Raw genomic sequence first — 115,343 nt, 5'->3', positions numbered from 1 at the left:
GAATTCATAGTAAGAGTAAAGAAAAAATAGAAAATTGGTGTGAAAATATTAGAAAATTAGGAATTGAAATATTTGATTGTGACCATCAAAAAAGTGAGTTTAGAAGAGTTTAAACTCATTTAATTAGATTAGCATAAAAATAGGATTTTTATTTAAATAGAAGTTATTTTATCATTTTGCTTTATAGTTAGATATAACTTTAAGACGCTGCTCTTTAAACTTTGGAAGACCAAATTTAATTATTCATTCAATGGTTGATAAGTTCTAATATCATAAATACTTTTTAAATCATCTTTATCAAATATATTTTAGAAATAAATAGCTCTATCAAGAATAAATTTTTTAGCAGTTTTCCCCATTCCTGAACTATCAGCTAAATCAACAGAAATACCAAAGATGCTACTAATTTCTTCTTTTATTTCATTTATTCTACTTCCATTTTCTTGGACTAATATAACTAAAAATTATTCAACAGGCACATTATAATCCCCAATCCTAAACCCCTCATCTTTTGGATATTTAAATAAATTATAATCATTCCATACTTTTATACAAAATTTATTGCCTTTTTCATATTCACTTTTTGCGAAACTATTTGCTCTTCCAAAATTTGGAAAAACACCTGTTCCACTTGCGTACATATAGGCAATATAACAGTTTGCTTCGTACTCTTTTTGTTTTGAAGCTAGTTTGAAATAGTGTAGGGCTTTTTCGTAATCTTTTGATACGATTTCTCCTAATAAAAAGAATCGTCCAATCATCAGTTGGGCTTTTGCGTGATTTTGATTTGCTGCATCTACAAAAGTGTTATAAGCTTTTTTTTCATCGAAAAATATTGTTTTATTTGAAAGATAAAGTTTTGCCAAAATATATGTAGATTCAGCATTTCCTAAATCAGAAGCTTTTTTTAGAAGTTCTTGAGCTTTATTTATATTTTTTGCAATTCCATCACCTTTTAGATAAATAAGCGCCAATTCATGCATTGCTTGAGGATTATTTTGCTCTACTAATTCTTTATATGCACCAAGAGCTTTTAAACTTCCTTGAACTTTTTGAATAGCATTTGCTTCTTCAAAAGTCATGGCATTTAAAAAACTTCCTAGAATAAATAGAAAAAGTAGAGTTTTTTTCACACTATTTCTTTTTTTATAAATGGACTTAGTGTTGTTGTGATTTCGTATGTGATAGTATCGTGTAATTTTGCCAATACATGAACATCATCAAAAATACAAACATCCTCATCTTTTGTGTTTAGTGAAAGATTATCCATAGAAACACGACCTAAAACTTTATAACCTTTTGGTGTTGTGTAAGCTGTTCTTTCATTTAATCTTAAAAATCCATCTCCATAACCTAAATCATAAGTAGAAACAGTCATATCTTCACTTGCAGTGAATGTTCCACCATAACCAACACTTTGTCCTTTTTTTAACTCTCGTGTTGCTAATCTTGAAGCCCAAAGTGACATAACTGGTTTTAAAACTGGAAAATCAAAAACTCCTGCATTATCTAAATATCCATAAGTTGCAATTCCAACTCTTGCAAAATCTTCGTCAAAATCAGTGGTTCTAAAAAGTGCTGCTGAGTTACAAGAATGGAATGCGGGGATTGCTAAAGAAAGTTTTTCACATATTGTTTTCACATTCTCTTTTACCCCTTTAAATACGGACTTCTGCCAGTAAAAGTCAGTTGTTAATTCATCTGAGTTTTTATGATGTGTAAATACACCCGTGATTTTAATATTTTTTTCTAAAAGCCCTAAAATAGCCGTTTCTAACTCTTCTGGCATTACACCATTTCGGTGCATTCCCGTATCTACCTTGATATGAACATTTATATTTTCAGGTAAGTTTTTTATAGCATCAAGGCTATTTAAAGCTATGTGAAAAGTATGTGAATAAGTGTGAATATCTTTTTGTGCAAGGATTAAAATATCATCAAATAATTTCTCAATTACTAACGCTTCTTCTATTGATTTCACTACTGCTTTTTTGATTCCAAATTCACTTGCCATTGTTGCAATTTCTAAAAGTCCATGCCCATAAGCGTTATCTTTTAGAACAACAGCGACCTTTTCAACAGAACCTGTTTGTTTTGAAATAACACCAAAATTGTAAAGTAAATTTTCTTTATTTAATAAAATTTTTGCCAAAATTAATCCTTTGGATTTGTAAAATAATTTAATATAGTCATTGCATCTTTTTCATTTAAAACATTTTTTAATTCATCAAAAGTTGCATTTCTGATTTTCTCAAATTCTCCAAAATATAAAAGAAGTTTTTTGATTTTTGCTTCTCCTATTCCTTTGATTTGTAATAATGAAATCTGTTTATCTTCTGCTCTTTTTTGTTTCTTATGAAAATTGATTACAAACCTATGAGCTTCATCTCTTTGTCTTTGCACAAATTGTAATCTTTTATCGCTTGTTGATAATTTAAAATTTTTAAATTCACCACTTTTCTTATCTTTATAGTGAATAATATCTTTTGCTGCACCTTTTGCTCTATGAGCTTTTGCGTCGATTTTCTCTTTTGCAACCGCAATTATATCAAGATTTACTCCAACTGATAACACAATATCATAGGCTAATTTTAGAAGAGTTTCACCACCATCAATTATCCATAAATCAGGTGCTGGATTTTTCTCAAAACTCTCAACTCTTCTAATTAACATCTCTCTCATTTGAGAATATTCATCTTTTGATTCAAGATTATAATGTCTAAAAGATTTTTTATCAAAAGCATTTAACTCTTCACTCCAAACAACCATAGCTCCTACAGTTGCTTGTCCCATCATATGTGAGTTATCATAACTTTCAACTCTATATGGAAGAGTTTGAAGTGTAAATAAATCTTTTAACTCTTCATAAATACTTGTTTGGTTTTTACTTGAATCAATTCGTAAAAGTTCATCACAATTGCTAAGAGCGATTTGAACAATATCTTTTTTCTTATCTTTTTTTGGATTTATAATTTTGATTTTTTTATTAAATTTTATTTGTAAAAATTCTTCTAAATCAGAAGTATCAGATAGTTCAATTCCCACTAAAATCTCTTTTGGTAAAAGTGGAATTTCATTATCATAGTAGTTGATAATTGCTCTTTTATAAGCTTCTTGGAAATCAAATTCAAACTCTTCATCAAAGTTATCAACTTTTAAAAAGTCATGGCTTGAAGATGTGATTTTTCCATCTCTTATGAACATTCGAACAATTACAGCTTTTTTGTTTGAAGCTGTTATTGCAAAAATATCTATATCTTCGTTTGTTGTTAAATCAATTCCTGATTTTATTTGAGATTTTTCTATAGTTTTTATTCTATCTCGTATCATCATTGCATCTTCAAATCTAAAATCATTTGAATATTGCAACATTCTTTCATTTAGTTTTGAGATTAATTTTGTTTTATTATAGATATATTCTAAAGCATTTTCTACTATTTTTGCGTACTCTTCTTTTGATATTTTATTTTCACATGGAGCAAAACATTTTTTTATTTGATGGAATAAACAAGCAGTTTTTCCTTTTATGCAAGATTTTTTTTGCACCAATGGAACTATTTCATAAATGCTATCAAGCATATCTTTTGCACCCGTTGAATATGGTCCAAAATATTTGATATTTTTGCCTTTATGAATTTTTCTTGTGATTTCAAGTCGTGGAAAATCTTCACCATAATCAATGACAATATAAGGATAAGTTTTGTCATCACGAAGTAAAATATTGTATTTTGGTTTTAGCTGTTTGATTAAAGAGTTTTCCAAAATCAAAGCATCATGCTCACTTGGAACAACAATCCATTCTAAACTTTCAACTTCGCTAATCATTTTATAAATTCTTGCACCTAATTTATCAGCAGGAAGAAGTTTTGGAGTAAATTTAAAATACGATTTAACTCTATTTTTTAGAATTTTTGCTTTTCCAATATAAAGTAAATGACCATTTTTATCAAAGTATTGATAAACGCCTGCATCATCGGGAAGTTGTTTGAGTTTGTCTAGTAGATTCATTAGGGAATAATACCCGAAAGAGGTTAAATATCTCTTTTAAATATTTGCTTCAAACCAAAGTTTACAGAAACTATCATAAATAATTTTGTAATGTTTTAGTTTTATTTTGTGATAACTTTTTTTAGTTTTAAAATAGCTATTTAAAACTACTTTTTCTTGATTTTTGTTTAGTTTAAACTCCATACAAATAGAAGCCAAATCAAAAAAACAATCATTAACTCCTGCATATTCCCAATCAATAATTTTCAAGCTCATTTCGTTAAAAATTATATTTTTAGGGTTTAAATCATGATGTGTTAATGCAAAATTGTATTTGTATTTTTTTAGTATTTGCAAACTTTTATAACAATTTTTTATTAATTTTTTACTTTTCTTATTTGTAAGTTTTTGCGAATAATTTTTTAAATCCAAAAGTAAATCATAAGGTTTTTCTTTTATTTTAAATTTATGAAATATTTTTACTTTTAAAACCAATTCTTTTAATTCAAAATCTGATAATTTAGTTTTATGAATACCTTTTTCATACTCATAAATCATAAATTTAGCATTTAAAAAAATAGGTTTTGAAGCTATGTTTTTTTTGTAAGCTTTTTTTTGAATTTTATACTCAAATTCACGGCTTATATTTACACTTTCATTTGATTTAAAAACTCTTATTACATAAGAATTTTCGATAGTTTTTAGAAGATAAGATATATTATTAAAACCTTGATTTTTTAATAACTCAAGGCTTAATAACTCTTCTTTAAAAATATTATATTTTTTTAATTCTTTAATTGTCAAAACTTAAATACTCTTTTTTCCATTGTTTATACGCAATCATTGCAAGAAGTGTGTATATTAAAAATAATACAGCTGTTAAATAAAAACCTTTATGAATATAAATATAAATTGAAATAGCATCAATTACAACCCAATAAAGCCAGTTTTCTAATACTTTTTTTGTAAGCATATAAGTAGCAAATACAGCAAATACAGTTGTAAAAGTATCTAAATATGCAAAATCAGCACTTGTATAATTTGCCATAAAATAACCCAAACATAAAGAGATAAATATTAAAATAAATATGATTTTTATATTTGTGAAAAAACTATAACTAGTTATTCCCAACTCTTTTTCTATTTTTTCACTATTTCCATATTTCCACGAATACCAACCATAAACAGCCATTATTAAATAAAAGATATTTAAAACACTATCCATTAAAAGCGAAGCATCAAAAAATAAAATACTATAAATTAATGTACTAAAAAATGCAGCACCCCAACACCAAAGATTTTGTTTAATGGCAAGTAATAAATAACTAACTGATAAAAAAACAGCTAACATTTCCCAAGAAGTCATATAAGATATTGCTTCTTGGATATTATTTGTAAAATTTTCTATTATAGTTCCTTTATTTTAGAAGTTTTTTTATGTCATCTTCTATTGATTCAGGTGTAGTTGTTGATGCATATCTATTTACAATATTTCCATCTTTATCAACTAAAAACTTAGTAAAATTCCATTTTATGGCTTCTGTTCCTAAAATACCTTTTTGATTTGATTTTAAAAATTTATATAAAGGAGCTTCATTATCTCCATTTACATCTACTTTTGCGAACATATCAAATTTTACTTCATAAGTTAAAGAACAAAACTCTTTGATTTTTTCATTTGATTCAGGTTCTTGATTTGCAAACTGATTTGATGGAAATCCTAAAACCATAAAATCTTCATTTTTATATTTTTCAAAAAGATTTTCTAAACCCTCATATTGGCTTGTAAATCCACATTTGCTAGCAACATTTACAATCAAAAGAACTTTTCCTTTGTATTTTTGCATTGAAATTTCTTCACCATCTATTGTTTTTACATTAAAGTCATAAATACTCATTTTATTTTCCTTTGCAATTATTGAACTAAAAGTTAGTATCAAAGTTAATATTATTTTTGTAAACATATTTTTCCTTTATTCCATCAAATCTCTAATTCTTGATTCAAGTGTTTTTATAACATCTGTTAAGTCATTTATTCTTTTCATTTTTTCAGCATTTGTTTTTGTTAAAAGATCAAGTTCTTTTTTTGTAGCAGCTATTTCTAAATTAGCTTCTTTGTTTTTATCTGCGAGTATGTTTTTTTCTTGTTTTAAAATTGCAATTGTTCTTGTATATTCATCTGATTCTTTACTTTTTACAGTCATATGTCCTAGGTATTTTTCATCAACATTGTGCATTTGCAGTTCATAATGTTCTAGTTGTCTTTGTCTACTTAGTGTTTTTGCTTTTTGTTCTTCTAATTCTTCTTGTAATTTAGGAATATATGACTCTAATTGTTCAATTTTATCATTTAGTTCAACTATAAGCTTTTTATATGTAAACTCTTTTTTATTAAATTCTTGAATTGTTTTTATAACTTTTTTCTGAAATTCTCTCTTTTCATTATTTTCTTGAGTTGTAGAAAAACCAATAGTTATATACTCATCTTTGTGATGAGATTCTATTTTAAAAATTGTATTTTTTAAATAAAAAGTTTCTTTGTCTTTTGTGATAAATTTAGTATTTCCAGTCCAAATCTTACCTTTTTTCAAAATTTCCCATGTATCATCAATTGATTGTTTTGGAACATCAGGATGAAGAAGTTCGCTAAAATTAATATTTTTTAATTCATCAAGTGTATATTTTGAAGCAAGTAATAAGCTTTTATTTGCAAATGAAATAACACCATTTTCATCCATTTTATAAATTAATGCCACACTATCAACAGCATCTAAATATGTTTGAAGCTCTTTTTGTTTTTCTTGAAGTTCTGTTTCAAAATAGCTTTTTTCACAAACTTCAGTTATTTTTTTTACAAGAATTAATGTATCTATTGGTTTCATAATATAATTACTAACATTTAAATCAATAGCTTTTTGTAAATTATCAGATTCGCTTCTAGCAGTTGTAAAAATCAAAGGAATAACAGTATCTATTTCTCTAATCTTTTCTAACATTTCAAGACCATTCATAATTGGCATATTAATATCAGAAATGATTAAATCAATTTTTTCATTTGTAATTTTTGATTTTTCGTATTTTTCTAATCCCTCAAGACCATTTGATGCTAAAACAACCTCTTTAAAAAGTTTACTTAATATCTTAGCTAGTTTTTCTCTAGCTAACTCTTCATCTTCAATAAAAAGAACTCTTTGGTTTTTTAAGAAATCAGGTGTTAACATAATTTTTCCTTTTATTCGTAAGGAGTAACCGTTGGAGGAAACTCTTCAAAAGCTTTTTTTATAGCATTTATAATTGAGTTTTTGTATTTATGATTTTGCATAGGATTTGAAAATTGTAGATAATCAATAGCTCCTTGCTCAGTTTTTTCTTTTTTATAAACAAAAACCACTTTTTTGCCAAGTTTTACACTGTTTTCATATAAAAGTTTTGCATAATCGTTTATATATGGAAACTCTTTTTCTTTGATTTTATCTCCCCAGCAAAAGAATACAAATTTTCCACTTGGAATTAAATTTGCAGCATCTAAATACATTATTTCTCTATCAAATTGTGTAGTTTGAAAAGAATTGTAACTTTCTAAATCGTTATTAAATTTTTCTAATAACACTGGAATATCAATATTTCTCTCTATTAAATTAAATAAATTTCTTATTTCAACTATTTTTCCAGCACAATGTTCTCTCATGGCTTGTTTGAATATAGTGATATGATGTTCACCTTTTAATTCAATCATTTTTCCAAAATCTTCAAAATCTTGCTCAAGTAAATATTTGTTTGAATCAAACCCAACTGGAGTTACTAAAGGACTATATAAAATCACAGTTCCTATTATGTTTTTTTTTCTATCTTTTGTTGTTTTTATTTTTTCTTTAAACTCTTTAACTGTAATTTCTTCATCTTCTGCATTAAAATACATATAACTTTCAGTTAAAAAAATCTCTTCATATTTAGTTTCAATTGTTCCAAAATATTGCATTAAAATCCCTTATTTATTATTAAATATATATTATCAAATATTCCTAAATACCTTGCTTATATTAGTTTTTTGACTCTATTTTTTTTCAACCATTCATCTTGAAGTTCTTTGCTTTTTTTATTATCAGCTCGTTTGCTTATAAATCTTGATTTCACATAAGATGTGGTTTCATCATTTTCATTGTAAGTGTAAGATAGATTTAAATCAGCTAGTTGTATAACATCTTTTGCCCTTGTTGCTGCAACATAATAGATATTTAACTCTTCATTTATTCTTTGATATGAGAGTTTGTTTTTTGTGTTTGTTATCTCTTTTTTTGAGATAAAATCATCAGCCATAATTACTTGATTGTATTCCAAACCCTTTGATTTATGGGTTGTTGTAAAAATAATATCTGCTTGATTTTTATCACTTACTAAAAACTCTTTTATCTTTTTATTTATCTCAAAAATATTATCACCATAAGTATTTATGAACTTGATAATATTTAAATAATCTTGATTTTTTGTATCTTTTGCAAACTGTTCTAGCTCATTTATAGTTTCAAAATCTTTGATTTCATCTATTGTGATTTTGTCGTTTTTTTTCTGTTTTAGATAAAAAATAGAATAAACAGTTTGGTTCATAAATGAATAAGAGTTATAACCACCCTCAAAATAGACCTTTTTTTTATCATGGATAAAATAGACTAATTGCTGAATTAAGCCAAAAGTACTTCGTGCAATCACACAAAATTGTTTAGAAAAATCAATATGATTTTTTCCAATCAAAGTGCTTTTCTCTAAACCTGAAATTTTAAGAGGTTTTGAGGAGTTTATTTCATATAAACTGTTTAGATTATTTTGTAAAACTTTGGCAAAATTATCTCCAAATCTAAAACTTTGTGTTAAATCAAAAGATGGTAAATCAATTTTATTTAAGGCATTTGTAGCAAATCTAAAAGTATAAATTTGTTGAAAAGAATCTCCAACATAAATTCGTCTGCAACTTTGATTTTCAACAATTCCAATCATTACATCGCTAATATCCTGAGCTTCATCAACCAAAATCAAATCATAAGGAAGATTTGTCGATACTTTTTTATTTAGATAAAACATCTTTAAATAAAAATCGTGGGTTGCATCTATGATTTTATTTTTCATGGCGCTTAAAATTGTTTTTAGATGTTCAATAACTCTTGTTTCATTTTTACTTATTAGTTCTAGGATTTTTGCACCTAATTCTGATTGTTTTTTATATGAATCCAAAAGTTTTGAATCAAGCGCAATCAGTGAAGAGTTACAATAAAAATTTACTAAATCTTTTATCAAAGCCACATATTCAGGAATTGGATAATAGGCTTTTTGATTCACTGTAAGTTCATGAGTAGTTATTATATTTTCTATAACTTGATTTTTTAAATCATGGGCAAGATTGTAGTTGTAAGCTTCGATTTTATTATAGGCAAGTGAATGAATGGTGCTTACATGCATAAAAGGCAAATTATAAATTTTCAGTTTTTCTTGTAATGAAGTTTGTAAAGATTTATTATATGCAAGATACAAAATCTTTAAGTGGGAGTTTTTTTTCGCATATTCTAAAAGTGTTGTTGTTTTTCCACTTCCAGCAACGGCATTTATTTTAAATGAGAGTTTATCGCTATTGATTATTTTTTCTTGTTCTTTGGTTAATATCATTTTGCAATTGTAGCAATAAAGAATAAATTATCAATAAAAATCCTAGAAATTATTTTTCAATAAATTACTTAAATTTTATGATAGAATTATTATATAAAATATACAGGAGGAAATGAAATGAGTATAAGAAATAAAATTGTTGGAGCGTTTTTAATATTATTGATGTTATCAATATCATCAAGCGTATATGTTTCATACAATATATCAAATATAGAATCAAATGTAAAAGAGTTATCAGATGTAAATTTCTCTGGGATAACATTTCTTCTTGAAGCAGATAGAGATTCTTATCAGTCAAATGTAGCCTTAATTCAGATTATGAATTTGGATGATAATGAAAAAATTAATAAGCTAATTGACAAAGGTGTGAATGATAATATACTACAAATTTCTCAAAGATATGAGAAATTCAAAGCTAGATTAGGAACTAAATTATCAGCTAACAAGGATAAATTTAATGAATTTGAAAAAAATTATGCCTTAACAAAAGCCAATACTGAAAAGATTTTAACTTTAGTAAAAAATAAAGATGTTACAGAAGCTAAGAATTTTTATTTTACTACTTATCTAAAAGATTATGAAGCAATGAGAGAGTTGATTAATTATTTTACAGATGAAACTTATAAAGTTATTGATACTAATAAAAAAGATACAGGTGATTTAATTGAAGCTTCATTAACTATATTTTTGGTAATTTCAATATTGATAATTTTAATGACTATTATTTTTTCATTCGCACTTGGAAAAAACATAAATGATTCTATAAAAAAATTAGAAGATGGTCTTTTAGGATTCTTTGCTTTTTTAAATAAACAAACAAAAGATGTTTCTTTACTTGATACAAGTTCAAATGACGAAATTAGCAAAATTTCAGAAGTTGTAAATACTAATATTGAAAAAACAAGAAAATTAATTGGACAAGATGAACAATTAATTACAGATGTTAAAAAAGTTGTTGAAGTTGTAAAAACAGGTAATTTAAGTATTAAAGTAAATGCAAATACTGAAAATGAATCTTTAGAAGAACTAAAAATAATTTTTAATGAAATGTTAAATGTCGTAGCTCAAAAAGTTTCAACAGATATAAATAAAATTGAGGTTGCATTAATACAGTTCCAAAAGCTAAATTTTGCATATAGAATTCCAGAAGCAACAGGACAAACAGCAATTGGATTAAATGCTTTGGCAAAAGTTATAAGTGATATGTTAGTTTTAAATAAAACAAATGGTTTATCACTTCAAGATAGTGCTGATTATCTTTTATCAAATGTGGATAAATTAAGTCAAGCTTCAACACAAGCAGCCGCAAGTATTGAAGAAACAGCAGCAGCTTTAGAAGAAATTACGGGAAATATGGCAAGTAATACACAAAATGTAATACAAATGGTTTCTTATGCAAATGAACTTACAAATTCTGCAAATGAGGGACAAAAACTTGCAAGTGAAACAACTGTTTCAATGGATCAAATTAATACTCAAGTAAATGCGATAAATGAAGCAATTACGGTAATTGACCAAATAGCTTTCCAAACAAATATTCTTTCATTAAATGCAGCCGTAGAAGCAGCAACTGCTGGTGAAGCAGGGAAAGGATTTGCAGTTGTAGCAGCTGAAGTGCGAAATCTAGCTTCAAGAAGTGCAGATGCAGCTAAAGAGATAAAATCACTAGTTGAAAATGCTACAAATAAAGCAAATGATGGGAAAAATATAGCTGGTAAAATGATTGCTGGATATAGTGGATTAACTGAAAATATTGCTAAAACAATGGAATTAATAAAAGGTGTTGAAGTAGCTATAAAAGAGCAACAACAAGGAATAGAACAAATCAACAACGCAATTAATTCACTTGATCAACAAACACAAGCAAATGCTAATGTTGCTAGTCAAACTAAAGATATTGCAAATCAAACACAAAGTATCGCTTTAACTATTGTTTCTGATGCAGATGAAAAAGAGTTTGAGGGTAAACATAATGTTAAAGCAAAAAAATATGATGGACAAATTATTTCAAATCAAACAATAACTTCAAAACCACAAGCTAAAAAAACTGAACCAACAGTAAGCATAAAAAAAGAAGTTATAAAAGAAGCTAAAAGAGAAATAACAGCTAATACAAAAGATAATGATGAGTGGGAGAGTTTTTAAACTCTTCCTTCGTCCAAAGAAGTTAAACGAATAATCGTTTATCGTCAACTTTTTTAATATCTGAATAATTATCTAAATAATCAAGATAAGTAATCAGATATTTTCTACTTAAATCAAATCTTTCTTTAAAGTTTGGAATTCCTATAAATCCATCATTTTTTATGATTTCTCTCATAGCTTTTACGATTTTATTTAAACTTTCAAAATGAATAAATAAATTATGTTGTAGTCGTATTACTTGTTTTTTTGCGGTTAAAGATTTCAAAATATCATCACCTAATTTTCTATCTAAATCTAAATCATCATAAATATTATAAGGAGCAGTTGGGATTATATCTTCTTGTTTTAATCTTTTTAAAACAATATCTTCTAAATCTTTTGCAAAATCTTCTTTGATATTTGCATTTTTATATAAAGATACATCTTTTGTTAGAAAATTCTCAGCTTCAAGTTCATCTAAAGCACTTTGAATAAATGCAACACTTGCCCATTTTAATCGCAAAGCTATTGAAGTGTTTGAAAGTAGGGCATAAGCATTTTTTGTATAAATCTCTTTTATAAAATCTTTTACAAATTTTTTTGTAGAAAGAGGATAAATAACTAACTCTTTTTCATCTATAAAAACATCTTGCATTTTTTTTGCAAATTCTATTGCTTCACTATGAGAAAGTGCAAATCTTTGAGTTGATGAGATGATTCCTAGACCTTTTTTGTGCGCTTCAAGTAGCTCTTTATAAGCATTTGTAAAATCTTTTTTATCTAAAGCTTCTAATAAATTTCTTTTTTGATTTTTTTTCATTGGGTCAATAATTGGATTTAAAACAATTCCCCCACAAATCGTATCGTTTCCACTTCTTAGTAAGATTTTTTCACCAAAAATTGTATATAGATTTTCGCTTGCTTTTATTGTTGCAAAGCCCTCTTCAAGATTTGTAATACAATCAAAAAGCAATATTTTTACTTCTATTTTTTTCGCTCCAATAAATAAAGAATAGGTTTGATTGTGATTTAATTTTTTTGTTTTTAGACATTTAAAAGATATATCAATTCCATCAAATCCTCTAATATGACCTTTTTTTGTAATTAAATCACCTTTATTTATGTGAGAAATATTTACACCTTGCAGATTTAAAGCAGCTCGATTTGAGATATTTGCTTCAAGTGCATTTTGGTTATGAACTTGAATATTTTTTATTTTTGTCTCTTTTTGAGATTGACAAATATATAATTTTTCATTTAGTTCACATTTTTTTCCCAAAACAGTTCCTGTTACAACTGTTCCAATTCCTTTTGGTGAAAAAACTCTATCCACATAAAATCTAAAGAAATTCTCTTCTTGTTTTGTGCTACTGTTTATAGAAAAAAGTTGATTTTTTAGTTTTTCTACGGAAGTTTCATCATAAATAGATACACAACTTACAAATTTTATTTCAAAATCAAAAGTTGATAAAAACTCTAAAATCTCCTCTTTTTTTAAAATTAATTCATCATCTGTAATCAAATCTTTTTTTGTAAGTACTACAATTATCTCTTTTAAACCTAAAAGATTAATAATCTCAATATGCTCAACTGTTTGAGGTTTTATTCCCTCAGATGCACTAATTACAAGCATTACATAATCAAATCCAAAAGCTCCAGCAATCATATTTTTCACCAGTTTCTCATGTCCTGGAACATCAATAAAAGCGATATTTTGTTGACCTTTTGTCATATTAGAAAAAGATAAATCTATTGTTATTCCTCTTTCTTTTTCTTCATTTGTACTATCACCCTCAAAACCATTTAAAGCTTTGATTAGTGCTGTTTTTCCATGGTCAATATGACCTGCTGTTCCTATTATTATATTTGACATTAGTTAAAAACCTTATTGAAAATATCAGCTATTTTTTCTATTTCATTTTCTTGAATAGTTCTAAAATCAAGAAGAATTTTTTCATTTTCAATTCTTGTAATTAGATTGTTTTTTCTCAAAAGTTTTTCCAGTTGGTTTGCTTTATATTTTTCATCATTTATACAAAGTGCAATTGATGGTATTTTTTTATTTGGAGTTGTTCCACCACCAATTAAAGTTTGAGTTTTTATAACTTCACATTTACAAATATCTTTTATTTTTTCAAAAAGTGTATTTGCTTTTTGCTCTAAAGTTTCAAGAGAAATAAAAAGCATTTTTAAAGTTGGAATATCATTTAGTTCATTTTTTAAGTATGAATTTAGAGTATCTTCCAAAATACTAAGAGTTATTTTATCAACCCTTAACATTCGTAAAAGCTGATTTTTTTTGATTTTCTCAATTAACTCTTTTTTTCCAATTATAATTCCAGCTTGTACACTTCCCAAAAGTTTATCACCTGAAAAACTCAAAAGTGATGGATTATATTTCATAATTTCTAAAATAGATGGTTCTTTTTGAGATAAATTAAATGGCAAATCAATAATATGACCGCTTCCCATATCGTAATAATCAATCAAGTTGTTTTTAAAAGATATGTTTACAATCTCTTCAAAATCAACTTCACTTGTAAAGCCCTCAATAGAATAGTTTGATTTATGAACTTTCATAAGCATTGCAGTATTTTCACAAATTGCATCTTCATAATCTCTTGCATGAGTTTTATTTGTAGTTCCAATTTCTTTTAAAATAGCTCCACTTTGAGTCATAACTTCAGGAACTCTAAAACTTCCGCCAATTTCCACAAGTTCGCCACGGCTTACAATTACTTCTTTATTTTTTGCAAAAGTATTTAAAATCAAAAATACAGCACTTGCATTGTTATTTACTACAATTGCATCTTCACAACCTGTTAGATTTTGAAGAGTTTTTACAATATGTGAGTATCTTTCACCTCTTTTCCCTTCAATTAAATCATATTCAAGATTGTTGTAAGAAGTTGCTATTTCTATGGCTTTTTCTAAGCTTTTTTTGTTTATTAAACTTCTACCAAGATTGGTGTGGATTATGATTCCTGTGGCATTTATCACGGTTTGCAAAGATGGTGCTGTGATTGAGTCATATTCTTTTAGTACATTTGAAACTAAGATGTTTTCATCTATATTTTGGATTTTATTATTTAATATATCTTCTCTTAAATTTGCTATTACTTCTTTTGAAATTTTAGTAATTAAAGTTGTAGATAATCCCTCAAAAGTTTTGTTTGTGATAAACTTATCAACCTTTGGAATGGATTTTAGTAAAGACATTTTTACCCTTTCAGATGGTTTTAAAATTGTTTTATGTAATATTTGTTTCTTACAAGTGGGAGGTTAGTGTACCTGGTGGGCACCACAGGTTTCAACCCTGATTGACGGTTTATGTGTAATACGCCGTGGTAGGTTCGATTCCTACACCTTCTCGCCACTGTAAATCTAAATTATTATATCTCATCCACAATACTAAAAAGCTTAACTTAGGTAAAGTTTTTTTTACTAAATTCTAAATTTATTACCTTCTATTATCATTTTAGATACAATTAAACATACTAAATATAAGGATAAAAAATGAAAAATAAAATAATTTTAAGTATCGTTGCTTTTGGTTTAATTACTAGTTTAAATGCTTATGAACTAAATGGAGATTTAGGGGTTAAATGGACAGGTTTTAAACTGGCTTCTAAAGTTGGAGTTTCTGGAACTTTTAATAAAATTGATTTAGATATTAAAAAATCTGAAAATTTAAGTGATTTTTTAAAAAGTGCAAAAGTTAAAATAGATGCAACTTCTCTTGAGTCAAAAAATGAGGGAAGAAATATTAATATAGTTTCAACTTTATTTTCACTAACAACTGCAAAAACAATTGAAGGACAAATTTCAAGTGTTGATGAAGTAAATAAAAACTTAGTTTTAGATGTTGTTTTAAATAATGTTACAAAAAAAGTTCCTATGAAATATGAGATTATTGAAGGTAAAATTATTGCTTCTGGAGCAATTGATATGTTAGATTTTGATATGAAAAGCTCATATCTGGCTTTTACTGAAAAATGTGGAACACTTCATGAAAATAAATCTTATTCGGATGTAAATATAGAGTTTACACTTCCCTTCAAATAAATGAAATAGCCTTTTAAAAGGCTATTTTTTAGTACAAAATTTAAGGAAAAAAATGAAAAAAATAATTTTAGGATTAATAGTTTTAATTGTAGTAGTTGGTATAATAATTTTTGTTAATAAACCTCTATCTTCAAATGACTCAAATGGTTCAAAACAAAATGTTCAAAATAATAAAGAAAAACCTAAACAGGGATTTGAAACTTTACAAGAAAAAGCTAAAAAAGGTGATTCTAAAGCTCAGAATGAATTAGGAAATATGTATGCTAATGGTTCTATTTCAGATCCTTCAAATAAAGAAGCTTTAAAATTGTTTGAACAATCAGCAAATCAAGGATATGCAGAAGCTCAATATAATCTGGGAACTATGTATCAAAATGCTATTGGAGTAGATCAAGATTTAAGAAAAGCAGTTATGTATTATAAATTAGCTGCTAATCAAGGGCATAAAGAAGCAAAAGAGAATCTTGAAATATTATGTGAACAAGATTCTACTTTATGTAAATAATTTAGTGAATAATTATAGGCGTAATTCCTCTTGGAATTACTTGCCCTATAATACTTGCATATCCAAATGATAACTCTTCTATGTCTTTTATATATTCTTTAGCATCTTCTTCTTTCATGGCTATTAACAATCCACCAGAAGTTTGAGCATCACAAAGTAGGGCTTTGCAATAAATTGATAAATTATTCATATATGTAATTTTATCTTCAACATATTTCATATTTCTTTTTGTTCCACCTGGAATTACATCATCATTTGCTAAATCAATTGCTTCATAAACTATTGGAACACTATTGCATGAAATAGAAAATGAAACTAGTTCATTTATACATTCTAAAGCATGACCCATAAGTCCAAATCCTGTAATATCTGTACAAGAACTTACATCATATTTTCTCATAATTTTTGATGGTAAGAAGTTTAAACTAGCCATTATTTTTGCACAATCTTTAATACTATCTAAAGGCAATAAATCTCTTTTTATTGCTGTTGATAAAATTCCCATTCCCAAAGGTTTTGTTAAAACTAAAACATGACCAATTCTTGGTGTATTATTTCTAATGATTTTATCTGGATGAATCATCCCTGTAACTGATAAACCATAATACATTTCAGGGGATTCAATAGTGTGACCGCCTAATAAGACTCCACCACACTCTTTTATTTTTTCATTTCCACCCTTTAAAATCAATCCTAAAGCTTCTTTTGATATATTTTTCTTATCAAAGCCTACTATATTCATAGCCGTTTTTACATCAGCACCCATTGCAAACACATCACTAAGTGCATTTGCAGCTGCTATTTGTCCATAAATATATGGATCATCAACAACTGGCGTAATAAAATCAAGTGTTTGAACAATAGCTTGTGTTTCGTTTATTTGGTAAACACTAGCATCTTCACTTGTATCAAAACCTACTAAAATTCTTTCATCATTTGGTACTAAACCGCAAATAGTTTGTTTGAGATCACCCGGACCCATTTTTGCAGCTCAACCAGCAGCTTGAACGAATTTTGTTAGTTTATATTCATTATTCATAAAACTAATCCTTGCAATATTGCAATTTTTTTTGACTTTGATTATAACAATATTTTTATTAAATTGTAGATTAGATTAAGTAAATTATTTTTTACCTTTTAAGCATCTATTTATAAATCATATATTAATATTAATAAATATTAGTTCAAGACCATAGGTTATGGTTTGACATAAAGAGAGCTTTTACTCACTTTATCTCTTAATAGAACAAAAACTATTAGAGGTTAATTCCCATGCAAAGAAGAACATTTTTAAAAGGTTCAGCAATCCTATCATCTGCTGTTTTATTAGCTCCAAATTTTGCTTTTGCAAATGAAGAAAAAAATCCATTTGGTATTACTGCAAAACCTAGAAAATTCAGTATTTTAAATAACTATTCAATTAATCCAGCAAAAGAAATAACACAATTATGGATTCCTCTTCCAAAAGATGAAAGTTATCATAAGGTTGTATCTTTCTCATATAAAGGAAATTTTACTGAAGCAAAAGTTGTAAAAAATGATTATGATACAAGAGTTTTATATGTAAAATGGGATAAATCAGATAAAAAATCTGAATTAGAAGTTTCATTTGATGTGATTATGCAAGAAAGAACTACTGATTTCTCAAAAGCTACATCAAATATGAATTATCCTGAGGATATAAAAGTTTATTTAAAAGGAACAACTCATGTTCCTGTAACTTCTGGTTTACAAGAATATGCAAAAAATATCATAAAAGGGGCAATTACACCACTTGAAAAAGCACAAGTAATTTATGACTGGACGGTTACAACTATGTACAGAGATGAGAGCGTAAAAGGTTGTGGAATTGGTGATGCTAAAAAAGCTATTGAAGAAAAAATTTATGGAGGAAAATGTACAGATACTAGTTCAGTATTTGTTTGTTTATTAAGAAATGTAGGAATTCCATCAAGGGAAATTTTTGGTATTCGTGCTGGACAATCAAAAATTTCAAATGCTTGTGGAAAAGCTGATGAAAAAGGATTTGCAAATATAACAGGCGCGCAACATTGCAGAGCTGAGTTTTATATAGATGGATTAGGTTGGGTTCCAGCAGATCCAGCTGATGTTACAAAAGTAAGACTTTCAGAAAAATTAACAAATGAAGACCAAAAAATAAAAGATGTAAAAAAATATTTCTTTGGTTCATGGGAAATGAATTGGGTTGCATTTAATAGTGCAAGAGATTTTGTTTTAACTCCAAAACCAACTCAATTTCCTCTTAATATGTTAGGTTATCCTTATGCTGAGGTTGGTGAAGATGCTTTAGATTATTATGATACTAAAGCATTTTCATATACATATTCTTCACAAGAAAGATTATGAAAAAAGAAAGATTTGTGATAATAAGTGCAGTTACAACTGCACTTTTATCAACTCTTTGCTGTTTACCAGCATTTTTATTTATTTTTTTTGGCTTTTCAAGTGGAGTTTTGACATATTTTGCAACTTTGGAATATACAAGAATTCCTCTTGTTATTTTAACAATAATACTTTTTATTTTTGCATTTAAAAGTTTGAAGAAAAAGATTTCCTGCAAATGTGAAAGAAAAGAGATTTTTAAACAATATCTATTTTTTTTCATATTTTTTATTTTGATAATGGCTTTGCTTTTTTATCCTGAATTTTTGTCACTGTTTATGGAGTAGTTTATGAAAATATTTATTATATTTGTTTTATTTATTAGTTATTGTTTTGCTTCAACTATTTCAGTTATAAAAGTAGAGGCAATGCATTGTCCTTTATGTACAACGGCTGTTAAAAAAGCTATAAAAGAGTTAGATGGAATTGAAAAAGTAAGTGTAATATTAAATACAAAAGAAGTTACAGTTACATATAATGACAAAACAAATTTAAAAGATATTTTAACTGCAATTAAAACAACTTCTTATGAGGGTGTAGAGATTTCAACTATTAAATAAAAGGTAAAAACAGTTGGACTTAGAACAAATACAAGAAAAACTAATAAATGATTTTGATTTTGATAAGACTCTAGAAATTCTTACAAAATTAGGAGAAAATTATACTAAATATGATTTAATAGAAAATGCAAAAAATCTAATTAAAATGACATACACATCAAGAGAAATGGATGATGTATTTTTTTATGCAGCTTATTTAGTTGCTTCAAGAGCTTATATTGAAGGTAAAGAAGTTCATTATAGTTTAAATTTCTCAATAGATATTCAGTCAAATGTAGAGTTTGATTTAAAAGAAAACTTTAGTCATCGAGTTGTAAGTGAAAAAGAGTTTATTTTACGAGAAGAATTATCAAATCTATTGGAGTTAAACAAAACTTATTTTGAAGATAATAAAGATGATAAATTTGTAAAATCTAATATTTTAAAAATAGAAGAAATTTTAGAAATATTAGATTAATAATTGAGATATTTTAAGAAAAAATTATAAATTTTCCAAAGCCGATTCATTAAATCTATAAGTTTTATGTTGTACTTTTGTAAGGATATTTTTTTCTGCTAAATCTTTAAAAAGTTTTATTAAAGTTGGTTTTGAGATTGAGAAATTATCCATAATATCTGTATATGAAGCTGTAAAAAGATTTTGATTATCCAGATTATTGATTATATGTTTTATAATTTCTACTTGTTTCCCATCTGATATTGCTGAGATTGTTTTTATTACATTATTGTTTTTCTGAATCTCTTTTTTTTGAACAATTGGAAGTAAAATATCGTATAAACTATTTAAAAGTTCTTTGATATTTATAGGTTTTACTATGTAGTTTTCTACTTTTAATTTTATTGCATCAAGTAAATATTGAGTATCTGTATGAGCTGTTGTAACTATTGCTGGAGTATTTATATTTTTACTTTTTATGTATTTTAAGAAATCTATTCCATTTTCATCTTTTAATAAAATATCACAAATAATCACATCTATTCTTTTGTGTAATAAAATATCCAAAGCTTCACTTGAAGTTTTTGCCGTGTAAATATTGTTTACAAAATCTTCTAAAATACTTTTTGTATGTTTTAATAAATTTTCATCATCTTCAAGATATAAAACATTGAAATTTTGTAATATAGTTAAATCGTTATTTGTCATTCTTTTATCTCACTACTTTCATTTTGTAAAGGGATTTTTATTGTAAATAATGAACAATCAAATACTTTGTCATTTTTCATCTTATGAATGATATTTTTGCAAAATATTTCACCATTCATATGTTTTTCAATTATCTGTTTTGACATATAAAGCCCAATTCCCGTTCCTGCACTTTTATATTTTGTTGTGTAATAAGGCTCAAAAATCTTTGATAAAATTTCTTGTGGAATTCCGCCACCATTATCAAGAATATTTACAACAAGATGATTTTTAAACTTATTTACAATTATTTTTATCATTCTATCATTTTTGTCAACATTAGAACATAAAGCATCTTTTGAATTAGAAATAATATTTAAAAACACATGAGATAATTCATTGTAATAACTGTTTATTTCTACATCTTTTCTAACTTTTAATTTAACTTCAATATTTTCTTGAGTTAATAAATATTTTGATAACTCAATAGATCTTTCGATACAACTTTTTATACTAAATTCTATTTTAATTTTATTTGGAGAAAAGAAATTTCTAAAATCATCAAGTGTTGTTGACATATTATTTGCTAAAAGTAGGGCATCATTTACTTTCTCATCTATAAATTCAGGGGTTAATTTTCCTAAAGACATTTTTGTTTGGAAACTTTGAATAATCATAGTAATTGAGCCCAAAGGTTGTCTCCATTGATGAGCAATATTATTTAGCATTTCACCCAAAGAGGCAAATCTAGCTTGTTGGAACATGATAATATCTTTTTTTCTATTTTGTAAAACCTCTTTTGAAATCTTTTTTTCAAGAGAATTATTTAGGTTTTGAAGTTCTTTAGTTTTTTCATTTACTTTTTGTGCTAAAGAATTATGAAGTTTTTTAAAGTTGCCAATAATAAATAAAGACAAAATTACTGAAAACAAAAATACTATAAAAATCGAAATTATTGAAAAAATCATAATAGTATTAAAAATCCTATCAGTATTTCTTTTTTCATTAATTGCAAGTGATAAATCATAATTTATCAAACTTGTTAAATATATTGAAATAGCATTTATTTCAAGATTTAAATTTACAAAATAATCATCTGGTTTTATAAGAGTTATTTTATTAATTTCGTTTTTTATTAGCTCATTTTTTTTATCAATATTTTTTATTATAGAATCTTTTAAAGGTTTATTCTCATAATAATTTTCTTCTTTTATAATAGAATCTTTTACAAATGAAGTTAAAAATTCTCTATTTTGTAACTCAATTTCTTGTTTATATAAAATCCAATTTTTATCTATTATTTCTTGGGCTAATTGCAAAACTTCAATAGTTTGCGCATAATTAATCTGTTTTTTCTCGAAATCAAATAAAGTATCTTGAATATTTACTTTATAAGAATCTTTTACTTGTTCAAGTTGCATTAAACTTTTTGTTCTTTTATCAAATAAAGTATCAAAATCTTGTTTCATTGTAAAAATAGAAATTTGAGATAAAATAATTATACAAATCATTCCACCTGCGATTATAAAAACTAAAAAAGCTGTTTTATAGTTGAAATTTAAACTATCAAAATATAAAATTAATTTTCTTAATATATCTCTCATCTTTTAATCTCTACAAATTCATTGTTTTTGTACTCAAATAGAAAAGTTTTATTTAGAAGTTGTGAATTTTTATACTCTAACGGAATTCCTTCTAATAAATGTTCAGGTGTAGTTTTTAAAGTTGAAATAAGTTTTTCTCTTGTTATTTTTCCCTCTATTCTTGAAAGTGCGTTTACCAAAATTTTTGAAGATAAAAATGCTTCAAAAGATAAAAATCCAAAAGGTTCATCTGGAAAATATTTTCGCATAATAGTTTGATACTCTTTAACCGCTTTTATATTTAAATCAGAATAACTAGGAACTACTTGAGAAAAGATTATGTTTTGTGTTGTTGCATTTAGGTTTTTTAGCTCTTTTACCATTGAATTTGCATCACCAAAAGAGATATTACAAAATATTACATCTTTTAAATTCTCATTGTCTTTTGCTTTTTTTATAAATAAAGAGTTTGTTTTATAAGCACCAATCATAAAAATAACTTCAGGTTTTGCATCTTTTATTTCATTAAAAGCATGATTTATAGACAAAGTATTTCTTTTATAAGAACCCTCCGCTACTAATTTTAGATTTCTTTCTTTTAATAAATTTATTAAAGAGATGTAACCTTCTTCTCCATAATCATCATTTTGATAAAAAACAGCAATTTTATTTAGCTTTTTTTCTTCATTTAAATAGTTAATCAAAGTATCTATTTCTTGTTCATAAGAACCTCTAAAATTTATAAATTTTTGATTTTTATTGTTTCTTAAAAATGAAGCTCCTGAAAATGCAGAAAAAAACGGAACATTTTCATCATATAAAATAGGTAAAACTCTTTTTATTGTAGGAGTTCCAACAAAACCAAAAAGAGCAAATACTTTATTTTTAAAAAGTAATTTTTTTGTATTTTCAAGGGTTAGTTCAGGTTCATATTTATCATCATAAACTAAAAATTCTATTTTTCTATTTTTTATAAGATTATTTTCATTTGTATAATTGAAGTAAGCATTCACACCTTTTGATACAGATTCACCCCAAGATTTGATAATTCCTGTATTTGGTAAAGATGCTCCCACAACTATAGTTTTTTCTTCAAAAACTTCATCTTTAAAGTAGGTGTAAAAAATAATGAAAATAAGTATAAATATAAGTGATTTTTTTAACATAAAGAAGTGTACAAAAAAATTACAAAAAATACTTTTAAAAAGTAACACGATATAGTCAAATGGTAAAAAATATTTTAACTTTTAAGGTTCATTTAATTTTTAAACTTATAAAATAAAGTAAAATATTCTTTACCAAAAGGGCATAGTTTATGCAAGATTTTATTTATTATAATGCTTCAGGGCTAGATTTTCCCGTTAGTGAGCAAATATTTGTAACAACAAATATTGAAGATACTAAAAATAAGAATTTTTTGATTTCTAATACAACTGAAATCCCTAGTGAATTAACTGCACAAGAAATAGATTTTTATATTAAAAATTCACAAGATAACCTATCAAATAAAATTAAAAATGTTTCAAAACTTTATGAAATAGCTGCTACAAAATATGATTTAGCACTTGATATTCCTTTTTCAGCAGAAATTTCAAATAATGTTTTATTAATCACTCAAAATCAAGAACAATATGACAAATTTATATCAAATATAGAAGCAAAAGATTTTGAACTATTTTCAATAAATGAAGATATTATAAAATCAATTTCTGGGAATATCGGAGATTTACAAGTTATTGTAACTGATGAAAATGAAGATATTACTTTAAATGTTTCTCAAATAGTTTGGTTTGATGTAAAACAAACAGGAAAAGAAAGAAGTGGTGTTTTTGATACAAACTTATTAAATGTTGAAGATATTATCAAAGAATTAAAAGAAAATATCAATTCATATTCATATAAAAAATTCACAACTTATGATGCAGCTATTTGTCAATACAATGAAAGAAGAGTTGAAATTTGTAGTAAATGTGAAGAAGTTTGTCCAACAGTTGCAATTACAAAAGATGATAAAACTAAAACTTTAACTTTTTCTCAAATCGACTGTGATGGCTGTGGTGGCTGTGTTTCTGTTTGCCCAAGTGGAGCGCTTGATTATGCTCCAACAAATAGAGATTCTATTTTTGAAATGAGTAAATTTTATAAAGAAACTCATCCTTTGATAGTTCCTTCTAAAATGAATATGCAAAATTTGATGTTAAATTTAAAAGAAAATGTTTTACCTTTTGCAATTGAGGGTGAAAAGTTTTTAAGTGAAGTCTCTTTTTTAACACTACTTCAAATGTCAGGTTCTCAAGTAGTTTTTTATAGTGATGTTTTATCTAAAGGAACAAAAGAATCAATTAGAATTGTAAATGATATTTATCAAAGAAAATACCAAAAAGACGCAATTTTAGTAGCAATGGATAAAGAAGAATTAGAAGATGCACTAAATGAAGTATGTTTTATAGAAGATTCTTATTTTAACTTCAACCAAAATGACCTTAAAAAAAGAGAAGCTTTTTCTCAAAGATTACAAAAAATCGTGGGAACAGAAGATTTAGGTGTAGTTAAAACAGGTGAACATATTCATTATGGAAGAGTTTTAGTAAATGAAGCAAATTGTACTTTATGTTTAGCCTGTGTTGGAGCATGCAATGTTGATGCATTATTTGCAAATGAAAGTGACTTTACTCTTCGAGTTAATCCATCTTTATGTACAGCCTGTGGTTATTGTGAAGTTTCATGTCCAGAAGCTGATTGTTTAACAATTGTAAGAGATGAAATCGAGTTACAACCAACATGGTTTAAAGAAAATATTTTAGCAAAAGATACACTTTTTGCCTGTGTTGAGTGTGGTAAAGAGTTTGCCACAACAAAATCTATTGAAAAAATAGCAAATATGATGGGCTCAATTTTTGCCCTTTCAAGTGAAACTAAAAAAAGAACACTTTATTGCTGTGAAGATTGTAAACCAAAAATTATGATAAAACAAGGATTATTAGATGCATAATGTTGAAATAGACAAAGCAAGAGGTTTTTTATACAACATTTTATCTCTTTTATTTGTAGAAGAGAATGTAAAAAATAATACTGCAAAAATTATTGAATGTTTGGAAATTTTGTCAAATAATGCTTTTGATGATGAAGTTGCAATTGCTTCAAATGATATTTTAGAGTATCTAAAACAAAATGGTAATGAAAAATTGTATGTTGATTATCAAGATTTGTTTATTGTGCCTTTTGGAGAGTTCATTCATTTGAGTGCTTCTTGGTATCATGAACAAAGAGAAGGTGGTTATATGCAAATAAAAGTTAGAGATATTCTAGCTAAAACAAAAATTAGAAAAGATGAAAAATCTTTTAGCGCACCTGAGGATCATTATGGATTTATTTTTACTTTAAGTTCATATTTAATTGAACAACAAATTAATAATGAAATAAAAGAAGACTTACAAAAAGAGCTATTTAAAGAAGTGATAAATCCTTATTGTGAAGAATTATTTTATAAATTAATATCAAGTTCAAGTGTTGTTTATTCAAAAGTTGGATTAATTCTTGGAAATATTTGTAATCTTGAAAGAGCGTATTTAGAAGTTGCTAAACCTAAAAAATAGGCTTTAGAAATTAGAAAAAGGTCGCTCTAAAAACTCAATAGAGTTTTTAGAGGGGCTTTTTACCCAAATCTAAATAAGGAGTTATCATGGCTGATGAGTTAAGAAGAGACTTTATCAAAAGAGCCGGAATAGCAGCTACTGTTATTGCTGGTTCTGTCGTTGCAACAGCTGCAACAACACAAAGCCAATCTAGAGGTGCTGGAAATGACACAGGTAGTGGTGTTGTAACTGGTAGATCTAAGAAAAAAGAGATACTTTATAAAAAAACTGCCGCGTGGAATGAATTTTACGGCGCTGCAAAATAATAAAATAAAAGGAGGATAAAATGGAAATGCTTAAAAGCTTTGGAAGAAGAAGTTTCTTAAAAGTAGCTTCACTTGCAACTGCTGTAACAGCAACATCTGCCTTTGCCTCGACAGAAAAAGTTTTAAGAGATGCGACACAAGAAGAGATTAAAAATCCTTTTCCTGGTTCAAAATTAATTAAAACAATCTGTTCGCATTGTTCAGTTGGTTGTGGAGTTATTGCAGAAGTTTATAATGGTGTATGGGTGAGACAAGAAGTTGCTCAAGACCATCCTATAAGTCACGGTGGACATTGTTGTAAAGGTGCTGATATGATTGATAAAATCAGAGCAACTAACAGATTACAATATCCAATCGAAAAAGTAGCTGGAAAATGGAATAGAATTTCTTGGGATGATGCTATGAGTAAAGTTACTGATAAGTTATTAGCTCTTAGAGAAAAATACGGTCCTGATTCAGTACAATTTTTGGGTTCTGCAAAAGTAAGTAATGAGCAAGCTTATTACATTAGAAAATTTGCAGCTATGTTTGGAACAAACAACATAGATCACCAAGCTAGAATTTGACATAGTCCAACAGTTGCCGGTGTGGCAAATACATGGGGTTATGGAGCTATGACAAATCATCTAGGTGACATGCAAAACTCGAAAGCAATTATAATTATGGGATCAAACCCAGCGTCAAACCATCCAATTGCAATGCAGCATATATTAAAAGCTAAAGAGCAAAATGGTGCAAAAATTATAGTTGTAGATCCAAGATTTACAAAAACAGCTGCAAAAGCTGATATTTATTGCCGAATTAGACCAGGAACTGATATTGCATTTTTATATGGAATGATTAGACTAATTCGTGAAAATAAATGGTACGATGAATCATTTATTAAAGATAGAGTTTATGGAATGGACGATATATTTAAAGAGTGTGAGGAGTATACTCCTGAGCATGTTGAAGATATAACGGGATGTTCAAAAGAGCTATTAATTCAAGCAGCAACTGTGTTTGCAGAAGCAGATCCAGGTGCATTAATTTGGAATCAAGGTTGGACACAACATACAGTTGGTTCATCAAATACAAGACTTGGTTCAATTATGCAGTTAACTTTAGGAAATTTAGGGAAACCAGGTGGTGGATGTAATATTCTAAGAGGTCATGATAATGTTCAAGGTTCAACAGATATGGGATGTCTTGCTGATACTTTGCCAGGATATTATGGTTTAGCTGATGGTTCTTGGAAATATTTTGCAAAACAATGGAAAGTTGATTTTGATTGGTTAAAAGCAAGATTTAAAACTCCTGAAATGATGCAAAAAACAGGTAATAGTTTATCTTTATGGATTCATAGTGTACTAGAAGAATCAAATACTAAACATAATGCTGATGCTCCTTTAAAAGCATTAATTTGTATTGGAAATGGTATTTCAACAGTAACGCAAACACATAAAACAAAAGAAGCTTTAGATAAATTAGAATTAGTTGTATTTATTGATCCTTATGTAAATGATGCGGCTGTAATTACTACAAGAAATGACAATATGTTCTTATTACCAGCTGCTTCTCAAGTAGAAACTTCTGGAACAGTTGTAAATACTTCAAGATCAGCTCAATGGAGAACAAAAGTTGTTGAGCCATTATATGAAGCAAGAGCTGACCATGAAATTTTATTTGACTTTGCAAAAAGAATGGGATTCTATAATGAATTTGTTGCAGGTATGGGAAAAGGTGATAAATTCACTTGGCCAGAAGATGCTACAGATGAGATTGCAAGAGCTTTAAAAAGTATTGGAATGCAAGGTAGAACAGCTGAGAGAATTAAAAGACATACTGAAAATTGGCATTTATTTAATTCAACTTCTTTAAAAGGAAGAGGAGTTACTGAAAAAGAATATTATGGATTACCATGGCCTTGTTGGAGTGAATCACATCCTGGAAGCCCTGTTTTATATAATATTAATTTACCAGTATCTCAAGGTGGTATGGGATTCAGAACTAGATTTGGAACAGAGAGAAATGGTGTTAGTTTACTATCAGCAGAAGGAAGTGCGCCAAAAGGAAGTAGAATCAAAGGCGGTTATGATGAAATTACTGCTAAAAATATTGAAGAATTAGCAGGAATTACATTAAGTGAAGATGAGAAAAAATTACTTGATGGTAAAAACTGGAAAAATGATGACAGTGGACTTTTAGTTAAATATGCACTTGCTGCTGGACTTGCTCCTTATGGAAACGCAAGAGCTAGAACAAATGTGTGGGAATTCGTAGATCCCATTCCAAAACATAGAGAACCGTTACATTCATTCAGACCTGATTTAATTGCAAAATATCCTGCAATCAAAGATAAAGTTAATTTCTTTAGAGTTGATGTTAGATACGAAAGTGAGCAAAATGCTCAAGATTGGACAAAAGATTATCCAATCAATATTGTTTCAGGAAGAATCGTTGAACATATGGGAACAGGAACAGAAACTAGAGCATCAAAATATCTAGCTGAACTTTCAGGTGAAATGTATGGAGAATTACATCCAACATTAGCTGGAAAATTAGGGCTTAAAGATGATGAAATGATGTGGGTTTATGGAACTGGTGGTGGAAAAATCAAAATTAAATGTAAATATAGTTTAAGAGTAGATGAACATTCTGTATTCTTACCTCAAAACTTCTCAGGAATTTGGAGTGGAGAGCATTTAGGACATAGATACCCAGCTGGAACTCAACCTTATGGATTTGGTGAAAACTCAAATCAAGTTACAAGTTACGGTTACGATCAACAAACTTCTTGCCCAGAGACTAAATGTTCTTTGGTTAGAATTGAAAGAGCATAGGAGATTATCATGAGTCAAAATACTGTAGATTATTCAAGAATGAAATTTTATTGTGATGAGAACCTTTGTATTGATTGTAACGGTTGTGTTGTAGCTTGTAAAGAAGCTCACGAAGTTCCAGTTGGAGTTAATAGAAGAAAAGTAATCACAGTAAACGAAGGAATAGTTGGAAAAGAAATTTCTATTTCTATGGCTTGTATGCATTGTAGTGATGCACCTTGCCAACAAGTTTGCCCAACTGATTGTTTTTATATTAGAACAGATGGTATTGTTTTACATGATAAAGATAAATGTATTGGTTGTGGATATTGTTTATTTGCGTGTCCTTTTGGTGCCCCACAATTTCCAAAAAATGGCGCATTTGGTACAAAAGGTAAAATGGACAAATGTACTATGTGTGCTGGTGGTCCTGAAGAAACAAATTCTCATGAAGAGTTTCATAAATATGGGCAAAATAGAATTAGTGAAGGTAAAGTACCAATGTGTGCGTCAATGTGTTCAACTAAAGCTTTACTTGTTGGTGATGCCAATGAGGTTGCTTTAATTAAAACATATAGAGCGACATCACAAAGTAAAGGTATTGCAACTGAATCTTATGGATGGTAGGAATTAATTATGGAAAATAGCTCATTTTTTCAAAAAAATAAAGCGTATATACTTACACTTGTTGGGCTAGGATTAGTAGGATTTGTATTTGTTAAATTTTTTATGATTATGGATTGGGAGTACTTATTTAAGTACACAATCCATGCAATTACAACTGGAAAATTAGACGGAGTTTTAATTCCGGCTGATACCAATTATAAAGCTATGGTAAATGCGGCTTTTGGACCAAATTATGAAGCAATTGCACCTGAAATTATAAGAGCTAGTAATGAAAGACAACTATATATTTGGTGGGTTTTTGTTGCTGAAATTGTAATTTTTTGTGTAATGTATACATTTAATGGTAGACAAGAAGCTGTTATTACAAGACCAAATGATCAAGTGGAAGTATTTTCACTATTTCATAGAGCTGTAATTTGGTTAAATGTAATTATTATAATTGCTTTAATAATTACTGGATTTAACATAACATGGAGTTTAAGAAGTGAAGGTGGATTTATCCCTTTTATTCTTAGAGGAACACATGAATTTACAGGTTTACTTTGGTTTCCTATTTGGTTACTAATGACAATTATTGCCTTTAAAGATATTAAACTATTATCAAAAAATAGTTTGTTAAGAAAGATAATTTTGCCAGGAAAATATAAACCTATGAAAAGAGTTATTTTTATAGTGTTTGTTTTAATGGGTGCTGGATTATTAACAAGTGGATTTATTATTTGGTTTTTACATCCAGATGCATTTACAAATGCTCATGTTATTCAATTTAAAAGAGCATTACTTTATGTACATTTTGGTTCTAGTGTATTAATTATGTTTTTCTTAATGGATTTCGTTTATTCAACATTAGTTGCAGTAAAAGGAAATTTAAAAGGATTACTAACAGGTAAATATCCAAGAGAACATTTGGAACAATTAGCTCCTGATGTTTTAGCAGATATTGAAAATAAAAAAGGAAAAATGGCATGACAAGCCCTGTGAGAAGTGAAAACTTCTCCCTTTTTCAAGATAGTTTAGATGATTATACAAAAGAAATAATTATCGAAAAGTTCTATGAAAATGGGATAGAAGCAGTTGAAGATTATGTTATTAAAGAAGATAAAATTGAATTTTTCTTAAATGGAAAAAGATTTTTATCAGTTATGAGTATAGCCCAACATCAAGATGCACATCTTGTGGGATTTTTATTAAGTGAAGCTGTAATAAATAATTTTAGTGATATTGAATCAATAATTATTAGTGAAGATGGATTAAAAGTAGAAGTTATTGCAAATGTTAGTGATGAAGGATATGAAAATCTTTTTAAGGAAAAAACATTAACATCAGGATGCTGTATTGGAGTTACTGGAAATGCAGAAAAAGTTTTTGATTGTGCATTTATAAATACAGATTATAAAGTAAAAGCAAAAGATATTTTAGCAAATATGAAGTTATTTAATAACTCATCAAAACTTTTTGATAACACAGGATGTGTTCATAAAGCAGAATTAGTTTTAGAAGATGGTACAATTTTCATCGCTGAAGATATTGGAAGACACAATGCAATTGATAAAGTTATTGGACTTGCAAGTATGAATAAAAAAGATGTTAAAAAATCTGTTTTATATGCAACTGGAAGATTATCTATGGAAATGGTTGTAAAATGTGTAATGCATAAAATACCAATAGTTGTTTCAAAAGCAGCAGTTACTTTTCAAGGTATTAAATCAGCAAACGAACATGGAGTTACACTTGTAGGATTCGCAAGAGGTAATAAAATGAATGTATATACTCACTCAGGAAGAATAAATGTCTAGTATAGATGATAATAGTAGTATTGAATTGGATAATATTCAAAAAGAACTTTTGATGACAAACTTAGATGAAGAGGGGAAACTATCTTGTCTAAAAGCATTTAAAGTTGCAAGATTAATTGGTAAAGAACCAAAAGAAATGAGTTCAATTACTAAAAGTTTAGGTATTAAAATCACAAATTGTGAACTTGGAGTTTTTGGAAAATTAAAGTTTCAAGACCCTAATATTCAAGTTTATAATAAATTAAAACAAAATTATATGGGACATAAAACTTTAGAATGTAAAGTATTATGGGATGAAGCTGTAAATTCTACACTAAAAACAGTAGGTTCTACTGTAAAAAATTCTGATATTGAAGTTACCCATTGTCAACTTGGATGCTTTCGAGAAAAGAAAAATAAAAAGAATGATTAAACTAAATTATCTGCAATACTCAAAACTAAAAAATATAGAAATATCAAATGATTTTTCATTAAGTGCATTAATTCCAAATGATAAATTTGAAGCTTTAAATATAGAATATAAAAACCTATTTGGGTTTAATAAACTAAAAACAACTGCCTTTTCAAAAGAGGGATTTTTAGGACTTTTTTTAGAATTAAAAGGAAAAATTGCAATAAGTTATGGAGAATGTGAAGCACTAATTGAAGCTGGATTATTTTATGAAACTTTAGGTTTTGAAATAACTTGGATAAATTTAAATAAAGATGGAAAAGTAAATTTAAAGAAAATAGAAAATGAAAATATAGATTTTCTTTTTTTATCTTCTTATGTTATGGATACTTTCGTAAAAACTTCTATAAAAGAGATAAAAAAGCTAACCAATGCAAAAATAATTTCAAATGCAAGTGCTAATTTTGATAAAAATAGTGATGCTGTTTATTTTGATAATTATAAATTAACAGGTTTTAATCTTTCATGTGTTTTATTATTTAATGATGATATTTTTTCTTTGTTATCTATTGGACAAATAGATAGTTTAGCTGTAAAACTTTGTTTAGATGCTCTTAAAAATCAAAAATTTAACTATAAATTAAAAACAATTTTTTTAGAAAAATTAAAAGAAAAATTAAAAGAAGATATTTACTTTTTTGTAAACCCAAATGATACTTTGGAATACTCTTTACATTTTGGATTAAAAGGTATAAAAGCTAGAGAACTCATACGAACATTGGCCTTAAATGAAATATTTATTACAAATGGAGAGGGTTGTTCTTTGGGGCTTTCAAAACCATCAAGAATTATTCAAGTTATGGGATATGATGAGCTTACAAGCAGAAATTCTATAAGTTTTTCTTTTGTTGATGAGTTAAATGAAAAAGAGATAGAAAAAGTTGTAAATACTGTTTATTTAAAATATAAACAGATTAAAAGCTTAGGAAATTAAAAACTAATCCTTTTCAATATTTGAGAAAAAATAAGCAATTTGTTCTAATTGTTCATCCGTATAATCTTTTACATGTTCTTTCATCATAGTTCCAGTTTTTTTACCATTTTTATAATTCAATAGTATTTCATATAAACTATCTTTAGGCATACCTGCAAGTACAGGTGCAACTGATTGTGTTTCTTCGTTAATTCCATGACATGAAGTACATGAAACAGCTAACATTTCAGCTTCAATCTCATCATATTCTACAGCGTAAGAGAAGTTATATATACATAATAAAATTAATGCTATCTTTTTCATTTTTTCTCCAATGTTAACTTTGATTTTATAAATTCTTCCAATTATCAAGTAAATTAAAAAGTGCTTTATTTGCATCTTTTATATATTTGATATTTTCTTTAATAGTTATTATATCTTGAATAAATGGTGAATCAAATGATAAATAATTAGAATCAGCTTTTAAAATAGATTTTACAGATTCTTCGTTTGCTATAAGTTAAGTTCCCAAACAAATACCAAAAACTTTTTTACCATTTTTTTATGATTTTCTAAAAAATTCTAACTCTTTATAAATAAAATCAATATCATCATATAAGTAAATCATCAGCATATAAAGGGTTCGTTTTCATAACAGTCATATTCTTATTCTTTTACTGATACAATTACCAAAAAAATTGGAGTATTTCTATGAATAGAAAAATAGCAAATATTTTACATCTAAAAGTAGGAAGTGTAACTACTACAAAATTAAATAATAGTAAAAGAGATGAATTGATTTCTGGAATCAAAAAAAATCCAATTTCTTCTTCTTATCTTACAAAAACAGGTTTTAAAGATGACTTTCAAGCTGATTTACTTCATCATGGTGGAGAAAATAAAGCTTTATTTCTTTTTTCATCTCTAACTTATAAAAAAATTAACTCTTTTTATGATAATAAATTTGATATGAGCAAAACTGCATTTTTTGGAGAAAATCTTATATTATCTAATATTACAGAAGAAGATATTTGTATTGGAGATATTCTAAAAATAGGGCAAACAAAAGTACAAATAACACAACCAAGACAACCTTGTTGGAAATTAAGTGCAAATACAAATGAAAAAAATATGACAAATTTTATTTTTAATAATGGTTTGACAGGTTGGTATGCAAAAGTTTTACAAGAGGGGATGATAAGTCAAAATGATGAAGTTATTTTAGAAAAAAGAAGTTATCCAAATTTAACTATTAAAAAATTAAATCAAATCATAGTAAATCCAATGATTGAAGAAAAACTAACCCTTGAAGCTTTGGATTGTATTGAATTAGGAAGAGCTTTTTATAATTCACTAAAAAAAAGATATGAATTAAAAGATAAAGATGAGCAATTTTCTTATTATCATACTTAAGATATTTCTTTTCTCTCAATTTCCCATCTATAACCACTCATAGCTCCACTATTTGTGATAATTTTATGGCATGGAATTAGATATTCAATATGATTTTTTTTAATTGCACTTGCAATTGCTCGAACAGATTTTGGTTTATCCAAATAGTTTGCGATGTCTTGATAGGTTGCAACTATTCCATTTGGAAGATTTAAAAGAGCTTTCCAAACATTTACTTGAAGATTTGTTCCCTTTACAAAAAGAGAATATTTTTTATTTTTTACGAAGATATTTTCTAAATATTCATTTGCAGTAATTTCATCAAAATGCAAAGTTGCATTTTCCCAAAGTTCATTAAATCGGTTAAAAATTTCAGTTTTATTTTCATCAATAAACCCTAAATAACATATTCCTTTATCAGTAAATCCAATCAAAGCTTCACCAAAAGGAGTTTGTCCAAAACCGTATGTTATAAAAACATCTTTTCCTTTTTCTTTCCACTCTTTTGGTGTTACTCCAATTAAGTTTACAAAAAGTTCATGTAAACGGCTACTGCTGGATAATCCAATATCCAAACTACTATCTAGTATGGATTTGGATTCTTTTATATGTTCTTTTGCATAATTCAAAGTAACACTATGCAAAAATTGTTTTGGAGTAACGCCTACATATTCTTTAAAAACTCTTATAAAATGGTATTTACTCATACCTGTGTTTTTTGCAATTTCATCTATTGATGGATTTTCTTTGAAATTCTCATCAATATATTTTATTGCTTTTTCTATTTGTTTATAGTTGTTATTTAAAGTAGACATTTCCTCTCCAAATGATTAAAAATTCCTAGTAAGTCGATTTATTGTAAATCACAAAACCACTAGCCAATTCTTCTAGTTCTTTATTAATCTTAGCATGTAAAACTGTATCTTCAATATTATCTAATACATCACAAATTTTGTTTGCAATTATTTCAAACTCTTTTTCTTTCATTCCTCTAGCTGTTAATGCAGGACTTCCTATTCTAATACCTGAAGTTACAAATGGGCTTCTTGTTTCACCTGGAACTGTATTTTTATTTACAGTTATCCCTGCATTTCCTAAAGCTGCATCTGCATCTTTACCACTGAATGGTTTATTTAAAAAACTCACTAATACTAGATGATTATCTGTTCCACCTGAAACTAAATCATATCCTCTTTTAATTAACACATCAGCTAATACTTTTATATTTACTTTTACTTGTTTTGCGTAATCTTTCCATGCAGGATCTAAAATCTCTTTAAATGCTACTGCTTTTGCAGCTATTACATGAACAAGTGGTCCACCTTGAATTCCTGGGAAAATTGCACTATTGATTTTTTTAGCTATCTCTTCATCATTTGTCATAATCATCCCACCTCTTGGACCTCGTAAAGTCTTATGAGTAGTAGTTGTTACAACATGTGCATAAGGAAATGGACTCATATGCTCATTTGCAGCAACAAGTCCTGCAATATGAGCAATATCAGCAAATAAAATAGCACCAACGCTATCAGCTATTTCTCTGAATTTTTTAAAGTCAATTTCTCTTGCATATGCAGAAGCACCACAAACAATGATTTTAGGTTGACAAACTTTTGCAATTTCCATAACTTTATCATAATTGATTCTACCATCAAGTTCAACACCATAATAAAATGCAGAATAGTTTTTTCCAGAAAAAGATGGTTTAGAACCATGAGTTAAATGTCCACCATGAGATAAATCCATACCTAAGATTCTATCACCAGCATTTATAAGTGCAGCATAAACAGCACCATTAGCTTGAGAACCAGAATGAGGTTGAACATTAGCATAAGAACATCCAAAGATTTCACAAGCTCTATCTATTGCTAATTGCTCAACAGCATCAGCAAACTCACAACCACCATAATATCTTTTATAAGGATAACCCTCAGCATATTTGTTAGTAAAAACAGAACCCATAGCTTCCATAACAGCTGGACTTGTAAAGTTTTCACTTGCAATCATTTCTAAATGATTAGTTTGTCTTTTTAATTCATTCTCTATTATGTCAAATACTTCTTTATCTGCTTGTTCTAGCGTTGCGTTTGTTATATATCTCATCTTTGTATCCTTCATGTTTATTTTTAAAAGAATAACTTAATTATAAATATTAAACAATCCAAAAATTGCTATTTTAGAATAAAAATTAATCTTCTAACTCTTCATCATCTTCACTATTTTCTTGATTTCTCTCTTTTGGTTTTCTAAATTCAGCACGAGCAACCAGTTCTAAATAAAAACTTTCAAGATCTTCACTTGCTGCAATATCAATTGATTTTGTAATATCTACAAATCTAATTTCAGTAGCTTCTTCTTGTGTTTTACCAAATTTACAATCAAAATTCCAGTAATTACAATTTTCTGGTAATCTTTTTGTTCTTTCTCTTTTGATATATTTTCTTACATCATTTTTGATAGATTCAACTTGTCTATCTTTGTTTTTATTAGCAACTATTAGTTGGAATGTTTTTTTCATATTAATCCTTTGGCGCAATTATAGCAAAAAATCTCAATTTATTTAATGAATAAAATATATACACTTAATCATAAAATAAACAATCATAATTTGATATAATATTTACACATACAAAAAGAAAGAAGCTCGATGGAACACATTTTATTTACATTATTTTTGAGTATAACAATCTCTACAATTTTAAATATTTTTTTCAAAAAATTTAGAATTTCTCATATTATCGGCTATATAATAACAGGAACTTTGATTAGTTATTTTTTTAATTTTTCAAGTATAGATATTCACTCTTTAGACCTAATCGCAGAGTTTGGGATAGTGTTTTTGATGTTTACAATTGGTCTTGAAATGAGTTTTGATAAAATCAAAAAAATGAAAGAAATCCTTTTATTAAATGGTTTTTTACAAGTAAGTATTAGTGCTAGTTTGATTTATTTAGTCGCTTTTTTTGTTTTTTCTTTAAGTATTGAAGTTTCACTTATTGTTTCATTGGCTTTTTCTTTATCTTCAACTGCGATTGTTTTGACTTATTTAAAACAATCAAAAGATATTCATACACCTTATGGTGAGAAATCAACTGCAATTTTGATATTTCAAGATTTAGCGGTTATCCCTATTTTATTACTTATTACATTTTTAACAAATGATACCCTATCTATTAGTGAAGTTCTAACAAAAACTTTTGTTTCAGCTCTTATAATTATAGTTTTTATGTTTACAATTGGAAAAAAACTTATTTCTTGGCTTTTGAAATTTGCTTCAAATACCAGAATTGAAGAGTTGTTTTTAGGGTCTGTTTTATCAATCGTAATTGGAACCTCACTTTTAGCCCATGAAATGGGATTTACTTACTCTTTGGGAGCTTTTATAGCTGGTATGATTATTTCAGATACAAACTTTAGTGTAAAAGTTGAATCTGATATTGCAAGTTATAAAGATTTACTTTTAGGAGCTTTTTTCTTTTCAGTTGGGACAAAAATAGATGCTTTATATTTTTTGCATAATGTTCATATTATTTTAGGAATATTTATGGCAATCATGCTTATAAAAGCTTTGGTTATTTATGTAATTATTAGAAGAAAATCAGACAAAAGTACTGCTGTAAAATCAGCACTTGCACTTTGTCAAGTGGGAGAATTTTCTTTTGCTGTATTTGCATTAGCTTCAAGTAGCAATTTGTTAAGCCATGAAATGACTAGTTTTTTAATTTTGGTTTCTGTTTTATCAATGATTTTAACACCATTTATAGTAAATAATATTTATAAATTAGCTTCATATTTTGTCGTTGAGTTTTATGAATCAGATAAAATTACACCAATTGAAGTAAAAAATCATGTGGTTATTTGTGGTTTTTCAATTTTAGGAAGAGTAATTGCACATGATTTAAAGGAAAGAAAAATTCCTTTTGTAATTATTTCAGATGATTTAAGACATGTTATTTTGGGAAGAAAATTAGGATATATGGCATATTTTGGTCACTTAGATAAATTACCCGTTTTAGAGTCATTAAAAGTTGATGAGGCTTCAAGTATTATTATAACTGTGAGTGATACTCATATAAAAAGATTGATTTGTGAGGCAGTTTTAAAATTTCATGCTCAAGCAAATATAATATTAAAAATAGAATCATTAGAAGAAAAATCACAATTAAAAGATTTGAATATTAAAAAATTTGTTCACGCCCATTTTGAAGTAGGGCGATTGTTAGTTCAAGAAGCTTTAGTAAATTTAGAAAAGAAGTAAATTTTAATCTTCTTGTTCTTTAAGATTGTGTCCATGTTCATGTTCATCTAAATTTTGCATAATATAATCATAAATTCTTTGATACTCAGAATCAGGAGTTTTATTTTCTTCAATAACAGCTAAAATATTTTGAAGTTCAACCAAAAAAGATTCCATTTCTTGTATTGCCAACATATCATCTGGTGTTTGTGAATGTGTCTCTAAAAGTTTTGATAAATCTTCTAAATAATCTTCAACTTCTGGAATCATTACCGTTTCAACTAAATCTTTTAGTTTCTCTTTTATATCTAGCATTTGTTTCCTTTTTATTGATATTCTATTATATTACTTTATTTGATTAAATTACAAATGAAAATTCTAAAGATAATTTGTTACAATACAAAATGAAAACATTAATCACAATCCTTATTTTTACTTTTTATTCGTATGCTATTGAGATAAAACAAATGCCAATCGAATTTAGTCAAAATCGAATAGATTTAACAAAACAATATATAAAAAATTCCTATGGTTTGGATGTAAAAAATATAAATATTATTCCAAAAATAATAGTAATTCATCATACGGCATGTGATGATTTAAAAGACTCATTTAATAGATTAAATCCAGAAATCTTATTAACAGACAGAAAAGATATAACAAATGCTGGAAATCTAAATGTTTCAGCTCAATTTTTAGTAGATTTTGATGGAACAATATATTCTTTAATGCCAGAAACTTATATGGCAAGACATGTAATTGGCTTAAATCTTTCAAGTATTGGAATCGAAAATGTTGGTGGAAATAAAAAAGCGCTAACACTTGAGCAGTTAAAAGCAAATATAGAGTTAGTAAAATATTTAAAAGAAAAATATAAAACAATAGAGTATTTAATTGGACATTATGAATATCAAAATTTTGATAAGCATCCTTTGTTTTTAGAAAAAAATGCAAATTATAGAACAATTAAACATGACCCAAGTGCAGAATTTATGGAGAATTTACGAGATAATTTTCCTGATTTAAAATCTAATTAAAATAATGGTCTTTTAGATTTATAATTATTTCAAAAGCAATAAGTATAATAATAATCCACTCTAAAAATGATGAATATTTATGTTTTTGTTCATCACCCAAAACATGTAGAAGTTCTTGAATAATCTCAACTTTTTTATTTAGAACTTCAACTCTTGATTTTATATCTAAATATTTCACCATTTTCTCATATTGATTTTCATATTGTGGATATTCCCAAAAAAACTCAGGAGTATCGAGCAAATCGTAGTGTAGATTTATTTTAGTTTTTACTAAAAATAGCTCACCAATTTTTTTTGAAGTCTCTTTTTTTGTAAGTTTTATTTTTCCTGTTGTTGAAAGTTGTAAAGGAATATGTGAATTATTTTCGATTGTTGTTTGTACTTCTTCTTCAAATTGTTGTAGTTTTACATTTTGAGCTAATGCTTGAGAAATAGCAATTTTTGATGTAGTTGAGGAATCACTTAAATAAATAGTGTCAAGGTTTATTTTAAATTCATCATCAAAAAGATAATTAAATTCTTCAATTATAGGTTTTTTAAAACTATTAATTTGTAAATCTTTTATGAAATCAAGGAAAAATTTTATATTTTCAAATTCAATATTCCAACAAATAAAAACACCATATTTAAATAATATGATTTGTTCATCTTCTTTTATATTTATAATAATTGCATCTTTTATGATATTACATTTATATCGGTCTTCTATAATTTGAAATATATTGTTGTTGAATTTTTCACAAGTAAGATATGAGATTAGTTTTTTTGTTTGCATAATTTTTCCATAACTAAGTATTTGTAGTTATTATATAACAATAATGTTACTTATTAGAAACAAAAAAATCAAAAGCCTAGATTAAGGCTTTTGATTTTTGATAGAAGCTAGTTCTAAATATCTCATTATAATAGCTGAGATATAAGGAATACTTTGAATAAATATAGTTGCTGCAAATACATAAATTTCTACAATTCCTGTAAAGTTTGTAAAAATTAAAGCAAAAAATGCAATTAATAATAATATAGCTAAAATAGTTTCATATTTTACTGGATTATCACTTTTTTTAGCTTTTCCACCTTTTTGAGTTCGTTTAAATGGTAAACCATCTTTTACAAATCCGTCAAATACAGCTTTAAAAATAATAAGTTGTAAGCTCATAGAAGCAATAGAACTTAAAATTGTATCTTTTAATGTAGCTCTTACTTTCATTCTATACAAAATAAATGTATGTAAAATATTTACTAAGAAAGCTGTAATAATTGGAATCGTTAATGGAATTGTTGGAATTGTAACTCCAACAAAAATAATAACAGGAACCCAAATAATATTCATGACAGCCATTACAGGACCCATCGCATCACTTAACCAGAAAAACCAACCCGCAACAAATTTAGTTTTTTGTCTAGATTCAAGTTTTTTTGCAGATGGAGTAAATTCTCTCCAGTGTTTTTTAAGAATTTGAATAGCTCCATACGCCCATCTATGTCTTTGCGTTTTAAATGCTTCAAAAGTATCAGGAAGAAGTCCATATCCATATCTTCTATTTGTATAGTGAGCTATGTATCCAGCTTCAAATAGTCTAAGACCTAATTCACTATCTTCAACGATAGTATCAGTTCCCCAACCACCAACTTCCATCATAGAACTTAGTCTTACCATTACCATAGTTCCATGAACAACAATAGCATTTTCTTCATTTCTATCAATCATTCCAATATCAAAGAAACCTGCGTATTCTGCATTCATTGCTGCTTTCATTATAGATTCATCACCATCTCTATGATCTTGTGGAGCTTGAACGATTGCAACTTTAGGATCATCAAATAATGGAACTAAATCAACTAACCAAGGCGACTCAACAACATAATCCGCATCAATAACCGCAATAATTTCAGCATCTTTATTTGTTTGTTCTAATGCTGCATTTAAAGCACCTGCTTTAAATCCAGTACATGTAATATTCATAAATACAAATTTATCTCCAAGTTCTTTACATAACTCCTCGATTGGTTTCCAGTAAAATTCTTCTGGTGTATTATTTATAATAACTAGAACTTCATAATTTGGATATCTTAATTTTGCTAATGCTCTTAAAGTTTCAGCTAAAACATGTGGTTGCTCTTTATAAGCTGGAACATGAATAGAAACAAAAGGAATATTATCTGATTTTAAATCTAGTGGAACTAACCTAACAGGCGGAATTCCAATTGAACATTTAAATAACTCATTAGCTTTTGCAAGAGTAATTACAATAAGTGGAATCATTAAAAAGGTTCCCATCCCCCACATAACCCACATACCAAAATTCATGTAGTTAATAAATGGATATGTAATTGCCATAACAATACCAAAAGCCATACCTTGTGCTGCAATACCATAAGCTAATGCATGACTTAAATTTAATCTTTGGTTTCTTAGTCCAAATAATGTTAATAAAGCTCCAATAATAATTGCAGCAATCATTTGATAAAACCAATATTGATTTAGTTCAATATCTCCATTTAAATAGAATTTTAAAGATCTATCAGTAGTAAATATTCCCCAATATTGTCCAACATTACCCTCATCATAACCTTTCCATGGTTGATCAAAAGCTTCAACTATATTGTAAGACCAATTTCTCTCTTTTGCAAGATTTAAAAATCCTCTTATGGCAATAGCTTGATTTTTTAAACCAGGAACAGCACCGTTAAAATTATAACCATGACTTGGCCAACCAGTCTCCCCAATAGTTATTTTTTTATTTGGATACTGTTTTTCAACTAAAGTATATTTTTCGATAACAAATTCATTAAATCTATCAATAGGAATTTTTTCCCAATAAGGTAGAATATGAACCATAATAAAATCAACATGAGTTCCAATCTCAGGATATTTAACTAAACTATGCCAAACTTCCGCAGTTGTAATTGGTTTATTCGTAAATTCTCTCATGAAATCTAAATAAGCACCTAACTCAGTAGCATTTAAATCTGTTCTAAGTAAAGTTTCATTTCCAACTATTACATTATTAATACTATTAGGATATTTTTCTAAAAGCTTCACAGCTCTTTGTATTTCTAAGAAATTCTCTTCATAATCGCCACTTAACCAAAGACCTAAATCAACCATCATGTTAGTTTTAGAAGTTTCTTCTAAAATTACTTTAGCATCAGCTGCTGAATAAGTTCTTACTTTGTTGGTAAAATTTAACAAAATACCAATATCTTCTTCTATTTGTTTAGGTGATAATACTTTTTTATCATACCCCTCATACGGCGAATATGAAAGCGATTCAATTCTTTCCGATGCATCTTGCTTTAATGATATTCTATTGTCTTGTGTAATCCAAAAAAACACTTGAAATAGTCCAGCAAGTATAAGCCCTAAGATAATATATCTCAACACAGTTTCCTTTTTTTATAATTAATTGCGTAATATTACCATTTTTTGATAATTTTGATATAAAAATTACTAATATTGAGATAGTTATTTTGCTTTATGCTACATAATATTTGTTTTTTGTTAGTGAAGTTTACTTTTTGTAACAATTACTCCGTCATTATCAGCATAAATATAATCTCCATTATTAAAAGTAACTCCTTCAAAATTAAGTTCTATATCTCTTTGTGAGTCTGTTATTTCAAAGTTTCTAAGTGGACAAGTTCCAATTGCGTATAATCCAACATTAATATTTTTTGTTTCATCTATATCTCTTACATAACCATTTAAAATGATTGCTTTCCAGTTGTTATTTCTTGCAAATGCCATTAATTTATCTCCAACAACTCCAAAAAATTGTTGAGCATTATCAACAACTACAATTTTTCCTTTTCCACTTTCATCTCTTAACATTTCTAATAAACGCCAATTACTTTTATCAAGTTTAACCGTTACTATTTCTCCACTAAATTGTTTTAATCCACCATAATTTTTAAATTTTGCTGATAAAACTTGTATATTTTTATCTCTATTATCATCGCATAAATCTGCTGTTTGAATACTCATAATTGTTCCTTCTTTCCTAAATAAATAATACTCCTATAGTAATGAAATAAAATGTATAAAAAGTGTATAAATTAAATAAATATTAAAATAAAATATTAATTTTATTAAATAAGCTAAAAAGTAACAATATGATAATTATATGAAATATACTATAATCAAAAAAAAATATGTGAGAAAAAATGAAAAAATTTACCAATGAATCGATGTTAATGATAATTTCTTATTTAGAAGAAGAACTAAAAAATAAAGATGAGATTTTGTTTGAAGTACTAAATCCAGATGTTAATATTGATATTTATGCAGGAGAAATACTAAAGATTGAAAATCAAGAGTTTATTTATAGGTCTTATAAATCTTGGTGTGATTTGGCTGAATTATTATTTTGTAAGATGATAATTAGCTCAATAAACTCAACTACAATTATAATTAAATTACAAAAACTAAATAAAAATGATTCATTTCATAAAGATTTAAATGATGAAAAAAAAGAAAAATATGGTGAAAATTCAACTTTTTTTAGAATAAATAAAAATGAGGAACCAGCTTTTTTATATGCATACACAAATGCTTTGAAAAATGTGAAAATAGAAGAAAAATCAAATATTTTAAATTTAGGAATAAATAAAGCAGATGAGTTTGAAATAATAAAAGAAATAGTAAATGAAGATATTTTAAAACAGATGAATTTTGTAGGAATTGATTATTCATTAAGTGCTATTGATTTTGCCAAAAAAAGGTTTCCTTTTGAGAATTTTACTTTTTATAATCATGATATAAATAAATTAGATGAACTAAATTTAAAAAAATCAGACTTAATTATTTCTATTGGAACTCTTCAAAGTTCTTCGTTGAATTTTAAACTTTTATTTATGGAGCTAATTCAAAATTATTTAGAAGATAAAGGTTCTATAATTTTAGGTTTTCCAAATTGTAGATGGATAAATGGTGAAATGATTTATGGAGCAAAAGCTGCAAACTACTCATATAGTGAACAATCTGTTTTATATAAAGATGTTTATTTTTGTAAAAAATATCTTCAACAAAAGAAATATAGAGTTACTTTGACGGGGAAAAATTATCTTTTTTTAACAGCAACTTCTATTAAATAAAAAAAAATTTCATTAATAATGTTTTTTTTGTTACAATTAACATATTAAATAAAAGGAGTATATTATGCCATCAAAACATATTGAAGTAAAAACTTTTAAGTTAGCTCATTCAACAGATGATACCTTAAGAATCGAACATATAGAAAAACCTTATGGTGAATATAGCAGTCCAGTTGTAAGTATTGCTGTTTTTTCTCATGGAAAAACAAAAACTTCTGAAGTAGAAATCCCTTATGAAAATATAGAAGAATTTTTAAAAGCGTTAAATGAATCTATTGCTTTATGTGATTCAATTCCTAGAAACCCAATTCATGCAGAATTAAATTCAGAAATTGGCGGAGGAGCTTAAAGTTTATGTCTGTTGATTTATCTTCAAGGTCAAACTCAAAGAGTTTGACCTTAGTTTTTTCCGCTTTTTTAGTCTCATTAATAGCAACCTTTGGAAGTCTTTTTTTCTCAGAAATTATGAATTTTATTCCATGTTCATTATGTTGGTATCAAAGAATATTTATTTATCCTTTAGTTTTTATTTTTTTAATAAATTTACTATTTCCTGATGATAAAATGTTCAAATATGCTTTTCCTTTAGTAATTATTGGTTGGAGTATTTCGGTTTATCATAATTTATTAATGTTTAAAATAATTCCTGAAGAATTATCTCCTTGCGTTCAAGGGGTACCTTGTTCAGTTGATTATCTTAATTGGTTTGGATTTATAACAATTCCTTTGTTATCTTTTCTTGCTTATACTATCATTCTTATTTTATTAATAATTTTAAAAAAGGAAATAAATGCAAAATAAAAAATTAGTAGTAATATCTTCATTCGTTTTAGTTATTCTATTCTTAGGATTAACATATTTTTATAAAAATAGTCAAAATACTAAAGAAGCTTTAATAGTTTCATCAAGTGCTGTATCTTTAGTAAAAGAGCATTCAGTTTCATTTGGAGACAATAGAAAAAATATTTCTGTTGTTGAATTTTTAGATCCAGAGTGTGAATCTTGCGCTCTTTTTCATCCAATAATGAGAAGAGTGTATAAAGAACATTATTCAGATATAAAATTAGTTGTTAGATATTTAGCAAATCATAAAAATTCAAAATTTGCTGTAAAAATTCTTGAAGCATCAAGAGAACAAAATAAATATGAAGAAGTTTTAAGTGTTATTTTTGAAAAACAGCCACTTTGGGCGCAACATAATAATGAAAAACCAGAGTTATTATGGACATTTTTAGAACAAATTGATGGTTTAAATATTGATAAACTAAAAGAAGATATGAAAAATACAAAAATAGATGAGATTTTAGATATTGATGCAAAAGATGCAAGTGCCTTAAATGTAAAAGGAACACCAACAATTTTTGTTAATGACAAAAAGTTAGAAAGATTATCTGAAAAAGATTTATTTGATTTAGTTGAAGCTGAAGTTTATAAATAAAAGGAAAATTTGATGGATATTTTAATTGCACTTGTTTTAAGTGCCTTTTTTACAGTAATTTATATTTATTTTCGAAAAAATAAAACGATATTTATAAAACCAAAAGCTGTAAAAAAAGATGAATTAATCCAAAATTATAGAGTTGAGCTTTTAGAAATTTTAGAAAAATATGAAGATAATAAAGAATTACAATTTCAAGAAAGAATAAATTTTCTTAAAAGAGTAAATTCTGAGTTATCAATGAATATCTTTTTTGAAAAAGAAGAAGCTAGAAATTTAATACAAGAATTATCGAATTTAGGAAAATAATGAAAAAGAATTTTTTAATAGGTTTAGTGTTATTAGGATTTTTATTTAGTGGTTGTGATTCAAAATCACCTATTGATAGTAGTGTCGTTGCAAAAAAATCAGTACAAAATAATAAATATGAATTTGTTCCCCAATCATTTAATTTAACTACAACAAATGAAAAAAACATAAGTTTTAAAAGTACAGATAATGGCTTAGATTTTGATGAATTTAAAGGAAAAAAAGCTGTATTAATAGATGTTTTTGCGACTTGGTGTCCTCCTTGTATTGAAGAAATTCCTGTGCTTAAAGAAATAAAAGAAAAATATAAAGATAATTTTGAAATTGTTTCTATTTTATTTGAACAAGATAAAACAAAAGAAGAGATACTTGAGTTTATTGCAAAACATGGAATAAATTATCCAATTACAATTGGTGAAGAAAATTTTAGATTGGCAAAAGAATTAGGTGATGTAAAAAAAGTTCCTGAAATGTTTTTATTTTCTAAAGATGGAAAATTTGTAAAAAAATTTGTAGGGAAAATTCCAAAAGAAGAGATAGAAAAATATATTAAAATTGCAATTGAAAACTAATTTAAAATAGTTTCCAATTCACTTAAAGTATCTATAAAATAACTAGCTTTTGAAAAATCTTGTGTTATTGTAAATTCATTTTTTACAATAACACATTGGATTCCTGCTTTATAAGCAGAGCTTAAACCTCTTGTTGAATCTTCAATTACAATAGTTTCATCTTTATCTGCTTTAAACATTTCTAAGCCTTTTAAATAAGGTTCTGGATGTGGTTTTGCAAAATTATAATCTTCTTCAGAAAGAACAAAATCCATATAGTCAACAATTCCTAGATTTTTATGAATTATTTCAAAATCAACTCTTCTAGAAGTTGTTACTATTCCCATTTTATATTTTTTAGAGAGTTTTTCAAGTACTTCTTTAACTTGTGGTATTAAAATATTTTCAGTTCTTAAAAAGTTTTGATAATATTCATTTCTTTGATTTTTGGCTTTTTCAATCTCTTTTTGTGAAAAACCTTTTTCAAAAGCTTTTTGCCAAACAGTTGTTCCCTCACTCATAATTTTCATATACTCTTCAAACTCTAAAGAGATATTAAAATACTCTTGTAAAGCCATTATATTAGCTTTAAAATATAAAGGTTCAGTATGAACTAAAACGCCATCATTATCAAATAAAATATATTTTTTCATTAAATTTTTCCTAGATTTAAATTTTGCAGATTATTAATTGAATAAAAAAAGGGAAGCGTTATTAGCTTCCCTTTAGGTTTGTATATTTTAGGAGGAGAAATAAGTTAAATTAAATCTTAACATCGCAATTAAGCTCTAATCAACCTGTAAAGTAATTATAATCCCTATGTGTTAACCTTTGTTAAATAAAAGGTTAACACAATATAAATACGATTAAAAAACTCTTATTTTATCCATTTATCTTTTGGAGCTTTATATGTAGATATTTTTTCTATTAATTCATCTATATCATCAGAAACAATTAACATATCTACATAATCATTTTTGATAAATCCCTCTTTTTCACAATTTCTTAGAAACTCAATCAAATAGTTGTAATAACCATTTACATTAAAAAAAGCACATGGTTTTTTATGATAACCAATTTGTGCTGATGCAATAACATCAAAAATCTCTTCAAAAGTTCCATAACCTCCAGGAATTGCTATAAATGCATCTGAAAGTTCGGCCATTTTTTCTTTTCGTTGATTCATTGTATCAACTTTGTAGATTTTTGTAATATTTGTATTTTCAATCTCTTTTGAAACTAAATCGTGTGTTATTACACCTGTTACACTATTATTTAATTTTAATGATTCATTTGAAATAATTCCCATTAATCCTTGTAATGAACCACCATAAACTATTTTAAAATCTTTTTGCACTAATTTTTGTGCTAAAAGTTTTGTTGATTCTTCATAGATTTTATTATTTCCTAAAGAAGAACCACAATATATTGCTACATTCATTTCGTAATTTCCTTTAATTTTTCATATGGTTTTAACATTAATAATAATTTTGGTAAAAGCAATAAATCTGCTGATAATACACTTATCATGATAATACCCGTTAATAATCCAAAATAAATAGTTGGAACTAAATTTGATAACATCAAAATAGAAAAACCAATCACAATTATTATGGTTGTATAATACATAGCATGTCCAATTCCATGATGAGACCTTCTCATTGCATTTACATAATCTTTATCTATTTTAAATTCATCTTCAAATCTATGAATAAAGTGAATAGTATCATCAACAGCAATACCAATAGCAATTGCGGCAATGGTAATAGTCATAATATCCAAAGGAATATTTAACCAACCCATAATTCCAAAAAGAAGAAAAATTGGAGTAATATTTGAAACTAATGCAATAAAAACTATTTTTGATGATCTAAATAATACATAAAACATAATAGATAAAATGATAATAGATGCACCAAGCGTCGATATTTGTGAATTAAATAGGGATTGAAGCATATTATTATATAAAACCATTAGGTTTGATAATCTATATGTTGTCTCTTTATTTTTTATAATTTCTCTTAAATCAGTATTGATTTTTGTTAATAAAACATTTCTTCTTAAATCTGGATTTGAATCTATAATTCTCATAGTGATTCTAGCTTCATTTTTTTCAATATTTATATAAGGAGAAAGTATTAAGTTTTTATATTTAGGTGGTAATTGATTATATAATAAAGCTAAAGTTATACCATCTAATCTTTCATTTTTATTTAAAATTTCACCAACTTTTAAAAGTGTAGCCAATGATTGAACTTTCCCGATTTCAGGAATAGATTCTAAATAATCATGGATAGCCATAATCGTATCCATTTTATCTTGACTAAACCAATATTGTTTATCATCATTTTTTTCAATGTATTCATTTTCAAAATCAACATATTCATCTTGCTTTTCATTTTTACTTGTAGCTACTTTTTCATCATCTTTGAATTTAATAATAATATCAAGAGGACTTGTTCCTCCAAGATTTTCATCTATTACTTTCATTCCTTTGTAAATTTCAGTTGATGATTTAAAATAATTTATAAAACTATTTTCAACAAAAAGTCTTGAACTTCCAGTTATTGAAAATATAACACTAAGAATAGTTACAACTATTATTGTTTTTCCATAATTTTCAACAATATATGAACATTTTTGTGTAAAAGAAAAGTTTGTATTTTCCTTCTCAAATTCATCTTTTTTTCCAATAATCAATAAAATAATAGGAAAAATAATAAATGATAAAACTAATGAAATAATAATACCAATACTCATCATAAGACCTAAATTTATAACAGGTTCAATATTTGATAAAATTAAAGAAGCAAATCCTACAACGGTTGTAATAATCGCAAAAAAACAAGGTATTAGTTTTGATAAAACAGTGTTTATTACTAATTTATATTGACTTGCATTTTTATATCTAATATTTAATTCTCTATATCTTTCAATTAAATGTATAACAATTGACATAGTAATTATTAGTTGTAAAGCAATAAAATTTGAAGATATTACAGTAACTTCCCAACCAAATAATCCTAAAATACCACCCGTTGAAATAATAGATATAAAACAAATCAAAAGAGGGATTATAACCCATCTTATTCGTCTAAAGATATACCATAAAATAAACATGAATATTAAAACTAAACTAATACCATAAATAAGAAGGTCATTTTTAACAAAACTAATAGCATCACTTGCTATCATATTTACTCCACCTAGGAATATTTTTCCATTAGTTTCGTGATTTTTTATGATACTTCTTATATTTTCTATATTTTTAGCATCATTTTTTCTTATTAAATCTCTATGGTTTTTAAATTCAATAAGTGTATTTTTTAATTCATTTTTTTCTTCATTAGTAATAGTTTTATCTTTTTCTTTTGCTGATAAAGCATTTCTTTTTTCTAGAAGTTCAAAATATTTTGTATCATTTTTTAGATTTAAAATTAATGCAGTTGTCTTGAAATCGGCACTTACTAAAGCATTTTTGTATAAAGGAGATGTTAAAAACTCATTTTTAATAAGTTTTTTATCAAACTCTTTAGTTTCCATAGAATCAACACCTGCAACTAAATCAGAAATAGGTCTAATTGGAGATTGAAGTAGTGGAACTGTTAAAATAGAATCAACACCTTCAATATTTTCAACGCTTAAAAAATCTTTTGAAAGATTTCTTATAGTATCAAGACTTTGATCTGAAAGTAAATCTTCCTTTGGAGTAAAAGTTACAATTAAAAAGTTTGAATTGTTATATCTTTTATTAACTTCCCTAAAAAATTTTAAATCTTTGTCATCATCTAAAAGTAAAGTTTCAGCAGAAGCATCAACTTCCACTTTTGTAGAGTAATATCCAAGAATTGAGACAAATAAAGATAAAAGTAATAAAACAAGGATTGGATACTTTAAAATAAAAGTATCATATATTTTTTTCATCATTATTTTGTATTTGGATTTTCAAGTAAAACTAACATTTCATCAAAAGATTTCTCTTTTAATAATCCTGCAAATTGTTGTCTATATGTTTGAATAATACTAACTCCCACTAAATCAACGTCATAAATCAACCATTGTTCATTATTGTTTTTTGATTTGTTATAAAAGTTATAGTTTATTTTATAAGTACCTTCTTTTCCTAAAAGTTCAGTTTCTAGTTGTAATCTTGCATTTTTATATGGATTTAAACCCAGAATTTTCACTTTTTGGTCATTATATAATTCTAACTTTTCAATATATGAATTTTTTAATTTTGTTTCAAATATTTTTGTAAACTCTTTTTGTTTTGGTTCAGACAATGTATCCCAAGTCTCTTTTCCAAGAGCAATTCTCGCCATTAATTCATAATCAAAAACTTCATCAATTATTTTAATAATTTGTTCACCTTTTTTATTTGTTGGTAAATTTTTTTGTTCTAGGATTGTTAAAACATTATCAATTTTTTTTGTCATTGTATCTTGTATTTCATCTTGTTTTAAAGCATTTGCTGATGTAATAATAAAGCCAACTAATAATAAAATTTTAAATAAATTTTTTAATTTCATTTTTATTCCTCAATCTGTTTTTTTCTTGCTTGTGTATAAATATCTCTTAAAAATGGATATAAATCTAATGCATCTTTTTTTAAAGACTCATATTGTCCAAGTTTTAATGAGTTTGAATTAACTGCGTTAACTGCTTGAATAGCCATTTGTTGTTCAAAAGTATTTGGAATTTTATATTGCATATCTCCATCACCTGTTATCGTTAATGGGCTAACAAAAGCATCACCAACTAGTCCAGCAATATCTCTTAAATTTGATGGTCCTAAAAATGGTAATACAACATGAAATCCTTCACCAACTCCATAAAAACCTAAAGTTTGACCAAAATCTTCTTTATGTGCATCCATATGAAGTTCATTTGTTGCTGGATCTAAAAAACCTGCCAATCCCCAAAGTGTATTAACCAAAAATCTACCTAATTCTTCAGCAGAATTTTGAAATTTTAGTTGTAATAAATTATTGGTAAGCCTAACTGGAAACATAATATTTTCAAAAAAATTATTAATTCCTATTCGAATTGGCTCAGGTGTAACATAAGCATAACCTTTTGAAATAGGATTTAAAACATAGATAAAAGTTTTGTCATTAAAAGTAGTCATTATTCTATTATAACCACTTAATGGATCAAATATTTCTTCATTATTTGTTGAAAATTCAGAATCAAATTCATTGTCGAAATCATTATTATTAGTATCGTTGCTTTCATTTGCGAAACTAAAAGTTAATAGTAATAGTATAAAAATAAGATTTTTCAAATTAGCCCTTTTTTTTAATAACCCGTATTATATTCTAAATATATAGAAACAATGATTAAGTGTTAATTTACTTATTAAGTATTTATTACAAACTTGATATAATTGCGAAAATTTTGAAAAACAAAATGGAGTTATTATGGGTAGAGCCTTTGAATATAGAAAAGCTGCTAAGATGAAAAGATGGGGAAATATGTCAAGAATTTTCCCAAAATTAGCAAAAGCAATTGAAATGGCAGCAAAAGCAGGTGTTGCTGATCCTGAAATAAATTCAGCACTTAGAACAGCTATTTTAAATGCAAAAGCTGAAAACATGCCAAAAGCAAATATTGATGCTGCAATAAAAAGAGCATCGGGAAAAGATTCTGCAAATTTTGCTGAAGTTAATTTTGAGGGAAAAGGTCCTCATGGAGTTTTAATATTTGTGGAAACTGCAACAGATAATAATACAAGAACAGTTGCAAATGTAAAAATGTATTTCAATAAAACAAACGGACAATTAGTTCCTACGGGTTCTTTAGAGTTCTTTTTTGATAGAAAAGCAATTTTCGAATTTACAAAACCTGCAAATATGGAACTTGAAGAGTTAGAGTTAGAACTTATTGATGCTGGTCTTGAAGAGATTGATGAAGAAGACGGTTTAGTTTTAGCATATTCTAATTATACAGATTTTGGAAATATGAATCAAAAATTTGAAGAATTAGGAATTGAACTTACAAAAGCAGAATTAAAAAGAATTTCAAATAATCCTCAAGAGTTTAGTGAAGCTCAACAAGAAGATATTGGTAAACTAATAGAAAAGCTTGAAGATGATGATGATGTTCAAGCGGTTTATACAAATATAGCTTAAAACTTTTTTCTAAAATATAGGAATTTTCCTATATTTTATTTTTAAGATTTTGGTAATTTCTCAATTACTTTTTTAATATCACTTATCCTATTTGCAGAACTTGGATGCGTAGATAAAAAATCACTTTCATCTTTTTTACCTTCACTCATATTTTCCCAAAATTTCAGAGCTTCATTTACATTATATCCAGCTTGAGCCATTAGATAAATACCAATCTCATCAGCTTCACTTTCTTGCATTCTTCCATAAGGAAGCATTACTCCTACTTGACTTCCAATCCCATAAGTCTGATTAAATAGCCCTTGATATTGAGGAGCAGTTGTACCTAATGCAATATTGCCTACAACTAGAAGACCTTGTTGAACCATAGAAGCACTCATTTTTTCAGCACCATGACGAGCTAATGCGTGAGCTATTTCATGGGAAATCACGGTTGCTAGTTGGTCATCATTTTTTGCCATTTTTAAGATACCTGTATAAACTACAACTTTTCCACCAGGTAAACAAAATGCATTTACAGCCTCATCTTCTACAAGATTAAATTCCCATTGAAAATCACTTCTATTGGCGACTTTAGCTATTCTTGCACCAATTGTTTTTATTCTTGTAGCATCTTTAGTCCCAGTTATAATTTTTGATTGAGATAAAGATTCTTTATATGACTTCTCACCAAGTGCCATTTCATCTTTTTGTGACATAAATATCATTTGAGATCTATTTGTATATGGTGTTTTATAAGCGCAACCAACTATTATAATTATTGTAGTAATTGCTAGAAATATAGTTTTGTTTATTCTCATTTTTTTCCTTTGTTTATAAACTCTAAAATTGTTTGGAACAACTCTTCACTATCTTCATTATTAACAATTACATGATTTTTTGCTTCTATAATTTTTAGGCTTTTATATCTTGATTCTATATTTTCAAATATTTCATGAGCAGAACTTGAATTTACAACAGGGTCATCTTTTCCTTGGATAATTAAAATAGGTTTTTTTATTTTTGGAAGAATTTTTCTTATTTTTATCATCAATAAACTTAGCTGTTCTATTGAAGTTATGTAGTGTTTATTATAATTTACTTCCACATTCTCTGGAAAATTATCTACATATTCTTTTGTATATTTTTCACTATTAAAGGCTTTTACAATATCATTCCAAAATGATATAGCAGGAAGTAGTGTTTTCATTCTTAAATCATTTAAGTGAAGAGCTGCATTTATACAAACAACACTAACAAACTCTTTATAATCTTTTTTTGTACTTAAAAGAGCCAATAATCCACCTGTTGAAAAACCAATTATGTAAATTTTTTTATATTGCAAAGTTGCTATTATTATTGATCTTGAAACAGATTTATACCAATCTTGCCAAATTTTTTCTTTTAAATCTTCAGGAACTGTTCCATGCCCTGCTAATCTTGGTGTTTGAACATTAAAGGCATTTTGATTTAAAAATAAGGCAAGTTTTTCCATTTCTTTTGGACTTGAAGAAAATCCATGAATTGCAATTACACAACTATTTGAATTTGGATTATCAAAATATTTATGTTTTCCAATTTCTATTGGTTTTATGCATTTACGATTTTTAAATCTTTCATGTGAATCTTCAAACTCTTGATTTTCTTCAAATTTTAGAATATCTAAGAGTTTACTATTTATCTCATCTTCATTATATAAAACAAAACTTTTTACAAGATTTACCGCATCTTCTTGAATTAAAATCTCATTTAAAATAACTCTTAAAATATTTTTTAATCGTATAGTATGATGTGTGTAGTTATTTAGTAAAAGGTCTTTATTTATTGAATATCTATTACAATCAATTTCATTAACTTCTAAAATTTTATCATTTAATGCAACTTCTAAAATACTATTAAAAGCTTTGAACTTTTCATAAGAAATTAGATTAATTAAATCATCATTTATATCTTTATCATAAAAAAGTTTCATCTGTTTTATTTCAAAAAAAGTTATATAAATCAATCTTTTAAGATGTTCTATTTTTATCTCTTTTTTTGGGTATAAAAATAGTACTAAAATAAAAATATGATCAAAATTTATGCTTAAAGATTCATATATTTCATTCATAAAATTATGAGTCACTTCATATCTTAATGAATCTATTATTTTTTCTTGACCTAAATTTTTTTTATATAATTTTTCTAAAATTTTTTTTGTAGAAATAGGTTCTAAAATCCTAATTGTGATTTTTGAATTTAAGATTATATTACTTTCTATTTCTAGCTCTTCTTTGAAATTTTCATTCATTGGTTCAAAAAGCTTTGAAACCATATCAACTAAGAAATTTTTTCCTGTTCTCAGATTTGAATAACTTATATTTATAGGAACTATCATTGTTTCATTTTGATTTATGTCTTTACAATCACCAATAAAATATTTTTTACTAAATTCATCATAATTTTCCAGAGTTTTATCAAAGTATTTTTGTCTAAAATACTGAGAAGTCAAAGCAAAAACGGCACTTCCTGTATAAACTCTTTGACAAGCACCATTTATTTTTACACAATAATCATTATTGTCAATTTTTGAAATATCTTTTTCTTTTACCATAATTCCCTCAGGAAAAATCATCCAGTCTTTACAAGAAGTAATTAAATCGCCAATAATATGTTCATTTCTATTTAAAGAGTTTTTTCTCATGGCTCCTAAATTTTCCAAAAAAGTTCCTGCAAAACTTTTAAATAAAGAATCATCAGCTATAACACCAACTTTTTTGTTTGTTATATTGTATAAAGTGTAAGGAACTAACATAGCCTCAGCTCTTGTAAAATGATTTGCAACAAACAATTTAGGATTATTTTTAGGAAGATTCTCAATGCCTTCAATTTCAATATTTGCATTTAAAATCTTCTCTAAAAGACTTAAAACATAACCATTTATATTTATTAGTAAATCATTTTTCTTTATCATCTTTTTTCTTTATACTCATTTGCTTCAAAAGAATCTACGCTAATTACTTCTTGTTTTAAAGCATGAGCTTTTTTCATTTTTTCTATTTCTTCAAATGTTAAAATGTTTTTTTCTAAAAGTTCATTTGTCATATTTTCAAAACTATCTTTTTTGATAGATTCATTTTTGATAGATTCTTTTAGTTTTTTGAAACTTGTTTCACACTCTTTATTTTGTTTTACAGCTTCTTGAATTACATTTAATCTATCCTTTTCATTTGAAGATATAAATAGACTTGAAGTTAAACTTTTTAAATAATCTTGGTTATTTAGATTTTTTACTATTTTTGCATTTAATTTATCTTTTGCTTTTATTGAAAAAGGATTTATTTTTGCAAGAGGAAGTAAAAATCCTATAAAACCAATATTTGAAATAATTTCTTCTCTTGCTATTTGAATTTCATTAAAACAATAATTACAAATATAGTCAACTAAATTTTTATCTTGTTCATTTGGATTATTTTCAAACTCTCTTAAAGTTGCAGTTATCAAATAACAATTTGATAAAATATCTCCAAATCTAGCACTTATATTTTCTCTTTTTTTAAGACTTGGTCCTAAAATTACTAAAGCTAAATTTGTTAAAAGTGTAAATTCAGAACTTACCCAAGTTAGTTTTTGTTTATATCTTTTGAACTCACTTTTTTGAAAATTCAATTTTGCTCTTGTGAAATAATAAATCAAAGATTTACAAAATGCATTAAAAACTAAAGCTATATGAGCAAAAAAAGCCTTATCAAAACCTTTTACATTATTATTTTTTAAAGCAGTTATTTCTGTATAAATATATGGATGAGATTTGATTAATCCTTGTCCAAATTGCATTAAATTTCTAGTTAGAATATTTGCTCCCTCAACTGTAATAGAAATAGGAATTGCAAAATAAGCGTGGGCTAAAAGATTGTTTTCACCTCGGATAATCGCACTTCCTCCCATTACATCCATTGCATCATTTATTACAGTTTTGAATTTTTCTGTTGCATGGTATTTCATAATTGAGTTTATAACTCCTGGTTTTACACCATCATCAATAGCATCTAAGGTGTAATTTCTCGCACTATTTAACATATAAGAAAATGCTGCAATTTTTGCAATTTTTTCTTCAACTCCTTCAAAATAATTGATACTAAGTCCAAATTGCTCTCTAAGTTGAGAGTATGAAGCCACAACATTTAAAGCTAATTTACTTCCACCAAGACTTACACTAGGAAGTGAAATTCCACGACCAATTGATAAAGATTCAACAAGCATTTGCCAACCTTTTCCAATTCCATCTTTTTCACCAATAATATTTTGTATATCAATAACAACATCTTTTCCATAAAGTGGAGAGTTTATAAAAGGAATTCCAAGTGGGTCATGTCGTCTTGAATTATCTAAACCTTTAGTTTTTGAATCAATTACTGCAAAAGTAATTCCTAAATCTTCAATGTCTCCTAATAAATGTTCTGGGTCTTTTAAAACAAATGCAAGACCAATTAAAGTAGCAATATTTCCTAAAGTAATATATCTTTTTTCAAAGTTTAATTTGATTTTTAATTCACCTTTTTTATCTTTGAAAACTACGCCATTTGAAGTTATAGATGTGGCATCACTTCCCGCATTTGGTTCAGTTAAGCCAAAACAAGGAACTTGAATTCCATGAGCTAAATCACTTAAGTATTTATTTTTTTGAGCAAGGGTTCCATGTTTTAAAATAAGTTCAGCAGGTCCAAGTGAATTTGGTACCATTATAGTAATTGCCAAAACTTGTGATCTTGAAACAAGTTTTTCGATTACTCTTGAGTGAGCAGTTGCACTAAATCCCAATCCACCGTACTCTTTTGGAATAATCATTCCAAAAAACTTTTTATCTTTTATAAATTGCCAAACATCAGCTCTTAAATCTCTTTCTTGAAAGATTTCCCAATCAGTAGTCATCTCACAAAGTTGGTTTACTTCATTATCTAAAAAGTCTTGTTCTTCTTTTGTTAAAATGGTAACTTTTTGAGCATTGATTTCTTTGAAGTTTACTTGAGCTTTGAAAAAATCTGCTTCTACCCAATTTGTTCCAGCTTGAAGTGCAGCTTCTTCTGTTGCTGAAATTTTTGGCAATAAACCTTTTTTATTTATAAAGCTTACAAGTTTGCTAGAGATTAGTTCTAATCTTAAAGAAGGAATTAAAAATACAGCTCCAAGAACTATAAATATTGACCAAAAAATAACTTCCACATCACAAAATGCAAAAGAGAAAGCTCCTACTAAAACAAAATAACTGTAAAGAGGAAATGAAAAAAATCCAAAAACTAATATAAGAAATAATAAAACTAACGCTTCCATAATGCCTCTCCTGTTTTAAAATCTTCGTGTTCTTTAACTAATTTAATCAATAAATTAGATGGTGCAAATCTACTTCCATAATCTCTTTCGAATTTTCGTAAAGATTCTAAGATATTTTTTAATCCAACTTCATTTGCATAAGATAATAATCCACCTTTATATGCAGGAAATCCAGTTCCTGTAATTAATGCAAAATCAATGATTGAAGCTTCTGTTACGATATTTTCTTCAAGACATCTTGAAGCTTCATTAATCATAATATAAAGACATCTTTGAACTATTTCATCATCTTGAAAAATCTTATCATTATTTGATAGCATTGAAGTAACATGTTCATTTACATAATCATCTTTTCCATCATATTGATAAAAACCACCAGTTTCACTTTTTTTACCTAGATATTTTGCATCATACATTTTTTCAATTATTGGTGCAACGGGCATTCTATATCCGTACTCTTCATATAAAATTGAAGCAACTTTATATCCCACATCAATTCCAACTGTGTCAGCTAGTTTAAATGGACCCATAGGCATTCCAAACTCTTTTATTAAGTGATCAATATGTTCAATTTTCGAACCTTCACTTAAAATAAACGCAGCTTCATTTAAATAAGGAAGTAAAATTCTATTTACTATAAAACCAGCACAATCTTTTACTAAAATAGGAGTTTTTCCACAAGAAATAAGAAGTTCAAAAACTTTATTGATTGTATCTTTTGAAGTATGTTTTGATGGAATTACTTCAACAAGTGGCATCAAATTTACTGGATTAAAAAAGTGAACTCCTAAAAAATTCTCTTTATTTTTTAAATCAATTCCTAATTTTTCAATAGAAATAGAAGATGTATTTGTAGCAATAATTGCATTATCATTTAATACAGCTTCTAATTGTTTATAAGTTTGTTTTTTTGTTTCTTCGTCTTCAATAATAGCTTCAATAACAAGTTGAATATTTTTGAAACCATCAAATTTATCTGTATAAGAAATTGTATTTAATTTAAAATCCATTTCATTTTTAGTCATTTTTCTTGATTTTACTAGATATTCATAGATTTTTGAAACATCTTTTATTATTCTATGAGCTTGTAAAATATCTCTTAGTTTTATTCGAACATCTTTTAAATATTTTGAAAATAACCAAATAATACCTTTACCCATAACTCCATTTCCTAATACAGCAACATTAGAAATTGGATTTAGAGTTTTTTCATAATTTTTATTTAGTTTTTCAAAAAGAAAAAATAATTTTATTAAGTTTTTTGATTCTTTTGTAACTGCAAGATTTGAAAATTCTTGTGCTTCTATTTTTAAAGCAACATCTAATTCTTTATTTATTGTGTTTTTTATTACATCAAGGGCAATAAAAGGAGCTTTAAATTCAGGACTTATTTTATTTTCTAAATCTCTTAAAGTTTTAGCAAAAACAATTTCATTTAATGGTGGATAGTTTAAAAGATAAAAACTTTTTCTACTTCCAAGTGTTCCATTAATCGCTTTTTGTATAAAATCATTTAACATAAACTCTTTTTGAGCATTATCAAAAATAGCATCTGCAAGATTTATTTTATAAGCTTTTTTTGCATCAATTGCTTTTCCAGTTAAAATTAAATCAAGAGCATTTACAAGACCAATTAATTTTGGAGTTCTAAAAGTTCCTGCAAATCCTGGGAAAATTCCTAGTTTTATCTCTGGAAAAGCTAGTTTTGTTTTAGGATTTGTACTTACAACTCTATAATTACAAGCAAGAGCAAGTTCTAATCCACCACCCATACAAGCACCATTTATATATGCAATTGTTGGGATTTTAAGATTTTCAAGTTTGTTGAATATTTTGTGAACTTCCATTAAAGCATCATATACTTCTTCTGAATTTTTTAATTGTTCAATCTGCTTAATATCAGCACCTGCAATAAAAATATCTTTTTTTGCACTATCAATTAAAAGAGCTTTTATTGTGTGATCATTTTGTACTAAGTCTAGTTTTTCGTCAAACTCTTTTAAAATTTCAAAAGATAATTTATTAATTTTTTCATCTTTTAAATCAAAAGTTATAGTTGCTATATTTTCGTTAATTTCAAATTTTATATTATTTATTAAATTGCTCATATTATATCTCCAATAAAAAAGCAGCACCTTGTCCGCCACCAATACATAGTGTAGCTAATGCTTTGTTTTTGTTTCTTCTTTTTAACTCTTTAAGTGCTGTTAAAACAATTCGAGCTCCACTCATTCCAACTGGATGTCCAAGAGCAATTGCTCCACCATTTACATTTAAAATAGATTCATCAATTTCTCCAAGTGCAGGAGAATTAAAAGTTTTTTGACAAAAATCTTCTGATTTAAAAGCTTCAAGATTTGCAATGATTTGTGCTGCAAAAGCTTCATTCATTTCTATTAAATCAATATCTTTTAAAGAAATTCCAATTTTATCAAAAAGTTTTTTTGTGGCATAAATTGGTCCTAAACCCATTCTATGGGCATCAAGTCCCGCATAAGAATAATCACTTATAAATCCTATTGGCTCAAGATTTAATTCTTTTGCTTTTGATTCAGTACAAACAATCAAACTACAAGCTCCATCTGAAACTTGTGATGAATTCCCAGCAGTTACAGTTCCACCATCTTTTATAAAAATTGGATTTAATTTATTTAAACTTTCAATCGTTTGATTAAATCTTACTCCATCATCACTTGACATTGAAGCATTTTTTGTCATTATTGGATGGATTTCATCTTTAAAAATTCTATCTTCAATTGCTTTTTGAGCTTTTTTATGAGAATTTAAAGCATATTCATCTTGAGCTGCTCGACTTATTTTAAATTCATTCGCCAAGTTTTCAGCTGTAATTCCCATTATTTTTCCAGAAATAGGGTCAGTTAAACCAGAAAGTAATCCAATAGTAGGTTTTAAAAATCTTAATCTAAAAGTAGTTAGAATTTCTAATTTTTCAACTATTGATTTTGAATAGGTAAATTTTGTGATTAAATTTTTGAATTCATCATTATATAGTAGTGGAATATTACTCATCGATTCCATTCCTCCAACTAAATACAACTCCCCTTGATTTGAGTTTATTTTTTCAATGGCACTTGAAATTGACTGCATTCCAGAAGCGCAGTTTCTATGAACCGTATAAGCAGGAATTGATTGAGGAAATCCAGCACGAATAGCCATAACTCTTGCAATATTTGCAGCATTTGCAGGTTGGGCTACATTTCCCATAATTACTTCATCAAATTGTTTATAATCTAAATTATTTCGTAAAACCAACTCTTTTGTAATGATTGAGCCCAAAGTATCAGCACTTATATCATTTAATTTTCCATTTGCTTTTGCGATTGGGCTTCTAAGACCATCTATTACGGCTATTCTTTCTTTCACTTTTTAACTCCTAATACATACTATTTATAATATTTGCGTATTTTTCTTCAATTTTACTTCTACTAATTTTCATAGATGGGGTTAATTCACCTGTTTCTATGGAAATATTATTGGTTAAGATTTTGAATTTTACTATTTTTTCCCATTTATTTAAACTAGAATTCACACTATTTATATGGTTTGAAATATTCTTTAGAATATCATCTTTATTATAATATTCTTCTATTGTTAAACTTTTATTTAGTTTTTTAGCATTTTCATATTTTTCTTTATCTACAAAAAGTAGGGCAGTTGTATATTTTCTATTTTGAGATATTACAACTGCAAACTCAATATATTTATTTGTTGATATTTTTTGCTCAATTTCCACTGCATTTACATATTCGCCAGTTGAAGTTTTGAATATCTCTTTTGTTCTACTTTTTATAAATAAATATCCTTCTTCATCTAAAAAAGCCACATCTCCAGTATGAAGCCAACCCTCAGCATCAATAGTTTTTGCTGTTAATTCTTCTTGATTTAAATAACCAAGCATCAAAGAATCACCACGAACAAGTAGTTCACTGTTTTCCATGATTTTTATTTGCGCACTTGGAATAACTTTTCCACAAGAACCAACTTTGTTTGCATTTGGATAATTTGTAGAAATCACAGGTGAAAACTCGGTTAAGCCATAACCTTGATAAACAGGAACTCCAATATTTACAAAAAAAACAGCTATTTCTTTTGATAAAGGCGCACCTCCACTTATGAGTTTTTCAAGTCTTGAACCAAATATTTCTCTAAATTTTGAATAAACTATTTTGTCATAAATCTTAAATAAAATAGAATTCTTATTTAAATTTTCTTTTAAAGCATAAGCAAAAGCAAAAGAAGCGATTACTCTACTAATAAAAGGTTTTTGCGAAATTTGTAATTTGATTTTATTAAATATTTTCTCAAGAAGTCGCGGAACTGCTGTTATAATTGTAGGTTTTACAACTTTTAAAAGATTTGCAACATTTGAAATATCATCAATAAAATAGATACTAATCCCACGACTCAAATAATAACTCATAACAGTTCGCTCAAATATATGAGCCAAAGGAAGAAGTGAAAGTGCAACTTCTTCTTTTGGTAAATCTATAAGTTTATTTATATCATGAAGTTGTGAAACTATATTTTTATGGCTTAACATTACACCTTTTGGCGTTCCTGTGTTTCCACTTGTGTAAATGATTGAAAATAAATCATCAGGATTTGCATCAAAAGAAGTAAATCCCGTAGAATCACAAATTTGTTTTCCAATTACTAAAATCTCATCAAAGTTATAAAAATTAGGCTCTTTTATACAAAAATTGTGAGTTATAAAAGTAAGATGAGAATTTTTTTCTTCAATATCTTTGAGTCTTTCTTGTGAATCAATAAACATAAATTTCATCGAAGAATCTTTTATTTCAAAATTAAGATTTTCACTAGAGATATTGGCAAAAATAGGAACACTAATAGCTCCTACTTGTAAAATAGCAAAATCAAAAATAAGCCAAAAAGGTGAAGAATTAGCAAAAATACCAACTTTATCACCTTTATGAATACCCAAATCTTTCAAAGCAAGACTTAGACAAATAACTTTATTTTTAAAATCATTTGTTGAAATATTTTTATATTTCCCATTTGATAAATAGTTTAAAAAATACTCATTATTGTAGTTGCCTGAAATATGTAAAAAAAGTTCACTATAGGTTTTAAAGTTGTAATTTTGCATTTAATTTCCTACTCTTTATCTAATCTCATATCTTCAAGAACTTCTAAAATATCTAAAGCATCTTCTTCACTTAGATTATTGTTTGCAATATCAAGTTCAACTTCATCAAAATATGTTTTCATCTCTTCAAGATATTTTAGTTCATCTTTATCATCTTTTGAACAATTTCCACTATCGATTATGTCCATAATCTCTTCTAAATTTTCATCTAATTCAGGGATTAAATCTTCTTTTAGTATTTTTGCTAGTTTTTCTATATTTGACATTTGTTTTCCTTGTTTTTTAAATTCTTTTATTTATAACTTTATAACATAATATCCGACAAAATCTACACATATTTCATTATTTTCAATTATTTTAGATTCTATTTTAATTGAAGCACTTTTTTTTGTAAGTAATTTCTCTTTTAATATTTGTATTTCTTCAGTTGAAGGTTTTTTTGTATGACAAATTATATCTTTAGTTACAGGTTTTCTAAAGCTTGTTTCATTTTTAATAATCACAATATTATTAGAATTAAAACCCAACTCTTTAGAAATAAGCCAACATAAACTCCATCCTGAAATAATACTCAAAGTAGATAAACTTCCACCAAAAGCTGTACCTTTGTCATTTATATTAATTTCTAAAGAAGCAGTTGTAATTAATTCTTGATTATTGTAGTTTTGGATTTTTATTTCCATTATTTTTGTAAGAGGAATCTCATTGTGCAGTTTATTTTGAAGTTCTTTTATCATTATTTACTCTTAAATTTTAATTAGTTACTTAAGTTGGAATATTACTAAAAACTAATTGAACAAATAATAAATACTTTGTACAGAAATTGTACATTTATATTTTATATTTAGCAAAAAAACGAAAATAAAGAATAAATAAAATCCTGATAATAAGCTTAACTGTAACTTTTTAAGACATAAAAATAAACTTGTACAATTTTTTGCAAAACTTGTACAAGTTTATTTTTCTCTTTATGATATAATTTAGGAAACTTTCTAAAATAAAAGAGGAGATAATTATATGAGTTTATTAGCTAATTATAAAGCACACACGCAAGAAAGACTTAATGAAGGTGGTTTACCTGCATTACCTTTAACTGCTGAGCAAACTGTTGAATTAGTAGAATTACTAAAAGCTAACCCAGTTGTTGAAGCTGATTACTGTTTAGATTTATTTACAAACAAAATCAATCCAGGTGTTGATGATGCTGCTTATGTTAAAGCTGCATTTTTAAACGACATTGTTCAAGGAAAAGTTTCTTGTTCTGTAATTTCAAAAGTAAAAGCAATTGAAATTTTAGGAACAATGATGGGTGGATTTAATGTTACTCCACTTGTTGAAGCATTAAAAATTGCTGATGTAGCTGATGCTGCTGCAAAAGAATTAAAAAATACTATTTTAGTTTATAACTCATTTAATGAAGTTAAAGAATTAATGGATGCTGGAAATACAAAAGCTAAAGAAGTAATTGAATCATGGGCAAATGCTGAATGGTTTACTAACAAACCAGCTTTAGAAGAAGAAATGACTCTAACTGTTTATAAAATTCCTGGTGAAACAAATACAGATGATTTATCTCCTGCAACTGTTGCATTTACAAGATCTGATATTCCATTACACGCAACTGCAATGTTACAATCAAGAATGGAAAAACCATTAGAAATGATGGAAAAATTAAAAGAAAAAGGTCATCCTTTAGCTTATGTTGGTGATGTTGTTGGAACTGGATCTTCAAGAAAATCAGGAATCAACTCAGTTCAATGGCACATGGGTAGAGATATTCCAGGTGTTCCAAATAAAAGAACAGGTGGAGTTGTTTTAGGTTCTATTATTGCTCCAATTTTCTTTAATACAGCAGAAGATTCAGGTTGTTTACCAATCGAAGCTGCAGTTGATGCTTTAGAAACTGGTGATGTAATTACAATTAAACCATATGCTGGTGTAATTGAAAAAAATGGTGCTGTAGTTTCTAAATTTAATTTAGCTCCAAATACATTAACAGATGAAATGAGAGCAGGTGGAAGAATTCCATTAATTATTGGAAAAGGATTAACTGCAAAAGCTAGAGCTGCTTTAGGTTTAAATGCATCTGATAAATTTGTTACTGCATCTCAACCAGCTGCAAGTACAAATGGTTATACTCAAGCACAAAAAATGGTTGGTAGAGCTTGTGGTATTGCAGGTGTTAAACCAGGTATGTATGTTGAACCAATTTGTACAACTGTTGGATCACAAGATACAACTGGACCAATGACTAGAGATGAGATTAAAGAACTAGCTGCACTTTCTTTTGGTGCTGATATGGTTATGCAATCATTCTGTCATACTGCTGCTTATCCAAAACCAGCAGATATTAAATTAAGACATACTTTACCTGAATTTATTTCTTCAAGAGGTGGAGTTACATTAAGACCAGGTGATGGTGTTATTCACTCATGGTTAAATAGATTATGTTTACCAGATACTGTTGGTACTGGTGGAGATTCTCATACAAGATTCCCAATTGGTATTTCATTCCCAGCTGGATCTGGTCTTATCGCATTCGCAGGTGTTACAGGTATGATGCCTTTAACAATGCCTGAATCTGTATTAGTAAGATTCAAAGGTGAAATGCAACCAGGAATTACTTTAAGAGATTTAGTTAATGCTATTCCTTACCAAGCTATTCAAGATGGTTTATTAACTGTTGAGAAAAAAGGTAAGAAAAATATTTTTGCTGGAACAATTATTGAAATTCAAGGTTTACCAGACTTAAAAGTTGAACAAGCATTTGAATTATCAGATTCAGCAGCTGAAAGAAGTGCAGCAGCTTGTTCTGTTCAATTATCAAAAGAACCAATTATTGAATATCTATCATCAAACATTGCTTTAATTGAAAAAATGATTGAAGAAGGTTATGAAGACGCTAAAACTCTTCAAAGAAGAGCTGATAAAATGAAAGAATGGATTGCAAACCCAGAGTTATTAACTCCTGATGCAGATGCTGAATATAAAGCTATCATTGAAATCGATTTAAATACAATTACTGAGCCAATCTTAGCTTGTCCAAACGATCCAGATGATGTTGATACATTAACAAACATCAACAATGACCCAAAAAGAATTAAAAAAATCGACGAAGTATTCGTAGGTTCTTGTATGACTAATATTGGATTATTCAGAGCTTTAGGTGAAGTACTTAAAGGTGAAGGTGAAGTTCCTGCTAAATTATGGGTTGCACCACCAACAAAAATGGATAAAGAGCAATTAACTGAAGAGGGTTACTATTCAATCTTTGCAGCAGCTGGTGCAAGACTTGAAATTCCTGGATGTTCTTTATGTATGGGTAACCAAGCACAAGTTTCTGAAGGTGCTGCTGTATTCTCAACATCTACAAGAAACTTTGATAATAGACTAGGAAAAGGTTCTCAAGTTTATTTAGGTTCAGCTGAAGTTGCTGCTGTTACTGCACTTTTAGGAAGATTACCATCTGTTAAAGAATATATGGAAATTGTACCTAAGAAAATTACAGAGAAAAACAAAGATGGTGTTTATAAATACTTAAACTTCCACCAAGTTACATCTGCACAATTAACTAATTTAGTTCACTCTTAATAGTTATTTATTGAATTTAAAAACCGAGGTCTTAGTATCTCGGTTTTTTTATTTCTTTGTGTTGATAATAAAAAAAATTATAGTTTAAAGAAGAAAATATGTTCAAAAAAAATATATGTTTAATTGCAATTCTTGCATTATTCTCAGGTTGTGTTCAAAAAAATGTTCAAAATGAAACATATGATTTATCAAATCATTGGTTTAATGTTGAAAATTTAAATAATAATAAAGTTATTTTAAATAAGAATTTTACAGAACAATTTAATGATGGAGATAAAACAAGTAGTTATATTGACTATAAAGTTTACAAAAAAAGTAAAATAAACTTAAATCAAATAGAACGATATAGTTTTTTTGAGGATATAAATAAAGAAAATTATAAATCAATGATTTCTAAAGAACATGCTGATTTAAAGTATGATATTTCTATAAATGAAGTAAAAAAGAGTTTAGCAATAGATGAAAAACAAAAATCTATTTACAAAAGAAATATCAAAATTAATGATAAAGTGATTGAAGAAAATGATAAAGATGGGAAATCATTAGTTTGTTCATTTTCAAATTATTATGAAAATATGAATACAAAAGATAAAATCAATGAGTTCTTTAAAGCAAAATACTCAACAAAAGACAATAAATATAAAAATGTTATGGAAATAGTATGTAAAGATAATGCAGTTGATGGTGAATATTATGTTTATATGGCTAAAAATATCGGAATTATTCTTTTTATGAAAAAAGATATAGATGATGGTAGTTCAGAAGAAACTTATTCAATTCTTGATACTCAAACAATTATGGAATAGGCTTCTATTTAATTTTAATAGGTAATAAACTTAAAAAACTCAAAGCTTCTGGAAGAGAAAATAAAGCATTTTGTAAATCATTTTGCTTTGGGTCTATAAGATAATTTTTAGAAGTTTCAAAATTTGCTTTTTTTAAATTATTATTTGAAAAAACAGTTTGTTCTAAATCACAATTATCAAAAAGAGCATTTTCCAAATTACAATCTTCAAAACCTGTATCTTTTATCAAAGAGTTAATAAACTTCATTTTTCGTAAATCCAAACGATGAAAAGAGTTTTGAGAAAGATTAGATGAATCAAATATCACATCAAATGGTTCTTCACAAGAACTCCAACTAAGTCCAATAAGTCTTGAATTATCAAAAGTAACATCATTAAAAGTACAGTTTTTCAAAACACTCAAAGATAAATCACAAGATATAAAAGTACATTCAGTAAATTTACAATTATAAAATTCAGCTTTTGTAAAGTCACATTTTATAAAAGTGCAGTCATCAAAATATATAGAATCTAAATTTTTGTCATTATATTCAATAAATTCTTCTTCCCAATAATCATTTGTTGTAAACATATAACTCTTTTTTTTGATTGGATTTTATCGTATTTTAAATAAATTCTAATTGATGAAATTTTCATAAAATAATATTGACAATTATATGTAATTATTATACAATTCTTAATATTAGTTTAAAAGGATTAATTATGGTAATAGTAAATTCACAAGTCAGTCTTTATTCTAAAACTCAATTTAACTTTGAACATTCACAAAGTACATCTATGCAACTTCATTATGGAGAAAAAAACGATACAAATAAAAATGATGTTGCAGTTGTTTTGAATTTACAAGAATCTTATTCAAACATGATTCAAAGTAGTCGTGCTGTTTATGATTATGAAGATAATCTTAGCATTGAAGACCGTTTAAAAAAGATATTGATCGAAATATTATTGGGACAAATTAATGGTGATAAAAAAAATGTAAGTTTATATCCAAATAAAAAGTCCAATATAAATAAAGGTGATTCTGTACTAAATACAATGAATCCTTATAAACAACAACAAAGAAATAATAATGAACTAAAAGCTATTGTTTTTAATACACAAGAGCAATATTATCAAAAACAAAGCGTAGATTTTTCTTCTTCAGTGAAAATTAATACACCGACTCAATCATTTGATATGAATTTGAAACTCTCTTTTTCTCAAGAATTTTATAAATCTCAAAGTACTCAAATTATAATTGGAGATAAAAATTTTATTGATCCATTGGTGATTAATTATGATGAAGATATTAATCCTTTTGATAATATTAGTAATCTTCATTTTGCATTTGATTTAGATAATGATGGAACTACAGAAATGATTCCACAACTTAAACTAGGTGCTGGTTTTTTAGCTTTAGATAAAAACGAAAATGGAAAAATCGATAATGGAAGTGAATTATTTGGACCAAATACAAATAATGGTTTTGCTGAACTTGCTTTATATGATGATGATAAAAATAACTGGATAGATGAAAAAGATGCTGTTTTTAATAAACTAAAAGTTTGGAGTTTTGATGAGAATGGCAACTCTTCTTTAGTTTCACTTATTGATAGAAATGTAGGTGCAATTTATTTAGGAGATGTGCAAAGTGGGTTTAAATATCAAAGTGCGATAGATAAAACTAATGCAGTACAAAAAAGCAATGGTATTTTTGTGAAAGAAGATGGTTCTGGTTTAGGAGTTATTAACTCAATAGATGTAGTTGTTTAGCATAATTAATAGTGGATTCTTATTTATAATTAGCTAAAATCCACAAAAATAAAAGGAAATCTTTTGACAAAACCACTTAATCTTTTTACTGCAACTTTTATAGCAATAATTGCAGTTTATCTTTTTATATTTGGGGAAAACAAGACTATTGAACTAATAGAAATGGAATATCTTTATATCTTAGGTTTAATTCCTCTTGGATTTATTTTTTTATATTATAGATTCAAATTAAAAGATTATGAGATAATTGATTTTAATAAAAATGTCAAATTTTCTTTTAGTTCATCAGTTGTTTTTTTTATTATTTTTCAGATTGTGGATTATATTCAAGAAGATGGATTTATTGGGATGATTTCTCAATGGTTTTTTTATTGGGTTATGGGAATAATTGCTTTGTTTTTAATGGAAATTATTAACTATTATAAAAATTATAAAGTTCATTGTTTATAAAATTCATACCTTATTAATCTTAAATGTATTATTATTGAAAAAATACATTTAAGGAATAAAAGATTTCTACTAATAAAGAAAATAAAAAAGATAATATCATTCAAAATGCTTTAAAACTTTTTTCACAAAAAGGTTTTTATAATACAACGATTCCAGATATTGCAAAAGCTATGAGCATGAGTGTTGGAAATATGTATAACTATTTTTCATCAAAAGAAGAACTTGCAAAATTTGCTATAAAATACTCTACAAATATTCTAGCTGTTGAATTAAAAGAAATTAATAATATGGATATAACTTCAAAAGAAAAAATATATTTATTTGTAGATAAATATTTAGAAAATGTTCAAAAATCACCTGAGGTTATAGAATATTTTTTAAGGGTTTATTTGTCAAATAGAGAAGTATTCAAGCAAGGTTGTGAAGGTTTTTTATGTGTAGGAGAATTTGTAACAGAAGTTATGATTTTATTAGAAGAGGGTGCAAGTAAAAAAGAGTTTAGAGAACAAGATTTTTTCCCGGCATTTGCCATGATTATGGGATGTTTAGGTGGATTTGCTTTTTTAAGTGGAGAAAATGTCTTAGATAAAGATTTACTTTATTATTCAGATGCTGTTGCTCAAAATATATATCGTGCTTTGAAGTATGACAACTAAAAAACCAACTGTTGTTTGGTTTACTGCAATTTCATGTAATGGAAATACACATTCATTATTAAGTGCAAACTCAAGTAGATTTGAACTATTTTTAAATAGTTTTGATTTTATTTATCATCCAAGTTTAACTATTGATAAATCTCTTGAAGATATATTAAATCAAGAAGAAAAAATTGATTTTTTATTAATCGAGGGTTCTATTTCTTCTCATAGAGATTTTTTTACAATTTGTGACGATTCAACTTTTAATCATCTGAATAAATTAGCATCAAAAGCAAACTATATAATTGCAGTTGGTTCTTGTGCCTCTTATGGTGGAATTCATTCTAAGTTTGTTCAAAATGATGATATTTGTAGTATAAATGAAGCTATTAATAAAGATATTTTAGAAAACCTAAAACATAAAATTGTAAATTTAACTGGTTGTCCTGTTCATCCTGAATGGATTTTACAAACTTTATTTACTCTAAAAACTTTTGGAGAAATTGCTTTAGATGAAATTGGACGACCAAAGGAACTTTATAGTACTTTGGCTCATCATGGATGTACAAGGAATGAATATTTTGAGTGGAAAGTTGAGGGTAATTTTGGACAAAAAGAAGGCTGTTTATTTTATGACCAAGGATGTCGTGGTCCTATGACACATAGTTCTTGTAATAAAATTTTATGGAATGATATTAGTTCAAAAACAAGAGTTGGAATGCCTTGTATTGGATGTACAGAAATTGATTTTCCGAGAAATGATATGTTAGAAACTAAAAAAAATATAGGAATACCGTATGAAGTTCCGTTAGGAATTTCAAAAAGAGCATATTTAAGTATGACAGGAGTTGCAAAAACTTTTAGAATTGACAGACTTCATAAAAAATTGATGGAGTAATAGTGAAAACAATAGATTTAGTTGAAAGAATCGAGGGTGAAGCAAAACTTCATTGTACATGGGAAAATAATAAAGTAAAAGATGCTCGAATTGATTTTTTAAATTTTAGAGGCTTTGAATATATTTTAGAGGGGAAATCACCCTTGGATGCTTTGGTTTATACTCCAAGAATTTGTGGAATTTGTGGACAAGCACATTTAAAAGCAACAGTTGATGCTTTGGAAAATATTTATGAAAATATAAATGAAAAATTACAAATCACACAAAAAGCAAAACTATTAAGAGAAATTGGTTTAAATATTGAGATAATTGATTCTCACTTAAAATGGTTTTATATGTTTATTCTTCCTGATATTATAAAACTAGATTCAAATGATTTAGGAATTTATGCACCAATAAAAGGTTCACGATGGATGGAAGCTCAAAAAAGTGCCAGTGAAACTATAAAAGCTTTAGCAATAATTGGTGGACAATGGCCACATACTTCATATATGCTTCCAGGTGGAGTGATGAGTGATCCTACAAAACTTGATTTAGTTATGATGCAAAACTATTTACAAACAGCAATTAGTTTTTTTGAAAAATCTATTAGTGGAGTTAGTTTAGAAAATTATTTGACTTATGAAAGTGTGGATAATTTAGAAAATTTGGGTGCTGATTTAAAATATTTTAAAGATTTATCATTTAAATATTCACTTGAAATTTATGGAAAGTCTCATAATAGGTTTATAACTTTAGGGGAATCAAGTCTGTTTAAAAGAGGAAAAATAAAACAAAGATTAGTTAATAAATTGGATTTCTCAAAAATAGTAGAAGATAGTAGTTACTCTTTTTCTATTAATAAAGAAGAAAATAATTCCCAAAAACATACTTGGTCAAAATCTGTATCTTATGATGAAAGTTTTTTTGAAACAGGTCCACTCTCACGGGCAATTATTTCAAATCGAAAATTTATAAAAGATATACATAAATCTTTTGAAGATTCAGCTTTTACAAGAGTAATGGCACGAATGGATGAAATGGCGTTTTTGCTTTTTGAAACAAATAATTTAATTTCTTTAGTTGATGTTTCAGAGCTTTCACATATAAAACCAAAATATTCGTTAAAAGATGTAGAAAATGCTAAAGCAATAGCTGTTGTAGAAGCTTGTAGAGGTTCTTTATTACATAATATAAGTATAGAAAAAGGTTTAATAAAATCTTATGATGTAATAACACCAACAGTTTGGAATTTAGGTCCAAAAAATAAAACTCAAAAAGGAATAGCACAAAAAGCAATTATTGGAACGCCTTCTATTGAAATTGCTAAAATTGTGTTAAGAAGTTTTGATGTTTGTTCTGTTTGTACTACTCATTAACGAATAACTATTCATAAAAAAGTGTATATTTGTAACAATATAAAAAAATAATTAATTTTCAATTCACTTATATACTTTTAGAACTAACATAATAATAAACACCATAAAATCATATGATTATTAAAGCTATATAAAACAAATAGCTATAAAGCTATCTTAATGCTATTTTCAAGAATATGTACTTAAGAAAAGAATAAGTTTTATGCAGATATTTTACAATTAAGTAAATGAACATTCATTTTTATAAGGGAGAAGTATATGATTGATTCGCAAGAAATGGTAAAAAAAGTTTTTACACAAAAATCAGGAAGAATTGAAACAAATAAGGGTGAAGAATATTATAACTCTTTATTTGAAAAAGTAAAAAATCGTTTATCGATATTAAAAGCGCAACCAGCACTTAAAGATGTTGATATGATGGATATTATAGAAAGTGAAGGAGTAAATAGAAGAGATTTTATGAAGTGGGTTAGTGCTACAACTGCTACACTTATGCTTCCTCCTATGTTTGCTCCACTTGTTGCGCAAGCTACTGAACTTATGAATAGAGTTCCAGTTATTTGGATTGAGTTACAAGATTGTGCCGGAAATTCAGAAGCACTTTTAAGAAGTGCTGCTCCAACTGTTGATGACTTATTATTTGATGTATTAAGTTTAGAGTATCACGAAACTCTACAAGCTTGTGCTGGACATGATGCGGATAGACAACTAGAAGAAGCTGCACATCTTTATAAAGGTAAATATTTACTTTTTGTTGAAGGTGCAATTCCTATGGCTATGAATGGTCAATATGGAACAATTGGTGCTATGGGTGAAACTTTCCACGATCATTTAATAAGAATGGCAAAAGATGCAGCAGCTATTGTTGCTGTTGGTACATGTGCAACATTTGGTGGAGTTCCAGCCGCTGCTCCAAATCCAACGGGTGCTGTGGGAGTTATGGATATTGTAAAAGGTAAACCAATTATTAATATTCCAGCCTGTCCTGCTAATCCTGCAAATATGGTTGGAGTGGTTTTACATTATGTATTAACAGGACAAATTCCTGAACTTGATTCACTTTTAAGACCTAAATTTGCATTTGGTTATAGAATCCATGATAACTGCGAGAGAAGAGCTCACTTTGATGCTGGTGAATTCGTAGAAGAGTGGGGAGATGAGGGAGCTAAAAATAACTTCTGTTTATATAAAGTTGGATGTAAAGGTCCAATGACTTTTAATAACTGTTCAATCATAAGATATAACGAAGGTACAAACTGGCCAATTGGAGTAGGACGAGGTTGTATTGGATGTTCTGAGCCTGATTTTTGGGATAAATATGCCTATGAAAGACCAATGGCAGATGCAAAAATCAAAGCACCAACGGGTGGAGTTGAGAAAACTGTTGATGAGTTTGGTTTAGGATTATTAACTGCAACTGCGGTTGGTATTGGAGTTCATGCTGTGGCATCAGCAATTGCTGGTAAAAAATCAAATGAAGGGGAAGAAAAATAATGGCAAAAAAACATTTAGTAATAGATCCAATTACAAGGATAGAAGGACATCTTAGAATCGAAGCAATCATAGATGAAAATAATGTTGTAGTGGATGCTTTTTCTTCTTCGACTATGTTTAGAGGAATTGAAGAGATTTTAAAAGGAAGAGACCCAAGAGATTGTGGTTTATTAGCAATGAGAATTTGTGGAGTTTGTACAGGAACTCACTATCAAAGAAGTATTGAAGCAGTTGAGCATGCTTTTAAAATTACAATTCCTAAAAATGCAAGATTAGTAAGAAATCTTATTCAAGGTGCTTTATATTTACATGATCATATTGTTCACTTTTATCATTTACATGCACTTGACTGGGTTGATATTACAAAAGCTTTAGAAGCAGATCCTAAAAAAACTGTAATAGAAGCTCAAAAATGGGCGGCTCTTTCAGGACATAAACCATGGAATGCAAATGAAGATGTATATACAGCTGTTCAAGAAAGAGTTACAAAATATGTAAAACAAGGAAGACTAGGAATCTTTGGAAATGCCTATTGGGGTTCAAAAGGATTTAAATTAACTCCTGAGCAAAACTTAATTGGACTTTCTCACTATTTAGATGCTTTAGAATTACAAAGAGAATTAGCAAAAATGATGGCTATTTTTGGTGGGAAAAATCCACATCCACAATCATTTGTTGTAGGTGGAGTAACTTGTGTTCAAGATATTAAAAATCCTGCAAGAATTGCTCAATTTAAACAAATTTTAAAAAGAGGTCAGAAGTTTGTAAAAGAAGCATATTTACCAGATGTTTATATGGCTGGAACTATGTATGCGGATGAAGCAATAGAAGGAATTGGTGGAGGAATCGGAAACTATATGTGTTATGGTGGATTCAATCTTGATGATTTACCTTTTTATGAATCTGCTAAATTATTCCCATCAGGAATTGTAAAAAATAGAGATTTAACAAAAGTATTTGAAATTGATCAAACAAAAATTACAGAAGATGTAACTCATGCTTGGTATGAGGGAACTACAAATTTACATCCTTATGAGGGTGTTACAAAACCTGCATATACAGGATTTGGAAAAAAAGAAGATAATATTGCTTATTTAGATACAAATAATAAATACTCTTGGATTAAATCACCACTTTATGATGATGAAAGAATGGAAGTAGGACCACTTGCAAGGATGATAGTTGGAGTTGCAAAGGGTGATGAAAGAATTTCTAAATATGTAACAACATTTCTAAAAAATGGAAACTTACCAATAAAAGTTCTATTTTCAACAGTTGGAAGAACAGCTGCACGAGCAATTGAGAGTGAACTAATGGCTGATGTTATGTTGGAATGGGTTGATGAGTTAGCTTCAAATGTTGCTCATGGAGATTTATCAACATGGACTGAATTTAACTTTGATAATGTTTCAAAAGATGCGCAAGGTTTTGGAATGGAAGAAGCTCCAAGGGGTGGATTAGGGCATTGGATTAAAATCAAAGATGGAAAAGTAGCAAACTATCAAGCTGTTGTTCCATCAACTTGGAATGCAGCTCCTAGAGATTACAAAGGAAGAATGGGTGCTTATGAGTCATCATTAATTGGTACAAAAGTAGCAAATCCAGATCAACCACTTGAGATTTTAAGAACAATTCATAGTTTTGATCCTTGTATTGCTTGTGCTGTGCATATTATTGATACAAATGGTAAAGAATTAGGTGTTTATAAAGTAGATCCAATTGGAGGAACAAGTCGTGCCTAAAATGAAAAGGGTTGAGCGAATGACAGCTACCATGAGAACCATTCACTGGACGAATGCGTTTTGTATGATTGTAGCTGTTGCAACCGGTTTATATATTGGACATCCTTATTATCAAACTTTTATTGCTGATCCTGCTGTGGATAAGTATGTAATGGCTTGGAATAGATGGGGACATTTTATTGCTGCTATTATTTTTGATGTAACAGCAATTTTAATTGGTTATTTATACCTTTTTTCAAAGTTTGATAAACCATATAAAAAGATTTTACCAACAAAGAAAAACTTTATTGAATTTTGGGAAGTTCTTTTTAACTTAATTACATTTAACAGAAGAAAGAAATTTGATTCAACACATAGTGATAGTTACAATATTGTATTTTTCACATTTTTCCATATTTTATTAGTATTTATGCTTTTAACTGGATTACAATTATATGTTCAAGGTTTAGCATCAGGTTTAAGCTCAATTGGAAGTTGGTGGCCATGGATGCTTCACTTTGCAACAGATTGGACATTAAGTGTATTTGGTGGAAATATGGGAGTAAGAATCGCTCATCATACTTCTATGTATATTATTTTAATGTGGGTTATGTCTCATATTTATTACCAAATCTGGAGAACAATTTTCTGGAGAGAAGGTGATATTGGTATTGTATTTAGTGGACATAAATTTGTTGAAGAAAAAGAAGATAAAAAATAAATAGGTTGAAGCTTTAAAGCTTCAACCATTTGGAGAAATTATGCAAAAGAAAAATATTGTAATTGGTGTAGGAAATATGCTTTTTAAAGATGAGGGCATTGGTATTTATGCTGCTGAGTATATTAGTCAAAATTACAAATTTGATGATGAAGATTTAGAAATTATTGATGGTGGAACATTAGGGTTTAAACTAATGGCATATTTTCAAGAGTATGACAATGTTATTATTTTAGATACTGTGTCTATTGAAGATGAGGTTGGAGGAATTTATAGACTTCCAAGCGATGTACTTTTAGGGCTTGGAACTTATAGAAAAACAGCTCATGAAGTTGAAATCGTAGAGATGTTAGAAATTGTTTCTGTTTTAGATTCACATGCAAATGTAACAATTATTGGAATAATTCCAAAAGATATTGAAACTGTTCAAATTGGACTCACAAAACATATGGAAGATAAATTTGAAGAGTTTATTTTAAATGCAATAAAAGAGATAGAAAGCTTAGGAATAAAAGCCACAAAAGTAAAAAATATCTTGATTCCTGACATTGTAAAAAGTATGATAGGAAGTTACAATGGCGAACATTTAACAAGAATTCCAAATGAAGAAGATTTTACCCATGCAATTAATTTATAAAATAGAGTTTAATACAACAAATTTATATTTCAAACACATAATAGAGTGTTTGATTAATGAAGCTAAAATAAATGCCATTTGTAAACAATACAATGGTTTTATACTTATTATTTTAGATACAAGTGCTGAAGAAATAGAAGATTTTTTTGCTTTATTAGAAAGAAAATTACCACTTAGTGTTTTTATTGCAAAGTCATATGTCATAGAATCTTATGATGAAACTTTAAAAGAAATAGAAGATTTTCATATAAAACAAAATCTAACACTTCTAACAAATGATGCAATAAAAAACATAATGGAAGAAAGTAATATTGATTTTTTAAATGATATTGTAAAAATTACAAAAGGTGGAATTTCAAGATTTGAAACACACAATGGTTTAAAAGATTATTTTTTACCAAATAAAAAAATTCGAGAAGATTTTGAAGAAAAAGGTTTTGAAGTCAAACTTTTAATTACTGATATTAGTAAAATAGAAGAACTTTTTGATATAAATACTAAAGATTATCAACTTCTTTGTTCCCTTGAAAGACCTTTAGTTAAACTAAAATTTAAAATATTAAAAAATGCAAATAAAGAATTTTCTTCTTCAAATTTTATTTATGCAAAAATTCCTGATGATAAAGAAGTGATTTTATTTGCAAAAGCTTTAAAAGAAAATGGAATTAATCATGTTTTATATGTAAATGATGAGGTTTATCAAGATGGTTTAAAAATCACATATTTCAAAGAGCAAAATTTAATAATTCATGGGGATAAGGGTTTATTTCCTAAATATGATTTTACAGCAAATAAAAAATATAACTCTTCAAAAGATTATTTTGATGATAATGGTGGGGTTTTTAAAGCAATTCTTGCTCAAAGTGCAAAAAGATTAGTTCCATCTATTGGGGTATATTTTTCTCAAAATTCACATAAAAGTTCAATATCTATAAATGTTCCTACAAAAGGAGTAAAAGAGATAATTTCAATTCCAAATATTCAAAATAGTATAAAAAATTGTTTTGAAGAGATTTCTGATATTGATGAACATTGTGCTAGATTGATTACAAATTATTCAAAAAAGTTTCCAAGTGTTTTAGAAGGGGATGTTCCTTTAAATACAAATGGATTTGAATCAATTATAAATATGTGTGCAAAAGTTTTAGGAATAAAAAGTTCAAATGAGTTCGAAGATATGGCACTAAATACGAGTATGACAAGTGGAATTCAAATAGATATGAAACTTGTAAATCTCGATGGAATAAATTATTTAGATTATAGAAAAACAGTTCAATCAATTATGGCGTATAAAATGGCTGATGTTGATAATATTACATTAATTTATTCTTTTTATGAAAGTTTGAGTGAGTTTATCTGCAATTATGTAAATGAAATAGCAACAGATTTAAAAGCAAAAGATGTAGTTTTATGTGGAAATATGTTTGCAAATTCAATACTTCTTAGTAAAACAAATAAAACACTTAGTAAGACTTATAATATTATCCTACCTAAAGAATATCCTTTAGATTATTAATCCAAATCACAAAATATTACTGTTTTTAAAGCTCAAATTTTTAAAGTTTGAGCTTTTTTTATTTTTATGAATAATTATTCGTATTTATGATTTTAGTAAAGAAAGTTTAACCATAATTAGTATAAGATTCAATAATTAAAATAAATGAATAATCATTCACTAAAAAAGGTTAGATTTTGCAAGCTGAAAAACTGTATGAAAAATTATCAAAAAGATTAATAGAATTAGAAAAATTACCAAAATTAAAAGAAAATAAAACAATTTCAAAACATTTGGATGAAAAAGGAATCTCACGAAGAGATTTTATGAAATGGGCAGCTGCTATAACTGCTATGTTAGCATTACCTGGAACTTTTACTCCTTTGGTTGCAAAAGCTGCAAAATTAGCAGATAGATTGCCAATTATTTGGCTACATATGGCTGAATGTACAGGTTGTAGTGAATCATTACTACGAACAGATGCTCCAACTATTGATTCTTTGATATTTGATTATATTTCTTTGGAATATCATGAAACTTTAATGGCAGCTGCTGGTTGGCAAGCTGAAGAAAATCTTGAAAATGCAATTGAAAAATATAAAGGTCAGTATATTTTAATGGTAGAAGGTGGAATTCCCTCAGGAGAAAATGCTCACTTTTTAACAATTGGTGGTCATGGAAAAACAGGTGAACAAAATGCAATTGATGCAGCAGAACATGCAGCTGCAATTTTTGCAATTGGAACTTGTTCTTCTTATGGTGGAGTTCAAGCAGCAATTCCTAATCCAACAGGAGCAGTAGCACTTTCAAAAGTTACAAGTAAAACTGTAATAAATGTGCCAGGTTGTCCTCCTAGTGAAAAGAATATTGTTGGAACTTTACTTCATTATATTTTATATGGAACTCTTCCTGCTTTAGATGTTTATAATAGACCAAAATGGGCTTATGGCTTAAGAATTCATGACTTATGTGAAAGAAGAGGTCACTTTGATGCAGGTGAATTTGTTGAAGAATTTGGTGATGAGGGTGCTAAAAAAGGGTTTTGTTTATATAAAGTAGGATGTAAAGGTCCTTATACTTTTAATAATTGTTCAAAAAATAAGTTTAATTCTCATATGTCATGGCCTATTCAAGCAGGACATGGATGTATTGGATGTAGTGAACCTGGTTTTTGGGATACGATGGGACCATTTGAAGAACCTGTTGCAAATAGATTATATAACACAGTATTTAAAGGTTTAGGGGCAGATGCAACAGCTGATAAAATTGGGGTTGGATTATTAACAGTAACAGGTATTGGAATAGCAGCTCATGCTGTAATTTCAAAAATTAAAAATCCAAAAGATGGTGAGGAATAATTATGGAAAATAAAAGAGTAATTATTGACCCAATTACAAGAATTGAAGGACATTTAAGAATTGAAGTTGAAGTTGATGATAATAATGTAATACAAAAAGCGTATTCTTCTTCGACTCTTTGGAGAGGTTTAGAAACTATTGTTAAAAATAGAGATCCAAGAGATGCAGGTTTTTTAATGCAAAGAATTTGTGGAGTTTGTACTTTCTCACATTATAGAGCAGGAATTGAAGCTGTTGAAGATGCTTTAGGAATAATTCCTCCTTTAAATGCAAAATTAACTAGATCTTTAATGAATCAATCTTTATTTATGCACGACCATGTTGTTCATTTTTATCATTTGCATGGACTAGATTGGGTTGATGTTGTTTCTGCTTTAGATGCAGATGAATCAAAAGCTTCAAAAGAAGCATTTAAGTATTCAGATTATCCAATAGCAACGGGTGAAAATGACCTTAAAAAAGTAAAAAACAGAGTAAAAGAATTTGTGCAAAGAGGACAATTAGGACCTTTTGCAAATGCTTATTGGGGACATAAAACTTATAGATTTTCACCTGAGCAAAATTTAATACTTTTATCTCATTATTTAAAAGCTTTAGAAATTCAACGAGACTTAGCAAAACTTATGGCTTTATTTGGAGGAAAACAACCACATCCTCAAAGTTTAACTGTTGGTGGAGTTACTTGTATTATGGATTTACTAGATCCTTCAAGAATGGGAGAATTCCTAACATTATTTAAAAAAGGTGCAGAGTTTGTAAATGAAGCTTATCAAGCTGATGTTTTAATGGCAGCAAGTATTTTTAAAGATGAACCCTCTGTTACACAACAAGCAGGTGTTATGAATTTTATGGCACATGAAGAGATGCAGTTAAATGAGAGTGAATTTTTATTTAGCTCAGGATTTATAATGAATGGAAATTTATCAAAAGTATTTGAAATAAATGAAGATTTAATTACAGAAGAAGCAACTCACTCATGGTATGAAAATGATGAGCCTTTACATCCATATGAGGGTAAAACAAATCCTAAATATACAGGTCTTAAAGATATGGATACAATAGGATCTCATGGTGAAAAAGTTCATTCAAAAGTAGTTGATGAAAAAGGAAAATATTCTTGGATTAAATCACCAAGATATGATGGAAAAGCTATGGAAGTAGGACCACTTGCTTGTATTTTAATTGCTTATGCAAAAGGGAATAAAAAAATAGTTCCCTTAGTTGATGAGTTCTTAGAAAAAACAGGTCTTCCTAAATCTGCACTATTTACAGCTCTTGGAAGAACTGCTGCTAGAATGATTCAAGCAAAGGCAATTGCAAAATACGGATTAGAAACTTTTTATACATTGATTGAAAATTTAAAAGTTAACCAAGATACTTATACTTCTTATAAAATAGATAAAGATAAAGAGTATAGAGGAAGATTCATAGGCGATGTTCCAAGAGGAATGTTATCACATTGGATTAGAATAAAAAATGGAGTAGTTGAAAACTATCAAGCTGTTGTTCCATCAACTTGGAATGCAGGACCTATTGATGCAAAAGGACAAATGGGACCTTATGAAGCGAGTTTAATAGGACTTAAGGTTGCTGATATTTCACAGCCTTTAGAAATTATTAGAATAATACATAGTTTTGATCCTTGTATTGCTTGTGCTGTTCATGTAATGGATAAAAAAGGTAATGATTTAGGAACATATAAAGTTGATCCCATTTATGGATTAGCTTGTCAATAAGGAGATTATTATGATAAAAAAACATTATGAATTTTCTTTATGGCTTAGACTTACTCATTGGGTTAGAGTTCTTGCAATTATAATTCTTACTTTTACAGGATTTTATATTGCAGTTCCATTTATTGCATCTAGTCTTACTCAAGGTGAACCAAATAACTATTTAAATGCCTTAATGAGATCTTGGCATATTATTTTTGGTTTTGTTTTAATTTGCGTTACCTTAGGAAAATTTTATTTATTTATTTTTGACAAACAAAGTAAAGGTGAACGAGCTTCTTTTTGGGATTTTATAAATCCTATCGTTTGGTTTAAACAAATAAAATATTATATGCTAATAGGAAAACATGCTCATTTAAAAGGTGTTTATAATCCTTTACAATTTATGGCATATACAGGCGTATATGGAGCTTTAATAGTAATTTCAATTACAGGATTAATCTTACATATTCATGTATATCATCAAGGATTAGGTGGATTATTATATGATATTTTAAGTCCTCTTGAAGTTATTTTAGGTGGATTAGCAATGGTTAGAGAAATTCATCATATTTGTATGTGGGTATTTATAATATTTTTACCAATTCATATTTATTTGGCTATTTTTAATTCAGTTTATGGGAAAAGTGGTGCGATGGATTCAATAGTATCAGGTTATAAATGGGAAGAAGAGAAAAAGTGAATATATTAATTTTAGGAATTGGAAATATTCTATTCCAAGATGAGGGTATGGGAGTTCATTTTATACATTTTCTAGATGAAAAATATGAGTTTTTATCTGATAAAAACAGTGTTAGTATCGTTGATGGTGGAACTTTGGCTCAAAGATTAATTCCTGAGATTGTTAAGTATGATGAAGTTATCGTAGTTGATTGTATTGATGCTGATAATTCAAAAGCAGGAGATGTGTATTTTTTTGACTATAAAAATACTCCATCTTATGTAAATTGGCAAGGAAGCGCCCATGAAGTTGAAATGCTTCAAACACTAAATATGATTGATATGAACAAAGATTTACCTACAACTAATGTTTTAGGAATTATTCCAAAAAGAGTTAGTGACGATACTACTTTTGAATTAAGTAGTGAAATTATCAATGCAGTTATAACTATGGAATCCGTAGTTTTAAAGCATTTAGAAAAATTAAATATAAGTGTAAAAATTAGAAATATGAATACAACTATTGAGAATATTTCTCAAATCTCATTTAAAAGGGATATTATAAATGGTCCTAAAATTTAAATTTACATATAAATCAAGTGATAAAACACTAGCAAAATTCTTAGATTTTGCTTCAAAACAATTTGATTGTGAATACAAAATATATCAAGAGTTAGATTTTGTTTATTTATATGTAAAAGCAAATGAAGAAATTTTAGAAAAATTCTCAGAGTCTTTATCTGTTTATATTCCCATGTCTATTTATTATTATGATGTTCAAATAGAAGTTGTCGATGAAATACTAACTTTGAATTCAATTTGTTTAAATGAAGAAAAAACTATATCTTTTTGTCCTTCATGCTTAAAAGAAGTTGAGAATACTCAAAGCAAAGATTTTTATAATGCCTTTAAATCTTGCAATATTTGTGATGGTTTTGAAGAAGCATCTTTTTTATTTGAAGATAAAAAAGTAGAATCAAATATTGAATTATTTAAAAAAATAGCTTTGTTAATTAATGAAGATAAAAAAATAAAAATAAAAACACTAAGTGGAACTTTTATTTTTTCTAAAATAAAAACTTTAGATGAATCTTCTTCTCTTCTTGTTACAAATATTAGAAAAATATCTCAAATTATTGTAGAAAATAAAACAGATATTGTGGCTCTTGTTAGTATTGAAAAACCACAAATTAATTTTAAAATAAATGAAATATATAGACAAAAAAATAGTGTGAAAAAAACTAATATTGATATTAGATACCCAAATGACTTGACACTTCATTTATTGGCTTTACAATTAGAACAATATGATATATCTTTTTTAAATATTGAAGAAGAAAATAGTGATTTTGATTATTTTTTAGATATTGACTGTAAAAATGATATTTTTAATGATATTTTTTTGGATATTCCAATAATTAAATGTTTTGATAATAAAAAATTAATTTTAAAATCAAATTCATATCCTAAAAATTTAGACAATGTATATGAAAAATTTAATGAAAAAAATAAGTCACAATTTATGACAGTTTTAGCAGAAAATCAATTATTTGATAGTTCAATTCTAAATTTTTATATAAGTACAAAAGATGATGATGGAATGTCTTATTATTCTGAAAAAATAGATGGTTTAGTTGATATTGTAGAATCATTTTATATTCCTTCCTCAATAAAAGAGATATTTGAAGAAATACAAAAAAATGATGGTGGTAAAAAACTAGTTGAAAACTATAAGAATAAATTTGAGAAAGAGTATAAAAAAGCTATAAATACTGATATATCAATGTATAAAAATAGTTCTTTTTATTGTTATTGGGAAATTGCAAAAATTATCTTAGATTTTAAAAATAGTATTTTAGAAAATGCCAATAATTGTTTTTTAGAAAAAGGTCCTAGAATTGATTATAAACTGTTTGATTCAAAAAAACTTTTCCATAAAAAATTTGATTATATTAGTTTAATTAAATCTTCAATTAGTTTTAAATTAGCAGGTGTTGATGAAGAAACAATCTCTTTAGGATTTATAGAAAGTTTGGCTCACTTTATAGGAAGAAAAACTGATACTATAAATGAATCATATGAAGTAAAAGCAGTTAGCTTATGCGGAGATATGTTTACAAATGATTTATTCACATCTTTAGTTGAAAAAAGTATTACTAAAAATTTTAAAATTTATTACAATAAAGAATTTATGATTCAAAAATAATATCAAAAAATATGATATTAAAAAGCTTACACTATAATATACTTTTCAAGAGAATGAAAATTACTTTAATTTTTTTAAGGAATTCAAAAAGTGTATAAAAATATCAATTTTATTACCCAAGAAAAAGATGAAAAAGTTCTTAATGAAATTTTTGATTATATAAAAGAAAAATATAAAAGTGAAATATCTATTTTTTCAACAGAAGAAATATTTGATGAGCATAAAAATGATAAAGATACATTATTCCTTTTATTTTTAAGTGATAATGAGATAAAAAATTTCTTTCAAAATCATTTAAATAAAAGTATATTTATTTCTATTCTTCCACATAAAGATTCTGCGAACACAATAAAAAATTACGGTATTTCTAGTAATATTATTGATGCGATTGATGATTCATATAATCCTGAACTTTTAAGTAAAATTGACTTATTAAAATGTAATGAATTTCTTAGTTTTAATCGTATTTCTATTGGTGATATGCATGGAATGAATAATTTTGATTATAATAAAAATAGTAGATTAAATAAAATTAAGATATTTTTTGATAATCTTAAAAATATCTCATTTAAAAGTTATACTTTAACCACTTCAGAAGAATACTCAATAAAAACAGCAGCTTCAGGAATTACTATCCTTGAACACTTAAGTATCGCAACTCAAGAATCAGCATTAAGAGATGAATTATCTATTCATGATGGAAAATTAAATGCTTATATTCTAGCGCCAACTTCTTTGATTTCTTATGTTTGGTATTTATTATCAATCTTTTTTTATCAAAGAATTTCTTTAGTTTCATTGCCAAAAAGTTTAGGATTTATTAAAGCTTCAAAACTTACTATTTCTTCAAATGAAATGTTGGATTATCAAATTGATAATAAAGATTTACATCAATCAAAACTTATAAAACTTGAAGTATTACAAGATTGTTTGAATATACATTTAGGTAGAAGTTTAGTAGAAATTGTAAAAAATGATGATAATTATATTGAAGAAAAAGATGTAATAAAACTAAATTCTTTACCAAAAGCTGAATTAAGTAGTATTTTAATTGAAGGGAAATTGCCATTATTTAAAAAAGCAAGTGATGATGATTTCAAAGATTTATTGAGTAGTTTAAAACAAAGTGCGAATTTTTCTTATACTTATGCCATATTAATGATTTTAAGTACGCTTTTATCTACAACTGGACTTTTTGCGAATTCAACACCCGTGATTATAGGTGCGATGATATTAGCACCTTTAATGGCTCCTATAATATCTTTGTCAATGGGTATAATAAGAGCAGATAAATTTTTATTATTTCAAAGTTTAAGAACATTGCTTTTTGGTATTTTTTTGGCATTATTATTTTCTAGTATTTATGCGTTGCTTATTCCATTGGAACAAATAACAGTAGAGATGCAAGTAAGAGTAAATCCTAATTTATTGGATTTAATGGTTGCTATTTTTTCTGGAATAGCAGGAGCTTACGCAACTTCAAAAGAAGAAGTTTCAAAATCTCTAGCAGGTGTTGCAATTGCCGTTGCTTTAGTTCCACCTTTAAGTGTAATGGGAATTGGATTAGGAATTGGAAATATAGATTTAATTTATGGTTCTTTTTTACTTTTTCTTACAAATTTAGTTGGAATAACTTTAAGTGCTGCATTAACTTTTATAGTCTTAGGTTTTGCACCTGTAAAAAAAGCCCAAAAAGGACTATTTTATACTTTTGTTTTAATGGCACTTATTTCTATACCTTTGTTTTTATCATTTATAAAAGTAGTTGATAATTATGAATATTTTAATAAATTAAATAGCTTTAAATCAATAGTTGTAAATGATAAAAAAGTAGAATTAAATATACAATCTTTACAAAATAAAAAGGATAAAATTTTTGTAAATTTAGAAGTTGTTTCAAGTGAATATCTCTCATTTAATGATTATAATATTATCAAAAATAAGTTGCAAGAAACAGTAGATAAACAGATTGTTTTAAAAATAATAGCAGTAGTGCAAATAAATTAAAAAAGGAAACTTATGAATACAGCATTTGATAAAGAGAATCTAAGAAAAGCTTTAATTCAACAACAAAATGAGATAAATGATTATACTATTTATAAAACTTTAGCACTTTTTCAAAAAGACGAAAATAACAAAAATATCTTTGAAAAAATTGCAAAAGAAGAAAAATATCATTATGATTTTTGGGTAAAAATAACAAATAAACAAATGGAAGCTCAAAAGTTTTTAGTTTGGTGGTTTGTATTTCTTGTAAAAGTTTTTGGAACTTCTTTTGCTTTGAAATCTTTGGAAAAAAGAGAAGCTGGAGCGGAAGAATTTTATAAAGAACTTTTTGAAATTTATCCTGAATCACAAAGAATATATAACCAAGAAACCCAACATGAACATGAACTCATCGGAATGTTAAATGACAAAAAACTTTTATATGCAGGTGCAATAGTTTTGGGTATGAATGATGCTTTAGTTGAATTAACAGGAACTTTAAGTGGAATTGCTTTAGCTTTTGATAAAAGTTTAGTAGTTGGACTAACGGGTCTTATAATGGGAATTGCTGCATCTTTATCAATGGCTGGATCTGCATATTTTGAAGCAAAAGAAAACCCAAATGAAACTATAAAACCACTTACATATTCACTTTATACGGGTGTTTCATATATCTTAACAACTGCTATTTTGGTTGTGCCTTTTTTTATCTTCGAAACGATGGCTTATTCTTTGATTATGATGTTTATTTGTGCCTTATTAGCCATTGTTTCATATAATTTTTATATTAGTGTTGCAAAGGATTTAAACTTCACAACAAGAGTTCTTCAAATGTCAGCTATTACTTTTGGAGTTGCGATAATTTCATTTATTATTGGATATTTAGTGAAATATTATTTTGGAATAGAAATATAAATGCAGTCAGTTTTTGTTCAAATAAAAGGTATTGTTCAAGGTGTGGGATTTAGACCTTTTGTTTATAATTTAGCCTTAAAATATAATATAAAAGGTTGGGTTAATAATGATGAAAAAGGAGTGAATATTTTTCTTTATTCAAGTGAAGAAAATATTCAAAATTTCCTATATGAACTAAAAGAAAAACCTCCAGTTTTAGCAAGAATAAATTCACTAAATATAGAAAAAATAACTAAAAAACAAGACTATAAAACCTTTGAGATATTACAAAGTTCAAGCTCAAAAAATAAATCTACAATAATCTCACCTGATATTGCTATTTGTGATGATTGTATCAAAGATATTAATGATAATTCTAATTTTAGATACAATTATGCTTTAACAAATTGTACAAATTGTGGTCCACGATATTCTATAATCAAAACATTTCCTTATGATAGAATAAATACCTCAATGTTTTCTTTTGAATTATGTGAAGATTGTAAAAAAGAGTATGAAAATCCTACAAATAGAAGATACCATGCTCAACCTCTTGCTTGTGAAAAATGTGGTCCAAATGTAACTTTGTATAACAATAAAAATGAAATTTTATCACATAATATAAATGCCATAAAAGAAGTAGCGCAGTTAATCAATAATGGAAGTATCGTAGCTATTAAAGGAATAGGTGGTTTTCATCTTATTTGTGATGCAAAAAATGATAATACGATAAAAAAATTAAGAATAAAAAAAGACCGATTAAATAAGCCTTTTGCTGTAATGTTCAAAGATATAAATAGTATTAAAGATTATACAAATATAAGATCGAAAGAAGAAGAAGAGATTTTAAACTCAAAAGAAAAACCAATAGTATTGGTAAAAAAGAAAAAAGAGTTTGAATTATCACAACAAATAGCTCCAAATATAAATCATCTTGGATGCTTTATTTCTTATACACCTTTACATCATTTACTTTTTAGATATTTGAATAACCCAATTGTTGCCACAAGTGCAAATTTAAAGGGTGAACCAATTATTATCTTTAAAGATGAAATTCTAGAAAAACTATCAAATATAGTTGAATTTGTTCTTGATTTTAATAGAGATATTATAAATGCAAGTGATGATTCAGTTATACAAATCGTTAAAAATGATATTACAAAAATTAGAAATGCGAGAGGTTATGCTCCAACAGCTATAAATTTTGAAAATAGAAGTAAAAAAAAGATACTTTCTCTTGGTGCAAATCAAAAATCAACAATTAGTTTATATTTTGAAAATAATTTAATTTCATCACCATATATAGCAGATTTAAACTCTTTAAAATCATTGGAATATTTTGAGCGAACTATAAATACTTTTAAAAGATTTTATGACTTTGAACCTAAGATTTTAGTTTGTGATAAACATCCAAATTATGAATCAACAAAGTTTGCATTAAAACTAAAACAGACAAATCCAAACATAGAGTTGGTTCAAATTCAACATCATTATGCTCATGTTTTATCTGTGATGGCTGAATATAAATTACATAAGGATGTTTTAGCTTTTATTTTTGATGGAACAGGATATGGAGATGATGGAAATATTTGGGGTGGAGAGGTTTTTATAGCTTCTAAAGAAAAATATAAAAGAATAAATCATATTTCATATTTTAGACTTTTAGGTGGAGAAAAAGCAGTAAATGAACCTAAAAGAGTGGCTTTAAGTCTACTTTTTGATATTTATTCACTAGAAGAAATTTTGGTTTTAGAAATACCATGTGTAAAAGCCTTTACTCAAAATGAAATAAAAATGTTTCATACAATGTGGCAAAAAGGTCTAAATTCGCCACTTACAAGCTCCGTAGGGCGTTTATTTGATGCCGTTGCATCATTTGCTGATATTTTACATATTCAAAGCTACGAGGGAGAAACGGGCTTACAAATAGAACAAAATTATGACAAAACTATTACACAAAGTTATTCTTATGAAATAGAAGAAGATAAAATTGAACTATCAAGTATGATAAAACAGATTATTTTAGAAAAAGATAAAAAACAAATCTGCTCAAAATTTATAAATACATTAGTACAAATTATTTTAGATATTTCTAATACTTATAAAGATTTACCAATAGTTTTAGGTGGAGGAGTGTTTCAAAATAAAACACTTCTTGAGCTATTAATCGATAAGTTTCAAGAGCAAAATAGAGAGTTTTATTACAATAAAATCATTCCTTTAAATGATGGTGGAATTAGTGTTGGACAAATATATCATTTGATATAGATTTTTTATAAATTATATGCTATTCAATATGTATATATTTAAATATAATTAACATTATCCAAAATGTAATAAAAATATTCATAAAGTACTATAAATAATATATTCTTAAGAAAATAACTTTTTCAAAATATTGAATAAAATTATAGTATCTTAAAGATTTTATTTCTAATATAAAACTATACATATTAGAAATATTTAATAATATTAAAATATATACAAATAAAATATGAATTATCTAAGTATAAATAATAATATGATAGAATAAAATAAAAATAGGAACAAATATATGATAAGAACAACAGCTTTAATATCAGATGAAAATGGGTATAAAAAATATAATCTTTTTGAAATCCATGAAGATTTACAAAATATAATAGCAAATGATTATCTTGAATATTCTTCACAAAATTTTAAAAAAGCTGCTTATTGTGAGTTGATGTACAAAAAAAACTTCTATGATAAATATGATGAAACAATATACAAAGAAGTATATGAAAGATATATTAATAATGAAAAATTCAAAGAAAAAGCAAAATTTATTTATAGTATTATTGATTATGATAAATATGTAAAATTTGTAGAAGAAAATCAAACAATACAAAATCCAAATGAACTTCTAATTTCATACAGCATAGTGGATAGTGATGGAGTAAAAGTAGAAATTTATAATATTGGTATTTCTGATATTGCTTTTGTTTTCTAAATAAATAGTTATAATTCAATAAAAAAAGGAAAAAGATGAACAAATATTTAAAAAACTCACAAACATTTGAGTCAAGTTGTATTCCAAAAACTGTAAATGCTTCTATTGCTGTTTTGTCTCCAAAAAAAGATAAAGATTTTATCGTTAGAAAAGTTACTCTTGCAATTGATGGTTCAATGCCAAATCACATAAATGAAATTCAACATCAACAATATGTGTTAAAAGGTGAAGCAAAAGTAATAGTTGGTGATGAAGAGTATCATGCAAAAGCAGGAGATTTTATCTATATTCCAGCTGGAGTTGCTCACAAATATGATGCCTGTTATGGTAGCGAATATGAGTTTTTATGTATGATTACAACTAAAGAAGACAAAATTTCTATGTTATAAAGAAAAATAAACCCATTTTTATGGGTTTATTTTATACTTACACTCACAGATATAAACACTTTTTAAATTCTAAATAAATTCATTTACTAAATTTGATAATCTTAATGGATCTAAAGCTCCACTTATTCTTTTTACTTCAACACCATTTTTATAAATTATCAAAGTTGGAATTGATTTAATATTGTATTTTCCACCTAAAGTTTGTTCAGCTTCTGTATTTACTTTTGCAAAAACTGCTTTTAGTGGATATTTTTTTGCAACTTCTGTAAATATTGGAGCAAACATTTTACAAGGTCCACACCAAGGCGCCCAAAAATCTACAATTACTGGAATTTCACTATTTACAATTATTTCATCAAAGTTTGCATCGCTTAGATTTATTGGTTTATTATCCAAAAGTGACTCTTTGCATTTTCCACAATTTGCTTTTAAATAAGAATCTTTTTTTGGAACATTATTAATACTTAAACAATTCGGACAAATTACTCTCATTTTAATCACCTCTTTAAATTTTTTATAATTAAATTATACCATTCTATTTTAAAGATTACAAAAAGCTGTTAAATATGCTTGTTCTTGATATTTTTTAAGTTCTTTTGGGAAATTTATTTCATTTTTCTTTTCAAAAGTACTAATAGTTTGAGCCGATAATAAATCCACAGAACAAAGAGGATTTAGCTGAATCAGTCCTTCCATCTTAAAAGTAACTGCTCCACCTGAAAAAGCCCCCTTTTTCCCTCGTTTTTTGATAAATATTTTTTCAATCTCATTTGTTTGTAAAAAATCTAAAAATTCATTACAGAATTTTCTAATATCTTCTTGTTTTTCATCATCTTCAATTATTATTTTTTTGATTTTTGTTTCAATATATTTTTTGTTTTTTAATACAACTAAAATTGTATTATTAGCTTTTAATTCAATTCCACAAATATTCATTTTATTCCTTGTTTAAAATATAAATGAATTATAGTAAAGAAATTTATTTTGAATTGATTTTATTGCATTTTGTAATAAATTTTATATTTTATTTAAAACTCTTCTTCATCCTCAGAATCAACATCACAACAATAAATACATTTTTCATCAAAAAAAGAATATTCATCATAACAATAAAATTTATGACAACTTTCACACTTAAAACAATCATGTTTTTTTGATAGTATTTGTTCTAACTCTTCTTCTTTTATATTGTGAGTTTTTGCATACTCTTCAAAAAGTGCGATTACAGTGCTATTTTCATCATTTTTTAACTCTTTTGCTAACTCTTCTAAGTTTTCGATATCCATGATTTTCCTTTATTATATATTTAAATTTAGATTAAAATTTTTACTATTTTTTCTCTCATTTTAGCTATGTCAATAACTAATCTCTCTTTTACTTCATCAGAAAAAGGGTTTTCTTTAAAAACTTGAATTAAAATTTTTTCGAATTCAACTTCATTTAGTTCTTTTGTTTCTTCTATTAGTTTTAAAAATAATACTTTTATTTTTTCATATTGGTTGTCTTGCATAAATTAAGCCTTTGATAAAAATGAGTGCGTATTATGTCAAAAAAAGATATAGAAAAAACTAAAAAAAAGGCTGTTATGTTATAATATATTATAATTTAAACAAACAAGGTCTTCAAAGAATGGTTAATCCAGAAATCAAAACACAAAAATTTATAATAAAGTATTTCACTGAAATAATGATAAAAGGCTCAACTGCAAAAAGACAGATGATTGCTCAGGTTTATAATAATCTTAACAATATCTTATCAAAAGTCTCAAGTGATATAAAACTAAAAAAGTTTTTTGACAAACTAGAAGTTGTATGTCCAATCGAAGTTGTGGCACAAGTACGACAAAGATTATTGGATACTCCAGGAATTCAACAAATTCTTGAAGCAATACAGTTTGATAACATGCATACTTTAGATGATATAAAAGTAAAAGTAAATGAAACTTGCGCACATGAAATACAAGGTAAAAGTTTTGTAGTTAGATGTAAAAGAACAGGAACACAAGAGTTTAAATCTCCACAAATAGAACAAACTGTTGGTGGATATATGTTAGCAATGAATGACGCAAAAGGTGTTGCTTTAAAAAATGCAGAAGTTACTATTAATATAGAACTTGATTTTGCTCAATTAAATATTATTACTCATAAACATATGGGAATGGGCGGATTTCCTTTAGGAACTCAAGGAACTATTCTTTCTCTTATGTCAGGTGGATTTGATTCAACTGTGGCTTCATATTTAAGTATGAAAAGAGGAATGAAAACTCATTTTATTTTCTTTAATCTTGGTGGACTTGCTCATGAAATTGGTGTAAAACAAGTGGCTTATTATTTATGGAATAAATTTGGAAGTTCTCATAGAGTTCAGTTTATTACAATTCCTTTTGAGGATGTTGTAACTGAAATTTTCAAAAGTGTTAGTGAACCTTATATGGGAGTTATGTTAAAAAGACTTATGTTAATCGCTTCTGAAAAAGTAGCGGATTCTATGAGTATTGATGCACTTATAACGGGTGAAAGTGTAGCTCAGGTTTCAAGTCAAACTTTAAGAAACTTAGCTTTAATTGACCAATCTACAAATAAATTGGTTTTAAGACCACTTTGTATGATGAGTAAACCTGATATTATTGATATTGCAAATAAAATAGGAACAACACGATTTGCAGAAGCTATGCCTGAATATTGTGGTGTTATTTCAAAAAATCCAGTAACCCATGGAAATTTTGAAAGAATTGCTAGTGAAGCTAGAAGATTTGATTATACGGTTTTAGATGAAGCTGTTAAAAACTCTGTTTTTGTAAATGTAGATGAAATTGATCAAGATATTAGTGAAATTGGTCAAATGGAAATTATAAGTGATTTAAGTAGTGGAGAATATACAGTTATTGATATTAGACAAAGTGATGATTGTATTGAAACTTCTGTTGAAACACTAAAAATTCCATTTTACAAACTAAAAAGTGAATTTAAAAAACTTCCACAAGATAAAGAGTATTTGTTTTATTGTGAAAAAGGAATTTTAAGTCAGCTTCATGCACAGTTTTTAAGAGATGCTGAAAATTATACAAATATCAAAGTTTATAGACCATAAGGAAAAAAAATGAAAAGAAATATTTTAATTATTGTTGTATTTTTAGCAATTATAGCAGCTGCGCTTTTTGCTTATCAAAATAAAATAAATAATGAAATCAATAGTAAAATTGAAGAGTTTAATAATAATGGATTTATTGTAAAACATGAACAATCAACAAATTATATTGATACAAGTGCAAAAGGTGAACTTGAAATTGCAAATCCTGATAAAGTAGCTTCTTGGCTTTTAAGTAACATAAATGATGAAGAGTTAAAAAAAGCTATTGAAGAACAATATATTTTTCTTGCACCAAATGATAAAGAGCTTTTCTTTTCAGGTGTAAAGTTTGATTATGATTTTGTTTTTGAAAACTTTACAAATAAACTTTATTCAAATATATATTTAACGCAGTTATCAAAAATAGCTATGAATAATCTTACTCAAGAAATAGATAAACCAAGTAGTAAATGGCTTTTAGATTTATTAAAAGATAAAAAATTACAAGTTAGTATAAATGAGAAAAAAGAGTATAAAGTAGCTGACATTGATACAATAATTCCAGATGAAAATATAATTATTACAATTAGAGGTTTTCAAGGAGATGGGAAAAATTTAGCAATTAATTCGTTTAAAATTTCTGATATGAATATGGAAAATAGAGCTCTACTTTTAATAAATGAAATAGCAATTAATTATGAAAAAAATGAAAATAAAGAGAGTTCAAAAACATTAATTAAAAGTATTGAATTTCAAGAAAAAGATAGCATTTTTAATATAAAAAATTTACTAATTAATTCAAGTTATGAAAAAGATGAGATAAATATAAATACAAAAAGTGACTTAAGTTTTGAAGAATTAACAACAAAAAACTTCAATTTTGAATCTGTAAATCTTAAAAATACATCTTTATCATTTAATATTAATAATTTACCAATAAAAAAACTTGATGAAATAGGTTTATATATAAAAGATAAAAGATATGAAGAGTATCTTAAATCATTAGCACAAAGTGGTTTAGAAATACAATCAAGTGGAAATGCTTCAAATTATTTAGTTAATGAACAAAGAATTTTGGATACTTTAAAATTTAATTTAAGTTTTAAATTAAATAAAAATATGGTAGAAAATGAACCAAAAGATATTACTGATATATTTGAAGATGTAAAATTAACAGTTGATTTAGATGCTTTAACTGCACAAAATTTAAAAGGCTTTTTAGATTTAAAACAAAACTCAAATATAAGTTTTATAGATATTGATAATAATCTAAAAAGATTTGAAGTGCTTTTAAAAGAAGATGGTTTATATGTAAATAATCAAAAAGTTTTAGAAAAAAATGAGTTAGCACTTCCATCAGAGGATAATGCTTTTCAAGAAAATGAAAATAGTGAAAGTACTGAAAATAACCAAAATACAAGTGATGATTTAACAATAAAAAAAGTATCACAAAAAAGTTTAACTTATAATTACAAACTTTTAGATGACAATCTTTTGGAACTTAATATAAAATATTCTCCTTCTTTAAAAGTTGTTTCAAGTGGAGGAATTTCAGTTTCTTTTCCTCAATTTACGGATTCTTCAAGAATTATTAAAAATACAACTACAAGTTTTGAACAAATAAATTTTTATGAAGCAGGAAGTCAAATTTGGAATAGTGATTTACAACAAAATGTTGCTTCTACATATTTACTAGCTGAGGGTTGGGATAGTCATTGGACTGATAAAAAAGATAAAGAAATAACTTTTATTATAGATGTAAAAGATTTAGAAACTTTAGAGATATATTTAAGAGCAGGTGCTTTAAATGAAGTAGATACTTCAGAAAAATTATCTGAAATTGTTCCTCAAACAGGAGAAACTGATCAACAAAGTTATCCAATAGAAATCTTAGATATACCAATATTTAGAGTTAGATAATGAAAGAAAAGATATATCTTATTCCAGGGCTTATGACTGATGATAGGCTTTGGAGTAGAATAATTCCTCTTTTGCAAAATGATTATGAATTGGTACATACACCAATTCCTCATAGTGAAGATTTTGATGAAATTATTGATATATTATTTAATGAATTTAAAGAAGAAAAAGTAAATCTTTTAGGCTTTTCACTAGGAGGATATATCGCATCATATTTTGCAATAACATATCCAAATAGAGTAAATAGACTTTTTTCAGTTGCAGCAACTCCTGGAAACTCAACTGAAGCAGAAATTGAAAGAAGAAAACAAAAATTTGCAGTAATTGAACAAGAAGGTTTTTTAGGATTAAGTTATAAAAAAGCAAAATCTTTAGTAGAAGAAAAAAACCAAAATGATGATGAGTTAATTAAAATCATTCAAGATATGTTTATGGAACTTGGAAAAGAGACTTTTATTTCTCAACTTACAAGTACTTTTTATCGAAAAGATTTATTTGAAGATTTAATAAACTTAAGTATTCCAATTTGGTTTTTTTACAGTATTAATGACAGACTTTTGAATCAAGAAGCTATTAAAAAGTTGCTTCTTGATAATCATAATATGAATATAATTAATAGAGTTGGAACAAGCCATAATATTCCTTTGGAAGAACCAATGCTTTTAAGTACATATATAAAAGATTGGATGAAAGAGAGTTTTTAAAACTCTCTTTTAAACAAACTACTTTTCAAAAATCTGTTCAAGTTTTTCAAGTTCTACAACAGGAGGATTTGGAAGCTCTGGAAATGCTTTTTGAACCATTGAAGTAATTGATTGAGGATAAATCCTAAAGTTTAGTTTTACCATGGCTTTTAATGGATATTTTAAATCTTTAGGCAAATCATAACTTTCAACTCTTCTTGTTTTTGCAGGGATTCTAGTATCGCTTAAAAGCTTCTCATACTTCCAAAACAGTAAACCTACAGCCTTTCCATCTTTGTCCCCAAACACTTTCATAAATGGTCTTGCATCTGCTTTTAAATCGCCATTAATATCAAGTTTTCCACTTGAAAATACTATTTTATCATTTGCATCAACTATTGTAATATCAAGCCATAACTCTCTAAAATCAGCAACGCCCGTTGGTAAATGATGACCAGCACCCACATTTTCAACTCCCACATGAACTTGATTATCTTTTATATCAACATCAAGTTTTGCTGATGTTCTTAAAAGTTGTAATACTTGATCTTCATGGTTTTTATCTTTTAAACCAGCTAAAAAATGATTTGAACCTGCAAAATAGTGAACTTTTACATCTTTTTTAACAACTCCACCATCAGTAGAAACTCCGTTTAATGGAGCAAACTTATCATCTTTTAAATATGTCATATGACAATCTATACAAGTTTTATTTTTTGTTTTATCTTCTTTGTTATTATAAGGCGATGCTTCCCACTCTTTGAATGTTGATACTATTTGTTTATTTGTAGTAGGTGATGTTTCATCATGGCAAGAAGCGCAATATTTGCTCTCTTTGTACAAAGGTTTCATATAACTATCTTTGTGTACATTTGGTTTTGCATTTATAAATTTATGCCCTAAATATTTCCCCACAGTTGATTCATCATCTTCAAAAGGATATTTTTTTCTACTTGTTATATCTAAAGTATAAGAAGCATTTCCAGCACTTATGGCATCTGTAATTGTGTGGCAAGTAAGACAAGAAACACCCTCTTCAAGTCTTGTATTTCCATGCTTTTCAAAAGTTTTTACCAATGTTTGGGCATTTGACTCAAATAAAGTATTTGCTAAAAAATTATCATCCATAGCATGGCTAGTTCTTGTAAGCCCTGTGGTTAAAGCACTTGGGTTGTGGCAACCCATACACCACTTTTTAAACTCAGCTCCTTCAACTTCCCCTGCAATTGATTCCATAACCATATAATAAGGGTTTGATTCTACTAGATTTTTATGATTTGAATTTGCCCATTGATTAAAAATCTCACTATGACAAGATTTGCATTTTGTTGAGTTTGTCCAATCTTCATTGTGATAAACTTCATTTTTTGGTGTTTTAAGATTTAAAAGTTTGTTTTCGATTTTTGTTTCACTATGCAAAGGTATATTTAAAAATGAAAAAGTAAAAAGAAGAGCAGCAATAGATAATATATTTGTTTTTACTTTTTTTCTATGAGAGAATAGAAAAATTAAAAGTATAAAAGAACCATATAAATGAATATTAAAACTTATAATTCCCCAAATATCTCCACCTTTATTTCCTATAAAAAAAAGATAAACTCCACTAATTACAATCATCAATAAAACAAATCCTAAAATCCAACCGCTAACACTATTTACTTTTTTAATCACAATATATTTGTAAGCGTGTTTGTTTACAAAAGGAATAATATAAAAAATACAAAGAAAAATTGAAGTGAAAATATGAACAACAGATACAATTCTTAAGTTTTCCCATGAAATATTTAATATATCCATTTGTAAAATTCCACTTAAAAATATTAGAAGAATTAGAACTTTTATATTTATTATTTTCATTTAATAACCTTTGCATCTTTTGAATAATCTACTACATTTCCCTCTAAAGTCTTTAAAAATTCTACAATCTCATCTATTTGTTGATCTGATAAATTTAATCCTACTTGGTGTCTTCCCATTATTTCAACTGCTTCTCTTATTTTATCAACGGCGCCATTATGAAAATATGGTGAAGTTTTTGTAACATTTCTCAAAATTGGAACTCTAAAAAATTGAGTGTCAGATCTTCCTAAATAACCGCCTTTATTTTCAAAAGGAAAAGTTTCATCTATTATTTTAAAATCAGGTGGAGAGCCTAAATTTGGTCGTAAATCATGAATTCCAGCGAAATGACGAAGAGGAAATCTTTGAACACTTTGACCTCCAACACTCATTCCTGTGTGACAACCACTACATCCAAAATTCATAAAATTTACTAATCCTCTTTTTGCATCTTTTGAAATAGATTCATTGTTTCCTTCTAAAAACTCATCAAAGCTACTTCTTGTAAGTAAAGTTTTTACATAAACAGCTATTGCTTTTTGAATATTTTCAAAACTTAGATAATCTTGATTTTCTTTTATTTCATCTTTGAAAACTTCTTTAAAGTCAGATATATATTTTTTATCATTTTTTAGTTTTTTTACAAGATCATCAGCTTTTATATTCATTTTAGAAGGAGCTTGTATTGAGTTGCTAATTTGTTGTTCTAAAGTTTTTATTTCACCATTCCATGTAAGATATTTAGCCAAAGAAGAGTTTAAAATAGTCATAGTATTTAGATGATGAGGATTTGTAGCACCTTTGTATCCAATAGAAGTTGATAATCTATCCGTTCCACTTTCATCACTTAAATGACAAATTACGCAGTTATTTGCGTCTTTTAAATCATTTGGTGTTTTTTTTGAAGTAATTGCATTTAAAATAATCTTTTTATCATCAGAATTTTTACTAATCATATGACAAGTGGCACAACTAATTGTGTCATCTAAAGAGAGTTTTGTATCAAAAAAAAGTTCTTTTCCTAAGGCTATTTTTTTTAGATTTATAGGGTTATTTTCATCATCACTTATTTTTAAAAGCTCTTCATAACTGTTTGGAATTGCTTTTAATCCTTTTGCATTTGCAGTAGCTCTTAGTTGAGAATCAGTATAAGTTTTAAAATTTCTTTCTTTTGTAAGATTTGGTAAAAATAACAAAAATGATATGAAGATAAAAGCTATGATTATAACTTGTGAAAATGATTTCATTTTATTCCTATATTTTGTTTTATGTAATATTTTACATCATAACAAAATTAGAAATAATAAAAATTGTAAAAAATCAAGTTTTTAAAAAACAAATAAAAAAAAGTAGATACAAACTCCCATAATAGAGCTAATACTCAAAGCTGTAAAAATAGCTTTTCCTATTTTCTTGTGAGAAGTTACATTTAGAGTATTGTTTTTGTATTGTTTATAAGATGAAATAAATAAAAACAACCATCCTGCAACTGCTGCTATTGCTATTAAAATATGAATTATTAAGAAAAATAACATAAAATCATAGGAAATATTACTATATTTTGAATACTCAATAAATCCACCTGAAATTCTAATACCAATTTCAAATATCACAACTATAAATAAAGTAACACCCAAAATCACAGCTTGTGAAATAAAGTGTTTTTTATAATGCTTTTTTATTGCAAAAAATATGCTAATAGCCAGTAAAAAGGGCAATATTGCAAAATAAACAGTTGCTAAATCCAAATAAAAAGGAGCCGCTGTTCCTAAAAACCCCTTGGGAAAAAGCATTTATTTTAGTTTTTTAGCAGGAGATTTCATAATAATTCTTTCAATTAAAATAAAACCAAATGGAATTAATGAATAAACAAATAATTGAAAACCTAAAAATTTCCATTTATATCTATTCATAGCCATAACTAAAGCTACAAAAAACAGTATAAATAAAACTCCATGACTCATTCCTACAACTTTTACAGCCAAGGGATAATCAAACATATATTTTAATGGCATTGCTATAAAAACTAATATTAAATAAGATAAACCTTCTATAATTGAAATAATCCTAAATCTCGAAAAAGTGTCGTTTTTCATAATCTTCCTTTTAAATAAAAACTGAGTATATAAAAGTTTGGTTTATGAAAGGTTAATAAAAACACATTATCTAAAACACTAAGTACTTGTGTTACAATCGCGAATGAAAAACATAATACTAACAACTTTAAACTCAAGATTTTCTCACAGCTCGTTGGGTTTGAGATATTTATACGCAAATTTAAGAGAATTAAAACCCCAAGCTGAGATTTTAGAGTTTGTAATAAACTCATCAGTTCAAACAATAGCAGAACAAATACTAGATAAAAAACCAAAGATTATAGGAATTGCTGTATATATTTGGAATGCTTTTGATGTAGGTGAACTTGTAAAAATAATAAAAAAAGTATCACCTGAAACTATTATAGTTGTAGGTGGTCCAGAGGTTAGTTTTACTCCTCGTAGAGTGAACTTTGATGTGGTTGATTATATAATTAGTGGTGAGGGAGAAGATAGTTTTTATACTCTTTGTAAAGAGATATTAGATGGAACTTGCACTCAGCCAAAAGTAATATTTTCACCAAAAGTAGATTTTGAAAAAATTGCACTTCCTTATGATGATTACACTGATTTTGATATAAAAAACAGACATATTTATGTGGAAAATGCAAGAGGTTGTCCTTTTGAATGTGAGTTTTGTTTATCTTCAATAGAGACAAAAATGAGATATTTAGATGTTGATATTTTCTTAAATGAAATAGATAAACTTTGGAATAGAGGTGCTAGAAATTTCAAGTTTATAGATAGAACTTTTAATATCAAAATATCTTATGCAAAAGCAATCTTAGATTATTTTTTAGCAAAACAAGAAGATTATTTTTTACATTTTGAGGTAATTCCTGATAATTTTCCTGAAGAACTAAGAGGTTTAATAAAACAGTTTAAACCAGGTTGTTTACAGCTTGAAGTTGGTATTCAAACGCTAAATCTTGATGTTGCAAAAGAGATTCATAGAAATTTGAAAATTGATAAAATCAAAGATAATTTAAAATTTTTATCACAAGAAACCCATGCACATATGCATATTGACTTAATAATTGGGCTTCCAAGTGAAGATATAGAGAGTTTTGGAAGAAATTTAAATCAACTTTATACTTTATCAACGGGTGAAATTCAAGTAGGAATTTTGAAAAAATTATCAGGAACAACACTTGATAGACACGACAAAGTTTATGGAATGGTTTATAATGATTCACCACCTTATGATATTTTAAAAAATGACTTGATTAGTTTTTCACTTATGCAAGATATGAAAAGATTCGCAAGATTTTGGGATATTATTTACAACAGTGGAAATTTTCAAAAAACAACAGCGTTACTTTTTGAAGATGGAAAAGTTTTTGAAAATTTCTATGCTTTAAGTAAATGGTTATATAAAAGAAGTGAATCAACATATAAAATTTCACTTGATAGAATGGCTGAATTTTTATATGAATTTATGTCATCGAAACATGAAAAAGAGTTAATTGCAAATACAATTTTAGAAGATGTTATGAAAGTAGGTGGAAGAAATATACCACCTTTTTTGAAAAAAATTATTCCACAAAATAATGACTTTACACAAAAAGATGTTTCAAAAGCAAATAAAAGACAACAGTTAAGGAGTGAATAAATGAGATTTTTAAATAATTTTTTTATTATAGGTTTAATAACAACTTCAAGTTATGCTTTAGATATTGATAAACATTTAGAACTATCGTATGTTCAAACAAGTGGAAATACAAATACAACTACTTTTTCTTCAAAACTTGAGGGTACAGCAGCTTTAAGTGATACAGAAAGTATAAGAGCAAAGGGAAGTATGTTATATAATGAAAATGAAAATAGTACTTCCGCAAATAAATATAATTTAGAACTAGATTATAATCACATGATAACAAAAAAACTATACTCAAATATAGGAATAAATTATATTAAAGATGAATTGTCAGATTATGATTATAGATTAAATTTTGGTCCGGGTCTTGGATATAAATTTCTTGAAGATAAAACTCAAACACTTGATATTCAAGGTGGTTTAGATTACGCTTATGATAGATATAATAATGGTTTAAAAGATGATTATTTAGCTGGAAGAACTGAATTAAACTATAAATACAGATTTTCTAAAAGTGTTGAATTTAAACAAATGTTAAGTTATTTAGCATCTTTTGAAGATAGTGAAAAGTATTTTGCTGTAAGTGATTCTGCAATTGGTGTTAAAATGACAGAAAACCTATCTTTAGGAGTTAGTTATAATATGGATTATACTAACAAAACTGAAAAAGAGAAACTTGATACAAAGTTTTTAACTTCTTTAATAGTTGATTTTTAAATCTTTTTAGTTAAGAGTTACTTTTTTTAAACAGTTTTGAAAAAATAGGAACAACTTTTACAGCTATAAATCCAATAATTGTTCCAATAATTATTTCACTCAAAAATCCACCCATTGGAATAGATTTTATAATATTATCAAAAGAGTGTAATATGTGAGTTTCATGTACAAATATTCCACCACCAACAGCTAACATGGCTATTATTCCTACTATACTAATTGTCTTTATAATATAAGGCATTGAATTTACAAATCCATTTCCAATAGTTTGTAAAATAGGGCTTCTTTTTTCTTGTAAATAAAAACCTATATCATCAAGTTTTATGATTAAAGCTACAATTCCATATACAAAAACTGTTGTTAAAATTCCAACTAAAACTAAAACAGAAACTTTTGTCAAAAAGTTTGTATTTGCAATCAAACTAAGTGTTATAACAATAATTTCAAAAGATAAAATAAAATCTGTTTTAATCGCACCTTTTACTTTTTCATTTTCTAATTTTTCAGTTGAAAGCTCTTTAATAGTCTCTTTTTCATCTGCAACTTCATGATGAGTTCCAAGTTTTTCTAAAACACTTTCAACTCCCTCATAAGCTAAATAAATTCCACCCAAAATCAAAATAGGAGAAATTAACCAAGGAACGATATAACTCATTAATAAAACAGCTGGAATAATGATAAATTTGTTTTTAAAACTTCCCATAGCAATTTTATAAACTATTGGAAGTTCTCTTAATGCAGCTTTTCTTTTTGCTTCTAAAATTGCTGATTGTCTGATTTTTTCTAATTCATCTAAAATCTCTTTTTGAGCTTTTTCATCAAGTTTTTCAATATTTTGTTTAAATTCATCAACTGTTTTTGCTTTTTTTAATTCATTTTTTAAAATATCAGATGTTGTTTCATTTGTAAAATTTGCAATTGCAGCTAAATCATCAACTACAAGTCCAGATGATTTTATACTTGCAAGTTTTGTATAAGTTGCAATGTCATCAAAAAGTAATCCCACATCATCAAGTGAAGTTACTAATGATTTTGCGGTTGTTGCCATAGTTTTTCCAGCTAATGAACTAACATCATCTGCTAAAATGGATAAATATCCTAAAATTCCTGCCATTAATATTCCTAAATTTTTTTGTTATTTTATCATAAATAAAAATCGGTCTTTTTATTTTAGTTTATAATCTGCTAATCTAACAAATCGAAAACCCTCTTTTTTTAGCTCTTTTATAGCTTCAATTGTTCCAATTGCTGTTTGAGATTCAGGATGATTCATGTGAATTATTGCTATTTCACCTTTTTTTGCTTTTAAGAAAGCCTCTTTTACTTTTTTAGCAGAAAAAGTAGCTCCCGCATCTCCTAAAATAGAAAATCCAATTATTTGATGGTTTAGTTTATTGGCAATTTTTACAGCAACTTCATCATAATATGCTGTTCCTGAACGAAAATATTTTGGTCTTTTATGAGTTATTGACTCTATTTTTCTGGCATTTAATTCAATTTCATCAATTAACTCTTCAGCATTTGCTGTTCCTTTTAAGTTGTAAATCGATTTACCATTTACAGATGCTGGTTTGTGTTCTAATCCATGATTTGCAATTTCAAATTGAGGTTTAGATGCTAATGTTTTGAAAATTTTTGGATTTTTATCTATCCATCTAGCATTTATAAATAAAGTTGCTGGAATATTTTCTTGTTCTAAAAAATTAATTAATTTTTCATCATAACCCATTCCTAATGGACTTCCACAAGCATCCATTGTAAGTGCTATTACTTTTTCATTTGTGTCAAGTTTAGTTTTTACACCTGTTGCGTTTTCTCCCCATTGTTTTGGAGTTTGATTTTCAAATTCAAGAGCAATATTTTTTCTAAAAATTTCATACTCTTTTTTAGAACTACTTGGTTGCTCACTAAAATAACTATCACTTGCAGTTTTTGCACAAGCACTAAAACCAAGAGCAAATAATAAAGAAAAGACAATTGACTTTTTCATGGATTTTCCTAATAACAAAATAGATATAATAAATAATACTATATGAAAATTTAATAAAAAAGTTGATTAATGCAAGAAAAAAATAAAGTTTTTGATGTAATTGTAATAGGTGGCGGACCAGCTGGTATCATGGCAAGTATAAGTGCTGCAAAAGAAAATAAAAGTGTTTTATTACTAGAAAAATTATCAAAAATAGCAGCAAAATTAAAAGCCACAGGTGGAGGAAAATGTAATCTTACAAATACTTTATCAACTGATGAATTTATGGCAAAATTTGGTAAAAATGGACGATTTATGAGCCATGCACTTGAAGCTTTTAATGCAAATGATTTAAGAGATTTTTTTGCTAGTATTGGAGTTGAAACAATTGCCCGAGATGGTTTTCGAGTATTTCCACTTGAACATAGTTCTGGAATTATTTTAAAAGCTTTGGATGATGAACTTGAAAGATTAAAAGTAAAAGTTGATTGTTCTGTTGAAATACAAACTATTCAAAAAAAAGATGATATTTTTATTATAACTAGCCAATCAAATATTTACAAATCAAAAAATATTATCCTAGCAACGGGTGGGTTAGGTTATCCAACCCTTGGAGCAACTGGTGATGGATATATTTTTGCCAAAGAGTTTGGGCATGAAGTTACATCACTTCATCCAGCAATGATGCCACTTTTTACAAAAGAGAAAAACTTCGCAGCTTGTAAGGCTGATACAATCGCAAAAGCAATTTTAAAAGTAGATATTGCTAAATACAAAAAACTAAAACTAACAGGTGATTTGATTTTTACAAATAACGGAATAAGAGGTCCAGTAGTTTTAGATTTTGCCAGAGAACTTACTCCTATTTTGGCAAAATATGATGAAGTGCCACTTTTAATTAGTTTTTTAAAAGGTAAAAATGAAGAGCAAATTTATACACATCTAAAAAAAGAGATAGAAAAAAATCCAACGGCAACAGTTTTAGAAAATCTTACTTCTCTTTTAGCTTTGAGTGTAGCCCAAGAGATTTGTAATATTTGTGAAATAAACTCAGCTGAAAAGTTCAAAAATATAGATGGAATAAAAAGAGAAAAATTAATAAAAACCCTAGCATGGACACCACTTACAGTAATAGGACATGAGGGATTTAAAAATGCCATGATTACAAGAGGTGGAGTTGAACTTAAAGAAATAGACTCAAAAACTATGCAAAGTAAACTAATAGATGGTTTATATTTTTGTGGAGAAGTTGTAAATATAGACGGCCCTTGTGGTGGATATAATCTTCAATGGTCTTTTTCAAGTGGAAATTTGGCGGGGAAAACGATAAGTTTATAAATAAAAATACCGTTATTGTCTGCTATTGTATTTTTTATATATAAAGCTATAATCCAAAATAATATAATATTTGGAGATGTCTATTTGCAGTATTTTAAAATTAAAAATTACCACTTGGCAATTATTTTAGTTTTCCTTTTTTCTTATGTAAATATTTTTGCACAAGAAAAAACAGATTTTATTCCTTTTGTTTTAACTCAAAATGAAAAAGATTGGTTAAGCTCACATCCTATTATAAAAGTCGGAGTTGACAAAGATTATGCTCCTTATGAATGGCTCGAAAATAATGAATATAAAGGTGTTGTTATTGAGTATCTGAGACTAATTGAAAAAGTTATTGGTATAAAGTTTCAAATAGTTACTAATAAATCTTGGGATGAAATCATAAATCTTGCAAAAGATGGAAAGATTGATATGATTACAAGTATTACAAATACTCCTGAGCGAAATAAATATCTTAATTTTACACAATATTATAGAAGTAGTCCGGTTATTATTATAGATAATGGGAAAAATAGTTTTATTGCTGGCTTAAAATATTTAAATAATAAAAAAGTTTCTGTAGAAAAAAGTTATTTTATGGAAGAACTTTTAGAAAATAATTATCCAAATATTAAACTTGAAGTTGTGAATAGTACAAAAGAAGCTTTAGAGTTAACAAATATAGGAAAAGTTGATGCTTATGTTGGAGATGTGGGTCTTGCTGATAATATAATTAAAAAATATAATTTCTCAAATTTGCGTTTTTCAGGTCAAACAGAATATTTTAGTAATCAAGGTTTTGCAGTTACAAAAAATAATGTTGAACTTCTCTCTATTTTAAATAAAGCTGTAAAATCTTTACCAGAAGATGAAATACAAAAAATGTTTAATTATTGGTTAAATGTAGACCGTGGAATAGATGTAAAAACTATAATTTTTTATGCTCTTGGAACATTATTTATTTTGTTAGTTGTAATTTATTGGATTTATAGATTAAGAAGCGAAATAACTCAACGTAAAATTGTCGAAAATAAACTAAAAGAGAGTGAAACTCTTTATCGACAATTAACAGAAGATATAAATGATGTAATTTGGAAAATAAATACCAATTTTATAATTACTTATATAAGCCCATCAGATGAACGTTTTCGAGGTTATAAAGCAAGTGAAGTTATAGGAAAAAGTGTATTCGAATTATTTACTGATGAAAGTATTTTTATTATTAAGAAAGAAATAAAAGAAAGATTAGAATCATTAGAAAAAGGTATTAGATTATCTCCTTTTACAATAGAACTTCAACATAAATGTAAAGATGGAAGTATAATTTGGGGTGAAATATTATCCAAACAAGAAATGGATATAGAAGGAAATATTATTGGTTATCATGGTGTTACAAGGGAAATTACAAAACGTAAAGAATTACAGGAAAAAATAGAACAATTAGCATATCGTGATAGCCTTACAAAATTACCAAATCGTCGTTCTCTTAATGATAAAATGAGTTTTATAATGTCAAAAAGTGAACGAAGTCAAAAGTATTGTGCTTTGGTTTTTATTGATTTGGATAATTTTAAACCTCTAAATGACACTTATGGACATAATGTTGGTGATTTATTATTGATTGAAGTTGCCAATAGATTAAAAAATAGTATTAGAAAACTCGATGTAGTTGCAAGATTGGGTGGAGATGAATTTGTAATAGTTTTTGATGAATTTGATGAAAATAAAGATATATCAAAAGAAAATATTTTTAAAGTAGTTGAAAAGATAAGAATATATCTATCTCAAGCATATGAATTTAATATTATAAATGAAAAAAAAGAAAATATAGATATAAAACATTATTGTACGGCTAGTATTGGTGTTTGTATGTTTAAAGGAGAACAAATAAGTTCTTTAAATATTTTTAGATGCGCTGATTCAGCCATGTATGAGGCTAAAGAATCAGGGCGAAATACTATTAAATTTTATGAGTTAGTGGAGAAATTTTAATAATATAAAGTAATACAATATAAGACAATTAACTAGGCAAGTTTTAGAAACTTGCCCATTCATCGTCATCTTTAGTATTTGATGAAACTACTTTTGTATCGCGTTTTATATTTGAAGTGATTTTATTTGGAGTTGTAGTTTTTGTAGGTATATTTTTTGTAGGTGTTTGAGTTGAAGTTGGTTTATTTTCTAAAACTTTTGCAGTAACTTCATTTTTACCAATAAACTCTTTTGCATTTGCATTTGAAACAACTAATTTAGCTATTGTATCTGTTTGAATAGCTACTTCATAAGTTTGTGTAGCAATTATTGCATTTTGTTGAGTTTGTTGGTCAAGGGCGCTAATAGCATCATTTATTTGTTCAATTCCAGCTAATTGCTCTTTACTTGAACCTTCAACATTTTTTATTAGTTCAATTGTTTGTGAAATATTATCATTTAGCATTTTATAACCACTAATCATATCTTCTGATATTTTTTTACCTTGGTCAGCTTTTTTAGTTGCAGTTTCAACAAGAATTTTTATCTCTTTTGCAGCATCTGCACTTCTTGAAGCTAGGTTTCGCACTTCTGCTGCTACAACTGCAAATCCTTTTCCAGCTTCTCCAGCAGTTGCTGCTTCTACGGCTGCATTTAATGAAAGAATATTTGTTTGGAATGCTATTTGGTCAATTACTGTAATTGCTTCATTTATCGCATTTACTTCTTTATCTATTTCATTCATTGCATCTGTTGTTTGGTTTGCTAATTTTTCACCTTTTGAAGCTGAATCAGTTACACTTGAAGCTAATTGTGACATTTTAACAATATTATTTGTATTGTTTGAAATATTACTTGAAATCTCTTCAACAGCTGCAGCAGTTTCTTCTAAAGCAGCAGCTGCTTCATTTGAATTTCTATTTAAAGTATCAACATTTTTAAGAAGGATATGACTACTTTCTCCCAAAGTTAATCCATTTGATTTATTTTCAACAAGCATATCATTTATAATGTCTGCAAGGTTATTTAATCCGACAGTAACGCCACTATTACAACCTTTGATTCTGTGTGTAAAATCAAGTTTTGCATATTTTTCTAAAGCAAGGCTTATATCATTTATATTTGTACAAACTCTTAATTGAAGACTTAAAAGCATATCATTTATATGATGTCTTAGCTCTTCTAAACTTTGTGTCTCTGTTTTATTCTCTAATCTTTTATTTAAGAATCCTTCTTTGATTGTTATAGCAATTTGATTTATCTCTTCTAAAAACACATTATCAGAATCTATAGTTCTTTTTGTTTTAGAAATATTTTCATTTACAATTTTTGCCATATTTCCAAATTCATCATGATTTGCATCGTCTAACATTTCAACTGTTGTTGATTCTTTATTTAGATAACCAAAGAAACTCAATAGTCCTTTTTGGAAATTATTTAAAGTTGTTATTAATTGATTTGATAAAACAAGCGAAAAAGTAACAAAAAATATGATTGCAATAAGTGCAATTGCGATTAATGCTATATTCATTGTATTTATTGCTTTTTCTTTTCTCTCAATAGTATTCTTATTTATAAGAGCTAGTTGGTTTTCAAGTTTCAATCCAATATCAACCATTCTTGTTATTACGGCTAATATTTCAGGAGTCTCTTTTTCTATTCCATTTTTATAATCAGGTATTCTTTTTTGTGACATTTCATCAAAGCTTTTTATATAATTTTTTGATTCATTTACAATTACATCACATAAATCAATATTTTCTTTTACAACTAATATTGGTTTTAACTTTAAAACATAATTATTTAAAAGTTCAAAATCATCTTTAACTATTTTTGCTTTTGATTCATCGGGGCTTCTTAAAAATTGATAAACAGATATTCTTCCTTTTAAAACTTGTTGAATGAATAAATCAGTCTGTCCTGCTGCGTTTGTTTGTCGTTTTTCAATATTATCAAAATAGCTAAATATCAAGGCTGATATTATTACAATAAAGATAAAGGCTATTGGTAAGAGTAGAAGTTTTCGTTTTGTAGAGGTGTTTTTCAGCAAGTTTAATCCTTTTTTAAGAAATGATAATGAATGTTACAAATATTAAGCAAAACTTTAGCTTAAATTAAATAATTTTATACTTGACAAGATTAATTGTAATTTAAGCAAAAAAATTAGTGTTTTTAGTTCTAAAAATATATAAGAAATATATAAATTTATACTTTCATAAAAGCATAGTGAATATAATTAATAAAAATTTTTAGGAGAAAAAAATGAAAAAAATTATATTTTTAATTTTTGCTACACTCTACGCAAATGCGCACTTTCTTACATTTATGTCAAACACAGATAATGTAAATAATCAAAAGGAATCAAAAGTAGATTTGGATATATCTTTTATACATCCTTTTGAACAAACAGGTATGACTTTGGAAAAACCTGAGGTTTTTGTAAATTCAAAAAATAATAAATTAAACCTAAGTGAAACCACAAAACTTGGGCATAAATCATGGAATAGTTCTTATGATATAAAAACTCCTGGAGTTTATAAGTTTTTTGTACAACCACAGCCGTATTTTGAACCAGCAGAAGAAAAATTCATTTCCCATGTTCCAAAACTAATAGTTAGTGCTTTTGGATTAGAAGATGCTTGGGATGAACCAATTGGTTTAAAATATGAAATTATTCCTCTTACTAAACCTTTTGGTTTGTATTCTGGAAATTTATTTCAAGGAAAAGTTTTGCATGATGGAAAACCAGCAGCTAATGTAGAAGTAGAAGTTGAAGCTTATAATGACTTTGGTTTAAAAGCACCAAATGATGCCCATGTAACACAAGTCGTAAAAACAGATGCTAATGGAGTTTTTTCTTTTGTAATGAATCACAAAGGTTGGTGGGGATTTGCAGCTTTGATAGAAGAGGGTGAATTAAAATACACAGATGGGAAAAATTATCCTGTTGAAAACGGTGCTTTAATTTGGGTAAAGGCTTACTAAAATGCATATAGCAGATGGTGTTTTATCCCTTGAAGCAACAGTTGTGGTTTCAAGTGTTAGTTTATTTGCTTTTTATAAAGCTATTAAAACAATAAAAGAGGATGAAATACCACTAGCAGCCGTTGCTAGTGCTATGTTTTTTATTGCTTCATTTATTCATATTCCTTTTGGAGTCACACAAATACATCTTATTCTTTTGGGTGTAATTGGGATATTTTTAGGAATTAGTAGTTTTATTTCTATTTTAATCGCTTTGATTTTACAAGCATTACTTTTGGGTTATGGTGGAGTGGCTTCAATTGGGGTTAATCTTTTTGTTATGGCGACACCTGCACTTATAATTTATCATATAAATAAAACTGAAATATTTTTAAAAATAAATGAAAAAATAAGATTTTTTTTAATAGGATTTTTAGGAGCATTTTTTGCTACTTTATTTTTAGTTCTTATTTTATATTTTTCAAAACCCCAATATGAATGGGCTGCTTATAGTATATTTACAGTTAATATAATAACTATGACAATCGAAGGATTTATTTCTATGTTTTTACTTATGTTTATCAAAAAAACATACCCAAAAATCTTAAAAGGATTGATTTGAAAAAAGTAATTTTATTTTTACTAATAACTAGTTCTTTATTTGCTCATAAAATAAATCTTTTTGTGACAAATGAAGAAAATGGTGTAAATATTTATTCATATTTCGCAAGTGGTGATCCTTGTATAAATTGTCAATTGATTATAAAAAATGGTGGAAATATTATTTTAGAAGATATTTTAGATGAAAAAGGAAAATATATTTTTCCTTCAAAATATAAAGAAATAGAAATCACAATAAACGCATCAGGTGGACATATCGTAAAACAGGATGTTGTAGTTGAAAATATAAAAAATGAATTATTAGAAACTCATATAGAAAAACAAAAGAACGATGAACATATAAAGATATTGATTTCATTATTTTTAATAGCAGTGATTTTTTATATTCTAAAAAAAGTAAAAAGAAAAACAAAATAATCAATGAATAATGAAGCTATAAAACTCATCGTTTCTTTACTTTTCTCTTTTTTTGTAGCTTTTACTTCTTTGGAATATTTTTATATTTTGCCAGTTTTATTGGTTTTGATTTATGAGAGAAAAGATGTAATAAAGATATTAAAAAAGCTATTTTTGTTAAACTTTTTTATTATAGTTTTAGTGATTTTTGTACTTTTTCAAAACTCTCAAATGGCAATAGAGTTGTTTTTACGAACAAATTTAATTTTGCTTTTTAATATCACAATATTTTATAAATCCAAAGGTTTTGATATAGTAAGAGGATTTAATACTCTAAAAGTAAGTCCCAAATTTATCTCAATATTTTATTTCACGATTTGTTTAATAGAGTATTTATTAAAAGAGTTTAAAAATATCAAAAATAGCCTAAAAGCTAGAGGTTTTAAAGTTCAAACTTCTATGTTTGTTTATCAAACCTTTGGGAATATTTTTGCTATGATGTTCATAAAAGCAATCAAAAAATCCCAAGATATGAGACTTAGTATGATCGCACGAGGTTTTAATTCACAAATGTTTTTGCTTGAAAACAATAAAATTAGCCAAAAAGATATTTTGGTTTTATTTTTTATTCTAAGTATTTTTTTAATAAAGGTTTTATACATATGAGTTGTTCCATAAATTTAAGAGCCGTTTCATACAAAAACGATGATAAAGAGATTTTTAATGATATATCTTTGAATCTAGGACATGAAGAAAAAATAGCAATAATAGGCTCAAATGGAAGCGGAAAAAGTACACTTCTAAAAATAATCGCAGGACTAATAAGCCCAAGTTCAGGTTATGTGGAAGTTTTTCACAACAAAATAAATGATTTAAAAGATTTCTCAAAATACAGAAGCGACATAGGATATTTACCCCAAGATGTAACAAATCACTTTTTATGCCCAACAGTTATAGAAGATGTGATTTTTTCTCTAAGGGCAAAAGGAGTTTCAAAAAACGAAGCCTTAATCCAAGGTGAAATGATTTTAAAAGAACTAAAAATAACCCACTTAAAAGATAGAGTAATTTTCGATTTAAGTGGAGGTGAACAAAAAATAGTAGCCCTTGCAGGACTTCTAATCCTAAAACCAAAAATCCTACTTTTAGATGAACCCACAAATGCCCTAGATGAACAAAGCGAAAAACGAATAGTAGAGATTTTAAATGCAATCAAAAAATCAATGATTATAGTATCCCACCATAGAAGTTTCATAGAAAGCTTGACTTCGACTGTTTATAGGCTGGATGGTGGGGGTTTGGGAAAATGAGTCATTTGATAGATATATATAAATATAGAAGTGGCACAACTCGAGATATTGAAGCTTTGATGAATAGTCAATTTTATGCATCAAGTATGGAAAACTTGAATGATGTTCACGAAGGGAAAATTATAGTTGATAATCAAGAAATAGAACTTTTTGATTTGCTTGTAAAAAATAGTGCTTCTACTTTTGATATTTCTATAAAAAAAGATTTAAATAATTTAATGCAAATATATAAAAATTCTGGAGTTTATTCTTTAAGTAAAGATTACAAAAATGAATTATTGTGGGCTTATTATGCAGATTCTCATAAAGGTTTTTGTATTGAATATGATTTCGATATATTGAAACAATATCCATGTAATGAAGATAACTTTTTTGATGTTAAATATTCAAAAAATGTTCCAATTATAAATTTAGGAAGTATATTCGATATTAGCATTTCGAAAAAAAGCTTAGTAACAAAAAGTTTATCTTGGAAGCATGAAGATGAAATTAGAATTTTAACACCATTTCAAGGTATCTTTACTTATTTTACTAGAGCTGTAAAATCTATATATTTTGGATATAGAACAGATAAAAATACTATTGAATCAATAATGGAAAAACTAAAAGGTAGAGGTATAAAATACTACCAAATGGATCATGAAAAGGATTTATATGCATTAGAAAAAATTGAAATAGAGGATATTTTTAAAGATGAATCTATTTATAAAAATAAGGTAAATAAATTTGTTCCATATCTTTTGGAAGATGAAAAACCTTATGAAGATTTGATAAAAAAAGCAATAGTTATAGTTGAGCAAGAGCCTTTATGTGAAAAAGTTATTGATGTTTCTAAAAGTTCTACAAAAGGTACTAAAGATAATCCAGTATTTTTTATAAGCTACGAAAATAAAATCAAGAATTTACCTACTCCGAATTATTTTATAAGTAAAAAAGAAATAGAAGAGATATTTAAAAATTGATTTCTGAAAGTTAAAAATATTTTGTTGGAAATTCAGTTGTCAAGTATTACTTAACAACTGAAATACGCTAAATAAGAAAATCTAAAAGATAACAAATTGCAATATTTTTTAAGATAAATAAATTTTTTTGTTATGATTTTCAAAAAAGGAAATCAAAATGGAAAAATTTATTGAAAACAAATCTTTACTTGAAGATTTGAAAAACCTCATTGAAATCACAAAACAAAATGTTGCTGTTAGTGTAAATTCAACTTTGACTTTGATGTATTGGCAAATAGGCTTCAAAATTAATGAAGAGATTTTGAAAAATAGTCGTGCTGAGTATGGAAAAGAGATTTTGCAAACACACTATCTATAAATTTGACTCAAGAGTTTGGTAAGGGTTATAGTTATTCTTCACTTTCTAGGATGATGAAATTTTCTCAAATTTTCACTTTTCAAAATGTTGCCACACTGTCGCAAAAATTAAGTTGGTCTCATTTTAGAGAATTATTGCCAATTGAAGATACTTTACAAATAGAATTTTACGCACAAATGAGTAGTTTAGATAAATGGAGTGTAAGAACATTAAGAAATAGAATCGACTCAATGCTTTATGAACGAACGGCTCTTTCAAAAAAACCTGATGAACTAATATCTTATGAAATAGAAAAACTAAAAGAGGGTGTTGTCTCTGCTAATATGATTTTAAAAGACCCTTATATTTTGGATTTTTTAGAGCTAAACGATAGATATTTGGAAAAAGATTTGGAAGATGCAATTTTGCGAGATATGGAAAGTTTTATTTTAGAACTTGGAAATGGTTTTTCTTTTGTAGCTAGACAAAAAAGAGTTCAAATTGGTAATGATGATTTTTATATTGATTTACTTTTTTATAATCGTAAACTAAAAAGGCTTATTGGAGAGGTAACTAAAAAACATACACTTTTTTGCTAATCCCTAAGCCACCATTTCAGATTGTAACACTTTTTCTTTTTCTTGTTTTTCTTCAAATTTAACAGGTGATAAATTTCCTAAATAACTATGACTTCTAACTCTATTATAATAAAAT

The 115,343-nt window shown here is 26.8% G+C and carries 112 protein-coding genes (1 of these 112 running past the window's edge); 64 read left to right on the top strand and 48 right to left on the bottom strand.

Going from position 1 to position 115,343, the window contains the following annotated elements; translation table 11 throughout:
• Positions 1–113, top strand: partial view of an amidohydrolase family protein gene (locus B0174_RS00575; RefSeq protein ID WP_108557690.1) — the 3' portion only. It extends 2,614 nt beyond the left edge of the window; the window shows 113 of its 2,727 coding nt (coding positions 2,615–2,727); its start codon lies off the left edge, out of view; its stop codon occupies positions 111–113.
• Between the two features lie 351 nt (positions 114–464).
• On the opposite strand, the gene B0174_RS00565 is transcribed toward B0174_RS00575, so the two are convergent.
• The 9 genes from B0174_RS00565 to B0174_RS00525 form a co-directional block, all read right to left on the bottom strand.
• The gene (locus B0174_RS00565) at positions 465–1,133 is read right to left on the bottom strand and encodes a tetratricopeptide repeat protein (RefSeq protein WP_108557689.1); all 669 of its coding nucleotides are present in this window, start codon (positions 1,131–1,133) and stop codon (positions 465–467) included.
• The gene (locus B0174_RS00560) at positions 1,130–2,152 is read right to left on the bottom strand and encodes an alanine racemase (protein ID WP_108557688.1); all 1,023 of its coding nucleotides are present in this window, start codon (positions 2,150–2,152) and stop codon (positions 1,130–1,132) included. The genes B0174_RS00565 and B0174_RS00560 overlap by 4 nt, the downstream gene beginning before the upstream one ends.
• Positions 2,153–2,154: 2 nt before the next feature.
• Positions 2,155–4,008, bottom strand: a complete 1,854-nt coding sequence (gene uvrC, locus B0174_RS00555; RefSeq protein ID WP_108557687.1) for an excinuclease ABC subunit UvrC — start codon at positions 4,006–4,008, stop codon at positions 2,155–2,157.
• Positions 4,009–4,044: 36 nt separating this feature from the next.
• Positions 4,045–4,791 carry a phosphotransferase gene (locus B0174_RS00550; RefSeq protein ID WP_108557686.1) on the bottom strand — a complete coding sequence of 249 codons (747 nt, stop codon included), beginning with the start codon at positions 4,789–4,791 and terminating at the stop codon, positions 4,045–4,047.
• On the bottom strand, positions 4,781–5,353 hold the full coding sequence (gene pnuC / locus B0174_RS00545) for a nicotinamide riboside transporter PnuC (protein WP_108557685.1): 573 nt from the start codon (positions 5,351–5,353) through the stop codon (positions 4,781–4,783). The genes B0174_RS00550 and pnuC overlap by 11 nt, the downstream gene beginning before the upstream one ends.
• Positions 5,354–5,405: 52 nt before the next feature.
• Positions 5,406–5,885, bottom strand: a complete 480-nt coding sequence (locus tag B0174_RS00540) for a glutathione peroxidase (RefSeq protein WP_108557833.1) — start codon at positions 5,883–5,885, stop codon at positions 5,406–5,408.
• Positions 5,886–5,960: 75 nt separating this feature from the next.
• Positions 5,961–7,208: a response regulator gene (locus B0174_RS00535; protein ID WP_108557684.1), complete on the bottom strand. Its 1,248-nt coding sequence runs from the start codon at positions 7,206–7,208 to the stop codon at positions 5,961–5,963.
• Between the two features lie 11 nt (positions 7,209–7,219).
• Positions 7,220–7,966 (bottom strand): hypothetical protein, encoded by a 747-nt coding sequence (locus B0174_RS00530; RefSeq protein WP_108557683.1) that lies wholly within the window; start codon positions 7,964–7,966, stop codon positions 7,220–7,222.
• Positions 7,967–8,022: 56 nt separating this feature from the next.
• Entirely contained in the window at positions 8,023–9,642 is a 1,620-nt protein-coding gene (locus tag B0174_RS00525) for a UvrD-helicase domain-containing protein (protein ID WP_108557682.1), read from the bottom strand.
• A 117-nt stretch (positions 9,643–9,759) separates the two neighbouring features.
• Here B0174_RS00525 and B0174_RS00520 point away from each other — a divergent pair, with 117 nt between their 5' ends.
• Complete coding sequence (locus B0174_RS00520) at positions 9,760–11,787, top strand: HAMP domain-containing methyl-accepting chemotaxis protein (protein WP_108557681.1); 2,028 nt, start codon at positions 9,760–9,762, stop codon at positions 11,785–11,787.
• A gap of 22 nt (positions 11,788–11,809) precedes the next feature.
• On the opposite strand, the gene selB is transcribed toward B0174_RS00520, so the two are convergent.
• Complete coding sequence (gene selB / locus B0174_RS00515) at positions 11,810–13,639, bottom strand: selenocysteine-specific translation elongation factor (RefSeq protein ID WP_108557680.1); 1,830 nt, start codon at positions 13,637–13,639, stop codon at positions 11,810–11,812.
• Positions 13,639–14,985: an L-seryl-tRNA(Sec) selenium transferase gene (gene selA, locus B0174_RS00510; protein WP_108557679.1), complete on the bottom strand. Its 1,347-nt coding sequence runs from the start codon at positions 14,983–14,985 to the stop codon at positions 13,639–13,641. The genes selB and selA overlap by 1 nt, the downstream gene beginning before the upstream one ends.
• A 297-nt stretch (positions 14,986–15,282) precedes the next feature.
• Here selA and B0174_RS00500 point away from each other — a divergent pair, with 297 nt between their 5' ends.
• Positions 15,283–15,831 carry a YceI family protein gene (locus B0174_RS00500; protein WP_108557678.1) on the top strand — a complete coding sequence of 183 codons (549 nt, stop codon included), beginning with the start codon at positions 15,283–15,285 and terminating at the stop codon, positions 15,829–15,831.
• A 52-nt stretch (positions 15,832–15,883) separates the two neighbouring features.
• A complete protein-coding gene (locus B0174_RS00495) occupies positions 15,884–16,336 on the top strand; it encodes a tetratricopeptide repeat protein (RefSeq protein WP_108557677.1) in 453 nt (150 codons plus the stop codon).
• 1 nt (position 16,337) lies between these two features.
• Here B0174_RS00495 and selD read toward each other — a convergent pair whose 3' ends face one another.
• Positions 16,338–17,375, bottom strand: coding sequence for a selenide, water dikinase SelD (gene selD, locus B0174_RS00490; protein ID WP_205663478.1), 1,038 nt, complete (start codon positions 17,373–17,375; stop codon positions 16,338–16,340).
• A gap of 233 nt (positions 17,376–17,608) precedes the next feature.
• Here selD and B0174_RS00485 point away from each other — a divergent pair, with 233 nt between their 5' ends.
• The 4 genes from B0174_RS00485 to B0174_RS00470 are packed head-to-tail and all read left to right on the top strand — an operon-like array spanning position 17,609 to position 19,756.
• Positions 17,609–18,703 carry a transglutaminase-like domain-containing protein gene (locus tag B0174_RS00485; RefSeq protein ID WP_108557675.1) on the top strand — a complete coding sequence of 365 codons (1,095 nt, stop codon included), beginning with the start codon at positions 17,609–17,611 and terminating at the stop codon, positions 18,701–18,703.
• Entirely contained in the window at positions 18,700–19,026 is a 327-nt protein-coding gene (locus B0174_RS00480) for a transporter (protein ID WP_108557674.1), read from the top strand. The genes B0174_RS00485 and B0174_RS00480 overlap by 4 nt, the downstream gene beginning before the upstream one ends.
• A 3-nt stretch (positions 19,027–19,029) precedes the next feature.
• Entirely contained in the window at positions 19,030–19,299 is a 270-nt protein-coding gene (locus tag B0174_RS00475; protein ID WP_108557673.1) for a heavy-metal-associated domain-containing protein, read from the top strand.
• A gap of 13 nt (positions 19,300–19,312) precedes the next feature.
• Positions 19,313–19,756 (top strand): hypothetical protein, encoded by a 444-nt coding sequence (locus tag B0174_RS00470; protein WP_108557672.1) that lies wholly within the window; start codon positions 19,313–19,315, stop codon positions 19,754–19,756.
• Between the two features lie 24 nt (positions 19,757–19,780).
• Here the strand turns inward: B0174_RS00470 and B0174_RS00465 are convergent, their stop codons facing one another.
• From B0174_RS00465 to B0174_RS00455, 3 genes are read right to left on the bottom strand one after another with little or no spacing between them, the layout of a single operon-like run.
• Entirely contained in the window at positions 19,781–20,443 is a 663-nt protein-coding gene (locus B0174_RS00465) for a response regulator (protein ID WP_108557671.1), read from the bottom strand.
• The gene (locus B0174_RS00460; protein ID WP_108557670.1) at positions 20,440–22,026 is read right to left on the bottom strand and encodes a sensor histidine kinase; all 1,587 of its coding nucleotides are present in this window, start codon (positions 22,024–22,026) and stop codon (positions 20,440–20,442) included. The genes B0174_RS00465 and B0174_RS00460 overlap by 4 nt, the downstream gene beginning before the upstream one ends.
• A complete protein-coding gene (locus B0174_RS00455) occupies positions 22,023–23,171 on the bottom strand; it encodes an ABC transporter substrate-binding protein (RefSeq protein ID WP_108557669.1) in 1,149 nt (382 codons plus the stop codon). Before B0174_RS00455 ends, B0174_RS00460 begins: the two co-directional genes overlap by 4 nt.
• 149 nt (positions 23,172–23,320) lie before the next feature.
• On the opposite strand from B0174_RS00455, the gene B0174_RS00450 reads away from it, so the two are divergent.
• From B0174_RS00450 to B0174_RS00410, 9 genes are all read left to right on the top strand, one after another.
• The gene (locus B0174_RS00450; RefSeq protein ID WP_108557668.1) at positions 23,321–24,997 is read left to right on the top strand and encodes a 4Fe-4S binding protein; all 1,677 of its coding nucleotides are present in this window, start codon (positions 23,321–23,323) and stop codon (positions 24,995–24,997) included.
• Positions 24,990–25,601 (top strand): molecular chaperone TorD family protein, encoded by a 612-nt coding sequence (locus B0174_RS00445; protein ID WP_108557667.1) that lies wholly within the window; start codon positions 24,990–24,992, stop codon positions 25,599–25,601. The genes B0174_RS00450 and B0174_RS00445 overlap by 8 nt, the downstream gene beginning before the upstream one ends.
• A gap of 86 nt (positions 25,602–25,687) precedes the next feature.
• Complete coding sequence (locus B0174_RS00440) at positions 25,688–25,906, top strand: twin-arginine translocation signal domain-containing protein (protein ID WP_108557666.1); 219 nt, start codon at positions 25,688–25,690, stop codon at positions 25,904–25,906.
• Between the two features lie 20 nt (positions 25,907–25,926).
• A complete protein-coding gene (locus tag B0174_RS00435) occupies positions 25,927–28,728 on the top strand; it encodes a molybdopterin-dependent oxidoreductase (RefSeq protein WP_108557665.1) in 2,802 nt (933 codons plus the stop codon).
• 9 nt (positions 28,729–28,737) lie between these two features.
• Positions 28,738–29,334, top strand: a complete 597-nt coding sequence (gene fdh3B / locus B0174_RS00430) for a formate dehydrogenase FDH3 subunit beta (protein ID WP_108557664.1) — start codon at positions 28,738–28,740, stop codon at positions 29,332–29,334.
• Between the two features lie 9 nt (positions 29,335–29,343).
• Positions 29,344–30,303: a cytochrome b/b6 domain-containing protein gene (locus B0174_RS00425; RefSeq protein WP_108557663.1), complete on the top strand. Its 960-nt coding sequence runs from the start codon at positions 29,344–29,346 to the stop codon at positions 30,301–30,303.
• On the top strand, positions 30,300–31,130 hold the full coding sequence (gene fdhD, locus B0174_RS00420; protein WP_108557662.1) for a formate dehydrogenase accessory sulfurtransferase FdhD: 831 nt from the start codon (positions 30,300–30,302) through the stop codon (positions 31,128–31,130). The genes B0174_RS00425 and fdhD overlap by 4 nt, the downstream gene beginning before the upstream one ends.
• Positions 31,123–31,542, top strand: coding sequence for a ModE family transcriptional regulator (locus tag B0174_RS00415; protein WP_108557661.1), 420 nt, complete (start codon positions 31,123–31,125; stop codon positions 31,540–31,542). Before fdhD ends, B0174_RS00415 begins: the two co-directional genes overlap by 8 nt.
• Positions 31,535–32,515: a cysteine desulfurase gene (locus B0174_RS00410; protein WP_108557660.1), complete on the top strand. Its 981-nt coding sequence runs from the start codon at positions 31,535–31,537 to the stop codon at positions 32,513–32,515. Before B0174_RS00415 ends, B0174_RS00410 begins: the two co-directional genes overlap by 8 nt.
• Before the next feature lie 3 nt (positions 32,516–32,518).
• Here the strand turns inward: B0174_RS00410 and B0174_RS00405 are convergent, their stop codons facing one another.
• Entirely contained in the window at positions 32,519–32,818 is a 300-nt protein-coding gene (locus B0174_RS00405) for a c-type cytochrome (protein WP_133174780.1), read from the bottom strand.
• A 387-nt stretch (positions 32,819–33,205) separates the two neighbouring features.
• Between B0174_RS00405 and B0174_RS00395 the strand changes: the two genes are divergently transcribed.
• On the top strand, positions 33,206–33,907 hold the full coding sequence (locus tag B0174_RS00395; RefSeq protein WP_108557658.1) for an MOSC domain-containing protein: 702 nt from the start codon (positions 33,206–33,208) through the stop codon (positions 33,905–33,907).
• Here B0174_RS00395 and B0174_RS00390 read toward each other — a convergent pair.
• The 3 genes from B0174_RS00390 to B0174_RS00380 form a co-directional block, all read right to left on the bottom strand.
• Positions 33,904–34,701, bottom strand: coding sequence for a methylated-DNA--[protein]-cysteine S-methyltransferase (locus tag B0174_RS00390; protein WP_108557657.1), 798 nt, complete (start codon positions 34,699–34,701; stop codon positions 33,904–33,906). The two genes, B0174_RS00395 and B0174_RS00390, sit on opposite strands and share 4 nt — an antisense overlap.
• Before the next feature lie 25 nt (positions 34,702–34,726).
• The gene (locus tag B0174_RS00385; protein WP_108557656.1) at positions 34,727–35,989 is read right to left on the bottom strand and encodes a serine hydroxymethyltransferase; all 1,263 of its coding nucleotides are present in this window, start codon (positions 35,987–35,989) and stop codon (positions 34,727–34,729) included.
• A gap of 85 nt (positions 35,990–36,074) precedes the next feature.
• Positions 36,075–36,404, bottom strand: coding sequence for a DUF6172 family protein (locus tag B0174_RS00380; RefSeq protein WP_108557655.1), 330 nt, complete (start codon positions 36,402–36,404; stop codon positions 36,075–36,077).
• A gap of 129 nt (positions 36,405–36,533) precedes the next feature.
• Between B0174_RS00380 and B0174_RS00375 the strand changes: the two genes are divergently transcribed.
• On the top strand, positions 36,534–38,144 hold the full coding sequence (locus B0174_RS00375; RefSeq protein WP_108557654.1) for a cation:proton antiporter domain-containing protein: 1,611 nt from the start codon (positions 36,534–36,536) through the stop codon (positions 38,142–38,144).
• A 3-nt stretch (positions 38,145–38,147) separates the two neighbouring features.
• Here B0174_RS00375 and B0174_RS00370 read toward each other — a convergent pair whose 3' ends face one another.
• Positions 38,148–38,438 (bottom strand): hypothetical protein, encoded by a 291-nt coding sequence (locus B0174_RS00370; RefSeq protein WP_108557653.1) that lies wholly within the window; start codon positions 38,436–38,438, stop codon positions 38,148–38,150.
• Positions 38,439–38,527: 89 nt separating this feature from the next.
• Here B0174_RS00370 and B0174_RS00365 point away from each other — a divergent pair, with 89 nt between their 5' ends.
• Entirely contained in the window at positions 38,528–39,160 is a 633-nt protein-coding gene (locus B0174_RS00365) for a peptidoglycan recognition protein family protein (RefSeq protein ID WP_108557652.1), read from the top strand.
• Here the strand turns inward: B0174_RS00365 and B0174_RS00360 are convergent.
• The 3 genes from B0174_RS00360 to rraA form a co-directional block, all read right to left on the bottom strand.
• A complete protein-coding gene (locus tag B0174_RS00360; RefSeq protein WP_108557651.1) occupies positions 39,153–39,935 on the bottom strand; it encodes an RMD1 family protein in 783 nt (260 codons plus the stop codon). The genes B0174_RS00365 and B0174_RS00360 overlap by 8 nt on opposite strands.
• A gap of 81 nt (positions 39,936–40,016) precedes the next feature.
• Entirely contained in the window at positions 40,017–42,542 is a 2,526-nt protein-coding gene (locus B0174_RS00355; RefSeq protein WP_108557650.1) for a glycosyltransferase family 2 protein, read from the bottom strand.
• Between the two features lie 120 nt (positions 42,543–42,662).
• Complete coding sequence (gene rraA, locus B0174_RS00350) at positions 42,663–43,145, bottom strand: ribonuclease E activity regulator RraA (protein ID WP_108557649.1); 483 nt, start codon at positions 43,143–43,145, stop codon at positions 42,663–42,665.
• A 179-nt stretch (positions 43,146–43,324) separates the two neighbouring features.
• Here rraA and B0174_RS00345 point away from each other — a divergent pair, with 179 nt between their 5' ends.
• From B0174_RS00345 to B0174_RS00320, 6 genes are all read left to right on the top strand, one after another.
• Positions 43,325–44,254 carry a methyltransferase domain-containing protein gene (locus B0174_RS00345; RefSeq protein ID WP_108557648.1) on the top strand — a complete coding sequence of 310 codons (930 nt, stop codon included), beginning with the start codon at positions 43,325–43,327 and terminating at the stop codon, positions 44,252–44,254.
• Between the two features lie 64 nt (positions 44,255–44,318).
• Positions 44,319–44,603, top strand: coding sequence for a hypothetical protein (locus B0174_RS00340; protein WP_108557647.1), 285 nt, complete (start codon positions 44,319–44,321; stop codon positions 44,601–44,603).
• Between the two features lie 5 nt (positions 44,604–44,608).
• On the top strand, positions 44,609–45,055 hold the full coding sequence (locus B0174_RS00335; protein ID WP_228156384.1) for a disulfide oxidoreductase: 447 nt from the start codon (positions 44,609–44,611) through the stop codon (positions 45,053–45,055).
• On the top strand, positions 45,045–45,692 hold the full coding sequence (locus B0174_RS00330) for a DsbA family protein (RefSeq protein ID WP_108557646.1): 648 nt from the start codon (positions 45,045–45,047) through the stop codon (positions 45,690–45,692). Before B0174_RS00335 ends, B0174_RS00330 begins: the two co-directional genes overlap by 11 nt.
• A 12-nt stretch (positions 45,693–45,704) precedes the next feature.
• Positions 45,705–46,001, top strand: coding sequence for a hypothetical protein (locus tag B0174_RS00325; RefSeq protein ID WP_108557645.1), 297 nt, complete (start codon positions 45,705–45,707; stop codon positions 45,999–46,001).
• The gene (locus B0174_RS00320; RefSeq protein ID WP_108557644.1) at positions 46,001–46,573 is read left to right on the top strand and encodes a TlpA family protein disulfide reductase; all 573 of its coding nucleotides are present in this window, start codon (positions 46,001–46,003) and stop codon (positions 46,571–46,573) included. Before B0174_RS00325 ends, B0174_RS00320 begins: the two co-directional genes overlap by 1 nt.
• Here the strand turns inward: B0174_RS00320 and B0174_RS00315 are convergent.
• The 5 genes from B0174_RS00315 to B0174_RS00295 form a co-directional block, all read right to left on the bottom strand.
• Entirely contained in the window at positions 46,570–47,205 is a 636-nt protein-coding gene (locus B0174_RS00315) for an HAD family hydrolase (protein ID WP_108557643.1), read from the bottom strand. The genes B0174_RS00320 and B0174_RS00315 overlap by 4 nt on opposite strands.
• Before the next feature lie 224 nt (positions 47,206–47,429).
• Entirely contained in the window at positions 47,430–47,993 is a 564-nt protein-coding gene (locus B0174_RS00310) for an LOG family protein (RefSeq protein ID WP_108557642.1), read from the bottom strand.
• Entirely contained in the window at positions 47,990–50,479 is a 2,490-nt protein-coding gene (locus tag B0174_RS00305; protein ID WP_108557641.1) for an efflux RND transporter permease subunit, read from the bottom strand. The genes B0174_RS00310 and B0174_RS00305 overlap by 4 nt, the downstream gene beginning before the upstream one ends.
• Positions 50,479–51,081 carry a Tgt2/MlaC family protein gene (locus tag B0174_RS00300; RefSeq protein WP_108557640.1) on the bottom strand — a complete coding sequence of 201 codons (603 nt, stop codon included), beginning with the start codon at positions 51,079–51,081 and terminating at the stop codon, positions 50,479–50,481. The genes B0174_RS00305 and B0174_RS00300 overlap by 1 nt, the downstream gene beginning before the upstream one ends.
• A 2-nt stretch (positions 51,082–51,083) precedes the next feature.
• On the bottom strand, positions 51,084–51,836 hold the full coding sequence (locus B0174_RS00295) for an MlaA family lipoprotein (protein ID WP_108557639.1): 753 nt from the start codon (positions 51,834–51,836) through the stop codon (positions 51,084–51,086).
• A gap of 136 nt (positions 51,837–51,972) precedes the next feature.
• Between B0174_RS00295 and B0174_RS00290 the strand changes: the two genes are divergently transcribed.
• Entirely contained in the window at positions 51,973–52,683 is a 711-nt protein-coding gene (locus tag B0174_RS00290; RefSeq protein WP_108557638.1) for a YebC/PmpR family DNA-binding transcriptional regulator, read from the top strand.
• Positions 52,684–52,724: 41 nt separating this feature from the next.
• On the opposite strand, the gene B0174_RS00285 is transcribed toward B0174_RS00290, so the two are convergent.
• The 8 genes from B0174_RS00285 to B0174_RS00250 are packed head-to-tail and all read right to left on the bottom strand — an operon-like array spanning position 52,725 to position 63,837.
• The gene (locus B0174_RS00285) at positions 52,725–53,483 is read right to left on the bottom strand and encodes a M48 family metallopeptidase (protein ID WP_108557637.1); all 759 of its coding nucleotides are present in this window, start codon (positions 53,481–53,483) and stop codon (positions 52,725–52,727) included.
• The gene (locus tag B0174_RS00280) at positions 53,480–55,615 is read right to left on the bottom strand and encodes an alpha/beta fold hydrolase (RefSeq protein ID WP_108557636.1); all 2,136 of its coding nucleotides are present in this window, start codon (positions 55,613–55,615) and stop codon (positions 53,480–53,482) included. Before B0174_RS00280 ends, B0174_RS00285 begins: the two co-directional genes overlap by 4 nt.
• Positions 55,612–57,972: an acyl-CoA dehydrogenase gene (locus tag B0174_RS00275; RefSeq protein WP_108557635.1), complete on the bottom strand. Its 2,361-nt coding sequence runs from the start codon at positions 57,970–57,972 to the stop codon at positions 55,612–55,614. Before B0174_RS00275 ends, B0174_RS00280 begins: the two co-directional genes overlap by 4 nt.
• Positions 57,960–60,080, bottom strand: coding sequence for a 3-hydroxyacyl-CoA dehydrogenase NAD-binding domain-containing protein (locus B0174_RS00270; RefSeq protein WP_205663477.1), 2,121 nt, complete (start codon positions 60,078–60,080; stop codon positions 57,960–57,962). Before B0174_RS00270 ends, B0174_RS00275 begins: the two co-directional genes overlap by 13 nt.
• 1 nt (position 60,081) lies before the next feature.
• Positions 60,082–61,356 (bottom strand): thiolase family protein, encoded by a 1,275-nt coding sequence (locus B0174_RS00265; protein WP_108557634.1) that lies wholly within the window; start codon positions 61,354–61,356, stop codon positions 60,082–60,084.
• 10 nt (positions 61,357–61,366) lie between these two features.
• Positions 61,367–63,100, bottom strand: a complete 1,734-nt coding sequence (locus B0174_RS00260) for an AMP-dependent synthetase/ligase (RefSeq protein ID WP_108557633.1) — start codon at positions 63,098–63,100, stop codon at positions 61,367–61,369.
• Positions 63,101–63,108: 8 nt separating this feature from the next.
• Positions 63,109–63,366 (bottom strand): hypothetical protein, encoded by a 258-nt coding sequence (locus B0174_RS00255; RefSeq protein WP_108557632.1) that lies wholly within the window; start codon positions 63,364–63,366, stop codon positions 63,109–63,111.
• A 30-nt stretch (positions 63,367–63,396) separates the two neighbouring features.
• A complete protein-coding gene (locus B0174_RS00250; protein ID WP_108557631.1) occupies positions 63,397–63,837 on the bottom strand; it encodes a YiiD C-terminal domain-containing protein in 441 nt (146 codons plus the stop codon).
• Positions 63,838–64,117: 280 nt separating this feature from the next.
• Between B0174_RS00250 and B0174_RS00245 the strand changes: the two genes are divergently transcribed.
• Together B0174_RS00245 and B0174_RS00240 are read left to right on the top strand one after the other, a co-directional pair.
• Positions 64,118–66,691, top strand: coding sequence for a bifunctional aconitate hydratase 2/2-methylisocitrate dehydratase (locus tag B0174_RS00245; protein ID WP_108557630.1), 2,574 nt, complete (start codon positions 64,118–64,120; stop codon positions 66,689–66,691).
• Between the two features lie 98 nt (positions 66,692–66,789).
• Positions 66,790–67,497 carry a hypothetical protein gene (locus B0174_RS00240; protein ID WP_108557629.1) on the top strand — a complete coding sequence of 236 codons (708 nt, stop codon included), beginning with the start codon at positions 66,790–66,792 and terminating at the stop codon, positions 67,495–67,497.
• A 4-nt stretch (positions 67,498–67,501) separates the two neighbouring features.
• On the opposite strand, the gene B0174_RS00235 is transcribed toward B0174_RS00240, so the two are convergent.
• The gene (locus B0174_RS00235) at positions 67,502–68,068 is read right to left on the bottom strand and encodes a pentapeptide repeat-containing protein (RefSeq protein WP_108557628.1); all 567 of its coding nucleotides are present in this window, start codon (positions 68,066–68,068) and stop codon (positions 67,502–67,504) included.
• Positions 68,069–68,199: 131 nt separating this feature from the next.
• On the opposite strand from B0174_RS00235, the gene B0174_RS00230 reads away from it, so the two are divergent.
• The 20 genes from B0174_RS00230 (at position 68,200) to B0174_RS00135 (ending at position 90,858) form a co-directional block, all read left to right on the top strand.
• Positions 68,200–69,252, top strand: coding sequence for a hypothetical protein (locus tag B0174_RS00230; protein WP_108557627.1), 1,053 nt, complete (start codon positions 68,200–68,202; stop codon positions 69,250–69,252).
• A gap of 63 nt (positions 69,253–69,315) precedes the next feature.
• A complete protein-coding gene (locus B0174_RS00225) occupies positions 69,316–69,702 on the top strand; it encodes a hypothetical protein (protein ID WP_108557626.1) in 387 nt (128 codons plus the stop codon).
• A 62-nt stretch (positions 69,703–69,764) separates the two neighbouring features.
• Positions 69,765–70,358: a TetR/AcrR family transcriptional regulator gene (locus B0174_RS00220; RefSeq protein ID WP_108557625.1), complete on the top strand. Its 594-nt coding sequence runs from the start codon at positions 69,765–69,767 to the stop codon at positions 70,356–70,358.
• Positions 70,348–71,238, top strand: a complete 891-nt coding sequence (locus tag B0174_RS00215) for an NADH-quinone oxidoreductase subunit B family protein (protein WP_108557624.1) — start codon at positions 70,348–70,350, stop codon at positions 71,236–71,238. Before B0174_RS00220 ends, B0174_RS00215 begins: the two co-directional genes overlap by 11 nt.
• Before the next feature lie 2 nt (positions 71,239–71,240).
• Positions 71,241–72,596: a nickel-dependent hydrogenase large subunit gene (locus tag B0174_RS00210; RefSeq protein ID WP_108557623.1), complete on the top strand. Its 1,356-nt coding sequence runs from the start codon at positions 71,241–71,243 to the stop codon at positions 72,594–72,596.
• Positions 72,597–72,854: 258 nt separating this feature from the next.
• On the top strand, positions 72,855–74,090 hold the full coding sequence (locus B0174_RS00205; protein WP_108557622.1) for a hydrogenase small subunit: 1,236 nt from the start codon (positions 72,855–72,857) through the stop codon (positions 74,088–74,090).
• Positions 74,090–75,832 carry a nickel-dependent hydrogenase large subunit gene (locus B0174_RS00200; protein ID WP_108557621.1) on the top strand — a complete coding sequence of 581 codons (1,743 nt, stop codon included), beginning with the start codon at positions 74,090–74,092 and terminating at the stop codon, positions 75,830–75,832. The genes B0174_RS00205 and B0174_RS00200 overlap by 1 nt, the downstream gene beginning before the upstream one ends.
• A gap of 1 nt (position 75,833) precedes the next feature.
• Positions 75,834–76,532 (top strand): cytochrome b/b6 domain-containing protein, encoded by a 699-nt coding sequence (locus B0174_RS00195; protein WP_108557830.1) that lies wholly within the window; start codon positions 75,834–75,836, stop codon positions 76,530–76,532.
• Positions 76,533–76,572: 40 nt separating this feature from the next.
• Positions 76,573–77,166, top strand: a complete 594-nt coding sequence (locus B0174_RS00190) for a HyaD/HybD family hydrogenase maturation endopeptidase (protein WP_108557620.1) — start codon at positions 76,573–76,575, stop codon at positions 77,164–77,166.
• Positions 77,150–78,682 (top strand): Kae1-like domain-containing protein, encoded by a 1,533-nt coding sequence (locus tag B0174_RS00185; RefSeq protein ID WP_108557619.1) that lies wholly within the window; start codon positions 77,150–77,152, stop codon positions 78,680–78,682. The genes B0174_RS00190 and B0174_RS00185 overlap by 17 nt, the downstream gene beginning before the upstream one ends.
• A gap of 191 nt (positions 78,683–78,873) precedes the next feature.
• Positions 78,874–80,019: a hydrogenase small subunit gene (locus tag B0174_RS00180; protein ID WP_228156388.1), complete on the top strand. Its 1,146-nt coding sequence runs from the start codon at positions 78,874–78,876 to the stop codon at positions 80,017–80,019.
• A 2-nt stretch (positions 80,020–80,021) separates the two neighbouring features.
• Positions 80,022–81,755 carry a nickel-dependent hydrogenase large subunit gene (locus tag B0174_RS00175; RefSeq protein WP_108557617.1) on the top strand — a complete coding sequence of 578 codons (1,734 nt, stop codon included), beginning with the start codon at positions 80,022–80,024 and terminating at the stop codon, positions 81,753–81,755.
• Positions 81,756–81,765: 10 nt separating this feature from the next.
• Positions 81,766–82,434, top strand: a complete 669-nt coding sequence (cybH, locus tag B0174_RS00170; protein ID WP_108557616.1) for a Ni/Fe-hydrogenase, b-type cytochrome subunit — start codon at positions 81,766–81,768, stop codon at positions 82,432–82,434.
• Positions 82,413–82,994, top strand: a complete 582-nt coding sequence (locus B0174_RS00165; protein WP_108557615.1) for a HyaD/HybD family hydrogenase maturation endopeptidase — start codon at positions 82,413–82,415, stop codon at positions 82,992–82,994. The genes cybH and B0174_RS00165 overlap by 22 nt, the downstream gene beginning before the upstream one ends.
• Positions 82,978–84,618 (top strand): hypothetical protein, encoded by a 1,641-nt coding sequence (locus tag B0174_RS00160; protein ID WP_108557614.1) that lies wholly within the window; start codon positions 82,978–82,980, stop codon positions 84,616–84,618. The genes B0174_RS00165 and B0174_RS00160 overlap by 17 nt, the downstream gene beginning before the upstream one ends.
• Positions 84,619–84,708: 90 nt before the next feature.
• Positions 84,709–86,625: a TIGR00341 family protein gene (locus B0174_RS00155; protein WP_108557613.1), complete on the top strand. Its 1,917-nt coding sequence runs from the start codon at positions 84,709–84,711 to the stop codon at positions 86,623–86,625.
• A gap of 12 nt (positions 86,626–86,637) precedes the next feature.
• Positions 86,638–87,519: a VIT1/CCC1 transporter family protein gene (locus B0174_RS00150; RefSeq protein ID WP_108557612.1), complete on the top strand. Its 882-nt coding sequence runs from the start codon at positions 86,638–86,640 to the stop codon at positions 87,517–87,519.
• The gene (hypF, locus tag B0174_RS00145) at positions 87,520–89,766 is read left to right on the top strand and encodes a carbamoyltransferase HypF (protein WP_108557611.1); all 2,247 of its coding nucleotides are present in this window, start codon (positions 87,520–87,522) and stop codon (positions 89,764–89,766) included.
• 286 nt (positions 89,767–90,052) lie between these two features.
• The gene (locus B0174_RS00140) at positions 90,053–90,469 is read left to right on the top strand and encodes a hypothetical protein (RefSeq protein ID WP_108557610.1); all 417 of its coding nucleotides are present in this window, start codon (positions 90,053–90,055) and stop codon (positions 90,467–90,469) included.
• A gap of 35 nt (positions 90,470–90,504) precedes the next feature.
• Positions 90,505–90,858 carry a cupin domain-containing protein gene (locus B0174_RS00135; protein WP_108557609.1) on the top strand — a complete coding sequence of 118 codons (354 nt, stop codon included), beginning with the start codon at positions 90,505–90,507 and terminating at the stop codon, positions 90,856–90,858.
• 69 nt (positions 90,859–90,927) lie between these two features.
• Here the strand turns inward: B0174_RS00135 and trxC are convergent, their stop codons facing one another.
• From trxC to B0174_RS00115, 4 genes are all read right to left on the bottom strand, one after another.
• A complete protein-coding gene (gene trxC / locus B0174_RS00130) occupies positions 90,928–91,350 on the bottom strand; it encodes a thioredoxin TrxC (RefSeq protein WP_108557608.1) in 423 nt (140 codons plus the stop codon).
• A 48-nt stretch (positions 91,351–91,398) separates the two neighbouring features.
• Positions 91,399–91,794: a DUF3010 family protein gene (locus B0174_RS00125; RefSeq protein WP_108557607.1), complete on the bottom strand. Its 396-nt coding sequence runs from the start codon at positions 91,792–91,794 to the stop codon at positions 91,399–91,401.
• A gap of 92 nt (positions 91,795–91,886) precedes the next feature.
• A complete protein-coding gene (locus B0174_RS00120; RefSeq protein ID WP_108557606.1) occupies positions 91,887–92,144 on the bottom strand; it encodes a hypothetical protein in 258 nt (85 codons plus the stop codon).
• A gap of 26 nt (positions 92,145–92,170) precedes the next feature.
• Entirely contained in the window at positions 92,171–92,368 is a 198-nt protein-coding gene (locus tag B0174_RS00115; protein WP_108557605.1) for a hypothetical protein, read from the bottom strand.
• A 119-nt stretch (positions 92,369–92,487) separates the two neighbouring features.
• On the opposite strand from B0174_RS00115, the gene thiI reads away from it, so the two are divergent.
• The 3 genes from thiI to B0174_RS00100 are packed head-to-tail and all read left to right on the top strand — an operon-like array spanning position 92,488 to position 96,551.
• A complete protein-coding gene (gene thiI / locus B0174_RS00110; protein WP_108557604.1) occupies positions 92,488–93,948 on the top strand; it encodes a tRNA uracil 4-sulfurtransferase ThiI in 1,461 nt (486 codons plus the stop codon).
• A gap of 9 nt (positions 93,949–93,957) precedes the next feature.
• Entirely contained in the window at positions 93,958–95,847 is a 1,890-nt protein-coding gene (locus B0174_RS00105) for a YdgA family protein (RefSeq protein WP_108557603.1), read from the top strand.
• Entirely contained in the window at positions 95,847–96,551 is a 705-nt protein-coding gene (locus tag B0174_RS00100) for an alpha/beta fold hydrolase (protein WP_108557602.1), read from the top strand. The genes B0174_RS00105 and B0174_RS00100 overlap by 1 nt, the downstream gene beginning before the upstream one ends.
• An 18-nt stretch (positions 96,552–96,569) precedes the next feature.
• On the opposite strand, the gene B0174_RS00095 is transcribed toward B0174_RS00100, so the two are convergent.
• The 4 genes from B0174_RS00095 to B0174_RS00080 all read right to left on the bottom strand — a co-directional run bounded on the left by B0174_RS00095 (position 96,570) and on the right by B0174_RS00080 (position 100,465).
• Positions 96,570–98,387, bottom strand: a complete 1,818-nt coding sequence (locus tag B0174_RS00095; protein WP_108557601.1) for a multiheme c-type cytochrome — start codon at positions 98,385–98,387, stop codon at positions 96,570–96,572.
• Positions 98,384–99,616, bottom strand: a complete 1,233-nt coding sequence (locus B0174_RS00090; RefSeq protein ID WP_108557600.1) for a cytochrome-c peroxidase — start codon at positions 99,614–99,616, stop codon at positions 98,384–98,386. The genes B0174_RS00095 and B0174_RS00090 overlap by 4 nt, the downstream gene beginning before the upstream one ends.
• Positions 99,617–99,697: 81 nt before the next feature.
• Positions 99,698–100,162, bottom strand: coding sequence for a DUF420 domain-containing protein (locus B0174_RS00085; RefSeq protein ID WP_108557599.1), 465 nt, complete (start codon positions 100,160–100,162; stop codon positions 99,698–99,700).
• Positions 100,163–100,465 (bottom strand): DUF3817 domain-containing protein, encoded by a 303-nt coding sequence (locus B0174_RS00080; protein ID WP_108557598.1) that lies wholly within the window; start codon positions 100,463–100,465, stop codon positions 100,163–100,165.
• A gap of 103 nt (positions 100,466–100,568) precedes the next feature.
• On the opposite strand from B0174_RS00080, the gene B0174_RS00075 reads away from it, so the two are divergent.
• Together B0174_RS00075 and B0174_RS00070 are read left to right on the top strand one after the other, a co-directional pair.
• Entirely contained in the window at positions 100,569–102,077 is a 1,509-nt protein-coding gene (locus tag B0174_RS00075) for a B12-binding domain-containing radical SAM protein (protein WP_108557829.1), read from the top strand.
• The gene (locus B0174_RS00070; RefSeq protein ID WP_108557597.1) at positions 102,078–102,779 is read left to right on the top strand and encodes a DUF481 domain-containing protein; all 702 of its coding nucleotides are present in this window, start codon (positions 102,078–102,080) and stop codon (positions 102,777–102,779) included.
• Between the two features lie 10 nt (positions 102,780–102,789).
• Here the strand turns inward: B0174_RS00070 and B0174_RS00065 are convergent, their stop codons facing one another.
• On the bottom strand, positions 102,790–103,893 hold the full coding sequence (locus B0174_RS00065; RefSeq protein ID WP_108557596.1) for a DUF808 family protein: 1,104 nt from the start codon (positions 103,891–103,893) through the stop codon (positions 102,790–102,792).
• 51 nt (positions 103,894–103,944) lie between these two features.
• Positions 103,945–104,769: a polysaccharide deacetylase family protein gene (locus B0174_RS00060; RefSeq protein WP_108557595.1), complete on the bottom strand. Its 825-nt coding sequence runs from the start codon at positions 104,767–104,769 to the stop codon at positions 103,945–103,947.
• A 69-nt stretch (positions 104,770–104,838) separates the two neighbouring features.
• Between B0174_RS00060 and B0174_RS00055 the strand changes: the two genes are divergently transcribed.
• Together B0174_RS00055 and B0174_RS00050 are read left to right on the top strand one after the other, a co-directional pair.
• A complete protein-coding gene (locus B0174_RS00055) occupies positions 104,839–106,086 on the top strand; it encodes a BaiN/RdsA family NAD(P)/FAD-dependent oxidoreductase (protein WP_108557594.1) in 1,248 nt (415 codons plus the stop codon).
• A gap of 114 nt (positions 106,087–106,200) precedes the next feature.
• Entirely contained in the window at positions 106,201–108,060 is a 1,860-nt protein-coding gene (locus B0174_RS00050; RefSeq protein WP_133174779.1) for a diguanylate cyclase, read from the top strand.
• Between the two features lie 43 nt (positions 108,061–108,103).
• On the opposite strand, the gene B0174_RS00045 is transcribed toward B0174_RS00050, so the two are convergent.
• Complete coding sequence (locus B0174_RS00045) at positions 108,104–110,089, bottom strand: methyl-accepting chemotaxis protein (RefSeq protein WP_108557592.1); 1,986 nt, start codon at positions 110,087–110,089, stop codon at positions 108,104–108,106.
• 212 nt (positions 110,090–110,301) lie between these two features.
• Between B0174_RS00045 and B0174_RS00040 the strand changes: the two genes are divergently transcribed.
• The 8 genes from B0174_RS00040 (at position 110,302) to B0174_RS12400 (ending at position 115,228) form a co-directional block, all read left to right on the top strand.
• Positions 110,302–111,024 (top strand): DUF4198 domain-containing protein, encoded by a 723-nt coding sequence (locus B0174_RS00040; RefSeq protein WP_108557591.1) that lies wholly within the window; start codon positions 110,302–110,304, stop codon positions 111,022–111,024.
• Between the two features lies 1 nt (position 111,025).
• A complete protein-coding gene (gene cbiM / locus B0174_RS00035; protein WP_108557590.1) occupies positions 111,026–111,625 on the top strand; it encodes a cobalt transporter CbiM in 600 nt (199 codons plus the stop codon).
• Entirely contained in the window at positions 111,622–112,041 is a 420-nt protein-coding gene (locus tag B0174_RS00030; RefSeq protein ID WP_108557589.1) for a hypothetical protein, read from the top strand. Before cbiM ends, B0174_RS00030 begins: the two co-directional genes overlap by 4 nt.
• A gap of 3 nt (positions 112,042–112,044) precedes the next feature.
• Complete coding sequence (locus tag B0174_RS00025) at positions 112,045–112,686, top strand: energy-coupling factor transporter transmembrane component T family protein (RefSeq protein WP_108557588.1); 642 nt, start codon at positions 112,045–112,047, stop codon at positions 112,684–112,686.
• Positions 112,683–113,330, top strand: a complete 648-nt coding sequence (locus B0174_RS00020) for an energy-coupling factor ABC transporter ATP-binding protein (protein ID WP_108557587.1) — start codon at positions 112,683–112,685, stop codon at positions 113,328–113,330. The genes B0174_RS00025 and B0174_RS00020 overlap by 4 nt, the downstream gene beginning before the upstream one ends.
• Complete coding sequence (locus tag B0174_RS00015; protein ID WP_108557586.1) at positions 113,327–114,292, top strand: DUF2971 domain-containing protein; 966 nt, start codon at positions 113,327–113,329, stop codon at positions 114,290–114,292. The genes B0174_RS00020 and B0174_RS00015 overlap by 4 nt, the downstream gene beginning before the upstream one ends.
• 157 nt (positions 114,293–114,449) lie before the next feature.
• Entirely contained in the window at positions 114,450–114,650 is a 201-nt protein-coding gene (locus tag B0174_RS12405; RefSeq protein ID WP_205663476.1) for a DUF1016 N-terminal domain-containing protein, read from the top strand.
• 50 nt (positions 114,651–114,700) lie between these two features.
• Positions 114,701–115,228, top strand: coding sequence for a PDDEXK nuclease domain-containing protein (locus tag B0174_RS12400; RefSeq protein ID WP_407641243.1), 528 nt, complete (start codon positions 114,701–114,703; stop codon positions 115,226–115,228).
• Positions 115,229–115,343: the final 115 nt, after the last annotated feature.

The organism is Arcobacter caeni (assembly GCF_003063245.1).
GTDB classification, from domain to species: Bacteria; Campylobacterota; Campylobacteria; order Campylobacterales; family Arcobacteraceae; genus Aliarcobacter; species Aliarcobacter caeni.
This window is presented reverse-complemented; position numbering and strand designations above follow the sequence as displayed.

What these genes read in the sequence shown, in the direction of transcription:
- uvrC (WP_108557687.1), bottom strand. Translation starts at nt 4,008, where the DNA reads ATGAATCTACTAGACAAACTCAAACAACTTCCCGATGATGCAGGCGTT.
- pnuC (WP_108557685.1), bottom strand. Translation starts at nt 5,353, where the DNA reads ATGACTTCTTGGGAAATGTTAGCTGTTTTTTTATCAGTTAGTTATTTA.
- B0174_RS00540 (WP_108557833.1), bottom strand. Translation starts at nt 5,885, where the DNA reads ATGAGTATTTATGACTTTAATGTAAAAACAATAGATGGTGAAGAAATT.
- B0174_RS00535 (WP_108557684.1), bottom strand. Translation starts at nt 7,208, where the DNA reads ATGTTAACACCTGATTTCTTAAAAAACCAAAGAGTTCTTTTTATTGAA.
- B0174_RS00530 (WP_108557683.1), bottom strand. Translation starts at nt 7,966, where the DNA reads ATGCAATATTTTGGAACAATTGAAACTAAATATGAAGAGATTTTTTTA.
- B0174_RS00525 (WP_108557682.1), bottom strand. Translation starts at nt 9,642, where the DNA reads ATGATATTAACCAAAGAACAAGAAAAAATAATCAATAGCGATAAACTC.
- B0174_RS00520 (WP_108557681.1), top strand. Translation starts at nt 9,760, where the DNA reads ATGAGTATAAGAAATAAAATTGTTGGAGCGTTTTTAATATTATTGATG.
- selB (WP_108557680.1), bottom strand. Translation starts at nt 13,639, where the DNA reads ATGTCAAATATAATAATAGGAACAGCAGGTCATATTGACCATGGAAAA.
- selA (WP_108557679.1), bottom strand. Translation starts at nt 14,985, where the DNA reads ATGTCTTTACTAAAATCCATTCCAAAGGTTGATAAGTTTATCACAAAC.
- B0174_RS00500 (WP_108557678.1), top strand. Translation starts at nt 15,283, where the DNA reads ATGAAAAATAAAATAATTTTAAGTATCGTTGCTTTTGGTTTAATTACT.
- B0174_RS00495 (WP_108557677.1), top strand. Translation starts at nt 15,884, where the DNA reads ATGAAAAAAATAATTTTAGGATTAATAGTTTTAATTGTAGTAGTTGGT.
- B0174_RS00485 (WP_108557675.1), top strand. Translation starts at nt 17,609, where the DNA reads ATGCAAAGAAGAACATTTTTAAAAGGTTCAGCAATCCTATCATCTGCT.
- B0174_RS00480 (WP_108557674.1), top strand. Translation starts at nt 18,700, where the DNA reads ATGAAAAAAGAAAGATTTGTGATAATAAGTGCAGTTACAACTGCACTT.
- B0174_RS00475 (WP_108557673.1), top strand. Translation starts at nt 19,030, where the DNA reads ATGAAAATATTTATTATATTTGTTTTATTTATTAGTTATTGTTTTGCT.
- B0174_RS00465 (WP_108557671.1), bottom strand. Translation starts at nt 20,443, where the DNA reads ATGACAAATAACGATTTAACTATATTACAAAATTTCAATGTTTTATAT.
- B0174_RS00460 (WP_108557670.1), bottom strand. Translation starts at nt 22,026, where the DNA reads ATGAGAGATATATTAAGAAAATTAATTTTATATTTTGATAGTTTAAAT.
- B0174_RS00455 (WP_108557669.1), bottom strand. Translation starts at nt 23,171, where the DNA reads ATGTTAAAAAAATCACTTATATTTATACTTATTTTCATTATTTTTTAC.
- B0174_RS00450 (WP_108557668.1), top strand. Translation starts at nt 23,321, where the DNA reads ATGCAAGATTTTATTTATTATAATGCTTCAGGGCTAGATTTTCCCGTT.
- B0174_RS00445 (WP_108557667.1), top strand. Translation starts at nt 24,990, where the DNA reads ATGCATAATGTTGAAATAGACAAAGCAAGAGGTTTTTTATACAACATT.
- B0174_RS00440 (WP_108557666.1), top strand. Translation starts at nt 25,688, where the DNA reads ATGGCTGATGAGTTAAGAAGAGACTTTATCAAAAGAGCCGGAATAGCA.
- fdh3B (WP_108557664.1), top strand. Translation starts at nt 28,738, where the DNA reads ATGAGTCAAAATACTGTAGATTATTCAAGAATGAAATTTTATTGTGAT.
- B0174_RS00425 (WP_108557663.1), top strand. Translation starts at nt 29,344, where the DNA reads ATGGAAAATAGCTCATTTTTTCAAAAAAATAAAGCGTATATACTTACA.
- fdhD (WP_108557662.1), top strand. Translation starts at nt 30,300, where the DNA reads ATGACAAGCCCTGTGAGAAGTGAAAACTTCTCCCTTTTTCAAGATAGT.
- B0174_RS00415 (WP_108557661.1), top strand. Translation starts at nt 31,123, where the DNA reads ATGTCTAGTATAGATGATAATAGTAGTATTGAATTGGATAATATTCAA.
- B0174_RS00410 (WP_108557660.1), top strand. Translation starts at nt 31,535, where the DNA reads ATGATTAAACTAAATTATCTGCAATACTCAAAACTAAAAAATATAGAA.
- B0174_RS00405 (WP_133174780.1), bottom strand. Translation starts at nt 32,818, where the DNA reads ATGAAAAAGATAGCATTAATTTTATTATGTATATATAACTTCTCTTAC.
- B0174_RS00395 (WP_108557658.1), top strand. Translation starts at nt 33,206, where the DNA reads ATGAATAGAAAAATAGCAAATATTTTACATCTAAAAGTAGGAAGTGTA.
- B0174_RS00390 (WP_108557657.1), bottom strand. Translation starts at nt 34,701, where the DNA reads ATGTCTACTTTAAATAACAACTATAAACAAATAGAAAAAGCAATAAAA.
- B0174_RS00385 (WP_108557656.1), bottom strand. Translation starts at nt 35,989, where the DNA reads ATGAGATATATAACAAACGCAACGCTAGAACAAGCAGATAAAGAAGTA.
- B0174_RS00380 (WP_108557655.1), bottom strand. Translation starts at nt 36,404, where the DNA reads ATGAAAAAAACATTCCAACTAATAGTTGCTAATAAAAACAAAGATAGA.
- B0174_RS00375 (WP_108557654.1), top strand. Translation starts at nt 36,534, where the DNA reads ATGGAACACATTTTATTTACATTATTTTTGAGTATAACAATCTCTACA.
- B0174_RS00370 (WP_108557653.1), bottom strand. Translation starts at nt 38,438, where the DNA reads ATGCTAGATATAAAAGAGAAACTAAAAGATTTAGTTGAAACGGTAATG.
- B0174_RS00365 (WP_108557652.1), top strand. Translation starts at nt 38,528, where the DNA reads ATGAAAACATTAATCACAATCCTTATTTTTACTTTTTATTCGTATGCT.
- B0174_RS00360 (WP_108557651.1), bottom strand. Translation starts at nt 39,935, where the DNA reads ATGCAAACAAAAAAACTAATCTCATATCTTACTTGTGAAAAATTCAAC.
- rraA (WP_108557649.1), bottom strand. Translation starts at nt 43,145, where the DNA reads ATGAGTATTCAAACAGCAGATTTATGCGATGATAATAGAGATAAAAAT.
- B0174_RS00345 (WP_108557648.1), top strand. Translation starts at nt 43,325, where the DNA reads ATGAAAAAATTTACCAATGAATCGATGTTAATGATAATTTCTTATTTA.
- B0174_RS00340 (WP_108557647.1), top strand. Translation starts at nt 44,319, where the DNA reads ATGCCATCAAAACATATTGAAGTAAAAACTTTTAAGTTAGCTCATTCA.
- B0174_RS00335 (WP_228156384.1), top strand. Translation starts at nt 44,609, where the DNA reads ATGTCTGTTGATTTATCTTCAAGGTCAAACTCAAAGAGTTTGACCTTA.
- B0174_RS00330 (WP_108557646.1), top strand. Translation starts at nt 45,045, where the DNA reads ATGCAAAATAAAAAATTAGTAGTAATATCTTCATTCGTTTTAGTTATT.
- B0174_RS00325 (WP_108557645.1), top strand. Translation starts at nt 45,705, where the DNA reads ATGGATATTTTAATTGCACTTGTTTTAAGTGCCTTTTTTACAGTAATT.
- B0174_RS00320 (WP_108557644.1), top strand. Translation starts at nt 46,001, where the DNA reads ATGAAAAAGAATTTTTTAATAGGTTTAGTGTTATTAGGATTTTTATTT.
- B0174_RS00315 (WP_108557643.1), bottom strand. Translation starts at nt 47,205, where the DNA reads ATGAAAAAATATATTTTATTTGATAATGATGGCGTTTTAGTTCATACT.
- B0174_RS00310 (WP_108557642.1), bottom strand. Translation starts at nt 47,993, where the DNA reads ATGAATGTAGCAATATATTGTGGTTCTTCTTTAGGAAATAATAAAATC.
- B0174_RS00305 (WP_108557641.1), bottom strand. Translation starts at nt 50,479, where the DNA reads ATGATGAAAAAAATATATGATACTTTTATTTTAAAGTATCCAATCCTT.
- B0174_RS00300 (WP_108557640.1), bottom strand. Translation starts at nt 51,081, where the DNA reads ATGAAATTAAAAAATTTATTTAAAATTTTATTATTAGTTGGCTTTATT.
- B0174_RS00290 (WP_108557638.1), top strand. Translation starts at nt 51,973, where the DNA reads ATGGGTAGAGCCTTTGAATATAGAAAAGCTGCTAAGATGAAAAGATGG.
- B0174_RS00285 (WP_108557637.1), bottom strand. Translation starts at nt 53,483, where the DNA reads ATGAGAATAAACAAAACTATATTTCTAGCAATTACTACAATAATTATA.
- B0174_RS00280 (WP_108557636.1), bottom strand. Translation starts at nt 55,615, where the DNA reads ATGATAAAGAAAAATGATTTACTAATAAATATAAATGGTTATGTTTTA.
- B0174_RS00275 (WP_108557635.1), bottom strand. Translation starts at nt 57,972, where the DNA reads ATGGAAGCGTTAGTTTTATTATTTCTTATATTAGTTTTTGGATTTTTT.
- B0174_RS00270 (WP_205663477.1), bottom strand. Translation starts at nt 60,080, where the DNA reads ATGAGCAATTTAATAAATAATATAAAATTTGAAATTAACGAAAATATA.
- B0174_RS00260 (WP_108557633.1), bottom strand. Translation starts at nt 63,100, where the DNA reads ATGCAAAATTACAACTTTAAAACCTATAGTGAACTTTTTTTACATATT.
- B0174_RS00255 (WP_108557632.1), bottom strand. Translation starts at nt 63,366, where the DNA reads ATGTCAAATATAGAAAAACTAGCAAAAATACTAAAAGAAGATTTAATC.
- B0174_RS00250 (WP_108557631.1), bottom strand. Translation starts at nt 63,837, where the DNA reads ATGATAAAAGAACTTCAAAATAAACTGCACAATGAGATTCCTCTTACA.
- B0174_RS00245 (WP_108557630.1), top strand. Translation starts at nt 64,118, where the DNA reads ATGAGTTTATTAGCTAATTATAAAGCACACACGCAAGAAAGACTTAAT.
- B0174_RS00240 (WP_108557629.1), top strand. Translation starts at nt 66,790, where the DNA reads ATGTTCAAAAAAAATATATGTTTAATTGCAATTCTTGCATTATTCTCA.
- B0174_RS00235 (WP_108557628.1), bottom strand. Translation starts at nt 68,068, where the DNA reads ATGTTTACAACAAATGATTATTGGGAAGAAGAATTTATTGAATATAAT.
- B0174_RS00230 (WP_108557627.1), top strand. Translation starts at nt 68,200, where the DNA reads ATGGTAATAGTAAATTCACAAGTCAGTCTTTATTCTAAAACTCAATTT.
- B0174_RS00215 (WP_108557624.1), top strand. Translation starts at nt 70,348, where the DNA reads ATGACAACTAAAAAACCAACTGTTGTTTGGTTTACTGCAATTTCATGT.
- B0174_RS00205 (WP_108557622.1), top strand. Translation starts at nt 72,855, where the DNA reads ATGATTGATTCGCAAGAAATGGTAAAAAAAGTTTTTACACAAAAATCA.
- B0174_RS00200 (WP_108557621.1), top strand. Translation starts at nt 74,090, where the DNA reads ATGGCAAAAAAACATTTAGTAATAGATCCAATTACAAGGATAGAAGGA.
- B0174_RS00195 (WP_108557830.1), top strand. Translation starts at nt 75,834, where the DNA reads ATGAAAAGGGTTGAGCGAATGACAGCTACCATGAGAACCATTCACTGG.
- B0174_RS00190 (WP_108557620.1), top strand. Translation starts at nt 76,573, where the DNA reads ATGCAAAAGAAAAATATTGTAATTGGTGTAGGAAATATGCTTTTTAAA.
- B0174_RS00185 (WP_108557619.1), top strand. Translation starts at nt 77,150, where the DNA reads ATGCAATTAATTTATAAAATAGAGTTTAATACAACAAATTTATATTTC.
- B0174_RS00175 (WP_108557617.1), top strand. Translation starts at nt 80,022, where the DNA reads ATGGAAAATAAAAGAGTAATTATTGACCCAATTACAAGAATTGAAGGA.
- cybH (WP_108557616.1), top strand. Translation starts at nt 81,766, where the DNA reads ATGATAAAAAAACATTATGAATTTTCTTTATGGCTTAGACTTACTCAT.
- B0174_RS00165 (WP_108557615.1), top strand. Translation starts at nt 82,413, where the DNA reads ATGGGAAGAAGAGAAAAAGTGAATATATTAATTTTAGGAATTGGAAAT.
- B0174_RS00160 (WP_108557614.1), top strand. Translation starts at nt 82,978, where the DNA reads ATGGTCCTAAAATTTAAATTTACATATAAATCAAGTGATAAAACACTA.
- B0174_RS00150 (WP_108557612.1), top strand. Translation starts at nt 86,638, where the DNA reads ATGAATACAGCATTTGATAAAGAGAATCTAAGAAAAGCTTTAATTCAA.
- hypF (WP_108557611.1), top strand. Translation starts at nt 87,520, where the DNA reads ATGCAGTCAGTTTTTGTTCAAATAAAAGGTATTGTTCAAGGTGTGGGA.
- B0174_RS00140 (WP_108557610.1), top strand. Translation starts at nt 90,053, where the DNA reads ATGATAAGAACAACAGCTTTAATATCAGATGAAAATGGGTATAAAAAA.
- B0174_RS00135 (WP_108557609.1), top strand. Translation starts at nt 90,505, where the DNA reads ATGAACAAATATTTAAAAAACTCACAAACATTTGAGTCAAGTTGTATT.
- trxC (WP_108557608.1), bottom strand. Translation starts at nt 91,350, where the DNA reads ATGAGAGTAATTTGTCCGAATTGTTTAAGTATTAATAATGTTCCAAAA.
- B0174_RS00125 (WP_108557607.1), bottom strand. Translation starts at nt 91,794, where the DNA reads ATGAATATTTGTGGAATTGAATTAAAAGCTAATAATACAATTTTAGTT.
- B0174_RS00120 (WP_108557606.1), bottom strand. Translation starts at nt 92,144, where the DNA reads ATGGATATCGAAAACTTAGAAGAGTTAGCAAAAGAGTTAAAAAATGAT.
- B0174_RS00115 (WP_108557605.1), bottom strand. Translation starts at nt 92,368, where the DNA reads ATGCAAGACAACCAATATGAAAAAATAAAAGTATTATTTTTAAAACTA.
- thiI (WP_108557604.1), top strand. Translation starts at nt 92,488, where the DNA reads ATGGTTAATCCAGAAATCAAAACACAAAAATTTATAATAAAGTATTTC.
- B0174_RS00105 (WP_108557603.1), top strand. Translation starts at nt 93,958, where the DNA reads ATGAAAAGAAATATTTTAATTATTGTTGTATTTTTAGCAATTATAGCA.
- B0174_RS00100 (WP_108557602.1), top strand. Translation starts at nt 95,847, where the DNA reads ATGAAAGAAAAGATATATCTTATTCCAGGGCTTATGACTGATGATAGG.
- B0174_RS00095 (WP_108557601.1), bottom strand. Translation starts at nt 98,387, where the DNA reads ATGAAAATAATAAATATAAAAGTTCTAATTCTTCTAATATTTTTAAGT.
- B0174_RS00090 (WP_108557600.1), bottom strand. Translation starts at nt 99,616, where the DNA reads ATGAAATCATTTTCACAAGTTATAATCATAGCTTTTATCTTCATATCA.
- B0174_RS00085 (WP_108557599.1), bottom strand. Translation starts at nt 100,162, where the DNA reads ATGCTTTTTCCCAAGGGGTTTTTAGGAACAGCGGCTCCTTTTTATTTG.
- B0174_RS00080 (WP_108557598.1), bottom strand. Translation starts at nt 100,465, where the DNA reads ATGAAAAACGACACTTTTTCGAGATTTAGGATTATTTCAATTATAGAA.
- B0174_RS00075 (WP_108557829.1), top strand. Translation starts at nt 100,569, where the DNA reads ATGAAAAACATAATACTAACAACTTTAAACTCAAGATTTTCTCACAGC.
- B0174_RS00070 (WP_108557597.1), top strand. Translation starts at nt 102,078, where the DNA reads ATGAGATTTTTAAATAATTTTTTTATTATAGGTTTAATAACAACTTCA.
- B0174_RS00065 (WP_108557596.1), bottom strand. Translation starts at nt 103,893, where the DNA reads ATGGCAGGAATTTTAGGATATTTATCCATTTTAGCAGATGATGTTAGT.
- B0174_RS00060 (WP_108557595.1), bottom strand. Translation starts at nt 104,769, where the DNA reads ATGAAAAAGTCAATTGTCTTTTCTTTATTATTTGCTCTTGGTTTTAGT.
- B0174_RS00055 (WP_108557594.1), top strand. Translation starts at nt 104,839, where the DNA reads ATGCAAGAAAAAAATAAAGTTTTTGATGTAATTGTAATAGGTGGCGGA.
- B0174_RS00040 (WP_108557591.1), top strand. Translation starts at nt 110,302, where the DNA reads ATGAAAAAAATTATATTTTTAATTTTTGCTACACTCTACGCAAATGCG.
- cbiM (WP_108557590.1), top strand. Translation starts at nt 111,026, where the DNA reads ATGCATATAGCAGATGGTGTTTTATCCCTTGAAGCAACAGTTGTGGTT.
- B0174_RS00025 (WP_108557588.1), top strand. Translation starts at nt 112,045, where the DNA reads ATGAATAATGAAGCTATAAAACTCATCGTTTCTTTACTTTTCTCTTTT.
- B0174_RS00020 (WP_108557587.1), top strand. Translation starts at nt 112,683, where the DNA reads ATGAGTTGTTCCATAAATTTAAGAGCCGTTTCATACAAAAACGATGAT.
- B0174_RS00015 (WP_108557586.1), top strand. Translation starts at nt 113,327, where the DNA reads ATGAGTCATTTGATAGATATATATAAATATAGAAGTGGCACAACTCGA.
- B0174_RS12405 (WP_205663476.1), top strand. Translation starts at nt 114,450, where the DNA reads ATGGAAAAATTTATTGAAAACAAATCTTTACTTGAAGATTTGAAAAAC.
- B0174_RS12400 (WP_407641243.1), top strand. Translation starts at nt 114,701, where the DNA reads ATGATGAAATTTTCTCAAATTTTCACTTTTCAAAATGTTGCCACACTG.